Source organism: Iodidimonas sp. MBR-22, assembly GCF_029946565.1.
Classification (GTDB): Bacteria; Pseudomonadota; Alphaproteobacteria; order Sphingomonadales; family Rhodothalassiaceae; genus Iodidimonas; species Iodidimonas nitroreducens.
The window spans coordinates 57,672-139,765 of sequence record NZ_JARKVQ010000009.1 but is presented as its reverse complement, the minus strand read 5'-3'; the positions used below and the strand labels follow the sequence as shown (position 1 = coordinate 139,765).

81 protein-coding genes, 1 pseudogene and 1 riboswitch (1 of these 83 only partly in view) are annotated in these 82,094 nt (G+C 56.7%); of the genes and pseudogenes, 46 read left to right on the top strand and 36 right to left on the bottom strand.

Annotated elements, in window-relative coordinates; all coding sequences use genetic code 11:
* The 4 genes and pseudogenes from QK300_RS13610 to QK300_RS08810 all read left to right on the top strand — a co-directional run.
* A pseudogene (locus tag QK300_RS13610) lies at positions 1 to 147 on the top strand (IS110 family transposase); the annotation flags it as partial.
* A gap of 264 nt (positions 148 to 411) precedes the next feature.
* On the top strand, positions 412 to 2,244 hold the full coding sequence (locus QK300_RS08820; protein ID WP_281302288.1) for a long-chain fatty acid--CoA ligase: 1,833 nt from the start codon (positions 412 to 414) through the stop codon (positions 2,242 to 2,244).
* Between the two features lie 11 nt (positions 2,245 to 2,255).
* On the top strand, positions 2,256 to 3,173 hold the full coding sequence (locus QK300_RS08815; protein ID WP_281301321.1) for an MBL fold metallo-hydrolase: 918 nt from the start codon (positions 2,256 to 2,258) through the stop codon (positions 3,171 to 3,173).
* Between the two features lie 75 nt (positions 3,174 to 3,248).
* Positions 3,249 to 3,809 (top strand): flavin reductase family protein, encoded by a 561-nt coding sequence (locus QK300_RS08810; RefSeq protein ID WP_281301320.1) that lies wholly within the window; start codon positions 3,249 to 3,251, stop codon positions 3,807 to 3,809.
* Positions 3,810 to 3,835: 26 nt separating this feature from the next.
* Here QK300_RS08810 and trxB read toward each other — a convergent pair whose 3' ends face one another.
* Entirely contained in the window at positions 3,836 to 4,837 is a 1,002-nt protein-coding gene (gene trxB / locus QK300_RS08805; protein ID WP_281301319.1) for a thioredoxin-disulfide reductase, read from the bottom strand.
* 170 nt (positions 4,838 to 5,007) lie between these two features.
* On the bottom strand, positions 5,008 to 6,225 hold the full coding sequence (locus tag QK300_RS08800; RefSeq protein WP_281301318.1) for a PAS domain-containing protein: 1,218 nt from the start codon (positions 6,223 to 6,225) through the stop codon (positions 5,008 to 5,010).
* A 12-nt stretch (positions 6,226 to 6,237) separates the two neighbouring features.
* On the opposite strand from QK300_RS08800, the gene QK300_RS08795 reads away from it, so the two are divergent.
* The 4 genes from QK300_RS08795 (at position 6,238) to QK300_RS08780 (ending at position 9,288) form a co-directional block, all read left to right on the top strand.
* Complete coding sequence (locus QK300_RS08795; RefSeq protein WP_281301317.1) at positions 6,238 to 6,612, top strand: hypothetical protein; 375 nt, start codon at positions 6,238 to 6,240, stop codon at positions 6,610 to 6,612.
* Positions 6,600 to 7,082, top strand: coding sequence for an Lrp/AsnC family transcriptional regulator (locus tag QK300_RS08790; protein WP_042086831.1), 483 nt, complete (start codon positions 6,600 to 6,602; stop codon positions 7,080 to 7,082). Before QK300_RS08795 ends, QK300_RS08790 begins: the two co-directional genes overlap by 13 nt.
* Positions 7,083 to 7,091: 9 nt before the next feature.
* On the top strand, positions 7,092 to 8,192 hold the full coding sequence (locus QK300_RS08785; RefSeq protein ID WP_281301316.1) for an alpha/beta fold hydrolase: 1,101 nt from the start codon (positions 7,092 to 7,094) through the stop codon (positions 8,190 to 8,192).
* Positions 8,193 to 8,343: 151 nt separating this feature from the next.
* Positions 8,344 to 9,288: a DUF2336 domain-containing protein gene (locus QK300_RS08780; protein WP_281301315.1), complete on the top strand. Its 945-nt coding sequence runs from the start codon at positions 8,344 to 8,346 to the stop codon at positions 9,286 to 9,288.
* Here the strand turns inward: QK300_RS08780 and QK300_RS08775 are convergent.
* From QK300_RS08775 to QK300_RS08760, 4 genes are all read right to left on the bottom strand, one after another.
* Positions 9,270 to 10,415, bottom strand: a complete 1,146-nt coding sequence (locus QK300_RS08775) for an ATP-grasp domain-containing protein (RefSeq protein ID WP_281301314.1) — start codon at positions 10,413 to 10,415, stop codon at positions 9,270 to 9,272. The two genes, QK300_RS08780 and QK300_RS08775, sit on opposite strands and share 19 nt — an antisense overlap.
* Positions 10,412 to 11,062, bottom strand: coding sequence for a VTT domain-containing protein (locus QK300_RS08770; protein WP_281301313.1), 651 nt, complete (start codon positions 11,060 to 11,062; stop codon positions 10,412 to 10,414). The genes QK300_RS08775 and QK300_RS08770 overlap by 4 nt, the downstream gene beginning before the upstream one ends.
* Positions 11,052 to 12,179, bottom strand: a complete 1,128-nt coding sequence (locus QK300_RS08765; RefSeq protein WP_281301312.1) for a M14-type cytosolic carboxypeptidase — start codon at positions 12,177 to 12,179, stop codon at positions 11,052 to 11,054. The genes QK300_RS08770 and QK300_RS08765 overlap by 11 nt, the downstream gene beginning before the upstream one ends.
* Before the next feature lie 110 nt (positions 12,180 to 12,289).
* Positions 12,290 to 12,895, bottom strand: a complete 606-nt coding sequence (locus tag QK300_RS08760; protein WP_281301311.1) for a DUF4136 domain-containing protein — start codon at positions 12,893 to 12,895, stop codon at positions 12,290 to 12,292.
* Positions 12,896 to 13,327: 432 nt separating this feature from the next.
* Between QK300_RS08760 and ykgO the strand changes: the two genes are divergently transcribed.
* The 3 genes from ykgO to QK300_RS08745 all read left to right on the top strand — a co-directional run bounded on the left by ykgO (position 13,328) and on the right by QK300_RS08745 (position 15,767).
* A complete protein-coding gene (ykgO, locus tag QK300_RS08755; protein WP_081837259.1) occupies positions 13,328 to 13,453 on the top strand; it encodes a type B 50S ribosomal protein L36 in 126 nt (41 codons plus the stop codon).
* A gap of 157 nt (positions 13,454 to 13,610) precedes the next feature.
* Positions 13,611 to 14,225: an HAD family phosphatase gene (locus QK300_RS08750; RefSeq protein ID WP_281301310.1), complete on the top strand. Its 615-nt coding sequence runs from the start codon at positions 13,611 to 13,613 to the stop codon at positions 14,223 to 14,225.
* Between the two features lie 87 nt (positions 14,226 to 14,312).
* Complete coding sequence (locus QK300_RS08745; RefSeq protein ID WP_281301309.1) at positions 14,313 to 15,767, top strand: TrkH family potassium uptake protein; 1,455 nt, start codon at positions 14,313 to 14,315, stop codon at positions 15,765 to 15,767.
* A 108-nt stretch (positions 15,768 to 15,875) separates the two neighbouring features.
* Here QK300_RS08745 and QK300_RS08740 read toward each other — a convergent pair whose 3' ends face one another.
* On the bottom strand, positions 15,876 to 16,235 hold the full coding sequence (locus tag QK300_RS08740; RefSeq protein WP_281301308.1) for a hypothetical protein: 360 nt from the start codon (positions 16,233 to 16,235) through the stop codon (positions 15,876 to 15,878).
* Between the two features lie 133 nt (positions 16,236 to 16,368).
* Complete coding sequence (gene tldD / locus QK300_RS08735; protein WP_281301307.1) at positions 16,369 to 17,802, bottom strand: metalloprotease TldD; 1,434 nt, start codon at positions 17,800 to 17,802, stop codon at positions 16,369 to 16,371.
* A gap of 353 nt (positions 17,803 to 18,155) precedes the next feature.
* Between tldD and coxB the strand changes: the two genes are divergently transcribed.
* From coxB to QK300_RS08675, 12 genes are all read left to right on the top strand, one after another.
* A complete protein-coding gene (gene coxB / locus QK300_RS08730) occupies positions 18,156 to 19,082 on the top strand; it encodes a cytochrome c oxidase subunit II (RefSeq protein ID WP_281301306.1) in 927 nt (308 codons plus the stop codon).
* Positions 19,083 to 19,117: 35 nt separating this feature from the next.
* The gene (gene ctaD / locus QK300_RS08725; protein ID WP_281301305.1) at positions 19,118 to 20,752 is read left to right on the top strand and encodes a cytochrome c oxidase subunit I; all 1,635 of its coding nucleotides are present in this window, start codon (positions 19,118 to 19,120) and stop codon (positions 20,750 to 20,752) included.
* A gap of 78 nt (positions 20,753 to 20,830) precedes the next feature.
* Complete coding sequence (locus QK300_RS08720; RefSeq protein WP_348651862.1) at positions 20,831 to 21,736, top strand: heme o synthase; 906 nt, start codon at positions 20,831 to 20,833, stop codon at positions 21,734 to 21,736.
* The gene (locus QK300_RS08715) at positions 21,736 to 21,858 is read left to right on the top strand and encodes a hypothetical protein (protein WP_281301303.1); all 123 of its coding nucleotides are present in this window, start codon (positions 21,736 to 21,738) and stop codon (positions 21,856 to 21,858) included. The genes QK300_RS08720 and QK300_RS08715 overlap by 1 nt, the downstream gene beginning before the upstream one ends.
* A complete protein-coding gene (locus tag QK300_RS08710; protein WP_281301302.1) occupies positions 21,855 to 22,472 on the top strand; it encodes a cytochrome c oxidase assembly protein in 618 nt (205 codons plus the stop codon). Before QK300_RS08715 ends, QK300_RS08710 begins: the two co-directional genes overlap by 4 nt.
* Before the next feature lie 55 nt (positions 22,473 to 22,527).
* Positions 22,528 to 23,334, top strand: coding sequence for a cytochrome c oxidase subunit 3 (locus QK300_RS08705; protein ID WP_281301301.1), 807 nt, complete (start codon positions 22,528 to 22,530; stop codon positions 23,332 to 23,334).
* Positions 23,335 to 23,399: 65 nt separating this feature from the next.
* Complete coding sequence (locus tag QK300_RS08700) at positions 23,400 to 23,765, top strand: DUF983 domain-containing protein (RefSeq protein WP_348651861.1); 366 nt, start codon at positions 23,400 to 23,402, stop codon at positions 23,763 to 23,765.
* Positions 23,752 to 24,504, top strand: coding sequence for an SURF1 family protein (locus tag QK300_RS08695; protein ID WP_281301299.1), 753 nt, complete (start codon positions 23,752 to 23,754; stop codon positions 24,502 to 24,504). Before QK300_RS08700 ends, QK300_RS08695 begins: the two co-directional genes overlap by 14 nt.
* 53 nt (positions 24,505 to 24,557) lie before the next feature.
* On the top strand, positions 24,558 to 25,868 hold the full coding sequence (locus QK300_RS08690; RefSeq protein ID WP_281301298.1) for a pitrilysin family protein: 1,311 nt from the start codon (positions 24,558 to 24,560) through the stop codon (positions 25,866 to 25,868).
* Positions 25,869 to 26,290: 422 nt separating this feature from the next.
* The gene (gene petA / locus QK300_RS08685) at positions 26,291 to 26,836 is read left to right on the top strand and encodes a ubiquinol-cytochrome c reductase iron-sulfur subunit (protein ID WP_042086782.1); all 546 of its coding nucleotides are present in this window, start codon (positions 26,291 to 26,293) and stop codon (positions 26,834 to 26,836) included.
* A 13-nt stretch (positions 26,837 to 26,849) separates the two neighbouring features.
* Positions 26,850 to 28,106: a cytochrome b/b6 gene (locus QK300_RS08680; RefSeq protein WP_281301297.1), complete on the top strand. Its 1,257-nt coding sequence runs from the start codon at positions 26,850 to 26,852 to the stop codon at positions 28,104 to 28,106.
* Between the two features lie 20 nt (positions 28,107 to 28,126).
* Positions 28,127 to 28,945 carry a cytochrome c1 gene (locus tag QK300_RS08675; RefSeq protein ID WP_281301296.1) on the top strand — a complete coding sequence of 273 codons (819 nt, stop codon included), beginning with the start codon at positions 28,127 to 28,129 and terminating at the stop codon, positions 28,943 to 28,945.
* Positions 28,946 to 29,063: 118 nt separating this feature from the next.
* Here QK300_RS08675 and htpG read toward each other — a convergent pair whose 3' ends face one another.
* The 9 genes from htpG to QK300_RS08630 all read right to left on the bottom strand — a co-directional run bounded on the left by htpG (position 29,064) and on the right by QK300_RS08630 (position 39,388).
* A complete protein-coding gene (gene htpG / locus QK300_RS08670; protein WP_281301295.1) occupies positions 29,064 to 31,037 on the bottom strand; it encodes a molecular chaperone HtpG in 1,974 nt (657 codons plus the stop codon).
* Between the two features lie 110 nt (positions 31,038 to 31,147).
* Positions 31,148 to 32,158, bottom strand: coding sequence for a DUF4340 domain-containing protein (locus QK300_RS08665; protein WP_281301294.1), 1,011 nt, complete (start codon positions 32,156 to 32,158; stop codon positions 31,148 to 31,150).
* Positions 32,155 to 34,077 carry a Gldg family protein gene (locus tag QK300_RS08660; protein WP_281301293.1) on the bottom strand — a complete coding sequence of 641 codons (1,923 nt, stop codon included), beginning with the start codon at positions 34,075 to 34,077 and terminating at the stop codon, positions 32,155 to 32,157. Before QK300_RS08660 ends, QK300_RS08665 begins: the two co-directional genes overlap by 4 nt.
* Entirely contained in the window at positions 34,070 to 34,810 is a 741-nt protein-coding gene (locus QK300_RS08655) for an ABC transporter permease subunit (RefSeq protein ID WP_042086774.1), read from the bottom strand. The genes QK300_RS08660 and QK300_RS08655 overlap by 8 nt, the downstream gene beginning before the upstream one ends.
* The gene (locus QK300_RS08650; protein ID WP_281301292.1) at positions 34,807 to 35,808 is read right to left on the bottom strand and encodes an ABC transporter ATP-binding protein; all 1,002 of its coding nucleotides are present in this window, start codon (positions 35,806 to 35,808) and stop codon (positions 34,807 to 34,809) included. Before QK300_RS08650 ends, QK300_RS08655 begins: the two co-directional genes overlap by 4 nt.
* Before the next feature lie 93 nt (positions 35,809 to 35,901).
* Positions 35,902 to 36,588 carry a glutathione S-transferase N-terminal domain-containing protein gene (locus QK300_RS08645; protein ID WP_281301291.1) on the bottom strand — a complete coding sequence of 229 codons (687 nt, stop codon included), beginning with the start codon at positions 36,586 to 36,588 and terminating at the stop codon, positions 35,902 to 35,904.
* Positions 36,589 to 36,709: 121 nt separating this feature from the next.
* Positions 36,710 to 37,351, bottom strand: a complete 642-nt coding sequence (locus QK300_RS08640; RefSeq protein ID WP_281301290.1) for a head GIN domain-containing protein — start codon at positions 37,349 to 37,351, stop codon at positions 36,710 to 36,712.
* A gap of 308 nt (positions 37,352 to 37,659) precedes the next feature.
* The gene (locus QK300_RS08635; RefSeq protein ID WP_281301289.1) at positions 37,660 to 38,082 is read right to left on the bottom strand and encodes a cytochrome c; all 423 of its coding nucleotides are present in this window, start codon (positions 38,080 to 38,082) and stop codon (positions 37,660 to 37,662) included.
* Positions 38,069 to 39,388: a PQQ-dependent sugar dehydrogenase gene (locus QK300_RS08630; protein WP_281301288.1), complete on the bottom strand. Its 1,320-nt coding sequence runs from the start codon at positions 39,386 to 39,388 to the stop codon at positions 38,069 to 38,071. Before QK300_RS08630 ends, QK300_RS08635 begins: the two co-directional genes overlap by 14 nt.
* Before the next feature lie 76 nt (positions 39,389 to 39,464).
* On the opposite strand from QK300_RS08630, the gene QK300_RS08625 reads away from it, so the two are divergent.
* Positions 39,465 to 40,070, top strand: coding sequence for a nitroreductase (locus QK300_RS08625; RefSeq protein ID WP_281301287.1), 606 nt, complete (start codon positions 39,465 to 39,467; stop codon positions 40,068 to 40,070).
* Between the two features lie 23 nt (positions 40,071 to 40,093).
* Here the strand turns inward: QK300_RS08625 and QK300_RS08620 are convergent, their stop codons facing one another.
* From QK300_RS08620 to QK300_RS08605, 4 genes are read right to left on the bottom strand one after another with little or no spacing between them, the layout of a single operon-like run.
* Complete coding sequence (locus QK300_RS08620; protein ID WP_281301286.1) at positions 40,094 to 41,359, bottom strand: hypothetical protein; 1,266 nt, start codon at positions 41,357 to 41,359, stop codon at positions 40,094 to 40,096.
* Positions 41,360 to 41,416: 57 nt separating this feature from the next.
* On the bottom strand, positions 41,417 to 42,148 hold the full coding sequence (locus tag QK300_RS08615) for an N-acetylmuramoyl-L-alanine amidase (RefSeq protein WP_281301285.1): 732 nt from the start codon (positions 42,146 to 42,148) through the stop codon (positions 41,417 to 41,419).
* Between the two features lie 27 nt (positions 42,149 to 42,175).
* On the bottom strand, positions 42,176 to 43,045 hold the full coding sequence (locus QK300_RS08610; RefSeq protein ID WP_281301284.1) for a DMT family transporter: 870 nt from the start codon (positions 43,043 to 43,045) through the stop codon (positions 42,176 to 42,178).
* Between the two features lie 37 nt (positions 43,046 to 43,082).
* Positions 43,083 to 43,754 carry a molecular chaperone DjiA gene (locus tag QK300_RS08605; RefSeq protein WP_281301283.1) on the bottom strand — a complete coding sequence of 224 codons (672 nt, stop codon included), beginning with the start codon at positions 43,752 to 43,754 and terminating at the stop codon, positions 43,083 to 43,085.
* A 151-nt stretch (positions 43,755 to 43,905) separates the two neighbouring features.
* Between QK300_RS08605 and QK300_RS08600 the strand changes: the two genes are divergently transcribed.
* From QK300_RS08600 to QK300_RS08555, 10 genes are all read left to right on the top strand, one after another.
* On the top strand, positions 43,906 to 44,334 hold the full coding sequence (locus tag QK300_RS08600; RefSeq protein WP_281301282.1) for a hypothetical protein: 429 nt from the start codon (positions 43,906 to 43,908) through the stop codon (positions 44,332 to 44,334).
* Between the two features lie 169 nt (positions 44,335 to 44,503).
* Entirely contained in the window at positions 44,504 to 48,157 is a 3,654-nt protein-coding gene (locus QK300_RS08595; RefSeq protein WP_281301281.1) for a hydantoinase B/oxoprolinase family protein, read from the top strand.
* Positions 48,144 to 48,485, top strand: coding sequence for an antibiotic biosynthesis monooxygenase (locus tag QK300_RS08590; protein WP_281301280.1), 342 nt, complete (start codon positions 48,144 to 48,146; stop codon positions 48,483 to 48,485). The genes QK300_RS08595 and QK300_RS08590 overlap by 14 nt, the downstream gene beginning before the upstream one ends.
* 33 nt (positions 48,486 to 48,518) lie before the next feature.
* Positions 48,519 to 48,878: an energy transducer TonB gene (locus QK300_RS08585; protein ID WP_281301279.1), complete on the top strand. Its 360-nt coding sequence runs from the start codon at positions 48,519 to 48,521 to the stop codon at positions 48,876 to 48,878.
* A gap of 103 nt (positions 48,879 to 48,981) precedes the next feature.
* Positions 48,982 to 50,751 (top strand): long-chain fatty acid--CoA ligase, encoded by a 1,770-nt coding sequence (locus QK300_RS08580; RefSeq protein WP_281301278.1) that lies wholly within the window; start codon positions 48,982 to 48,984, stop codon positions 50,749 to 50,751.
* Between the two features lie 100 nt (positions 50,752 to 50,851).
* Positions 50,852 to 52,126 carry a Vi polysaccharide biosynthesis UDP-N-acetylglucosamine C-6 dehydrogenase TviB gene (gene tviB / locus QK300_RS08575; protein WP_281301277.1) on the top strand — a complete coding sequence of 425 codons (1,275 nt, stop codon included), beginning with the start codon at positions 50,852 to 50,854 and terminating at the stop codon, positions 52,124 to 52,126.
* 79 nt (positions 52,127 to 52,205) lie between these two features.
* The gene (locus tag QK300_RS08570; protein WP_281301276.1) at positions 52,206 to 53,273 is read left to right on the top strand and encodes an NAD-dependent epimerase; all 1,068 of its coding nucleotides are present in this window, start codon (positions 52,206 to 52,208) and stop codon (positions 53,271 to 53,273) included.
* Positions 53,274 to 53,332: 59 nt separating this feature from the next.
* Positions 53,333 to 54,760, top strand: coding sequence for an FAD-binding oxidoreductase (locus QK300_RS08565; RefSeq protein ID WP_281301275.1), 1,428 nt, complete (start codon positions 53,333 to 53,335; stop codon positions 54,758 to 54,760).
* A 121-nt stretch (positions 54,761 to 54,881) separates the two neighbouring features.
* Complete coding sequence (gene crcB / locus QK300_RS08560) at positions 54,882 to 55,277, top strand: fluoride efflux transporter CrcB (protein WP_281301274.1); 396 nt, start codon at positions 54,882 to 54,884, stop codon at positions 55,275 to 55,277.
* Complete coding sequence (locus QK300_RS08555; protein WP_281301273.1) at positions 55,274 to 56,269, top strand: RluA family pseudouridine synthase; 996 nt, start codon at positions 55,274 to 55,276, stop codon at positions 56,267 to 56,269. The genes crcB and QK300_RS08555 overlap by 4 nt, the downstream gene beginning before the upstream one ends.
* Here QK300_RS08555 and gpmA read toward each other — a convergent pair whose 3' ends face one another.
* Positions 56,270 to 56,974 (bottom strand): 2,3-diphosphoglycerate-dependent phosphoglycerate mutase, encoded by a 705-nt coding sequence (gene gpmA / locus QK300_RS08550; RefSeq protein ID WP_281301272.1) that lies wholly within the window; start codon positions 56,972 to 56,974, stop codon positions 56,270 to 56,272.
* Between the two features lie 406 nt (positions 56,975 to 57,380).
* On the opposite strand from gpmA, the gene QK300_RS08545 reads away from it, so the two are divergent.
* Entirely contained in the window at positions 57,381 to 57,743 is a 363-nt protein-coding gene (locus QK300_RS08545) for a hypothetical protein (protein WP_281301271.1), read from the top strand.
* 25 nt (positions 57,744 to 57,768) lie between these two features.
* Positions 57,769 to 59,322, top strand: a complete 1,554-nt coding sequence (locus tag QK300_RS08540; RefSeq protein WP_281301270.1) for a methyl-accepting chemotaxis protein — start codon at positions 57,769 to 57,771, stop codon at positions 59,320 to 59,322.
* Between the two features lie 11 nt (positions 59,323 to 59,333).
* Here the strand turns inward: QK300_RS08540 and QK300_RS08535 are convergent, their stop codons facing one another.
* The gene (locus QK300_RS08535) at positions 59,334 to 60,035 is read right to left on the bottom strand and encodes an SDR family NAD(P)-dependent oxidoreductase (RefSeq protein ID WP_281301269.1); all 702 of its coding nucleotides are present in this window, start codon (positions 60,033 to 60,035) and stop codon (positions 59,334 to 59,336) included.
* 12 nt (positions 60,036 to 60,047) lie between these two features.
* The gene (locus QK300_RS08530; RefSeq protein ID WP_281301268.1) at positions 60,048 to 61,565 is read right to left on the bottom strand and encodes an alanine/glycine:cation symporter family protein; all 1,518 of its coding nucleotides are present in this window, start codon (positions 61,563 to 61,565) and stop codon (positions 60,048 to 60,050) included.
* Between the two features lie 149 nt (positions 61,566 to 61,714).
* Here QK300_RS08530 and QK300_RS08525 point away from each other — a divergent pair, with 149 nt between their 5' ends.
* Positions 61,715 to 63,088, top strand: coding sequence for a sodium-dependent transporter (locus QK300_RS08525; protein ID WP_281301267.1), 1,374 nt, complete (start codon positions 61,715 to 61,717; stop codon positions 63,086 to 63,088).
* A 115-nt stretch (positions 63,089 to 63,203) separates the two neighbouring features.
* On the top strand, positions 63,204 to 64,250 hold the full coding sequence (locus tag QK300_RS08520) for a DUF3179 domain-containing protein (RefSeq protein ID WP_281301266.1): 1,047 nt from the start codon (positions 63,204 to 63,206) through the stop codon (positions 64,248 to 64,250).
* Here QK300_RS08520 and QK300_RS08515 read toward each other — a convergent pair whose 3' ends face one another.
* The gene (locus QK300_RS08515; protein ID WP_281301265.1) at positions 64,251 to 64,652 is read right to left on the bottom strand and encodes an MGMT family protein; all 402 of its coding nucleotides are present in this window, start codon (positions 64,650 to 64,652) and stop codon (positions 64,251 to 64,253) included.
* 136 nt (positions 64,653 to 64,788) lie between these two features.
* Between QK300_RS08515 and QK300_RS08510 the strand changes: the two genes are divergently transcribed.
* Together QK300_RS08510 and QK300_RS08505 are read left to right on the top strand one after the other, a co-directional pair.
* Positions 64,789 to 65,667 (top strand): S-methyl-5'-thioadenosine phosphorylase, encoded by an 879-nt coding sequence (locus QK300_RS08510; RefSeq protein WP_281301264.1) that lies wholly within the window; start codon positions 64,789 to 64,791, stop codon positions 65,665 to 65,667.
* Between the two features lie 105 nt (positions 65,668 to 65,772).
* Complete coding sequence (locus QK300_RS08505) at positions 65,773 to 66,309, top strand: adenine phosphoribosyltransferase (RefSeq protein WP_348651860.1); 537 nt, start codon at positions 65,773 to 65,775, stop codon at positions 66,307 to 66,309.
* A gap of 23 nt (positions 66,310 to 66,332) precedes the next feature.
* Here the strand turns inward: QK300_RS08505 and QK300_RS08500 are convergent, their stop codons facing one another.
* The 6 genes from QK300_RS08500 to QK300_RS08475 all read right to left on the bottom strand — a co-directional run bounded on the left by QK300_RS08500 (position 66,333) and on the right by QK300_RS08475 (position 72,783).
* On the bottom strand, positions 66,333 to 67,085 hold the full coding sequence (locus QK300_RS08500; RefSeq protein WP_281301262.1) for an EAL domain-containing protein: 753 nt from the start codon (positions 67,083 to 67,085) through the stop codon (positions 66,333 to 66,335).
* A gap of 146 nt (positions 67,086 to 67,231) precedes the next feature.
* Positions 67,232 to 68,800 (bottom strand): aminomethyl-transferring glycine dehydrogenase subunit GcvPB, encoded by a 1,569-nt coding sequence (gene gcvPB, locus QK300_RS08495; RefSeq protein ID WP_348651859.1) that lies wholly within the window; start codon positions 68,798 to 68,800, stop codon positions 67,232 to 67,234.
* 8 nt (positions 68,801 to 68,808) lie between these two features.
* The gene (gene gcvPA / locus QK300_RS08490) at positions 68,809 to 70,209 is read right to left on the bottom strand and encodes an aminomethyl-transferring glycine dehydrogenase subunit GcvPA (RefSeq protein WP_281301260.1); all 1,401 of its coding nucleotides are present in this window, start codon (positions 70,207 to 70,209) and stop codon (positions 68,809 to 68,811) included.
* 58 nt (positions 70,210 to 70,267) lie between these two features.
* Entirely contained in the window at positions 70,268 to 70,645 is a 378-nt protein-coding gene (gcvH, locus tag QK300_RS08485; RefSeq protein ID WP_281301259.1) for a glycine cleavage system protein GcvH, read from the bottom strand.
* A 56-nt stretch (positions 70,646 to 70,701) separates the two neighbouring features.
* Complete coding sequence (gene gcvT, locus QK300_RS08480; protein ID WP_281301258.1) at positions 70,702 to 71,874, bottom strand: glycine cleavage system aminomethyltransferase GcvT; 1,173 nt, start codon at positions 71,872 to 71,874, stop codon at positions 70,702 to 70,704.
* Positions 71,875 to 72,055: 181 nt separating this feature from the next.
* A riboswitch (glycine riboswitch) is annotated at positions 72,056 to 72,161 on the bottom strand.
* A gap of 88 nt (positions 72,162 to 72,249) precedes the next feature.
* The gene (locus QK300_RS08475) at positions 72,250 to 72,783 is read right to left on the bottom strand and encodes a hypothetical protein (RefSeq protein WP_281301257.1); all 534 of its coding nucleotides are present in this window, start codon (positions 72,781 to 72,783) and stop codon (positions 72,250 to 72,252) included.
* Between the two features lie 363 nt (positions 72,784 to 73,146).
* Here QK300_RS08475 and ispH point away from each other — a divergent pair, with 363 nt between their 5' ends.
* From ispH to QK300_RS08455, 4 genes are all read left to right on the top strand, one after another.
* Complete coding sequence (gene ispH, locus QK300_RS08470; RefSeq protein WP_281301256.1) at positions 73,147 to 74,097, top strand: 4-hydroxy-3-methylbut-2-enyl diphosphate reductase; 951 nt, start codon at positions 73,147 to 73,149, stop codon at positions 74,095 to 74,097.
* A 78-nt stretch (positions 74,098 to 74,175) separates the two neighbouring features.
* On the top strand, positions 74,176 to 74,643 hold the full coding sequence (gene rnhA / locus QK300_RS08465) for a ribonuclease HI (protein ID WP_281301255.1): 468 nt from the start codon (positions 74,176 to 74,178) through the stop codon (positions 74,641 to 74,643).
* Positions 74,636 to 75,097 (top strand): PaaI family thioesterase, encoded by a 462-nt coding sequence (locus tag QK300_RS08460; protein ID WP_281301254.1) that lies wholly within the window; start codon positions 74,636 to 74,638, stop codon positions 75,095 to 75,097. The genes rnhA and QK300_RS08460 overlap by 8 nt, the downstream gene beginning before the upstream one ends.
* Positions 75,097 to 75,603: a PaaI family thioesterase gene (locus QK300_RS08455; protein ID WP_281301253.1), complete on the top strand. Its 507-nt coding sequence runs from the start codon at positions 75,097 to 75,099 to the stop codon at positions 75,601 to 75,603. Before QK300_RS08460 ends, QK300_RS08455 begins: the two co-directional genes overlap by 1 nt.
* A gap of 12 nt (positions 75,604 to 75,615) precedes the next feature.
* Here the strand turns inward: QK300_RS08455 and QK300_RS08450 are convergent, their stop codons facing one another.
* On the bottom strand, positions 75,616 to 76,995 hold the full coding sequence (locus QK300_RS08450; RefSeq protein ID WP_281301252.1) for a sodium-dependent transporter: 1,380 nt from the start codon (positions 76,993 to 76,995) through the stop codon (positions 75,616 to 75,618).
* A 90-nt stretch (positions 76,996 to 77,085) separates the two neighbouring features.
* On the bottom strand, positions 77,086 to 77,730 hold the full coding sequence (gene upp / locus QK300_RS08445; protein ID WP_281301251.1) for a uracil phosphoribosyltransferase: 645 nt from the start codon (positions 77,728 to 77,730) through the stop codon (positions 77,086 to 77,088).
* 180 nt (positions 77,731 to 77,910) lie between these two features.
* On the opposite strand from upp, the gene QK300_RS08440 reads away from it, so the two are divergent.
* Positions 77,911 to 78,189: a DUF6356 family protein gene (locus QK300_RS08440; protein WP_281301250.1), complete on the top strand. Its 279-nt coding sequence runs from the start codon at positions 77,911 to 77,913 to the stop codon at positions 78,187 to 78,189.
* On the opposite strand, the gene QK300_RS08435 is transcribed toward QK300_RS08440, so the two are convergent.
* From QK300_RS08435 to QK300_RS08425, 3 genes are all read right to left on the bottom strand, one after another.
* Positions 78,186 to 79,352: a putative zinc-binding peptidase gene (locus tag QK300_RS08435; RefSeq protein WP_281301249.1), complete on the bottom strand. Its 1,167-nt coding sequence runs from the start codon at positions 79,350 to 79,352 to the stop codon at positions 78,186 to 78,188. The two genes, QK300_RS08440 and QK300_RS08435, sit on opposite strands and share 4 nt — an antisense overlap.
* A 96-nt stretch (positions 79,353 to 79,448) precedes the next feature.
* Positions 79,449 to 80,396 (bottom strand): alpha-E domain-containing protein, encoded by a 948-nt coding sequence (locus QK300_RS08430; RefSeq protein ID WP_281301248.1) that lies wholly within the window; start codon positions 80,394 to 80,396, stop codon positions 79,449 to 79,451.
* Positions 80,389 to 81,858, bottom strand: a complete 1,470-nt coding sequence (locus QK300_RS08425; RefSeq protein WP_281301247.1) for a circularly permuted type 2 ATP-grasp protein — start codon at positions 81,856 to 81,858, stop codon at positions 80,389 to 80,391. The genes QK300_RS08430 and QK300_RS08425 overlap by 8 nt, the downstream gene beginning before the upstream one ends.
* A 131-nt stretch (positions 81,859 to 81,989) precedes the next feature.
* Here QK300_RS08425 and QK300_RS08420 point away from each other — a divergent pair, with 131 nt between their 5' ends.
* Positions 81,990 to 82,094, top strand: partial view of a sodium:proton antiporter gene (locus tag QK300_RS08420; protein ID WP_281301246.1) — the 5' end (the start) only. It continues 1,149 nt past the right edge of the window; only the first 105 of its 1,254 coding nucleotides appear in the window; the start codon lies at positions 81,990 to 81,992; the stop codon falls past the right edge of the window.

Here is an 82,094-nt window from a genome sequence, read left to right as displayed (position 1 = left end):
CGATCCAAATCCCGGCTCGGAGACTTCTACAGAAACCTCGTCGAAAGAGGAAAACGCAAGATCGTCGCCATAACCGCTCTCATGCGAAAAATCATCGTCATCGCTAACGCAAAAATCAGAGATATGAAACTCCAACAACAGAGTTGATGACGAAAGAGGGGGTGGGGTGATGCGGGGTGACGAGAGGGAGAAAGGGCCGGGTGACGTTGATAGTGGCCGAGAGAAGAAGGAGCCAGCGCGACTGAGCGCCGGCGCTGTTGCGCCGCCCCATCGGAGCCGTGAGCGCAGCGAACTGGCGCGAGATCAAAAAAGAGAGAGAAGAAGGAAAAGAAGGTCATTTTTAGCGATGGTTTGGGCGGCAGGATTGGGCTAAGAAAAAAGCGGGGAGTGATGATAAAAGGATAAAGATCAATGACATTGGACGCACCCGCCAATCTGGTTTCCCTGCTTTTTGATCAAGCAAACAAAAACGGTAAAAAGTCTTTTTTATATACCAAGCGTGATGGCCGCTATCAGCCCCAAAGCTGGACTGACGTGGCCGACAAGGTCGCGAGGCTGGCCGCCGCCCTGATGGCGCAGGGGATCGGGCGTGGGGATCGGGTGATGCTGGTTTCTGAAAATCGCCCGGAATGGCTGATCGCGGATTTTGCGATCATGGCCGCCGGGGCCATCAGCGTGCCCGCCTATACCACATCCACCACCGCCGATTATCAGCATATCCTGAACAACAGCGGGGCGAAGGGCGTGATCATCAGCAGCCCCAAGCTCGCCCGCATGGTGCTGCCCGCCGTGCATCAAAGCGATCATGCCGAATTTGTGATCGCGATCGATGACACAAAATTGGCCCAAAGCATCAATGCCCGGATTTTGCGCCTTGAGGATATTCTGGCCCAGCAAAGCGCGTGTGTGGAGCGGATGCAGGCAGCAGCGCGGCAGATCAAGCCCGATGATATCGCCTGTTTGATCTATACATCGGGCACCGGCGGCGCGCCCAAGGGGGTGATGATCAGCCATAAAGCGATTTTGCATAATTGCATGGGCGCCTGCGATGTTTTGGCGGAGATCGGGCTTTCCGGTAATCGCTTCCTTTCCTTCCTGCCGCTCAGCCATGCTTATGAACACAGCGCGGGCCAGGCCCTGCCGGTGGCCATTGGGGCCGAGATTTTTTATGCTGAAGGGCTGGATAAGCTCGCCGCCAATATGGCCGAGGCGCGCCCCACCATCATGGTGGTGGTGCCCCGGCTTTTTGAAATGCTTCGTCAGCGGGTTTTGCGGCAGGTGGAAAAAGAGGGCGGCCTCAAAGAAAAACTTTTCCATCAGGCCCTGGCCTTGGGGGTGAAACGCCATGAGCAGGGCGGCAGGCTGGATCTCCTTGATGAGATCATGGATCGGCTGCTGGATCGGCTGGTGCGGGTGAAGGTGCGGCGGCGCTTTGGCGGGCGATTGAAAGCGCTGGTTTCGGGCGGCGCGCCGCTGAACCGTCAGGTGGGATCGTTTTTCATCGGGCTGGGCCTGCCTTTATTGCAGGGCTATGGCCAAACCGAAGCCGCGCCGATTATCTCCGTTAACCGGCCCCATCATGCCAAAATCAATAGCGTGGGTCCGCCGATGAAGGGCGTGGAGGTGAAAATTGCCGAGGATGGCGAAATTCTGGTGCGCGGTGATCTTTTGATGGCCGGCTATTGGGGTGATGAACGCGCCACCAAACTGGCCCTGCGCGAGGGCTGGCTGCATACGGGCGATATCGGCCAATTCGATGCGGATGGCCATTTATTCATCACGGATCGGAAAAAGGATATTATCGTATCCGACAAAGGCGAAAATATCTCCCCGCAAAGGGTGGAGGGGATGCTTTCCCTTGAACCCGAAATTGCGCAGGTGATGATCTTTGGCGACGAAAAGCCCTATCTGGTGGGGCTGATCGTGCCCGATGCCGAATGGATGGCGGCATGGGCGAAAGCCGCAGGCCACGCCCCCGATCTCAAGGCTCTGGCGGATAACAAGGATTTGCACGCGGCTTTGGATAAAGCGGTGAGCCGGGTGAACAAGCGGCTGGCCAGCCCCGAGAAACTGCGCCGCTTTGCTTTGGCCGATGAAGCCTTTTCCATCGAAAATGAGCAGATGACCCCAACCTTGAAAATTCGCAGGCATGTGATCTCGAAAGTCTATCGCAACCGTATCGAAGGGCTTTATGCTGGTCATGGCAAACATCATCAGCCCGATGGTGATAAAACTTCTGAATGAGGGGGATTTCAATGGCAAAAGGATTTGATGGAAAGCGGGCTTTGGCCGCGCTTTTGCTGGCCGCAGGATTGAGCCATTCGGCCGCAGCCCAGCGCGATTTTTCCGATGTGGAGATCAAGATCGAGCCGGTGGCGGGCAATGTGCATGTGCTTTATGGGGCGGGCGGCAATATTGGCGTCCTGACCAGCGATGACGGGGTGATTCTGATCGATGATCAGTTTGCGCCCTTGACCGATCGGATTTTAGAGGCCATCGCCAGCCTTGACAGCGGGCCGGTGAAATTCCTGCTCAATACCCATTGGCATGGCGATCATACCGGCGGGAATGAAAATCTGGGCGAAGGGGGCGTGGTGATCGTGGCTCATGATCATGTGTATCGCAGGCTGGCCCAGCCGCAACGTTTCAGCAATGAGCGCCGCAATACCGAAGCCCGGCCCAAAGCCGCTTTGCCGGTTTTGACCTTCAATGATCAGCTCAGCTTTCATCTGGGCGAAGATGCCCGCGCTTATCACATGCCTCACGCCCATACCGATGGCGACAGCATCATCCATTTTCCCGAAAGCAATGTGATCCATATGGGCGATCTTTTGTTCGTCGATCGCTATCCCTTCATCGATATCGAAAGCGGCGGCAATCTTTTGGGCGTCATCGATGGGGTGATCAAGGCGATGGCTTTGGCCGATGAAAAAACCACGTTCATCGGGGGGCACGGCCCGCTGGCGGATCGCGAACGGGTGCGGGCCTATCTGAATGTGCTGGAAACCGCGCGGGATCGGGTGCGGCCGATGATCGCCGATGGTAAAAGCCTGGAAGACGTGATTGCCGCCCGCCCGATGGCCGCCTATGACGAGGCATGGGGCAGCGGTTTCATCAACCCCGAAGCTTTTTTGCGCGCTGTTTATGAAAGCCTTAAAAACCCGGCGCATTAATCTCTATCCATGTTAAAACCCCGGCACCAATCCCCATATCTATGACCCACCCATAAACGGAACAGACCGCCGATCATGACCGAACAGAATAACAAGCCAGATGAAGGGCACAGCCGCTTTGCCTTTGACCAAAGCCATGGATTGCCCATTGATCATGATCGGCGGGCTTTTCGCGCGGCATTGGGCCGCTTTCCCACCGGGGTGGCGGTGGTGACGGCGCAGGGGGCAGAAGGCCAGCCCATCGGCATCACCATCAACAGCTTTTCATCGGTGAGCCTGGAACCGCCGCTGGTTTTGTGGAGCGTTGATCATCAAGCCTCGCGGGCTGCTGATTTTATCAGGGCCGAACATTTTGTGATCAGCGTGATGGCCGAAGATCAGGGCCAACTGGCGCGGCAATTTGCCGGACCGGAAGACAAGCGCTTTCAGGATGGCCGCTTTCACCATGTGGAATGGCACCCTTTGGGCGAGGATATTCCCATCCCCGAAGGCGCGGTGGCGGTGTTTTTATGCCGCAAATATGCCGATTATCCCGGTGGTGATCACCAGATCATCGTGGGGCAGGTGGAGCAGGTGATCAGCCGCACGGCCAATGCCCTGCTCTTTCATGATGGGGTTTTGCGGCCGCTCGCCTGATTATCTGGCCTGATTATCTGGCCTGATCATTCCGCCGCCTGCTTGCCTTTTGCGGCCTTGGTGCTTTGGGCGGCTTCGGCCGCGAGCCAACGCTCCGCCTCGAGCGCGGCCATGCAGCCCATGCCTGCCGCCGTTACGGCCTGACGATAAATATCATCGGTCACATCCCCCGCCGCATAAACCCCGGGAATATCCGTGGCGGTGGAATCCGGCGCGGTTTTGATATAGCCATGGCCATCCATGCTCAGCTTGCCCTTGAACAGGCTGGTGGCGGGCACATGGCCAATGGCGATGAACACCCCATGGGCGGGCACGATCCGGGTTTCGCCGCTGCGGCTATGGGCCAGCCGCGCTCCGGTGACCCCAAGGGGATTTTCATCCCCTAAGATTTCATCGATCTGATGATCCCAGATCACCTCGATCTTTTCATGGGCAAACAGGCGATCTTGCAGGATTTTTTCCGCCCGCAGATGATCGCGGCGATGAACCAGCGTTACTTTCGAGGCAAAATTGGTCAGATAAAGGGCTTCTTCCACGGCGGTATTGCCGCCGCCCACCACGATCACTTCCTTGTTGCGATAGAAAAAACCATCGCAGGTGGCGCAGGCGGAGACCCCGAAGCCCTTGAATTTTTCCTCGGATGGGATGCCCAGCCAGCGGGCCTGCGCGCCGGTGGCAATTACCACAGAATCGGTGGTATAAAGCCTGCCGCTATCGCCGGTGGCGCGGAAAGGGCGGCTGTCGAGATCGATATCGGTGATGATGTCCTCGATCAATTCCGTGCCCACATGCAGGGCCTGGGCCTTCATCTGCTCCATCAGCCACGGGCCCTGGATCACATCGGCAAAGCCGGGGTAATTTTCCACATCGGTGGTGATGGTCAATTGCCCGCCCGGTTGCAGCCCGGCAACGATGGTGGGGCTTAAATTCGCCCGTGCCGCATAAATCGCCGCCGTATAGCCCGCAGGCCCCGATCCGATGATCAGAATTTTGCTGTGATGGGGGGCGGGCACTTGGCTCTGGGGCATCGGGTTTCTCCGGCTGCCCGCCGGGTGGGGCGGGTTTTTATGGATGGGTCATAACAAAAAGCACCGCCAAAGCGATGCGTTGATCTTTCGGTTATTTAATCCTCAAAACCCATGGGCGCAAGATGCGGCTTTAATCAGGGGATTGACGCGCGCAGGTTCAAGCATGGGCCTCAATCGAGATGATGGGCGCGCCGATCAGGGCGGGACTGCGCCGAACCAAGGGGCAGGGCTTTCAGGGCCTTCACACAATCGCGCATGGTTTTGGCATAATCTTCCAGTTCGGGCGAGGTGGTGGATTGCGACAAACGATCCGCCGCCCGGGCCATGCGATCAAGCAGATCATCGGCGCGATCAACAGGGCTGCGATGACGCACGCCCGCATCGGGGCTGGTGAGGCGATCAAGATCGCGCACGGTGCCGATATACCCCTCGAATCGGCCTTCGGGAAAGGAAAAGCGCGGCTGGGCCCGCAAACGCCAGCGTCGGGCCGGCTGATTTTTTGGCATGGTTTGAAAAACCAGATCTTGCAAAGGCACATGGCGGGCCATCGCCCGGGCAATATCATCGGCTGTTGGGGCGGCGGCGTGCAGATCAAGGGCATAGGTCAGAAATTCGCCATAAAGCGCAGGCATCGATGCGCCAAAAGCCTGCACCGCATTGGGGGAAAGCCGGGTGATCCGGCCATCCCGGGCGGTTTCAAATTGCCAGCTATCATCGGATTGATCCACCAAAGGCTCCAGATGTTTGGGGCGGGCAGGGATGGGCGTCGTGTTCAGTTGCGGCTCCAGATTTTTCGCCGATTCCAGATTGTGTTGAGCCTCTGGATTGGGTTGGGGCCCAAGCTTAGGGGCGGGCTTAGGGGCAGGCTTGGCCGCAGCTTGGGGGGCAAGCGGTTCAGGGTTTGGATTTGATTGCGGTGATGGGGGGGCTTTGGCCTCAGCGGATTTCGGGCTGGCGGCGCTTTTATTGGGCTGTTGCAAATGCCGGGCGGTGACCCGGGCCAAAGCCAGCCAGACATCAAGGGTGAGATCGGCACGTCTGGCGATTTCGATATGATGATCGGGGCCGGTTTTGGAAATCAACTGGATCAATTCAGGGGGGCTGAACGGCACCTGACGCAAAAGCGGGGTACTGATGCGGGCCTCATCGGTGGCCAAAAGGCTGGCCAGATCCTTTGGCGGCGCGGGCAGGCTGGTCAGATGCTGCACCATTTTGCGCCGGGCCGTGGGGGCGGCCTGGGGCATCAGGCTTTCCAGCATCCGCAAAAGATGGCCCCGGCGTTCCGGCTCGTCTTCACGATCTTCGTGCAGCAAACGCCGGGCCAGAGCGATGAAAAGCTCGGTATGTTCCTGATCGTTATCCGCCTGCTCCAATTCCGCGTGCTCCAAGGCGACATCCTGATGCTGATGTCCGATATTTGGCGTGAAATCATTGTTCAGCCCAAAAGTCCGCCCCGTCTTGAAATTCTTGGTTTCATTCCGGGTCCCATCGCTGAATTCAGCATATGCGCCGGTTCTGCGCTGATGATCAGCGAGTTCCGTTTCCTCTTGATGCATGGTCGTCTTGCCCTGTTCCGTTCCCGAAAGCGCCCCCGCGCTTGTTCCGCGCGGAGTTTGCACTGTTTGTTCGCAGAACGCAAACCCTCTAAATTTCAGCAGGGAAGGGCTGGAAATATCCTGACCATTGATTATTATATTGTTATAATATTTTTTGGGGAAAAGGCGCGAAATGCGTCTGTCACATGCAGATGGAGCGAAAGACGATGGCCAGAGTGAAGCTTGATGCAGTGGATATGAAAATTCTCACATCCCTGCAGGATGAAGGTCGGATGACCAATGTTGATCTGGCCGAACGGGTGGGGATCACCGCGCCGCCCTGCCTGCGCCGGGTGCGGGCGCTGGAGGAATCGGGCTTCATCCGTGGTTATCATGCCGATCTCGATCAGGAAGCCCTGGGCTTTGGGATCACTGTTTTCGCCCTTGTCTCTCTGCGCAGTCAGGCGGATGCCGATTTGCAGGCTTTCGAGCGGAAAGTCGCCGATTGGCCTTTGGTGCGGGAATGCTTTATGCTCAATGGCGAAATTGATTTCATTCTCAAAATTGTAGCCCGGGATCTGGCTGAATTTCAGCGCTTTCTGACTTCCGAACTCACCTCCTCGACCAATGTTGAAAGTGTCAAAACCTCGCTCACCATCCGCTCGTCAAAGCGGGTGCCCGGGGTGCCTTTGCCGCTCCCGAAAAAATAAGCATCGCGCATGGGGATGAACAGCGGGCGTGGCTTCAGGCTTCTGGCCGGTGGCCCGCACGCGCCCTTTTGGGCGGATGTGCCGGATTTTCAGCCACGCTGGCCTTGGATGGGCGGTGATCTGCAAACCCTGCGCAATCGCTTTGTTGCACCCCCCAAAGCTTTATGGGGGGTGGAAAGGCGGCTTTTGATCCCTTTGCGATCCCCATCTTTGGGGGCTTTATCTGCGCTTTCCAATGCGCCTTCCGATCTGGCAAAGGCGAAACAGCAAATGCCGGGGGCCTCACCCATCGTTCTTATGGTGCACGGCCTTGGCGGCTGCGAGGATAGCGCCTATCTGCGCCTCGGCACGCTTGGGCTTGAAGGCTGCGGGGTTGAGGTGATCCGCCTTAATCTGCGCGGGGCGGGGCCATCGGCGGCCAGCAGCGCGGGCCCTTATCATGGGGGTCTGACCGATGATTTGTGCGATGTGCTGGCGTGGCTTCACGCGGAAAGGCCGGGTCAGCCGGTGCTGGCCATCGGCTTTTCTTTGGGCGGGCATATGCTTTTGCGCCTGGCGGGGCAATTGGGGGCGGGCGAGATTGAGCTTGAAGCCCCGCACCCCTTGGCGATCATGAGCATCAGCGCCCCTTTGGATCTGGCGGCGGCGGGGGCGCGCATTGCCGCGCCGCGCAATCGCATCTATCATCAGGCCCTGTTGCGCTGGATGAAGCGGGATGGCGCGCAATGGGCCCCATCGGATGATGATCTGCAACAACGTCTGCGGGCGGTTGCCAGTATTCGCGATTTTGATGATCGGATCGTGGCCCCTGCCCATGGTTTTCGCAATGCCGACGATTATTATCACCGGGCTTCGGCGATCCACGGGCTTTCACGGATCCGCCTGCCGGTTCTTGCCCTGCATGGGGATGATGATCCCTGGATTCCCCTTGATGCTTATCAGGCAGCCGATTGGCCCGATGGGGGCCATGTTCAGGTGGCGATCAGCCGGGGCGGCGGGCATGTGGGCTTTCATGGTCGCCAAGGGATTTTGCCCTGGTATGTGATGGTCACACGAAAATGTGTTCTGGCGCACATCTCTGGCGCAAGGCCGGGCATGGCCGTTTTTTGAGGGCGCATAAGGCTTTGCAGCGGCCAAGTGGAAAGAGGCCGTAACCTCCGATTAATCATGCTTCTATAGACCCTGTTAAGGCTAACTATCGTAAAATCAACCTTATGAAATTCAAAGCAGGCGTCAATTTATGGAGTTCAAGGGATTGAGATTGCCCCCGTCATCGAGCCGCGCACAGCTTGAAAAAGTTGTTCTGGCGCGCAAGGTCGGGCTGTTTCTCCTTGAAAAGCACGACCCGGGCGAGCGGCAGGTCGTGGAAGACGTGGCCCGCACCCTTGCCCATGATCTGAGCGTGGAAGTGCGCCAAACTCTGGCATTTGAATTGCGCCGGGCCGGTTATCTGCCCCTTGATCTGGCCGAGAAAATTGCCCGCGATGTCGATGATGTATCCTCGCCTTTTTTGCAGCATGTTTCTGTTTTTAAAGATGACGATCTGGCGCGGCTGGCCCGTGAATTGGATGAACATGCGCAGATTGCCATCGCCCGGCGATCCCATGTGCCCGATATCGTGGCGGTGGCCATAGCGGAAACCGGCGGCGAACGGCCGGTGACCTATCTGATCCGCAATCCCGGCGCTGAAATCGAACGCGCCTGTGGCCCCATTCTCAATCGCTTCAGTGGCAATCGGGCGATGATGGATCATCTCAGCCGCCGGGGGGATCTACCCCTCGAAATCGTTCAGCGGCTGGTGGATCATGTGTCGCAGGCCTGCCGCGATGCCTTGGTCGTGCATTATGATCTGTCGGCTGAAAAAGCTGATGCCTTGGCCGCCGCAAGCCGGGCCGATACCGTTTTGAAATGGTTGGAAGGGGCAAGCCGGGGGGCGCTCAATGAACATATCCGGCAGCTTGAACAGCGCGGGGCGCTGACCGATCGCTATCTGGTCGATATTACCAAGCGCGGCGGATTGCGCTTTTTTGAAAGTGTGATGGCCTATAAAACCGGGATCGACATCATCACTATCGAGCGGATTATCAGCGCCCATAGCGCCACCCATGTGCTGAAGCTGATCCGCCGGGCGGGCTATCGCGATGAACAGGCCACCCGGCTTTTGGGGGCGTGGGAAATGGGCGTCAATCAATCCGTGGGCGGATAGCCGCGCACCAGCCGGGCTTCGTGGCGCCATGCCCGATAAAATTCCAATAGATTGATGGGCGGTGCGCCGCGCCTGCGATTGTCCCGGCCAATGGCAAACAGCATCGAGAATTGCTCAAACAGATCGCCATAGGCTTTTTTAAGGGTCATCCGCGAATCCCAGATATGGGTGGCTTCGCCGCCCGCGCCATTGACCTCGATGATGGTGAAATCGCGGCCCTCTTGCAGGGCCTTGAAATCATTGAAGCGCACATCAAAGCGACCGATATAAAAGCCATCGATATCGCGGGCCAGTGCGTCGATGGCTTGGGTCAAAGCTTCGGTGATATAGGGGCGGCCATCACGGAAAATCGCGCCCTTTGAATGGCTTCCGGCAAAAGCGAGGCGCACGGGCTCGCCTTTGGGGATGATTTCATCGAGCCGGGCTGCATTCCGCTTCAGATAAAGATGGGGCAATTGCCCGGCACGGGGATCATCCATGATCAGGCGTTCCAGATGATCCCGCCCATTGCCGATGATCGTGGGAAAATATTTTAAGGTCATGGAAAACAGCCGCCCCTGTTTTTGCGATGGCGACCGCACATAAAAAAGCCCCACCTCGCCCGGTTGATCCACCAGCTTTTGCAAGATGATCAAGGCCCCATCGGGAAAGCTTGCGATATAGCGGTCAAGATCGCGATCATTGCGCACCACCTGCACGCCCGCCCCCCGGCAGCCCATATCGGGCTTGGCGACCAGCGGATAATCAAGGCCCGATGCCCGCGCCTTTGCCATCACGCTCAGGCTTTGATCTTTGGCCTGATGATCGGCACAAAAGCAGATGAACGGGGCGAGGGCGGCTTTTGCCCTGTCGCCAAAGCGCGAGAACACCTGCGCCTTGCTTTCTCCCACAAAGCCGCCATTGGGAAAGCCCGGATTGGCTGCCGTGGGCAAGGCGGGGCCGCCATAGCGCAGGCTGAGCCAAAGCCACCAAAGGATTACCGGAGTATAAAAGAGCCACTGGGGCCAGAATTCAAAAAACGACAGCTTTTGCGCGCTTTCATCAAGGGCGGGCATATTGGCATGGGGGGCCGCTATGGGGCGTTCAGTCTCAGACTTTTCAGGGACAGTCATCAGGGGTGCAGTCATGATCTATGGTGATCCTCAGGCAGGGGGCGAACCCCGAATATCCGCGCACATATGGGGCCAATAAAATGCGGAACAACCAAGCCAAACAATAAAATGATGATCGCCCCCAGCCATTTCCATGGACCAAGGGCATCGAGAAAGGGCTTCCCGGCATAAAAGATCACGATGAACACAAGGCCGGTCCATAAAACCGAGCCCAGGCTGAGGATGGCGATGAAAAAAGGAAAGGAGAAACCGAAAAAGCCGCTGGCCGTATAGGTGGGAAAACGGGTGCCGGGCATGAAGCGGGTGGCCAGCAGAATAGGCCCCAGCCTTTGTTCCACCCAGCGTTTGGTTTGATAGATGCGGCGCGTGGCCACCAACCGGCGCATGAAGCGATAGCGCGCCGCCAGGGCCCCCGCGCCATAAAGGGCCCCATCGCCGACGATGATCGCGATATTCACGGCCAAAAAGCCCAAAGGCCAGCCGATCAGGCCCTGTGAGGCCAGAAGGGCGGTACCCACAGTCACCGCATCTTCAGATATAAAGCTGAGCCCAATGGCAAGGGCGATGAACAGCAATGGCTGGCCCGCCAGATGCTCCATGATCCTGAGCGCCCAATCGAAATCCATGCTCAGCCCTTTTTCATGCCGATCCTCACAGATCATCAATCAGTTCATGAAGGGCATCGAGACAATGGCGGGCGAGATGCTTTGATCGTTCGGGCGACCAGCCGAATGTGGGCTCGGGATCATTGGCATTATCCTTGAAGGGCATTTCCAATGTCATCGCCGGGCAGCCGAATCGTTCCGCCACCCAATCGGTGCATTTCTTGAGATCGGATGTGCCGGGGGCATCCTTGGGATAGCCATGTTCGGTTTGGAAATCCGGGCTCAAGCGGGCCAAAGTTGCCTGATAGCGATGATACAGGCGCAACTGCTTTTCATTGATCGAAGGGATGCCCTCGAAACCGGCGAGAAAATTATAGGGCAGGGCTTCATCGCCATGCACATCCATATGAAAATCAACGCCCAGACGTTCCATATTGCGGCGCGCCCAATAAACCTCGGGGCTGGTTTTCTCATCGGGATCATTCCACACCCGGTTGAGATTGACCCCGGCGGCATTGGTGCGCAGGTGCCCCCGCCGTGATCCATCGGGGTTCATATTGGGAATGATATAAAAACGCGCCTTCGATAACAGGCTGCGGGTGACCGGATCATCGGTATCAAGAAGGCGATCAAGCAGGCCTTCCATCCACCATTCGGCCATGGTTTCCCCCGGATGCTGGCGACCGATGAACCAGATTTTCTTGCCCTGTTGTCCGCCGCCGCTGCCCACTTCGATCATATCGATATCCTGGCCATCGAGGCTTTGGCCAATGGATCTGATGCGGACCAAAGGATTGACCGATGCACTGGCAATCAGATCGGCATGACGCTCCATGGAATAGGGAGCAAAGGTGGCATACCAGACTACATCATAGTCCGGTCGATGATTGATGATCAGCCTTGTGCCATCATATTCGGTGGGCACGCGAAACCATGTTTGGCGATCATAGGATGCCACCACATTATAATTGTGCCAGCCATCGGGATAGGCGCTTTGCGATGCATTTTCGATCAGAATGCGACAATCGGCCCGCAGGGCACCGGTGGCGCGAAAATAAAACCACTGGAAAAAATCCGATTGATGGTCCTTTTTGATGGCCAGACGAATTCTGTGGGGTCCGCCGGGGCCGAGAACTTCAATATTCCCGCCGTCGAAATTGCTGGTGATATCCATATGCTGTGTTTCTCAAAGGGTTGCTGTGATGATGAAGCGCCGGGCCGTGGCCGGGCATGTTGGTGAGGAAGATTGAAAACTTCGGAATAGGGTTTTCAGGAATCGGGGCATCAGGAACCGGGGTCAGGGTTCAGGGTGACCTGTGTCGTGCGGCCTGAAGGGCCGGGAAAATCCTGCAGAAGGGCCCGTGCCAAAAGCGGGATGATGCGTGTTTTATCATCCACCCGCCCGGTGGATAGGGCCCGGCCTTCCCAGATCCTGTTGCCGCTGGCGGCATCGATCAAAACCAGTTCAAGGCGGCGGCGAAACACGGTTTCAGGCTCATCATCGCCAAGGGGGAAGCTGACACCACCGCCAATCCCCCCTCTGCGGCCAAAGCTGCCGCCACCGATGCTGATCGTGCCCTGATCTTTGGGCGCTGCCGCCGCCGGGCTGTTGATATAATCAAGTTCGGCGATAATCTCGGGGGGCTGATCGCCTGCCGGGCTGAAGCCGTGCTTTTCAAGTTCGGCTCCCAGCATTGCGGCAATGGCGCCAAATTCCAATGTTTCAAGCTCTTTACGGGCGGGCTTGATGGTGATGGTTTGGCCACTGTCCACATCAATCTGTGCCGTGTGGAAGCGCACCACCTCAGCCTTGAATTGCGGCCCGGCACAGGCCCCCACCATCCCCATGAGGAAGATGAGCGCCAGAGTTCTCATTATGCGTGTGTTCATGATCATCTCTACAAATTACCAAGGGAGCCGGTTTGATTGCAAGCCTTCGATCCGCGCTCTCCTCTCATCATGGCGATGGATGATAGCGATTTTTCAGGCCAATGGTGCATTTTTGCGCTTAAAATCGGGGTGCGAAAAGCCGTGATTTCATGTATAATCCTATCACCGACGCTGATGGGCGCACCGGTCGCTCGAAAGTGCCGGCATATCACCGCACCTTACAAGGCGCGGAAAAGGGAAGGCGACCCGGCCTTGATCCCACTCATGCAGGCGCGGGGCCGCCTTCTCTGGATTTTGATGCCATTAAAGCGACCAACAGGGTGCTTGACAGTCCATGGCTGTGCCCATATGGTCGCGCGCTCTAATCAGATTAATGATCCCGGTTTCGGCATGTCATCATGCTGGTTCCTGTGGCGATGACGGGTTGACGTTATGAAAGTCAGAAATTCACTCAAATCACTGAAATCGCGCCATCGCGATTGTCGGGTTATTCGTCGCAAAGGTCGCACCTATGTGATCAACAAGACGAATCGTCGTTTCAAGGCACGCCAGGGCTGATCAGCAAGCATTGCGGTGGGGCTTGGGCTTTGTCGCGTGCTTTGCCTTGCGGGCAAGACAGAAAAATCGCCGTGTTGGGATTCCCGATCAGGGGTTCTGGCGCGGCGCCTTCATGTCTGGCTTTTTGCAACATCTTGAGCAAAACGGGGTCCTGCCTATGTCAGCGCCGGTGCACGCAGTCATTTTCGATATCGGGAATGTTCTGGTTCGCTGGAACCCCCGCAGGCTTTATCGCCAATTGATCGAAGATGAAAAGGAACTCGATTGGTTTCTTGAAACGGTGGTTCCGCTTTCATGGCACACTCAGCATGATCTGGGGGTGCCGTTTGCCGAAAACATCAAGACGCGTCAGCAGCAATTCCCCGAATATGCCGATCTCATTGCCCTGTTTTATGAGCGTTGGGACGAGACCATCGAGGGCCCCATCGATGGATCGGTGGCTCTTCTCGAACAGCTTGATGATGCCGGCATCCCGGTTTTTGCGCTGACCAATTATTCCGCCGAAACCTTTCCCGATTTTCGCCGCCGGTTCAGATTTTCCGACCGTTTTCGCGATATCGTCGTCTCAGGCGCTGAAGGGATGGTCAAGCCCGATCCACGGCTGTACGATCTGGCGATCAAACGATTTGGGGTTCGTGCCGAACACAGCGTTTTCATCGATGATCGGCCAGATAATGTGGAGGCGGCGATTGAACGAGGATTGCAAGGCCTTGTGTTCACAGGTCCTGAAACTCTGGAGCAGGATCTGCTGCGCCTTGGTCTGCCTTTATGATCAGCGGGGCCGTTTTCCGGCTGCCCTTCGGCCCAAAGCCCTGAGCCATGGTCTTTTGCCTGATCGCCGGCCAAGGCAGCAAAATCCATGATTGATTTTCGGCCGATTCTGAATATTTGCGGCATGTTGCTGATCGTGATGGCCGTGGCCATGATTTTTCCAGCTCTGGCCGATGTGATCAACAGCAATCCCGATTGGATCGTTTTCTTCTCGTCATCGGCACTCACCGCTTTTGTGGGCGGTGGTCTTTATCTGGCTACCCGCAGCGGCAGCCCGGCGGAGATTTCGCGTCGGCAGGCCTTTGCTCTCACCACATTTGCCTGGCTTTTCGTTTCGGCGGCGGGGGCTTTGCCTTTTCTTTTTTATGGCAATGCCCTGTCTTTACCCGATGCGGTCTTTGAATCCATCTCCGGTCTCACCACCACCGGGTCTACAGTGATTTCGGGGCTGGAACAGCAGCCGCCGGGCATTTTGCTCTGGCGTCAGTTGATGCAATGGATCGGCGGGGTGGGGATCATCCTGATGGCGATCATCATGCTGCCCTTTTTAGGTGTGGGCGGGATGCAGCTTTTTGAAACGGAAAGCTCTGAGCGCTCGGGTCGGATCGTCCCCCGGGCCCGGCAGTTTGTGGCCTATATCAGCCTGATTTATTCCGGCCTCACCCTCGCCTGCGCGATTATCTATTATCTTTTGGGGATGAGTGCTTTTGATGCTTTGGGCCATGCGATGTCGACCGTATCGACCGGTGGCTTTTCAACCCATGATGCCTCCTTCGGCTATTTTCAATCACCTTCTTTGCAATGGACGGGAACCCTTTTCATGATTGCGGGGGGGATTCCTTTCGTGGCCTATATCCGTTTTGTGCGGGGACAGCATACGGCTCTATTTAATGATGTGCAGATCAAGGCCTTTTTGGCTTTTCTGGCCTTTGTGTCGATCAGTCTGGGGATATGGCTCACCAGCACCGGGCAGGCGCAATCCTTGGAGGAAGGGCTGCGGCTGGCGGCCTTCAATGTGGTGTCGATCGTCACCACCACCGGCTTTGCGACGGCGGATTATACCTTATGGGGCAGTTTGGCGGTGGGCCTGTTTTTTGCGCTGACCTTTGTGGGCGGCTGCACCGGATCGACATCGGGGGGGATCAAGATCTATCGCCATCAAATCTTGTGGACAGCAGTGCAGGCTTATGTGCGGCAATTGATCAGCCCGCATCGGGTGGATGTGCTTAATTATGGCGGGCTGCATGTGACCCGGGATGTGCAGGCATCGGTGCTGGCCTTCCTCGCGGTTTTTGTGGGGGCTTTTTCCATCACGACTGTGCTTTTGGCGGCGATGGGGCTTGATTTCGTCACCGCCTTGTCGGCCTCGGCCACGGCTTTTGCCAATGTTGGGCCGGGCTTGGGGGAGATCATCGGGCCTGCGGGGAATTTTTCATCATTGCAGGATGAAGCCAAATGGGTTTTATCCGCCGCCATGCTACTGGGCAGGCTGGAGCTGTTCACTGTTCTGGTGCTGCTTGATCCGGATTATTGGCGGGGTTGAGCTTGAGGATCAGGGCCTTGGTATGAAAAACCCCGGCCTTGAAGGACCGGGGCGAGAAAGGCTGATCGATCAGGGCCGAGCGAAGCGGTACGCCCGAAACTGTCGAGCCTAGACCTGAAGATCCACACTTTCGCGGCGTTCTGCGCTGGCATCGCGGCGGGCATCCGCCTCTTGGGCGCGCACGTCAGCGGTTTCATCGCGCGCTTCGGCTCGATCAGCCTGCACATCGCGATCACCGGGGCCAGCATCAGCGGGGGCGCTGTTCACCCCATCACGCGGCGCTTCCACAACCGAACGGGCAGCTGAAGACAGATCAATGATCACACCCTCACCACGGTCGGATGAACCGCCCCGGGCATTGGCACCACCAGTGCCGGTATTGTCCCGCGCTTGCGGCGCATTGGTCTGGTTTGCCTGCGCATTCCCGGAAACCAGCCCCGCAAGACCGCTGTCACCAATGATGGCCATTTTGCTCTCCAAAACCTTTAAAACGACTCAGTCTACCTGAATCTGACCCTTATTCTTAACAGAGATGCTTTAACACTCTGTTAACATCCATTTCAATTTAGCTCAAATCAGTGGCAAAGCCCACCGAAAATGATCAGGCGGTGCCCCCCACGGTCAGTTCATCGATCAGCATGGTTGGCTGGCCCACGCCCGCAGGCACCGATTGCCCGGCCTTGCCGCAGGTGCCCACCCCATTATCAAGGGCCAGATCATTGCCGATCATCTTTACCCGCGTCAAAACATCGGGTCCATTGCCGATCAGCGTCGCCCCTTTCACCGGCTCGGCAATCTTGCCGCCCCGGATGCGATAGGCTTCGGTGCAGGAGAAAACGAATTTGCCCGAGGTGATATCCACCTGCCCGCCGCCGAAATTGACCGCATAAAGCCCATCCGCGACACTGGCCAGAATCTCGCCGGGATCGCGATCACCCGCCAGAGCATAGGTATTGGTCATGCGCGGCATGGGTTGGTGCGCATAAGATTCGCGGCGGCCATTGCCGGTGGGGCTCATCCCCATCAGACGAGCATTGGTGCGATCCTGCATATAGCCGGTAAGGATGCCATCTTCGATCAGAACCGTGCGGCTGGTGGGCGTGCCTTCATCATCGATGGTGAGCGATCCGCGCCGGTTGTCGAGCGTTCCATCATCAACCACCGTCACGCCTTTGGAGGCCACCCGCTCGCCCATCAGGCCGGAAAAGGCCGAGGTTTTCTTGCGGTTGAAATCGCCCTCAAGGCCATGGCCGATGGCTTCATGGAGTAAGATGCCCGGCCAGCCCGGCCCCAGAACCACAGGCATGGTGCCCGCTGGCGCATCCACGCTTTCGAGCGCCACTTCGCCCTGACGAAAAGCTTCATCGACATAATATTTCCATGTCGCCTCATTGAAGAAATCATCATAGCCATGGCGTCCGCCGCCGCCATAGCTGGCGCTTTCCAAACGGTCTCCATTGGCCATCACCAGCGAAACATTGAGCCGCACAAGGGGGCGGATATCCCGCGCCCGGATGCCACCGGGGCGGAGGATTTCCACCACCTGCCAGCGCCCGGCGAGGGAGGCCGAGACCTGAACCACCCGGCTGTCAAGGCTTCGGGCATAGGCATCGATGCCAGCCAAAAGCGCCACTTTTTGCGAGAATTCATGGGCATCAAGGGGATTATCGGGGCTATAGAGGTGGCGATTGGTGCCCGGCGGCGGCGGGGCGATGGTTTCGGCATGATGGCCGGAATGGCCGTTTTTCACGGCCCGGATGGTTTCAGCGGCGCGCAGAATCGCGGCTTCCGACAGTTCGGATGCATGGGCATAGCCGGTGGCTTCCCCCATCACACCGCGCAAGCCAAAGCCCTGAGCCGTATCGAATGAGGCGGATTTCAACCGGCCATCATCAAAAGCCAGACCTTCGGATTGGCTGTATTCCAAAAACAGTTCGCCATCATCAAGCCCCATCAGGCTGCGGTCGGTGAGGCGTTCGACAGCGCCTTGATCCATTTGGGCATGTGTGTAGAAAAAATCGGGATGAAGGCTCATAATGATCCTGTTCTTGTGCTCTGGAAAGTACGCTGATATCTGGTTTAAAAATCTGCGAGTCTGGGTGATGAGCTATAATTAAGATGTTTGCGGGCATCTTTAAAGCCCGCAAATGGGTGGAATGGGTGATCTTGATGTTTGCCCTTGGGTAATCTCCTGCTATATGTCCGCGCCATGATCTTCTGGCTGCGGGCGACTGCGTTCAGAGATGGAAGAAGGGGCCGGGCAATTTGTCTCATCTGCAAAGCATGGTTCTTTGCGTATGAAGGGCAGATAAGGCTTGATAAAAACGGTAAAGGGCGGGGCTTTCGGGCCAAGACCTGTAAAATAAACTCCTGATGCGGGATTGAGTGATGAAGAAGCTTTTCGGCATGATCGGTCTGGCCATGATCGGCGCGTTCGCAGCCCTTGCGGGATTTGCCGTCTCGCCAGCCATGGCGCAGGTCGTGCGCAAAGGTGAGGATGGGCTGATGGGCCTGCAACCGGCGGCAACACCGGTGATGGAGCAGCTCACATCTTTTCATGATCTTTTGCTGGTGATCATCACGGTGATCACCCTTTTGGTGGCGGCTTTGCTGGCTTGGGTGATCTTCCGCTATAGTCGGAAAGCAAATCCCACGCCCTCGAAGGTATCGCACAATACAGTCATCGAAGTGGTGTGGACGGCGGTGCCCATCCTTATTCTGGTGCTGATCGCCATTCCCAGCTTCAAGCTCCTTTATGCTCAGGATGTAACGCCGAAAGCCGATCTGGTGATCAAGGCCACAGGGCATCAATGGTATTGGACCTATGAATATCCCGATCATGACAATATGAGCTTTGATGCGCTGATGCTGGCGGAAAGTTTTTACACGGATAAGTCGGCAGAATCGCAGGAAAATCGCCGTATTGCCGAGCAAAGACTGGCGGATTTTCTGGTTCGCGATACACGGCCTGAAACCCATCGCCTGCTTGATACCGATACCCGGATCGTGGTGCCGGTGAACAAAGTGGTTAAAATGCTGGTGACGGCATCGGATGTGCTCCATAGCTGGACCATTCCCTCATTCGGCATCAAAATTGATGCGGTGCCCGGGCGATTGAACGAAACATGGTTTCAGGCAACCGAGATCGGCACCTATTACGGCCAGTGCTCGGAATTGTGCGGCATTCGCCATGCCTATATGCCCATTGTGGTTGAGGTGGTGAGCGAGGAGCAGTTCAAGCTTTGGGTCGAGCGGACCCGCGCCGAATATGCCTCGGCTTCCGATTTCAAGCGTCTGGCCTCGGCCGGTCGCTAAGTTTTATGCAATATTGACGATCGAGGAACGATAACATGGTCAGCACGGCTCACACCCATGATGCATCCGATCACGGCCACCCCACCGGCCTGAAGCGCTATCTGTTTTCCACCAATCACAAAGATATCGGGATCCTTTATCTGTGGTTTGCAGGCTTTGCCGGGTTGGTTGGCTTTTTGATGTCTCTGGCCATTCGGATCGAGCTTCAAGAACCGGGCGTTCAGTTTCTGCCGTTCCTGACGGGCGGTGACATGAATGCCGCTTATCAGCTTTATAATGCCCTGATCACCGGCCATGGTCTGATCATGATTTTCTTCATGGTGATGCCCGCCCTCATCGGCGGCTTTGGGAATTTCTTCATCCCCATCATGATCGGCGCGCCGGATATGGCCTTTCCCCGGATGAACAATATCAGCTTCTGGCTGTTGCCGCCGTCTTTGTTGTTGCTGGTTTTGTCACTTTTCGTCGAAGGCCCTCCCGGTGGATTGGGCGTGGGCGGTGGCTGGACCATTTATCCGCCGCTCAGCGGCACGGCAGGGCATCCCGGACCGGCCGTGGATCTGGCCATCCTGTCGCTCCATGTGGCGGGGATTTCATCCATTCTGGGGGCGATCAATTTCATCACCACGATTTTGAACATGCGCGCACCGGGAATGACCATCCACAAAATGCCGCTTTTTGCCTGGTCGGTTCTTGTCACGGCTTTCCTGCTGTTGCTGGCCTTGCCGGTGCTGGCCGGGGCGCTGACCATGCTGCTCACCGATCGTAATTTCGGCACGGCCTTTTTCGAGCCTGCGGGCGGCGGCGATCCGATCCTGTTCCAGCATCTGTTCTGGTATTTCGGTCATCCCGAAGTGTATATCCTGATCCTGCCGGCCTTCGGCATTATCAGCCATATCGTCTCGACCTTTTCCCAAAAGCCCGTTTTTGGTTATCTGGGCATGGCTTATGCCATGGTCGCCATTGGCTTTATCGGCTTCATCGTCTGGGCGCATCATATGTATACGGTGGGCCTTGATGTGGATACCAAAGCCTATTTTGTGGCGGCGACGATGGTCATCGCGGTGCCCACGGGGGTCAAGATCTTCAGCTGGATCGCCACTATGTGGGGCGGCTCTATCGAGATGAAAACCCCGATGCTGTGGGCTGTTGGCTTCATCTTCCTCTTTACCCTGGGTGGCGTCACCGGGGTGGTGCTGGCCAATGCCGGTGTCGATCAGGTGCTTCATGATACCTATTATGTGGTGGCGCATTTCCACTATGTGCTGTCGCTCGGCGCGGTTTTTGCGATCTTTGCCGCCTTCTATTATTGGATCGGTAAGATGAGCGGGCGCGATTATCCCGAATGGGCAGGCAAGGTGCATTTCTGGCTCACCTTCGTTGGGGTCAATCTGATCTTCTTCCCCCAGCATTTCCTTGGCCTTCAGGGGATGCCCCGGCGTTATGTTGATTATGCCGATGGCTACGCCCTGTGGCATGCGATTTCGAGCTATGGCACCTATCTCACTGGGGCTGGCTTGCTGTGGTTCTTCGGGCTGGTGGCCTATACCCTCATGGCGGGCAGAAAAGCCCAGCAAAATCCCTGGGGCGAAGGGGCAACCACTTTGGAATGGACCCTTGCTTCGCCGCCGCCTTTCCATCAATTCAATGAACTGCCCCGGATCAAATGAGGCGTTCATCCCTAACCGATCAATGAGGCTGATGACATCATGAGCGACTCTGCCAAAACACTGGCCGCGCACATTCCCATGCAAATCCCCTTGGGCGAGGAACCACTTGCCCCCTCATGGGGCGGGGATGTGCGTGATTATGCGCGGCTGATGAAGCCTCGGGTCATGTCGCTTGTGGTGTTTACCGGCCTTGTCGGGCTTTTAATGGCACCGGGATCGCTGCATCCCGTGCTCGGCTTCGTGGCGGTGTTGTGCATTGCCATCGGCGCCGGGGCGGCCGGGGCCCTCAATATGTGGTTTGATGCCGATATTGATCGGGTGATGGCGCGCACGGCCAAGCGGCCTTTGCCATCGGGGCGGCTCACGCCTTCCGATGCCCTGGGCTTTGGCATGGTTCTGGCGGTGGGGTCGGTCACCTTCATGGGGCTGGCGATCAATTGGGTGGCGGCAGGTCTTTTGGCGCTTACCATCGTTTTTTATGTTTTGGTCTATACCATGTGGCTCAAGCGTCGCACGCCGCAGAATATCGTGATTGGCGGGGCGGCGGGGGCCTTTCCGCCGATGATCGGCTATGCCGCTGTCACCGGATCGGTGACCATTGATTCGCTGGTTTTATTTGCCATCATCTTCTTGTGGACTCCGCCGCATTTCTGGGCTTTGGCCTTGTTTGTGAAGATGGATTATTCCCGGGCAGGGGTGCCGATCCTCCCCACCACATCAGGCGAGCCGGAAACCCGGCGGCAAATCCTGCTCTATAGCCTGTTGCTGGCTTTGAGCGGAGTGGCCCCCTTCATTCTGGGCTTTGCAGGCACTGCCTATGGCGTGGTCTCAACCCTTTTAGGCGCGATCTTCATCTATCGGGCATGGCGGCTTTATCGCGGGGATGTCGGGGGTGATAAGCGCCTGTTCACCTTTTCGATTCTTTATCTGTTCCTGATCTTTGCCACTTTGGGCATCGAAAGCATATTGGGCTGGGCAGGCTGATGGACCCTGAATTTGAAAAGCGGCGCAAGCAGCGCAATATCGGTCTGGCGCTTGTTCTGGTGGGAATGGTCATCGTGTTTTTCATTGTGACTTTGGTCAAATTGCAGGAGCTGTCGGCATGACGCAGGCCATGAAAAATCTGCGCGCTGTGGGGCTGGCTCTGCTGGCCTTGGCAGCGTCTGGATCGCTCGCGGTTTTTGCGGTGCCTCTTTACCAGCTTTTTTGTCAGGTCACCGGCTATGGGGGCACCACCCAAAGGGCTGATCAGGCGGGGGTGGAAATCCTCGATCGGGTGATGGAGGTGCGCTTTGATAGTTCTGTGGATAGCGCGCTTCCCTGGGCTTTCAAGCCCGTGCAAACCACCCAAAGCGTGAAGATCGGCGAAACGGCTTTGGCTTTTTATGAAGCCACCAATCTATCGGACAAGGCGATTACCGGTACGGCGGTTTTCAATGTCACGCCCCATAAGGCCGGGCTTTATTTCTCGAAAATCGAGTGTTTTTGCTTTACCGAACAAACCCTGCAGCCCGGTGAAACGGTGAATATGCCGGTGACCTATTTTATCGATCCGGCGATTGCCAAAGAAAACAATCTCGATGGGGTGTCGCAGATTGTCTTATCCTACACCTTCTTTTATCAGGAAACGCCTGAGCCGTCGGCTAATGACATTCATGCCGCTCTTGATAAGGGTGCCGCAGATGCGCCAATAAACGAAACCGTTCGATCTAAAAAGTGACCAACAATAAGGGAGGGGCCTTTGGCCTCCCCGACAGACAAAAGAGAGTATAACCATGGCGGGCGACGTCAAACATGATTATCACCTTGTCGATCCAAGCCCTTGGCCGCTGGTCGGCTCGATTGCGGTTTTGATGCTGGCAATTGGCGGCGTTGGCCTGATGCATGATCGGGCCTATTCTGGCTATCTGTTTGCTTTGGGCCTGATCGGCGTGCTTTACACCATGTATGAATGGTGGAGCGATGTGGTTCGGGAATCCCTGAAAGGCGATCATACGCCGGTGGTGCAGATCGGTTTGCGCTATGGCATGATCCTGTTCATTGCATCGGAAGTGATGTTTTTCGTGGCGTGGTTCTGGGCTTATTTCAATGCCGCCCTTTTTCCAACCGAACAGATGGGCTCGGTATGGCCGCCCGAAGGGATCGTGACCTTTGATCCGTGGCACATTCCTTATGTGAATACACTCATTCTGCTGCTTTCGGGCACCAGTGTCACCTGGGCGCATCATGCTTTGTTGCATGGGGATCGTCAGGGGCTGAAGCAGGGATTATGGGCAACCGTCCTTTTGGGGGCCTTTTTCAGCGTTTTGCAGGTTTATGAATATAGCGTGGCCTCTTTCGGCATGTCATCGGGCATTTATGGCTCTACCTTCTTCATGGCCACCGGCTTTCATGGTTTTCATGTCTTTGTCGGCACGTTGTTCCTGCTTATCTGTCTGATCCGGGCCTATCGGGGGCATTTCACGCCTGAAAAGCATTTTGGCTTTGAGGCTGCGGCCTGGTATTGGCATTTTGTGGATGTGGTTTGGCTGTTTTTGTTCGCCAGCATCTATATCTGGGGCGCAGGATCAATAACCCATTGAAACATGAGCCTTTAAATTCCGATCAGCGATTCGGAGAGGAAACAAACGAGACCGGCAGTTCCTTTCTGCCGGTTTCTCTGTTCAAGGCCGGACTTTTCTCGCGCTGCCCACGCTGCGGAAATGGGGCCCTTTATTCCGGTTTTTTGAACATCAAACCCGCCTGTTCATCCTGCGGGCTGGATTTCAGCGGCATCGATAGCGGCGATGGTCCGGCGGTGTTCATCATCCTGATCGTTGGGTTCATCGTGACCTTTGCCGCCCTTTTTGTGGAAACGCAATTTCAGCCGCCTTATTGGGTGCATGTGGTTTTATGGGGGCCGCTTATTCTGGCTCTGTCGCTGGGGCTTTTGCGGCCCTTTAAGGCCGTGATGGTGGCTTTGCAATATCGCCACAAGGCCGGGGAAGGCACGTCTATGGATGATGATGCCTAGGTCGTTGTCTCATCGCTTTGCCCCCGGTTTATGGCCCAGCCTGCTCACGCTGATCGGCGTTTTGCTCCTCATCGCCCTCGGCCAATGGCAGGTGCAAAGGCTGGCGTGGAAAACCGCGCTGCTGGCCGAGATCGAGGCCCGCACCAGCGCGCCGCCCGTGGCCCTGCCCAAAGATCTGAGTGCGGATGAAGCTTTGCGGGATTGGCGCTATCGCCCGGTGATTGTGCGCGGCACATTCGATCATGCCAACGAGATTTATCTGCATCAGGGGCGCGGCTTTCATATCATCACCCCCCTGATCCGCAGGGATGGCGGGGCGCCGGTTCTGGTGGTGCGCGGCTATGTGCCGGGCGAAAAGCTCTTGCCCGCGCGGCGCCCCGAAGGGTTGGTTTCTGGCCTCATCACCATGGAGGGTCTTGTCAGAATGGCGGGTGAACCCAATCTGTTTACCCCGGAGAATGATCCTGCAGGCAATCGCTGGTATTGGCGTGATCTGGAGGCGATGGCGCGGGCTGCGGGTTTGGCGGAAGTGGCGCCGGTCTATCTCGATAGCCTGCACGATGCCCCCGGGGGGTGGCCGCGTGGGGATACCACCATTTTGGCCCTGCCCAATAATCATCTGGGCTATGCGCTCACATGGTTTAGCTTCGCTTTGGCGCTTTTAGTGATTTATACCCTCTATGGACTGCGCCGCGCCAAAGAGACATCCAAAGAGAAGGCGAAAACCCAAAGCGGATGAGGGTTCGCTCCATTTCGAACCAAATAGCCGATTGCAAGATCAAGGATTTAGACGTGCTTCACAATCAATTTCACCCTGATGGCAGCCAACAGGATCACGGAGCGCCCCGTCTCACCCGCTTGTCCAATGGTTTGCGGGTTGTCACGGATCATATGCCATCGGTGGAATCCGCCTCGATCGGGCTGATGGTGGATAGCGGGGCACGCTGCGAGGCGGCATCTGAAAACGGGATGTCGCATCTTTTGGAACATATGCTGTTCAAGGGGACAGCCCGGCGCAGTGCCCGCGATATTGCCGAGGAAATCGAGACGGTGGGCGGCCATCTCAATGCCTATACCTCGCGCGATCACACGATGTTTTATGCCAAGATTTTGAAAAATGATGTGCCTTTGGCGATGGATATTCTCGCCGATCTTTTTCTCAATGCCCAGATTGATCCCCTTGAGCTTGATCGCGAACGCGATGTGGTGTTGCAGGAAATCGGGCAGGCGGAAGATACGCCCGATGATATCATCCATGATTATCTGCAGGATGTGGCCTATCCCGATCAGCCCCTTGGCCGACCGATTCTGGGCAGCCGCGAACGGGTGCGGGGATTTCAGGCCGATGCGGTCAAGCGTTTTTTGAAAAGCCGTTATCGCAGCGATAATACCATCCTCAGCGTGGCCGGGCATATCGATCATCAGGCGGTGGTGGATTTGGCGGAAAATCTGTTCGCAGCCATCCCCACGGGCAGCCCCACGCCCTTCGAGCCTGCCCGCTATCAGGGCGGGGCCTATCATAAAGACCGTGAAACGGAACAATTGCACATCACTCTGGGCTTTCCTTCGGTTTCATTTGATGATCCCGATTATTATGCAAGCCAGGTTTTCTCGACCCTTTTGGGCGGCGGCATGTCATCGCGCCTGTTTCAAGAGGTGCGAGAGCAGCGCGGCCTAGCTTATACGGTTTACAGCTTCCTCAATTCCCATGTGGATGGCGGATTGTTCGGGATTTATGCCGGCACATCCCCCGAGCAGGCGGGCGAGCTTTTGCAGGTTATGGCCGGAGAAATGCTGGCCATGGCCGATCATGCCCCTGAAGTTGAAATCGCCCGTGCCCGGGCACAGTTGAAGGCCGGGATTTTGATGTCCCTTGAAAGCACATCGGCGCGGATCGAGCATATGGCCCGGCAATATCATCTGTTTGATCGCTTCATCAGCCCCGCAGAAATGGTGGCCAAGATAGAGGCGGTGGATGCCCGCGCTTTGGTTTCGGTATGCGAGCGGCTTTTGTCTGAAGGGGCGCTGAGCATCGCCAGCGTTGGGCGGCGGGGCACTTTGCCCGATCCGGATCGGGTAGAGGCTTTGTTCAAGGCGGGCTAAGAAGCAGCCAGATCACACGCTAAGATCACGAGCTAAGATCACAGCGCCATAAATTCTTGCCGAATAGAGCGCCAAGATAAAGCGGATCGCTCCTGCGGGCCGGGTCAGCTACAGGCGGGGGGCATTAAGACGATATGGACACGCAAAAACTTCTGATCCAAAGGGATCGCGGGTTTAAATATTGCAATATGTCTAGGGTCCGGCTAAACCTCGCTTGTCTTTGATCCGGCTGTCTCTTGGCGGTGTCGGCCCCTGCGTGACCCCTTGTCGCATAGGAGCGGGTGCCGGATAACGATAGATAGACGTGATATTTTTACCAGAAACGGGCCTTCAAATCGGCCCGGAACGGGAAGCGAAGCCTTTCAGTCTCTGGTTTGAAAAGCTTTGTACGGCATGATTGGGGCGAGGAGTGGGACGAAAAGATGAGCAGCAACCCGAGCACGGTTGAACAGAGCGATGAAAACGGCACCACACGCCGTGATTTTCTCTATATCGCGACAACGGCGATGGGGGCGGTGGGCGCGGCTTATGCCGTGTGGCCATTCATCCATCAGATGAACCCGTCAAAGGATACTTTGGCTCTCGCCTCTGCCGAGGTGGATATCAGTGCCATCGCGCCCGGCCAGTCGATCAAGGTGATGTGGCGGGGCAAGCCGGTTTTTGTGCGCAATCGCACCGAAAAAGAAGTGGCGGAAGCGAAAGCCGTTGATATTTCCAATCTCCGCGATCCGCAAACCGACGCAGAGCGAACCAAACCCGGCCATGAACAATGGCTGGTGATGGTGGGCGTGTGCACCCATCTGGGGTGCATTCCGCTGGGCGAGGCCGGTGAATTTGGCGGCTGGTTCTGCCCCTGCCATGGATCACATTATGATACCGCAGGGCGGATTCGCAAAGGCCCGGCACCGCTCAATCTGGAAGTTCCGGATTATCAATTCATCAGCGACGACCGTATCTTGATCGGCTAAGGAGCGTTAAAGAATGTCAACGGGAAGCTTCAAGCCAAAAAATGGTGCGCTGCGCTGGTTCGATGACCGCCTGCCCATTTTGTCTTTGGTTCATGGATCCTTGGGGGCCGGTTATCCGGCACCGCGTAATCTCAATTATTTCTGGAATTTCGGCAGCCTTGCCGGTTTGTGTCTGGTCATTCAGATTGCCACCGGCATCGTTCTGGCCATGCACTATACCCCCACCGTTGCCGGGGCTTTCAATTCCGTCGAGCATATCATGCGCGATGTGAATTATGGCTGGCTTTTGCGCTATATTCACGCCAATGGCGCTTCGATGTTCTTTATCGTGGTGTTCATCCATATTTTTCGCGGCCTTTATTATGGCTCTTATAAAGCCCCGCGCGAGGTTTTATGGATGCTGGGCGTGGTGATCCTGCTGTTGATGATGGCCACCGCTTTCATGGGCTATGTGCTTCCCTGGGGGCAGATGAGCTTTTGGGGCGCCACGGTGATCACCAATCTGTTTTCCGCCATTCCTATGGTGGGCGATCAGATCGTCACCTTCTTATGGGGCGGTTTTTCGGTTGATCAGCCAACCTTGCAGCGCTTTTTCTCGCTCCATTATCTGTTGCCTTTCGTGATTGTGGGGGTGGTGATCTTACATATCTGGGCTTTGCATCTGCCGGGATCGAACAATCCTTTGGGCATTGATGTGAAGGGGCCGCAGGATCAGGTGCCCTTCCATCCCTATTACACCGCAAAAGATGCACTGGGCGTTGGGGTTTTCCTGATCTTTTTCGGCCTGTTCGTTTTTTACATGCCCAATTCCCTTGGCCATCCCGATAATTATATTCCGGCTGATCCCATGGTGACGCCCGCGCATATCGTGCCGGAATGGTATTTCCTGCCCTTTTACGCGATCCTGCGGGCCGTGCCCGATAAGCTGGGCGGCGTGTTACTGATGTTTGCCGCTGTGGGGCTTTTGTTCTTCCTGCCCTGGCTCGATACCTCGAAAATCCGTTCGGCGATTTTCCGCCCGGCCTATAAGATGTTTTTCTGGCTTCTGGTGGTGGATTGTGTGGTGCTGGGCGTGGTCGGTGCCTATCCGCCGGAAGGGGCATGGGTTTTGATCGGGCAGTTGGCAACGGCCTATTATTTCGCGCATTTCCTGCTGATTCTGCCGATCCTTGGGAAAGTTGAAAAAACAAAGCCATTGCCACAGTCGATCGCGCAAGCGGTTCTGGGTGATAAGGCAGGGGCAAAACCAGCCGCCCAGCCGGCTGAATGACAGGGCCAGGAGAAAACGCAATGCGCATCAAGAAAACGTTCATCCTTGGCCTTGTGGCCAGCCTTGGTTTTGCCAATGTCGGATTGGCTCCCTCTGCTCTGGCGGCGGGCGCAGCGGTCAAGCTGAAAGATATTTCCTTCAGCTTTGAAGGGCCTTTCGGCACCTTTGATCGGGCTGCAGCCCAGCGCGGTTTTCAGGTGTATCGGGAAATCTGTGCATCCTGTCATAGCGCCCAATATTTTGCCTTTCGCAATCTTGAGGGCATTGGCTATTCCGAGGAGATGGCCAAAGCCATTGCCGCAGAATATCAGATCACCGATGGCCCCGATGATTTTGGCGATATGTTCGAGCGTCCGGGCAAGCTTTCGGATCGGATGCCCGCGCCTTTCCCCAATCAGAATGCCGCCCGTGCGGCCAATGGTGGGGCCTATCCCCCGGATTTATCGGTGATCGTGAAGGCCCGGCCTGATGGCGCGGCTTATCTCTATTCCCTGCTCACCGGCTATGAAGAGCCACCGGTGGATATCGAATTGGGCCCGGGGCAATATTACAATGCCTATATGCCCGGCTATAAGATTGCCATGCCCCAGCCCCTTTATGACGACATGGTCGGCTATGCAGATGGTACTGAAGCCACCATCGAACAGATGTCGAAGGATGTGACGGTTTTTCTGGCCTGGCTTGCCGAGCCTTCGATGGAAGAACGCAAATCCATCGGCTTTTCTTTCATGATCTTCATGTCGATTTTCGTGGTGCTGCTTTATCTCACCAATCGCCGGATCTGGCGGCCTGTCAAAAAAGGCGCCATGCCTTGGGTTGGCAAGGATGGGAAAGCCTGATCCGCGCTTGATTTTGGCCTTTCCGCCCCACTGCCCGAAAAACCAAACGCCCGCACCTGTCATCAGGCTGCGGGCGTTTTCTTTGGCCTTCGATGTCTCGCGTAGAGCGCCGCGCCGTTTATTGGCTCGGCAGGCCCTGTTCCATCAGGCGGGCAAGGCGCTGGGCAAAGGCTGTGGGGTCGGTGGGGCCTTCGCCTTCTAAAATGCGGGCCTGATCCAGCAGAAGTTCGGCGCTGTCTGCCAAGCGGTCATATCCTTCTTTGCTGGCGCATTGGGCGGCCATGGCTTTGATCAGGCTGTGATCGGGGTTGATCTCAAGGATTTTGCCCATGGCCATCTGATCAAGCTGTTGATGCTGGCGCAAAATGCGTTCCAGATGCAGATCAAGGCCATTGTCTTCGGCCACGAGGCAGGCAGCGGTTTGTGTCAACCGATCCGAACTCCGCACATCCGATATCTGATCCCCCAAAAGGGATTTGAGCGCGGTGATGAGACTGTCTATCGCGGCATCATGGCGATCGCTGGCATCCTTATCTTTTGCCTCCGCATTCGCCGAGGGGTCTTTTGGCCCCAGATCCTTCAGATCAGAACCCCCACGGGTGATCGATTTGAGGGGCTTGTCTTCATAAGCATTGACCGCCGAGAGCCAGAATTCATCCACCGGATCACAGAGCAACAAAACCTCGACATCCCGGGCACGAAAGCCTTCAAGCTGTGGGGAGCGCCGGACGGCGGCCAGATCATTGCCGGTCACATAATAGATGGCTTTTTGATTCTCCTTCATTCGCCCCAGATAATCGGCCAGCGAGATCAAACCGTCCGCATGGGTGGAGCGGAAACGCGCCAGCTTCAAAAGGGCCGGACGGCGGTCGGCATCTTCATAAAGCCCTTCTTTCAAAACCGCGCCAAAGGCATCCCAGATTTTGCCATAGCGATCGCTGTCTTTATCTGCAGTTTTTTGAAGCTCGGCCAAAGCCTTGTTGGTCAGGGCCTTGCGGATGCGGCGCACCACCGGATTTTGCTGAAGCATTTCCCGGCTGATATTAAGGCTGAGATCCTCGCTATCCACCACCCCTTTGAAAAAGCGCAGATAGCCGGGCAGCAGGTCTTCATTGTCATCGCTGATGAACACCCGCTTCACATAAAGCTTCACCCGGGGTTTGCGCGCCGGATCAAACAGATCCATCGGCCGATTCTGGGGGATGAACAGCAAGGCGGTATAGGAAATCACCCCTTCTGCCCTGGTATGAAGAACCAGCGCCGGTTCATCATAGGCATGGGCCACATGCTGGTAAAAGGCGGTGTAAAGCTCCGGGGTAATTTCTGATTTCGGGCGCACCCAAAGGGCTGAGCCATCATTCACCGGCTTTGGCGCTTCATCCGCAGTCTGCTCGGATTTGGGATCGCCATCGTCCAGATAGATCGGCACCGAGATATGATCGGAATAGCGCTGCAGGATGGCGCGCAGGCGGGATGGCTCCAGATACTCTTTGGCATCGGCTTTCAGATGCACATCAATGCTGGTGCCATGCTGATCGCGGTTGGCTGGCCGCATCACATAGCTGCCCTCGCCATCGCTTTCCCATTCCCAGGCATCCGCACTGCCGGCTTTGCGGCTGATCACCCGCACGCTATCAGCCACCATGAAGCTGGAATAAAAGCCCACGCCAAATTGCCCGATCAGGGACAGATCAGGCTTTTGATCGCCGCTTGCCTGCTCCAGAAAAGCGGCAGTGCCCGAGCGGGCAATGGTGCCCAGATGATTGATCAGATCATCATGATCCATTCCGATCCCATTATCGGAAATCCGCAGGATCGCTGCTTTTTTATCGATGCTGATTTGGATGGAAAAATCGCCTTCGCCCGCCTGCAACTCGGGCTTGGTCAGCGCTTCATAGCGCAGCTTGTCGCAGGCATCGCAGGCATTTGAGACAAGTTCGCGTAAAAAGATATCGCGATCAGAATAAACGGAATGCACCATCAGCTTCAGCAGGCGGGAGACTTCCGCTTCAAAACCGCGCCGTTCCTCATGGTTTTCAGGGTTTTTGGCGGCGGGCTGATGGTCTGGGTCTATCTGGGCTTGCCGTGTCATCCTCTATCCTCTTTTATCACCGGATGCTGAGGGGCACCCGGTTTGATTATGCTGATCTGATCAGGCTTCATTATGATGATGATGTGGATTTGGGGCGGCGGCGCGCGGGGTCAAGCCCCATCATCCTTTTTCCCGCCATCTTTTGTGACCAGATCATCGCGCGATTTGATCAGGGAAAAGGATGTAGCGGCGGGCAGGCGATAGGCCCAGCGGGCCCGATCAAGGCTGATAGCCTGCTGATCAAGGGCCGCATCCATGGTGAGAATGGCCCACATATCCCCCGTTTCATCCGCCGCCTCATAAAGCGTCATATCCATGCTGTCGCCCTCGAATGTCACCAGCCCGATTGAAGCTTTTGGGGATTGTTCTGTGAAATCAGATGCCGGGCGCACATCTTCGGCGCGCAATTCTCTAAAGGCTGCGGCCACCAGATTGCCGGGCATGGTGGGCTTTGGCTGTTCATCCGGGGCAAGATCGGTCAGCCCGAGCGGATCGCCGGGATCATCGCGTTTGATCAGGATGCGTTCGCCATCCCGATGGACAATCTCGATGCGGGTAATGCGGGTTTGATCAAGCTGGAAAATAACCGGATCCAGCCAAGTTGATGCTTCCGGGCGGATTTCCGGCAGGCCCTTTACCAGATAGCTGCGGGGGCCATCAAGGGGGCGCACAAAGCTGTCGAACTGGCGATTATTTGCCTCTCGGTTGCCGATATCAAGGCTTGCCATTGTCTCTCCATCCTGATCCATCAGGCTCAGGCGCGTGGCCTGCTCAGGATCAAGCCCGATGCGATCATAAAGGGCCGGATCGCTGGTTTTGGCAAGCTTGATGCGGGCATCCGCCAGGCTGCGCAAAAGCCTGCCGATCAGGGCCTGATCTGCCGGATGGCCCTGTTTTTCCTCGATCAGCCACAGGCCATCGCGGCGGATAAGCTGCACGCTATTACCGGGATTGCGGATGGTGATGCTCTCTACATCGAGCAGCTTTGGGGAAAGATCGGGAAACAGGCGTTCATCGTGCATGGACGAGATGGGCTTGTTTTCGCCCAGGATCAGCCAGATTGCGGCCAAAACGGCAAAAAGGGTGAGAAAGCCCAGAATGGATGTTTGTTTTTCAGTCATGAGATGCTCTTTCGCGCACGCAGCCGACGCCGCCAGAAACCCAGCCCCAGCGCCAGAAGTATCAGCAGAGCCGGCACGAGAATGATGTTGATCAGGGCCAGGGTCCGCCCCAGCATGGTGATGTCTTCGATCAGATTGCGCTGCACTTCGCGCAGGTCTTGGCGAATATCGAGGGTCCGCTGGCGGAAGCGCTGGATTTCGGCATCCTGCTCGGCGGAGAAACGCACTTCTCCATCCATGGTGGCGGATTGCAGATCGGCCAGCCGTGCTTCGGTTTGGGCGAGTTCGGCTTGCAGATTTTCTTCTTTTTCACGATAGCGGGCTTCCGCCTGACGGCGAATGGCTTCAACCCGGCTGAAGGGGCGCTGGGTCACGCCCCGGCTGCGCAGGCCGATCAGCGCTTCAGAACCGCTGAGCTGTTCCATCGCATTGATTAAAAAATTGGCATTATCGGCAATGGGCACGGGGATGCGCTCGCCAAAAAATTCCTGTATCTGCACCCAGAAGCGATCATCGAAAAAATCGCTGTCTGCGCCCACGATCAGGCTGATTTCCCCTTGTGATCGGGCGAGATGGGTTTGTGCGCCGGGTTCCTGTGTCCCCTCATCATCGTAGTCTTCTTCGTCATTTGCCGGCGGGCCATCGGGAAAGGCACTATCGAGCACCCCGCTGATCCGGGCAATCAGCACATGGCTTTGATTATCTGGAGTGATCATTCGCATCACCTGATCGGGATCGGGCATCCCCCGGGCCACAGAACCGGGCAACAGGGCCGAGACCGGGCTGGAGGAAACGAGGGGCTCAAGAGTCAAACCCGATCCCTCGATAAGGCTGATGGCGCCGCTGCTGGCGAGATTGATCTGCTCGAGATTAGCGCTCACCGGATCATCGCCCGCTATCATTTCGGCGCGCACCGCCAGCCAAAGCGGATAATCCCGCACCGCCCGGGGGCCGCCACTGCCCATATTCACCCGCTGGGCCAGATCCACATCGCCAACCACCTGATCATCGGTGATCCTAAAGCCCCAGGCTTTCGTAAGCTTTGCCAATGACGAGCTTTCCGGCGCGCCGCCCCCGCTCATGCCCATCATCAGATCAAAGCCCGAAGCACTTTCGGCATAAGGATCGGTGAACAGGGCCACATGGCCGCCCGCCATCACATATTGATCAATGGCATAAAGCTGGCGATCATCAAGCGCGGGCGGATGAACGATCAAAAGGGCATCGGTTTCATCGGGAATGGCGGTAAAATCAGGCCCAAGATTTTTGAGATCGAAAAGCTGATCGAGCTGTTCATAGATCATCCAGCCGGGTTGTGCGGGCCTGCCCGGCCCTGCATAATCGGTGGGGATCATCGGCAGGCTGGTGATCAGGCCGATCATCGGTTTTTCCGGATTGGCGATGGTGGCGATCAGCCGGGTGAGATCATATTCCAGAAAATCAGCCCGATCCTGGCTGAAATAGGAAATGAGGGCGGATTGATCGGTCAGATCCCGGGCCACCAGCCCCATGAAGATCTGCTCCCCCGATGCGGTGGGGATGCCCTGCAGGCCTGCGGCCACGGCGCGATCCTCGGCCTCGGAAAAGGGTTCAGGCTCGATGATCTCCAAAGTGAGCATCCCATCCGACAGCGCCACATATTCGCGCAAAAGATCGCGGATGCGCTGGCCATAGGAAAAGATCTGCGGATAATCCCGGGCCACCCTTTGGGAGAAGAAAAAGCTGATCTCAAGGGGGCGATCCAGATCATCGAGCACGGTTCTGGTGCCATCGGCAATGGAATAAAGCCGATCTTCGGTGAGATCGATCCGGGCCGAGCCCAGACCCTGATTGATAATGATATTCACCGCAATGAATAAAATCAGCCCCAAAGCCCCGGCCAGCAGGGATGAAACCATGGTTTTCGACATATCAGCCATCTTCCCTTTTGGCATCGATGATCACATGGGCCAAAAACAGCCATAAAGCCATCAGGCTGAAGAAATAGAGCAGATCGCCCACATCCAGAACCCCCTTCGACAAGGTGGAAAAATGGGTGAGAAAGGAAAAGCTGGCGATCAGGGTGATGAACCAGTCAGGCGCCCAGCCATCCAGAAAATTGAGGATGATGGGCAATCCGCTCATGGTGAAAATGAAGCAAAATGCGATGGCCAGCACAAAGGCGATCACCTGATTGCGGGTGAGTGCCGACATGGCCACCCCAATGGATAAATAGCCCCCGGCCATCAGCATGGCCCCGATATAGCTGGCAGCAATCACCCCATTATCAGGATCGCCCAGATAATTCACCGTGATCCAGATGGGAAAAGTGAGCAAAAGGGCAATGCTGGTAAAGGCCCAGGCGGCCAGAAATTTTCCTAAAAGTGCATCCATCACCCCCAAAGGCAAGGTGAGCAGCAATTCGATGGTCCCTGATTTGCGTTCCTCGGCCCATAGGCGCATGGAAATGGCCGGGATCAAAAACAAAAACAGCCAGGGTTGATAGGTAAAGAAGGGGGATAGATCAGCCTGCCCGCGTTCATAAAATCCCCCCACATAAAAGGTGAAGATCCCCGAAAGCATCAGATAGATCACGATAAACACATAAGCGACGGGGGTGGCGAAATAGCTGGAAAATTCCCGGCGGAAAATGCTTCTCATGGCGGATGTCATGCGGCGTCCTCCGTGTCCTTGCGGCGCTTTTCTTCCAGATCATTGGGGGCGAGATCATTATGCGTGAGCGCCCGAAATACATCATCGAGCCGTCCGGCTTCCAGCGAAATCTGGCGGATCATGATACCGCGATCCCCAAGACGCTGGCGGGCGGCATCCAGAATATCGCCTCCCTTTTCGGGAAAAAGGGTGAGACGGCTCAGGCCATGTCCATCGAGCTGTTCGATGTCCGAAAGCCCGGGCAGGTCGGCCAAAGCCGCGCGGCTTTGTGCGGCATCCTTCTCGTCGATCTCGATCATCAGGGCATGATGATAGCGGGAGCGGGATTTGAGCTCTGATGGGGTGCCATCGGCCACGATCCGCCCGCGATCAATGATCACCGCCCGGGTGCACAGGGCTTCCACTTCTTCCAGAACATGGGTGGAGATCAAAATCGCCTTATGCGGGGCCATCTGTTCGATCAACCGCCGGACCTCATATTTCTGATTGGGATCAAGGCCATCGGTGGGCTCGTCAAGGATCAGCACATCGGGATCATGTACGATGGCCTGAGCGAGGCCCACCCGGCGGCGATAGCCTTTCGACAGGGTATCGATGGGCTGGCCCAGAACCGAGAAAAGATTAACGGCCCGCGCGGCCTTTTGGCAGGCCCGATCCGCCGCATCCCCCGCCATCCCCCGCGCCCGGGCGATGAAATGGAGAAAAGCATCCACCGTCATATCGTCATAAAGGGGGGCCCCTTCGGGCAGATAACCAAGATGGCGGCGGGCGGCAACGGGATTTTTTTTGATATCGATGCCGCAGATTTCGACATCGCCCGCTGTTGCCGGTAAAAAGCCGGTGAGCATTTTCATGCTCGTGGTTTTGCCCGCACCATTGGGGCCCAGAAAGCCCAGAACCTCGCCTTTTCCAACATCAAGGGAGAGACCATCCACAGCCAGAAAAGGGCCAAATGCGCGGCTTAAACCGCGGGCTTTGATCAAACTGTTCTCGTGCATATGAAATCCTGGTGAAAAATTGGGTAAACGGAACAGGGCTGAACGCCCCGCCGCCTCTCTTATTTAGGACATCAAGACGATCAATAAAGGCCGCTAAACGGCTCTTTTTGCCGAGCGGGCAAGGCCACCATAAAGATCGAACATGGCTGATCGCCATTGGCAGATCAGATCATCATCATCCAGAACCTGAAAATCAGAGCAGCAATGGGCCCAGACGAAAGCCCCAAAGGCCAGATAATCGGCAAAAGCCGGATGATCGCCGCAGATAAAGGGCTGATCCTTCAAGGTGGCGCGCAGGGGATCAAGGCTTTGGCGAAAGCGCGGCAAGGCCTGTTCGCGATTGGCTTTTACGTCTTCCAAACGGGAGCCAAGGCGTTTTTCCCGGCTGGTGCGGAAATAGGTCTGATCCTCGGGGTCGAGGCAGGCGCAGATATCGGCCGCCAACATCGGGAACAAGCCTGCCAGAATCGTCCGGTCCACCCAGTTTTTCATGAAAAAAGCCTGTCCCCGGCCAATGGCCCCGCCAAAAAGCGATGGCCGTTCGGGATAGCTGTCTTCCAGATAGCAGGCGATGGCCCAGCTATCACTGACCCATTGGCCCTGATCCTCGATCACCGGCACGGTGGATGAGCCGGAGGGCGCAAAGGCTGATTTATCCCCAAAGCGGGTAAAAACCCGCTCGGGCTCGATCCCCTTATGGGCCAGCGCCATGCGAATGCGCCACACATATGGCGAAAAGCTCAGTTCTTCATCGCTGCCGGTCAATTCGAATAAGCGCATTATGTCCTCTCCCCATGGTGTCTCGTTTGGCCGCGGGGGAGTGTGCCTTTCCGGGCTAAGGAGCGCAAGCCATCAAGTTGAATTCAGCCGGGACCAGATGGCCGACAAGGGGCATGAAGCTTTAATCGCCATCATGCATTTCAAAATTGCCCGATCCTGAAATCGAGACAGATTTGACCAGTGGCTTGCCTGAAACCTCGACATCACCCGAGCCATTGATCTCGACCGAGATGCTCTTGCCCGCATAGACATCGGCATCGCCCGAGCCATTGATTTCGATGGCCACCTGATCGCAGCGCAAAGCACGCATATCGAGATCCCCCGAACCATTGATAGAATAATCGGCCGCACCGCAGGTGCCATCGGCCATAATATCGCCTGAGCCGCTGATTTTGGCAGAGAAACGATCGGTTTTAATGCCCTTGATGCTGGCATCCGATGAGCCATCGATCATGATGGCATCAAGATTGGGGACGCTGATGGTGGCCAGCAATTTATCGGATGAACGGAACCGGCCTTTCATATCGATGATCAGCGTTTTGTCTTTGACGCTGGTTTTGATGCGGTCCTGATCATCCTGTTCGGCCCTGATGGCAACCGATTGGCTTCCGCCAACCATGATATTGGCATCCATCGACCCCTTGATGCGGATTTTTTCAAAGGCGGGCAGGTCGCGTTGTTGGGTGATGGGCTCAGCCAAGGATGGGGCGGCGCCCATCATCAGTAGGGCAAGGATGGTGAGGGGAATGCGCTTTTTCAACATGGGATGTCCTGACTGTCGGAGTTATTCATATAACAGATTTATACATATCGAATATGAGTATATTGTGCAAGTCAGGACTGTGCATCTGCCATTAAAAAAGCCCGCTGTGATGAACACAGCGGGCGAAGTTTGGGGAATGCTCAAGCGCACGATCAGGAAAAAACCACGAACGCAGCGCTCTATTGCATCGGGACCGCAATTGCAAAATAGAATGCAACGAAATCAGGGTACGGGATTTTATGTCTATGTCAATAAAAAAACTTATCTAAAGTTTCTCAAAGATCCGTGATTTTGTACTTTATAGTTTCTTAACTGTCATCTGCCGACATCTGTTCAGCGGCGCGGACCCTGGCGATCTGCGCCGCTGTGATGGCGGGGGCCTCATTATCGAATGTCTGGCGCAGATAGCTCAACAGGGCGGCCAGATCCTCATCAAAAAGCGTGGCAAAGCCGGGCATGATATTATCATGGCTGCGCTGTTCGGGCGGCAGATCGGCGCTGCCATGCAAAATGAAGCGGATCAGGGCCGGGGCCGGGCCATTAAGCCGGGGCGATGACCATAATTCAGGCTGCATATTGGGAACGCCGCCCCCATCGGCCTGATGGCACACCAGACAATGCTGGTCATAAACCGCCTTGCCATGGGTGCTCAGGCTATCGTCGGCCGCCGCTGCAAGCGACCCCGGGACGGCGAGCAACAGCCCGCCAAAAATGACCCTAGCGGCCTTCATAGGTGACTTTCCAGATCCGCCCTGCGGCATCATCGGCAATATAAAGCGCGCCATCGGGGCCAACAGCAAGGCCGGTGGGGCGATGCTTGGCGGCGCGGGGCGAGGCGAGTTCATCCGTTCCCTTGAAACCATCGGCAAAAATGATGGGTTCGCCGGTGACCAAACCCTCGGCATCCATGGGGATGAAGGCGACATTATAGCCCGCCTGGGGCAGGGGGGCGCGATTCCAGCTTCCGTGAAAGGCGATAAACGCCCCATGCCGGAAAGCATCGGGAAAGGCACTGCCATCATAGAAAACCAGATCATTGGGCGCCCAATGGCCGGGGAAAACACTGAGCGGTTCGGCATAATCGGCATCTGTGACCGGTGTTTTGCCATCGCCGCCATATTCCGGTGCCACCATCCGTTCGCCCCGGATATGATCCCAATAGCTATAGGGCCAGCCATGATCGCTGCCTTCATAAGCCTTGTGAAATTCTTCCGCAGGCAATTCGGCATTTTGCTGATCATTATAATATTGCGGGAAAAGCTGGCTCAATTGATCCCGACCATGGCTGAGAAAATAAAGGGCATCGGCGCTTTTGTTCCAATCCATGGCCAGCCCATTGCGAATGCCGGTGGCATAAAGGCTGCCATCCTTGCCATGCACCTGCCCCGTTTCATTGGCATTAAAATGCCAGATTCCGGCCTGAAGTTCTAGCTGCGGGCAAGGCTTCAGCCCCATACTGCCCGGGGTGCGGGCGCGTTCCTGACAGGCATTGGAGGGCGCGCCAACCGTGACAAACATCGCCCCCTTGCCATCAAAGGTCATGGGCTTGGTGGCATGCTGGCTTTGCTCGGGAAAGCCGCTGACGATCACTTCAGGCGCGCTGGTGGGTACCGGATCATCCCCGAGCTTGTAGCGACCGATTTTCGTGTTCGAGCTGAAATAAAGCCAGCCATCATGGATGGCGAGACCGGTGCCGCCATAATCGCCAAACAGTTTTTGGCGATCCGCTTTGCCATCCCCATCATCATCGCTCAGCGCCCACAGCCAGCCGCCATCCTTTTCGCCATAGAGCGAGGCATAAACCGTGCCATCGGCGCGTACCGCCAGATGCCGGGCCCGGCCCAGATCATCGGCAAACAGGGTGGCCTTGAAGCCCTTGGGCAGGCGGATCGAAAGATCGCTATCCACTGTGCCGCTTTCTGCCGACCATTGCGTCCTATCTTGCTTTTGCTCGGATGGATCTTGTATCTGTGCGCTGAGTTGAGCCGGGGCCATCAAGCCAAGGATCAGCAGTGAATATGTGGGCCAGCGTTTCATGACGGTCCTCCTTTGAGAGAAATGCGCTTAATCTATTTTAGGGTTCATCCCGCTAAAGACAACCAGAGAACGCCCCATGTCATTAAATAAGGCCCGCCCCGAAGCCATTGATGTTTTATTGACCCGCCGATCCGTGAAAACCCGGGACATGATCACCCCCGGGCCGGATGCGCAGGCGTTGGCCCGGATTTTAGAAGCCGCCATGCGCGTGCCCGATCATGGCAAGCTCACCCCTTGGCGGTTTTTCGTGTTTGAAGGCGAAGGGCAAGAAGCCCTGTCGGCGATCATCACACAGGCTTTTCAACAGGAAAACCCCGATTGCACCTCAGCCCAATTAGCCAAGATGGAAGGCTTTGCCCGGCAGGCCCCGCTTTTGGTGGTGCTGGCCTCCTGCCCATCGGATGCCAAACCCATCGCGCTATGGGAACAGCAGCTTTCCGCCGGGGCCAGCGCCATGGCGATGCTGATGGCGGCGCATATGCTGGGCTATGTGGGGCAGTGGCTGACCGATTGGCCCGCATACAGCCAGGCCGTGCACAACCATTTGGGCCTGGGTTCAGGCGACCGGATCGCCGGATTTTTGTTTTTTGGCAGCGCCGCAGCACAGCCCGCAGAACGCCCGCGCCCGGATATGGCTGATCTGGTGCGCTTTTTTGGCACAGAGGCGGATGAGGGGGAATAAGCGGCTCCCGCCTTTATAAGGGCCTATAAGGACCGCGCTAAAACCGCCAAAGCCTGGCCCTGAGCATCATCGCTTTCAATCATGGCAATGATCCGGGTGGCCTGCTCGATCGCCGCCACATCGGCCAAAGCCTCGGCCATGGCGACTCGCGCCCGATCCCGCTCGAAACGCGAATCTTCATTGGTCAGGAGGGCGATCAGATGGTCGCTCAAGGCCTGTACGATGGGCCGGGAACCCGGCAAAGCCGCCAGGCGCCGGATCAGGGCGCTTTGTTCACGCAGGCCCGTGACGGATTGGGCAAGCTTTGCGGCGCGATCAATATGGCCACCAAGGGTGAGAGCATGAACGGCATCGGCAATGGCGATGGGGCGATCATAATCGGATCGCACCCCTGCTGCCAGATTCGCCGCCCGATCCGCATAATCTTCGAAATTCGCCTGATCCCCCAACGCTTGGCTGGCCAGGGCAAGCCCGGCATAAAGCCGCGCCCGTTCATGATTAAGGGAAAGGGCGCCCAAGGCTTCGCTGGCTTTGGCGATCAGATCCCGGGCCGTTTCGGGCTGGCCACGCTCTGCCTCGATCCGGGCGAGGCGGGTTTCCCCCAAAGCCTTGAGCAGATCATGATCAAGATTATCAAGGCGATCCATCAGGGCGGATACCGGAAGATCGGCATCATTTTGATCTTCATTGGCCAGCCATTCGATCATCGATACGGTTGAACGCAAAGCCAGCAGCGGTTCCTTGATGCGATCAAGATGATCCAGTGCGGCGGCGATATTGCCGCGCCGCGCCTCGGCCAAGGCAATCTCGCCAAAGGCATCCGCTTTCAGGAAACGATCATTAAGGTCGGAGGCGATGACGATGGCCTCTTCGCTGCGCCCGATTTCGGTGAGCGGCCCGACAATCAGGGCCAGCTTTTGTTCGGTGCCGATGGAAATGCCGATATCGCGGGCCGCCTCAAGCGCCAGATCAAGGGTTTGGCCGGCGCGATCCTGATCATCGATACGCGCAAAGCTTTTACCCAAAGCGATCAGCGTATCCACCCGGGCGATGGGTAATTCTTCTTCGGCGGTGACCAAAAGGGCCGAGGCCAAAGCGCAGGTGCGATTGGGATTTTCCAAGCAGCTTTCAATCATCTGCGATGAGGCACTGGGGGTTTCCAATTCAGCCTGTGCCAAAAGCGTGGGGCGATCTTTAGCCGCCGCCCGAAAGCCGCTATCAGCGGGAGCAGAGGCCGCCATGCATAAAAAAGCGGCAAAGCCTGTGCAGGCGGTTTTAAGCAGTGTCATGGAAACTCCTGTTCGTCTGTGCCTGTTTGGCTTTGCCTGTTCGTCTGTGGCCTTGCCCTATTGGCCTTTGGCATAGCATAGGGCCTTTAAAAATGCGACCAACTCCGGTTGCGCCACCCCGGTGATATGATCGGGCGTAAAATGGCGCTGTGCGGCCCGCACGATCTGCATGGTTTTATGATCATAAAGGCCATTAGGGTCGAGATCATAGCCGAAGGCCATCAAGTCATATTGCAAGTCTGTGACAGAAATATTGCACGCCGGGTCAAGGGTCTCGATTTCGGGAAAAAGGCCAAGGCCGTGTCGGGCCAGCAAAGCCCAGGGGAAGCGCTCTCCGGGATCGATTTTGCGGGCCGGGGCCACATCGCTATGGCCCAGAAGATGCCAATCGGCGATGGGATGGCGCTGCCGGATATCGTGCAAAAGGGCGATCAGCCGATCAATCTGCGGTGCGGGAAAAGGCCGATAACCTAAGCCATGGCCGGGATTGACCAATTCGATCCCGATGGACCGGCTATTCACATCGCTGATCCCCTCCCAGCAACTTTTGCCCGCGTGCCAGGCGCGATGATCTTCGGCCACTAGCCCATAAAGGGTGCCATCCTCATCAATCAGATAATGCGCCGAGACCAAGGATCGTGGATCACATAAGCGGGCCAGCGCGGCTTTGGCGCTGATCATGCCGGTATAATGCAGCACCACAAGATCGGGCAGATCCCGCCCCAAAAGCGGATGTCGGGGGCCGAAATTGGGCGATGGCCGATGGATTTGGGTCAGGTGGCTATCCATCTCTTTATCCAGATCAGGGGTGGCAGATCAGGGGCGGTTGGTGGCTTTTTTTCGGGCCCGCAGGCTGATGATCAAAACACCGAGCAGGGTCATCGCGCCGCCCAGAAGATCGCTGATGCTTAGATGTTCATCAAGGAATAAAACGGCGGTGAGCACAGCAAAAACCGGCGCCATCAGCAAAAAGGGGCTGACCAGAGTGACCGGGTATTTTTGGTAAAGATAATTCATCCCGCCATGGCCCAGAATCGAGGCCCCAAGGGCGGAATAAGCGATGGCCGCATAGGCCTGCCATGGGGCCGTCCCCAAGGCTTCAGCTTGGCCAAATTCGAAAAGTGACGATAAAAAAAGCGAGCCGGGAATGGCGGCCAAAGCAGTCCATGCCTGCACGGTCATGGGATGGGCCCCTTTGATCCGGCGCATCAGGATCGCCACCACGGCATAGGAAAAGGCGGAAAATAAAACAAGGCCGATGGATGTGAGGGTGGTGGTGCCCCCCGGCTCGAATCCCAAAACCACGACACCGGCAAAGGATAGGGCAATGCCGGAAATCCGCCAGATGCCGATTCGCTCATTCAGAAAGATAACCGCCAGAATCACCGCAAAAGGCACATTGGTTTGGGCAATGATCGCGACGGGTGCCAGATCGACGGACACCGCCATCGCCAGAAAAACACTACCGAAATGGAAAATCCCGAGGATGCAGGCAAGAGACAGCAGAATTTTCATCTGCCCCCTGACCGGCTTCAAAAAGGGAAACAGAACCGTCAATACCATGGCAAAGCGGATGGCATTGGCCAAAAGGGGTGGAAAATGATCCACCGCCACTGCGATGGCTGCAAAATTCACCCCCCAAAGCAGGGTGATAAGCAAAACAAACAGGATATGGCCAAGGCTCATGCGGCAGTCCGGGATAGGATGCGTTTTGGCGGCATGATCACTGGTTTCTTTGCGCTTTTACCCGATCATAGGCGGCATTGATGGAAGCCAAACGATCATTGGCAACGCTGATGAATTCACGCGGCAGACCCATGGCCATCAGGCGATCAGGATGGTTCTCCTTGATCAGCCGATGATAGGCGGCTTTGAGATCGTCATCGGCAATATCGGGTGAAACGCCAAGGATCGTATAAGGGCTGTTGCGATCCGCGCCGATATGACGCGCCGACAGGGCTTCGAATTCGGCATCGCTAAAGCCGAAAATACCCGCCACCTTGTGCAGGAAATCAATCTCGGCCCGGTGCACCGAGCCATCGGCCCGGGCGATATGAAACAAGGCGTCGAGCAAATCTTCCAAAACGATGGCGCGATCCTTGAACAGGGCCGCAACCTGCCTGGCATAGACCTCGAAACCTGCGGTATCCTGCCGCGCCATATCATAGACCCGGGCCACATTTTTCAATTCATGGGGGGGCACATCGAAAATGGCGCGAAAGGCATCCACTTCATCTTCCGTTACCTGCCCATCGGCCTTGGCCATTTTGGCGGATAAGGCGATCACCCCGATGGTAAAGGTGATTTTTCGGGTTGCATCATCCTCATTCTCACTTCCCGTGATAAGGCGAAGCAAGCCGGATGCGGCGGAAAATAATGAGTCCCAAATCGACATGATGTCTATCTAGCCTTCGCTGCTTATGGGTTCCAGCAAAATCGTTTCACATATATCCATGAATATACACGTGGTTGTGATCAGAGGATCATTGTCGTCCCCCCCCGACACAGAATAGGATTTTGTTGCACGGGAGAAACAGGGACCTGATATGATTTCGACAAGCACCAATAAAGCCGCTTTTCCATTATTGCTTCAACGGATTGCCGTTTTCCTGTTCATGGGAATCTGGACTCTGGATAAATTCGTTAACCCCACCCACACGGCGGGGGTTTTCTCGAATTTCTATGGCATTGATCTGGCGGCGGAATTGACCTGGGTTCTGGGGCTGGTGCAGGGGATTATTCTCATCGCTTTTCTTTTGGGTTTTATGAAAACCTTCAGCTATCTGCTGGTCTTCCTGATGCATGCGGTGAGCACAGTGGCCTCATGGAAGGTGTATCTGGCGGGTTTTGATGGCAATCTTTTGTTCTGGGCGGCGATTCCCGTTCTGGCCGGTTTGTGGATTCAATTTGCCCTGCGCGATTTTGATCGCATCACATTGGATGATCGCCTGAAAAAAGGCTTCACCGGCGATTGATCCGGGGCGATTGATCTGGGGCGATTGATCTGGCAATCATTTTTTTCGATAAGGCTTGAAGTTTGTTCTGCATGGCGCTTAGGGTCCCGACCTTAGCTCTATTTTGTTGCGCTTATGATTCATAAGCCATGGTAACAAAATATTTTCTCAGCCGAGCGGGGAATATGCGGTGTCGGGTGGCCAATGGCAATTCTGGATCGATCGGGGGGGCACCTTTACCGATATCATCGGGCGCAGGCCCGATGGCACCCTGATCAGCACCAAGCTTTTATCGGATAATCCCGATCATTATGATGATGCGGCGGTGGCCGGGATGCGGCGCTTGATGGCGGTGCCTGATGATGCACCTTTTCCGAAAGCCGAAATTTCCGGCATCCGCATGGGCACCACGGTGGCCACCAATGCCCTGCTTGAGCGTAAGGGCGAGCCGGTTGTGCTGCTCATCACCCGCGGTTTTGGCGATGCTTTAGAGATCGGCCAGCAAAATCGTCCGCATCTGTTTGATCTGGATATCCGCCGCCCCGCGCCGCTTTATGCCCATGTGATCGAGGTGGATGAGCGCTGTTCAGCGGATGGCGAGATCCTGATCCCACTGGATGAAGAGCGCTTGTTGGCCGATTTGCAGGCGGCCCGGCGATCCGGGCTGCGGGCGGTGGCGATTGTTTTTGTGCATGGCTATCGGTTTACCGCCCATGAAAAGCGGGCGGCCGAACTGGCGCGGGAAGCAGGGTTCGCGCAGATCAGCATGAGCCATGATGTGGCCCCCCTGATCAAGCTGGTGCCCCGGGGGCATACCACCGTTGCGGATGCTGGCCTCAATCCCGTTTTGCGCCGCTATGTCAGCCGGCTCGATGCTGCTCTGGGGGGCGTGCCGCTTTTTTTCATGCGTTCATCGGGGGGCCTGGCCAAGGCGGATCATTTTCGCGGTCGGGATGCGATTTTATCGGGGCCTGCGGGGGGTGTTGTGGGGGCTGTGGAAACGGCTTTGGCTGCCGGTCATGATCGGGTGATTGCCTTTGATATGGGGGGCACATCAACGGATGTTTCTCATTATGCCGGGGCTTATGAGCGCAGTTTCGATGCGGAAATCGCGGGGGCCCGGCTGATGGTGCCGCAGATGCTGATCCACACGGTGGCGGCGGGGGGCGGCTCGGTCTGTTCCTTTGATGGTCAGCGCCTGCGGGTGGGGCCCCAATCGGCGGGGGCCGATCCCGGTCCTTTATGCTATCGCAAGGGTGGGCCTTTAACGATCACCGATTGCAATGTGATGCGTGGCGTCCTGGCCCCGGATCATTTCCCCGCCATTTTCGGCCCCGATCAGGCGCAAAAGCTGGATCGCGATGGCGTGGTGGCCGCTTTTGAGGCGCTGGCCCAACAGATCACAGCGCAGCAGGGTGCCGAAATGTCGGGGCAGGCGGTGGCGCAGGGCTTTATTACCATCGCGGTGGAGCATATGGCCCGGGCGATCAAAAAAATCACTGTTGAGCGCGGCCATGATATCAGCCGCTACAGCCTTGTGGCTTTTGGCGGGGCGGGGGGGCAACATGCGTGTTTAGTGGCCGATGCTTTGGGGATGAAGCGGGTTCTGCTGCATCCTTTGTCGGGGGTTTTGTCGGCCTTGGGGATGGGCCTTGCCGATCTGCGGGAATTGCGTGAGCAGGCGGCTGATCTGGCTTTGGATGATGATCATGAAGCGGCCATCGCCCGATCCCTTGATCAGATCGAGGGCGAAGCCCGCGCTGCTTTGGCCGATCAGCTGGTGCCACCGGATCATCCGGGCGCTGATTTAGGTGCCGAGGCGATCCTGTGCACGCGTCAGGTCCATGTGAAATATCGCGGCAGCGACAGCACCCTTCTGGTGCCCTTTGAAACCGTGGCCAGTGCACGGGCGGCTTTCGAGGCGGCACATCGGCAGAATTTCGGCTTCATTGATGAGGGCCGCCCGATGATCGTGGATGCGGTGAGTGTGGAGGCTGTGGCGAAGGGCGAGAAAAGCGCTCTGGCCCTTGAGGCCTGTTCGGGATCGCATCAGCCGCTGGAGCATCGGCCGATCACCTGCCGGGATGAGAATGGCAGGCTGGCGCTTTTGGAAGCCCCTTTTTATCGGCGGCCAGATCTGGCGGTGGATCGCCCGATCGCAGGGCCTGCGGTCATTCTCGATGACACCGGAACCTATGTGGTGGAACCCGGCTGGCAGGCGGTACGCACCGGGCGCGACGATCTTTTGATGGAACGGGTGGCGGCACGCCGGGTGCGCACGGGGGATGAGGACAGGCCCGATCCGGTGCTGCTCGAGGTGTTCAACAATCTGTTCATGAGCGTGGCGGAAAATATGGGGGTGGTGCTGGCCCGCACCGCCCATTCGGTGAATATGAAGGAACGGCTCGATTTTTCCTGCGCGGTGTTTGATCGCAATGGCAATCTGATCGCCAATGCCCCCCATATGCCGGTGCATCTGGGCTCGATGGGGGAAAGCGTAAAGGCAGTGATGGCCGCCTTTGCGGGGCAATTTCATCCCGGTGATGCGGTGATGATGAACGATCCCTTCAATGGCGGCACGCATCTGCCCGATATTACTGTCGTCACCCCCGCTTTTATGGAGGGCGATGAGGGGGGCGGCACACAAAGGGAGCCGCAGTTTTATGTCGCCTCGCGCGGCCATCATGCCGATATCGGGGGCATCGCGCCGGGATCGATGCCGGCGCAATCGGTGGATATCCGCGAAGAAGGCGTGTTGATCCCCCCTTGCCTGATCCGCCACCAAGGCCGGTTTCTGGAGGATGATCTCCGCAAGCGTTTGGGCGAAGGCCCATGGCCCGCGCGCAATCCCGATCAGAATATCGCCGATCTGAAGGCGAAGCTGGCCGCCAATGAGCGGGGCGTGGCCGAGGTGAGGCGGCTCGTCGATCTTTATGGGCTTGCTGTGGTGGATCGCTATATGGGCCATGTGCAGGATAATGCCGAAGCCTCGGTCAAGGCGGTGATCGATCGGCTTGAGGATGGCACGGCGCGCTATGCCATGGATTGCGGGGCGGTGATCGAAGTCGCGTTGCGGGTGGATCGGCAGGCCCGCACCGCCGTGATTGATTTTACCGGCACATCGGGCCGCCACGGGGGCAATTTCAACGCCCCAAAGGCGATCACCCGGGCCGCCGTGCTTTATGTGTTTCGCTGTCTGGTGGGGGCGGATATTCCGCTCAATGATGGCTGTTTGAAACCTTTGCGGCTGATCATCCCTGAAGGCTGCCTGCTCGATCCGGCTTTCCCTGCGGCGGTGGTGGCGGGCAATGTGGAAACCAGCCAGGCCATCACCAATGCTTTGTTTCTGGCCACCGGCGTTTTGGCCGCATCGCAAGGCACGATGAACAATCTGACCTTTGGCAATGCCCGCCATCAATATTATGAAACTATTTGTGGTGGCGCCGGGGCCGGGGATGGCTTTGCCGGTGCCTCGGCGGTGCAAACCCATATGACCAATTCCCGCATGACCGATGTCGAGATTCTGGAACAGCGCCTGCCCGTGCGGATCGACAGTTTCAGTATCCGCGAACAAAAGGATAGCCAAAGCCTGTGGCCCGGCGGCGCGGGGGCCTTGCGCTCGATCCTCTTTCTTGAAGATATGGAGATGAACCTGCTCTCCGGGCATCGCACCATTGCGCCTCCGGGTCTGGCCGGCGGGCAGGATGGGGCCGTGGGTCGGGGCAGGATCATCCGCGCCGATGGCCGGGTGGAAAGGCTGGGTGCCGTGGAAAAGGCAAGCCTTTACGCCGGGGATAGGCTGGTGATAGAAACTCCGGGAGGCGGGGGCTATGGGCGAGCCTGACACGCGCTTTGCACAAACGCCAAAGCCGCCTTATGTCGCGGTGATTTTTACCAGCCTGCGTACAAAATCCGATGGCGATGGTTATCAGGCCATGGCTGATGAGATGGACCGATTGGCGGCCCGGCAACCGGGCTATCTGGGCCTTGAATCCGCCCGCGATGGCGAAGGGTTCGGCCTGACGATCAGCTATTGGCGCGACGCGCAATCGGCCAAGGCATGGAAGACAAATGCGCGTCATCTGGCAGCGCAAAAGCGGGGGCGGGCGCTTTGGTACAAGGCCTATCATGTGCGGATTGCCACAGTCGGGCGGGACTATGCTAAAGTCTGATCCAGATCACGCAGTCTATAAGGATTTTTTGAGATGAGAAACCTGTTCTACCGGGTCATTCCGGTTTTCATCATGCTGTTCGGCCTTGCGGCTTGCGCCCATTTTCAAAATCGCGATGCCATCCAAATTCATAAAGTGGCCCCGGTTTATCCCGAACAGGCGCGGGCTTCGGGGATCGAAGGCCGGGTGGTTTTGGAATATATTATCAATGAAGAAGGTATCCCCGTGGATATTCAGATCGTTGAGGCAACGCCGCAGGGGGTTTTCGAGCCCGCAGCGATTGCCGCCGTATCGCAATGGCGCTATCAGCCCGCCCTGAAGCTGGGCCGCCCCACCCGCAGCCCGGAAGCCGAGGCGGTGTTGAATTTTGAGCTGGATCGGCCCGGTTTCTGATTTTTTCTCATCAGGGGTAAAGGCTCACACTTTGGGCGGTATGCCAAAAGCCTGACAGCGGTTATCGTGATGGGGCTGATGACAGTCACTGGAGGGCCGCCTTATGTCGACGCCGCGTCAACCTTGGCATCAATTTTATGAGCCGGATGCTTTTCATCCCGATGATCTTCTGGCGGATAATCTGGCGTCAATGCTCGCCGATATCTTTGCAACCCACGCCGCCAATCCGGCCTATAGCTGCATTCTGCCCAATGGCGCCCGGGCAACCCTGAGCTATGCCGATATCGACCGGCATTCGGCGGCCATTGCCTTTTATCTGCGCGATCATCTGGGCCTTGCGCCGGGTGATGTGGTGGCGATCCAATCCCCCAATATCCTCAGCTATCCCGTGGTCGCTTATGGCATTTTGCGCGCCGGATTGATTCTGACCGGGATCAATCCCCTTTATACCGCAGCGGAGGCTGGCTTTCAGTTGCGCGATTCGGGGGCAAAGGCTTTGTTTGTCATCGATCTTTTTGGGGATCGGCTGCAAAAATCCTTGGAAGGCAGCGCCGTGCGTCATGTCATCCGGCTTTCGGTGGTGGATTTTTTCCCCGCGCCCAAGCGGCTTTTGATCGATTTCGTTTTGCGCCGCATCCAAAAGCGCATCCCTCCGATGGATCACCCCTCCATCCCCCTGGCCCGGGCCCTGAAACTGGGCCGGGCGGCGCAGAGCAAGGCCGCAAAAGCGGGACGTGGTCTGGCTGATTTGCGGGCAGAGCGGGCCATCGATGACAGCGCCATCTATCAATATACCGGGGGCACCACGGGCCGCTCGAAAGGGGCGGAGATCACCGAACGCAATATTTTATCCAATATCACCCAGCAGGATCGCTTTACCGGCGATCATCTGCGGGCGGCGCGCAGGGGCGATGAAACCAGCCTTCTGGTTTTGCCGCTTTATCATGTTTATGCGCTGGCCATCGGCTCGATGCACGCCATGCGGATGGGCACCCATGTGGTGCTGGCCCCCAATCCCCGACCCCTGAGCAATCTGCGCACGGCGTTCGAGCAGTTCGATATCACCATGCTGCCGGGGGTGAATACCTTGTTCAACGAGCTTTTGAAGCAGCCATGGTTCACCGAAAATCCGCCCAGAAATCTGCGCTGGTGCTTTTCTGGCGCCGCTCCCCTGACCCAAAGCACCCGAAAGCGCTGGGAAGATCTGACCGGCAGCCGCATCTATGAAGGCTATGGCCTCACCGAAGGCACCTGCATCGTCACCTCATCGCCCCTTGATGATCGGGCGCGTCCGGGCACGGTGGGCATTCCCATTCCGGGCACCGAGATCAAAATCATTGATGATGATGGCAAAGAGCAGCCCACAGGCCAGCCGGGCGAGGTGCTGGTGCGTGGGCCACAGGTGATGCGCGGTTATCTGGGGCGTGCGGATGCCACGGCCGATACCGTGCGCGATGGTTGGCTTCATACCGGCGATATCGGGGTGATGGATGCGGATGGGTTCCTGTCGATCATCGATCGCAAGAAGGATATGCTGATCATTTCGGGCTTCAATGTCTATCCTTTCGAGCTCGAAGAGGTGCTGATCCGCCATCCCGATGTGCTGGAAGCCGCCGTGGTGGGGATCGAGGATGCCCATGCCGGCGAAGCGGCGGTGGCCTATATCGTGTTGCGCGAAAGCCCCGATCAGGCGGGGGATGGGGTGAGCGAGGACAGCCTGCGCCGTCATTGCGCCGAGGCTTTGACCAATTATAAACGCCCCAAATATTTCATCACCGTGCCCGAGCTTCCCAAATCGCCGGTGGGTAAGGTTTTGCGGCGGGAACTGCGCGATCAGGCCCGGGCCGAATTTGCCAGAACTCCCAATGAGTAAAGATAAAGGGCGCTGGATCGAGATTGCGCTTGATCCCGCGCTATGGCCTTTCTAAGGTTCGCGGCACGGGCTTTTCTTCATGAATATGGTGTAAAAAACGATGCAATCGCCGGATCAGGTGAAACTGGCCGTTATTGGTCTGGGCTATGTAGGCTTGCCGCTGGCTGTGGCTTTTGGCCATCATGTGAAAACAATGGGCTTTGATATTAACGCCCGGCGGGTGGCCGATTTGCGTCAGGGCCGTGATGCCACCCTTGAAGCTAGCGCCGATGAACTGGCCGCCGCCGCGCATCTGAGCTTTAGCACCGAATTGGATGATATCCGCGATTGCACGGTGTTCATCGTGACCGTGCCAACTCCCATCGATAAGCATAACCGCCCTGATCTCACCCCCTTGATCAGGGCCAGTGAAAGCATTGGCCGGGTTTTGAAATCTGGCGATCTGGTGATTTATGAAAGCACCGTTTATCCCGGGGCCACCGAAGATGTGTGTGTGCCGATTCTCGAAAAGATTTCGGGTCTGCGTTTTAATGTCGATTTCTTTTGCGGCTACAGCCCCGAGCGAATCAATCCCGGCGACAAGGATCACCGCCTTCATTCCATCGTGAAAGTCACCTCGGGATCAACGCCCGAGATCGCCGATTTCGTTGATCGGCTTTATCGGTTGGTGATCAGCGCGGGCACCCATAAAGCCAGCAGCATCAAAGTGGCGGAAGCCGCCAAGGTGATCGAAAATACCCAGCGCGATCTGAATATCGCTTTGGTGAATGAATTGGCGATCATCTTCAATAAGCTGGGCATCGATACCTTGGAAGTGCTGGAAGCCGCTGGTACGAAGTGGAATTTCCTGCCCTTTCGCCCCGGATTGGTGGGCGGGCACTGTATCGGCGTTGATCCCTATTATCTCACCCATAAAGCCGAGGAAATCCGCCATCATCCCGAAGTCATTCTGGCCGGGCGGCGGATCAATGATGGCATGGGCCGCTATATCGCGGGCGAGATCGTGAAAAAGATGATCCATCGCAAAGTGCCGGTATCGGATGCGAAGGTGCTGGTTTTAGGGCTGACCTTTAAGGAAAACTGCCCCGATCTGCGCAATAGCCGGGTGGTGGATATTGTTGAAGAACTGACCAGCTATGGCGCCGCTGTGGCGGTTTATGATCCTTGGGCCAATCATGATGAGGCCGCCCAGGAATGTGGTGTCACACTGCTTGATGATCTGGGCGGGGATTATGATGCCATCGTGCTGGCCGTGGCGCATCGTGAATTCATCGCCATGGGGGCGGAAAAAATCAGGACGCTTGGACGCCCCGGTGCTGTACTTTATGATATCAAATCTGTTTTGGGAAAAAATGCAGTGGATGCCCGCTTATAAGGGGCCTTTGGCAAAGGTTGATGGCTTTGCAGGCGGATGGAAAGCGATTTTTGGGTTTTAGGGCGCGGGGGAGTGCGGATTGAAAATTCTTGTAACAGGTGCTGCCGGGTTCATCGGCAGTCATGTCGCCCTTTATCTGCTGGCTCGTGGCGATGATGTGGTGGGCTTGGATAATCTCAATGATTATTATGATCCCAATCTGAAAAAAGCCCGCCTTGAGCGGATCAAGGCTTTTTCTGAGGGCACGCTTGATGATGGGATTTATCCTGAAATCTGCGCCCGATCGGCCCATCGCGGGCATTTTTCCTTTCACAGGATCGATCTGGCGGATCGCCCGGCGATGGCCGATCTTTTCGCGGCGGAAGGCTTTGATCGGGTGGTGCATCTGGCGGCACAGGCGGGGGTTCGCTATTCCATCGATAATCCCTTTGCCTATGTGGATAGCAATATTACCGGCTTTCTCACTGTTCTGGAAGGATGCCGCCATCATGGGGTCGGGCATCTGGTTTATGCCTCCACCAGCTCGGCTTATGGGGCGAACACCCATATTCCCTTCAGTGTTTCCGAACCCGCCGATCATCCCGTGGCTTTTTATGGGGCCACCAAGCGCGCCAATGAATTAATGGCGCACAGCTATTCGCATTTATTTGGGCTGCCCACCACGGGCCTGCGGTTTTTCACGGTCTATGGCCCCTGGGGCCGCCCCGATATGGCTTTGTTCAAATTCACCAAGGCCATTTTGGATGATCAGCCGATCGAGGTGTTCAATTACGGCCATCATAAGCGCGATTTCACCTATATCGATGATATCGTGCAAGGGGTGGTGGCGGCTCTTGATCATGTGGCCGAAGGTGATCCCGATTGGGATAGTGAAAAGCCCGCGCCGGATCGCTCGAAAGCGCCATGGCGGATTTTCAATATCGGCAATGAACAGCCGGTCGAACTGATGCGCTATATCGGTCTTTTGGAAGAGCAACTGGGCAAAAAGGCGATCAAAACCCTTCTGCCCCTGCAGCCCGGCGATGTGCCCGATACCTATGCCGATGTAAGCAGTCTGGTCGAGGCGACAGGCTATCGCCCCGATACCCCGGTGGATGAAGGCATCCGTCGCTTTGTTGCCTGGTATCGCGCCTATTATAATGCCTGATTTCTGGCCTGAATGATCGCTGGCTTGACCCCGAAGGCGATGCCGGGCAAAGCTGGGCCATGACCCTTCAGCATGATCATCTTGCCGCATTGAAAGCAGCGCTCGATCCCGGTGATTGGAGCGAGGATGCCGATCTTATCGCCCCCCATCTGGTGGATTGGCGGGATCGCTATCATGGCCGCACGGCCCTGTTCCTGCAGCCCGATAGCACCGAAAAAGTGGCGCACATCCTGCGCTGGGCCAATCGCCATGAGGTGGCGCTGATCGTGCAGGGCGGCAATAGCGGTTTGGTGGGGGGCGGCATTCCCGATCAAAGCGGATCGCAGGTGCTGTTGTCCTTGAAGCGGCTGAACAGCATACGCGATGCGGGCTCGGATGGCCATGCGATCATCGCTGAAGCCGGGGTGACCCTTGCCGCCGTGCAGCAGGCGGCGGCCGAGCAGGATCGGCTGTTTCCCCTGAGCCTCGCCTCCGAAGGCAGTGCCACCATCGGCGGATTGGTATCCACCAATGCGGGCGGGGTGCATGTGCTGCGCTATGGCACGATGCGATCATTGATATTAGGGGTGGAAGCGGTGCTGCCTACAGGCGAGATCGTGCAGGGGCTGGGCCGTTTGCACAAAGATAATACCGGCTATGATCTGAAATCCCTGCTCTGTGGTGCCGAGGGCACATTGGGGGTGATCACCGCTGCATCCTTGCGGCTTTATCCGGCGATCAAAAGCCGCATGGTGGCGATGTGCGCCCTGCCCACGATGGCGGCGGCCATGGCGCTTTTGGCGAGGCTCGATGCCGAAAGTGGCGAGCGGCTGATGGCGTTCGAGTTGATCCCGCGTTTCGGGCTTGATCTCGTTTGCCGGCATCTGCCCGATTGCCGCGATCCTTTCACCAAGCCCCATGATTGGTATGTGTTGGCGGAATGGGCCAGCAGCGCCCGGGATGAACCGCTTGGCCCCCTGGCGGAAAGGCTTTTGGCCGGGGCTTTGGAGGGCGGCCTGATCCATGATGCCGTGCTGGCGGCTTCCGAGGGGCAAGCCACGGATTTATGGCGTTTGCGCCATCATTTATCCGAGGCGCAAAAAGCCGAAGGGGCCTCGATCAAGCATGATATTTCCCTGCCCCAAGCCCGCATCCCGGAGTTTATTGACGCGTGCAGCCATCGTCTCGCGGCTCTGGTTCCGGGGATCCGGCCTTGTATTTTCGGCCATCTGGGGGATGGCAATCTGCATTTCAATCTCAGCCAGCCAAAGGGGGCCGATCCCCAAAGCTTTCTTGATCGGTGGGATGAAATCAGCACGCTGGTGCATCAGATGACCATCAAAGCCGGAGGCTCGATTTCTGCCGAGCATGGCATCGGCCAGATGAAGGCGGGGCTTTTGGCCGCGGTCAAGGACCGGGCATCGCTTCAGGCCATGGCAGCGATCAAGGCGGCTTTGGACCCCAAGGGCATTTTAAACCCGGGCCGTATTCTGACGCCCGCATCCTGAAGTCATGAACCGCCCCTTATCAACGGCCAGCTTGTGCAAAGCTTCGGCGCGGTTTAGGAGGGGGGCAGAAGCGGCCTCATCAGCCAGACGATGGGGGCCTTGATAGAATCGGAAGATGGATATGAGCGGCAGTTTCTTCACATCGATGCCCATGGCGATTGCTGCGGGCGGGGCCATCGGGGCGGTTTCGCGCCATTATCTTGGCAGCTTCATCATGCGGTTTTCCCAAGGCGGTTTTCCCCTTGGCACGCTTTTGGTGAATGGGCTGGGGGCGTTTTTGATGGGCCTGCTGGTGGAATTGCTGGCCTTGAAATTTTCCCTCTCCCCTTCTTTGCGCGGATTTTTGCTGGTGGGGCTTTTGGGTGGCTTTACGACCTTTTCAACCTATTCCCTTGAAATGGCCTTGCTGATCGAACGGCATCAGATGCTGCAAGCCGGGCTTTATGCCGTTTTATCCTTTGGCCTTACCCTTGCCGGGGTGTTTGCGGGCCTTTATGCGGGGCGATTTTTGGCATGAGCGACGTATTGCATTTCGTGATCACCGATGATGAAGATGGGATTCGCCTTGATCGCTGGTTCAAGCGGCATTTTCCGGGGCTATCGCATGGGGATTTATCGCGCCTGATGCGCACCGGGCAAATCCGCCTTGATGGGGGGCGAACCAAACCCAGTGATCGCGTGCAAAAAGGGCAGGATATCCGGGTGCCGCCTTTGGATGAAGCGGCCACCCAGCCGCGTCAGGCGGGCCGGAAATTGCCCCATAGCATCAGCGATGAAGAAAAGGCCGAGGTGCGATCCTGGGTGCTTTATAAAGATGCGCAGGTGATTGCCATCAACAAGCCCGCGGGCCTTGCCACTCAGGGTGGACCGGGGATCACCCGCCATGTGGATGGGCTGCTTGATGCCCTGCGCTTTGATCGCAAGGATGAACGCCCGCGCCTTGTGCATCGGCTGGATAAGGATACCTCGGGGGTTTTGCTGATTGCCCGCACCGTGCGCGCGGCGTCCGCTTTGGCCGATAGCTTCAAGGGGCGGGATGCCCATAAGGTTTATTGGGCGCTGCTGAATGGCGTGCCCAGCCCGCAGGATGGAAAAATTCTGGCCCCCATGGAAAAGCAGCCCGGCCATGGAGGGGAGCGCATGGTGGTGACCCAACAGGGAAAACCGGCGCGCACCCTTTATGCCACCATCGAACAAGCCGGGCAAAAGGCCGCCTGGGTTGCCCTGAAGCCCCTAAGCGGGCGCACCCATCAATTACGGGTGCATTGCGCCCATATCGGCCATGTGATCGTGGGCGATGGCAAATATGGCGGGGCCGAAGCCTTTTTGGGGGGGCTTGTTTCCCGCAAGCTGCATCTTCATGCCCGGCGGATGCTGTGCCCGCATCCCGATGGCGGGCTGATCGATGTCACCGCCCCTTTGCCCAGCCATATGAAAGCCACATGGGATACTTTCGGCTGGATCGCCGATTATCGCGAAGACCCTTTTGAAGAAGCGGGCTTTGTGTGATCAGGCCACGGGCCGTTCTTCAAGATAATAATGCTCGATAGGCTTCAGATCGCTATCAAGGCGGTATAAAAGCGGGGTGCCCGTGGGGATTTCAAGGCCGGTGATTTCGTCATCGGAGATATGATCGAGATATTTGACCAGCGCCCGCAGGGAATTGCCATGGGCTGCCACCAGCACGGTTTTACCACTGCGAAGGGCCGGGGCAAGGCTGTCCTCCCAATAGGGCAAAAAGCGCTCCACCGTATCCTTCAGGCTTTCGGTGCGGGGCAATAAGGCTGGATCGATCCCGGCATAGCGGGGATCATGATGGGGCAGGCCGGGATCATTTTCATCGAGCATGGGGGGCGGACTATCATAGCTGCGACGCCAGATATGCACCTGCTCATCCCCCACCTTGGCGGCCATTTCCTTTTTGTTCAGCCCTTGCAATCCACCATAATGGCGTTCATTGAGCCGCCATGATTTTTCCACCGGCAGCCATAAGCGATCCAGTTCTTCCAAGGCGATATGCAGGGTTTTGATGGCCCGCTTTAACAGCGATGTGCAGCACAGATCGGGGGTGAGATCATGGGCGCGGATCAATTGCCCGGCCCGGGCGGCTTCCTCCTCGCCTTTTTCGGATAGATCCACATCAACCCAGCCGGTAAAGCGGTTTTCCAGATTCCACTGGCTTTGACCATGGCGCAACAAAATGAGATCGGGCATGGGTTTATCCCTATAAAAGCGGATGAATGATGCCCTGCTTGTGCCCAATGCCCGGCAGCCTCGTCAAGCCCTATGGCCGGGTGCCGCAAAATTCCGCCACCCCGGTCCCCGGGCCGGGGTCCACCCTTTCCCATCCTCCAGCCTCCAAAGATGGATTCCGGGTCAAGCCCGGAATGAGGTAAGAAAAGGGGGTCGGGATGCCGATATTAAGGATGACGCCTGCGGAATAACACTTAATGCGTGTATAAATATGTTATTTTCTCACAAAGCTGTGTTCGTTAAGGAATTGGTAAGACTATACTTAAAAGATCAACAAAATATAAATCTAAATGGATAGTTGTGTTCTAACGTGTAAATAATGGGCGATACATCCTGAGATGGGTCTTGACATGCAGTCTTTTCGGTCATGAAAGCCTTTTGGCCAGCCATCGGGCTTGCGGTGCTGGGCTTTGTGCTTTTGTTCATTGCGGCTGTGATGCCTCCTGCCAGCGGGCGGTTTCTGGTGTTGTTTCCATCTGATCAGGCGCCAGCGGATCGGATGCAGGCCGTGGCTTTGGCGGGGGGTTATGTGATTGATCGGGCTGCTATTCCGGGGGGATGGGTCATCTGGTCGCCTGACACGTCTTTCCAAAAAAAGATCAGGCAGCATGGCGCCACTCTGGTGCTTGATGGTGCGGGTTGGTTTGGCTGCGGCGGGCGCCTTGGGCGCGGTCCGTTCATGCTTTCAGATGCTGAGAATGGTGCGGGTGTGGCCATTGTGGCCGGATAAGCTTTTTGATCGGGGATAAGGCGCTATGGCGGCACTTGAACACTTGCGGATGCAGGTTGCAAAATTCTTCCTGTGGTTTTTATGGGCGCATCTTCCCGCTTTTTTTGTGTTTGGCCTGTTGATGGGCCAGCCGGTGATGGCCGCGATGATCACCATGATCTTGGTGTGCACGGCGGCGACTGTGGCTTATCTGCGCTATGGGCCAGCACTTCCCTATCGGCTTGTGGCGGCAGTGGCTTTGGTGCTGGTTGTGGCCAGTGCGGCTTTCATGATGCAGGGCCATGCCTGGCAGGTCGATATGCACATGTATTTTTTCGCGGCCCTTTCAGCGCTGGTTTTTTTCGTTGATCGCAAGGTGATCTTAACGGCGGCGGTGGTGGTGGCGATCCATCATTTACTGTTCAACCAATTCATGCCGGAATGGGTTTTTGGCGGACAATCGGATTTATTGCGGGTTTTGTTTCATGCCAATGTGGTGGTGGTGCAGGCCTATGCCTTGTGGGTTTTGATTGGCCGGATCAGCGATCTGTTCATGCAATCTGAACAGGCCCTTTTAGAAGCGCAAAGCCATGCGAAAGAGGCCGAAGCCCAGCGCTGCGAGGCGCAAACCAAAGAAATGCAGGCACAAGAGGCGCGGGCTGCCGCAGAATTGGCTATGCGTGAAGCAGAAAAAAGAACCGAGGAAGTGCGAGCGGCCGAGGGGCGGCAGCTTGATATCGCCCGGTCTTTGGAAACGCTGGCGCATGAGGTGGAAACCGATCTGGGGGATATGATGGCCCGAATCGGTCAGCAAACAGCGGCCTCGGTGGATGCGGCGCAGGTCTTGCAGCAATCGGCGGGGCGGTTGCATGAAAGCGCGCAGGATGCCACCGGTCAAACGGTGGTGGCCAAAGATAGCATTGCCAGCGTGCGCAGCGGGGCGGATGAATTGAATACGGCCATCGATCGGATCAGCCGTCAGATCAGCGAAACCACGGATCGTTTGCGCGAAGCCCAACTGACCAGCCAGCAAACCCGCGAAACCGTAACCGGGATGAATGAAGCGGCCACGCGCATTCAGCAGGTGGTGCGGCTGATCAATGATATTGCCGAACAAACCAATCTTTTGGCGCTGAATGCCACCATCGAAGCCGCCCGGGCCGGTGATGCGGGGCGGGGCTTTGCGGTGGTGGCCAATGAAGTGAAATCCCTGGCTGCGCAAACCGCGCGGTCTACCGAAGATATATCGGGCTTTGTGAACAGCCTTTTGGAAGTCGTGGCCCGGGTGACGACCGATATCAGCCAGATTGCCGAGCGGGTCGAGGCGGTGGCAGGTTCGGCGGATCGGATGTCGCAAGCCACCGAAGAGCAGCTTGCCGCCACCCATGAAATCACCCGCGCCATCAGCGCCGCTGAAAACAGCGTGGGCAAGGTGGGCCAGCAGATTCTTTCGGTGGATGAAGAAAGCCGCGCCAATCAAGGCAATGCCACACTGGTTCTGGATAAAGCCCGCAGCATCGATGAGGAAATCGGGGATCTGCGCACCCGGCTGATGGAACGCCTTCATGCCGCCACCGGTAGCGCGCGCAGTTTGGGCTGAGGGGAGCTTTTTTACCAGCGCTCCACAAAGGGGCGCATATCCAGTTCAAAGGTCCAGGCGGATTTCGGCTGGCGGGCGGTGTGAAAGATGGTATCGGCGATATCATCGGCCTTGAGGAAAAAAGTATCGGGCTTATCGGGCAGCATTTTGCGGGTCCGCGCCAGATCGATCACCCCATCGATAATGAACAGGCTGACATGAATGCCCTTTGGCCCCAAATGCCGGGCCAGCGATTGCGCCACCGAACGCTGGGCGGCTTTGGCCGCTGCAAAAGCGGTGGTTTTCGGGCCACCGCGCAGAGATGCCGTGGCCCCGGTGATCATGATCGCGCCACTGCCTTTTTCGATCATCCCGGGGATCACCTGCTGGGCCGCGCATAAAAGCCCGGTGGCATTGGTGCGGAAGGCGATATCCATTTCGCTGACGGTGGTATCATCGGGGGTCGACCAACTTCCGCCCCCGGCATTATAGCACAAAACATCCACCGAACCCATGTCATGGCGCAGCCTGCGAAAGGCATCGCTCAGGCTTTCGGGATCGCTGGCATCGCAGGGATAAAGGCGGGTGCGGTCGATTTGCTTTGCAAACATTTCCAGCTTTTCCGCACTGCGCGACATCATGGCGATATCATAGCCCCCGGCCTGAAAGCGCCTGGCCAGGGCAAGCCCATTGCCCGGACCAATCCCGATGATCGCGCAGACCGGATTTGCCATGATGAATTCCTTTTATTTCTCGACCGCGACCACTGTGCTTTCGCCGCGCGGGACCATGGCGATTTCGCCGCTTTTGATTCTTTGTTTGTAGCTGCGGATATCGCGTTTCAATTCTGAAGCCATGATATAGATCCCAATCACATTGGGAACCGCCATCAGGAAGAAAAAGCTGTCCATGATGTCAAACACCTGTGAAACAGTGAAAACACCGCCGGGGATCAGAGCGATGATATAAACGGCCTTGAACAGATGGCTGCTGATTTTCGAGGGGCCAAAGACAAAGGCCCAGATCTTGCTCGAATAATATCCCCAACTGATGATCGTGGAATAGGCAAACAGCACCACCGCCACGGCCAGCACGATATCAAAGCCATCGAGCACACTGTTGAACGCCCAACTCGTCATCTGGATATCGCTTAAACCCTCCACCTGCCAGGCCCCGGTAACGATGATCACAAGGGCGGTCATCGATGAAATCAGCACGGTATCGATGAAGGGTTCCAAAAGGGCTACCATGCCTTCTGAAACCGGCTCCCGCGTGCGGGCGGCGGCATGGGCGATGGTGGCCGAGCCAAGGCCGGCTTCGGTGGAATAAACCGCCCGCCGCATGCCCCAGACAAAGGCCCCGATGATGGCCCCGATCCCGGCTTCCGGCCTTAAGGCTTCATTGAAGATGAGGGCGATGGCCGCAGGAATTTCAGCCGCATGAGACAAGATGATGAAAAGCGCAGCACCGACATAAAGAACCGCCATCAAAGGCACCAGCCGCACGGTGACGCGGGCGATCTTGTTGATCCCGCCGATGATCACGATCCCCACCAGAAGAGCGAGGATGATGCCGAAGGTCCAGGGGGCATCCACCCCGGTGACAGCGGAAAACTGGCTGTAGGATTGATTGACCTGAGCGATCTGCAAAAGCGAGGGAATGGCAAAGAGCGCATAGCTCCAGGCCAGCACGAAGCCCAGCTTTTTCCATCCCCGGGCCGCCAACCCCCGCCCCAGATAGTGCATTGGGCCGCCTGATACCGTGCCATCTTTGTGGATCGTGCGGTATTTCACCCCCAGCGTGCATTCGGCAAATTTCAAGGTCATGGCGAAAAAGCCGATCACCGTCATCCACAAGGCGGCACCCGGTCCCCCCATGGCAATGGCAATGGCCACCCCGGCGATATTGCCCAGCCCCACCGTGCCCGATAGCGCGGTGGAAAGGGCCTGGAACTGCGTGACTTCGCCGGGCGATGTATCATCCCGATAGCGGCCCCGCAAAATGCGCGCAGCCAAGGGAAAGGAGCGCAGATTGATGAAGCCGAAATAAACCGTGAGAAACAGCATCGGCAGCGCCATCCAGATGACGATCAATTCGATATCGCTGCCAAACAGGCTGATTTTATAAAAAACGGTGCTGGATAATCCATTGATCATCTGATCGATGATGCTGGCCTCGGCCCTGCCGGAAAAAAAGGGCATGAAAAGGGATGCCATGAAAACAGCCATCAGGGGGGCAGGTCGGGCAAATTTTTTAAGGCGCATTCTGGATCGATCTTTCTGATATGCAAATATTCATGACACTTTAAGCGCATGTTTGTGCATCCGCCAAGCCCCCTGCCGCATCAAGGGCTTGCCGCCATCATGCATCTTCTGCCAAAGTCCCCCGGCATGAGCAGAAAAGGATTGAGACCGTGGCGCAAGCGGCTTCTTCGGGGACACCAAAATTTTCATCGCGATTGGCCTTTGTCATGGCCGCTGTGGGATCGGCAGTCGGGCTTGGGAATGTGTGGAAATTTCCCTATACCGCCGGGGAAAATGGCGGGGCGGCTTTTGTTGCCGTTTATTTATTGGGGCTGCTGTTTGTGGCGGCCCCCATTTTCATTGCCGAAGTGCTGATCGGCCGCCGGGGGGCTGCCAGTCCGCCACAGGCGCTGGGCAGCCAGGCGGTGGAGCATGGCCGCACCAATGCCTGGCGCATTCCCGGCTTGTTTGGGCTTGTGGGCGGCCTTTTGGTGATGAGCTTTTATTCGGTGATCGCCGGCTGGACCCTCGATTATATGTTCACGGCAGCGCGCGGGATGTTCTCCACCTTTGATGCGGCGGGGGCCGTAGCCCATTTCGATGGCCTGAAGGCCTCGTTGCCGCGTTTGCTCTTGTGGCAGGGCCTGTTCATTCTGGCGACCTTGGGCATCGTGGCTATGGGGGTGCGCGCCGGGATCGAACGGGCGGTGAGCATCATGACCCCGGCTTTGGGCATTCTGCTTTTGCTTTTAGTGGTTTATGCCCTCATTATCGGGGATGCGGCCCAGGCGATCCGCTATCTGTTTGCCCCTGATTTTTCAAAGCTCAATGCCGATATGGCGCTGGCGGCAGTGGGGCAGGCGTTCTTCACTTTGTCGGTGGGGATTGGCGGGGTGATGATGTATGGGGCTTATCTGCCCAAAGATGCCTCGATCTTTCGCGCATCGGGGATGGTTGTGGCGGCAGATACGGCGGTGGCGCTGCTGGCGGGCCTTGCAGTTTTTCCCATCGTTTTTGCCCATGGCCTTAATCCCGAAGGCGGCCCCGGCCTTGTGTTCGTCAGCCTGCCTTTGGCTTTTTCCGCGATGCCGGGGGGCGATATTCTGGGGGCCCTGTTTTTCTTTTTCCTGCTGATTGCCGCCCTTACATCGGCCATCGCCCTTTATGAACCCACCACCGCCTGGCTATCGGAACGCGGGGTAAGCCGGATGAAAGGCACGCTGATCGCAGCGGGGGGAAGCTGGCTTTTGGGCCTGCTCAGCGTGTTCAGTTTCAATATCTGGCAAGATGTTGATCCTTTGGGCTTTATTCCCAGCCTTCAGGGGGTGAATTTCTTTGGCCTGATCACCAATGGCATTGATAAACTGGTTCTGCCCCTTGGGGCTTTGGTGATTTCCGGCTTTGTGGGCCGGGTGCTGACCCGAAAGGCGGTGCTCGAAGAATTGAACATGCGCGATGGCCCGCTTTTTCGGATATGGCTGTTTTCCCTGCGCTGGATCACCCCCGGGGTGGTGGCGATTTTGTTTCTCGTCAATATTTTTTAAGGGGCAGGGCGCGAGCCATCATGATGTGACGCGGGCATGGAGCGATCACAAATGCGTGTTTTCTGGTGATGCGATGTGATTTTTGCAGGCTGCAAGAGCGCGCTAGACTGAAGCCATGAAAACATCATTCAAAATGCCGGCCATTGCCGCCCTTCTCTTGTCTGTGATGGCCTTTCATCCGCCCGCCATGGCGCAAACGGTGGGGCCGCAGCAAACTTCGGCTCATGCCGGGCAAACGGTGCCCCGGGGCTGGGCCTATGAATGGGGCAAGACCGATTTTTCCAAGGCTTCGGTTGATTTTTCCGAGATTTTTTCGGGCGGCCCGCCAAAGGATGGCATCCCATCCGTGGATCGGCCAAAATTTGAAGCCATCAATAAGGCCGATTGGCTGAGTGATCGCTCACCGGTGATCAGCCTTGAAATCGATGGCGAGGCGCGGGCCTATCCGCTGGCGATTCTCACCCGCCATGAAATTGTCAATGATCGGATGGGCGATGTGCCCATCGCGGTGACCTTTTGCCCCTTGTGCAATGCCGCCATTGTATTTGATCGGCGCCATGAAGGACGGGAGCTGGAATTTGGCACCACCGGCAAACTGCGGAATTCCGATCTGGTGATGTATGATCGTCAAACCGAAAGCTGGTGGCAGCAATTCACGGGCAAAGCGATTGTTGGCACATTGTTGGGGGCGGAATTAAAGCGCCTGCCGTCTCGTCTTGAAAGCTTTGCCCTCTTTCGCGAGCGTCATCCCAATGGCCGGGTTTTAGAGCGCCCCTTCAGCCGGGCGGGGCTTTATGGCACCAATCCTTATGAAGGCTATGACAGCCTGCGACGGCCCTTTCTCTATGATGGGGCGCTGCCGAAAAATATCCCGGCGATGATGCGGGTGGTCTCGGTGGGGGAGCGGGCCTGGACTCTTGATCTTTTGCGCCGTGAAAAGCGCATTGAAACCGAGGATGGCCTGATCATCAGTTGGGTGCCGGGCCAGGCCAGCGCCCTTGATGCCTCAGAGATTGATCGCTCCAAGGATGTGGGAACGGTGACGGTAGAGCGTCAAACCGAAAACGGGCTGGAAGATGTGGTCTATGGCGTTGATTTCGCCTTTGCCTTCCATGCCTTTTACCCCAATGCCCCGATCATCACGAAGATCGATGAAGGCTGATCATGGGTTGAAGGCGGTTTCGGGGTCGAGTCCCAGGTCCATCAGGGTCAGGGGGTCGGGGCCGGACCAGCCGTGTTTTTTCATATCCAGCCGATGATGCGCATCGAAATGGATGCCTTCGGCTTCCAGCCTGCGTCTTTGTTCGGCGGCTCCGGCGTGGCCGCTGATGGTGCCCTTGGCATTCACCACCCGGTGCCACGGAAGGCCTGCCTCATCGCCCGTATGTTCATCCCCACTCACACCACCACGCGGCGCTTTATCCCCAAGCCCTGCCATGGCAAAGCCCACAAGGCGGGCCGTGACGCCGGGAATATGGGCGGCGATCTGCCCATAGCTTGCCACCTCGCCCAAAGGGATGAGCGCGACCAGAGCATGGATTTTGGCGAATTTCTGATCGGTCATGGCTGATCGTCCGTTGGTAAAAAACTGAAGAAAATATTCCGAGCTTTGAGAGTGGCGCCACAAGCACTTGACTTGCAAGGCCTGCTCGCGCACCCAAGGGCGAATGGATCATGCCCTTATCACAGGATGACAAGCGATGGGAATATTAGGGATTATCGGCGGCAGCGGTCTTTATGATATGCCCGGCCTTGAAGATGTTCGCCATGTGGGGGTGGAATCCCCCTTTGGTGCGCCATCCGATCTGATCATCCGGGGCAGGCTGGGATCGGTTGAACTGGCCTTTTTGCCGCGCCATGGGGTGGGCCACAGGCTAAGCCCGGATGGCATCAATTATCGCGCCAATATCGATTGCCTGAAACGTTTGGGGGTCACCGATATTCTATCGCTTTCCGCCTGCGGGTCCTTGCGCGAAGATTTGCAGCCCGGCGATTTCGTGCTGGTGGATCAATTCATCGATCGCACCCGGGCGCGGCCCTTGTCCTATTTTGGCAATGGGCTGGTGGCCCATGTTTCGATGGCCGAGCCAACCTGCGCGCGCCTGCGCAGCGATCTGGCGAAAGCGGCCGAGGGCATGGAGTTCACCCTCCATCCGCGCGGCACCTATCTGGTGATGGAAGGGCCGCAATTCTCGACCCGGGCGGAATCCCATCTTTATCGCCAATGGGGTGCGGATCTGATCGGCATGACCAATCTGCCGGAAGCCAAACTCGCCCGCGAGGCCGAGATGTGCTATCTGACCATCGGCATGGTGACCGATTATGATTGCTGGCGCGAAGGGGAAGCCCATGTGGATGTGGAAAGCGTGCTGAAAATTCTGATGGATAATGCCAGCAAAGCCCAAAATCTGGTGGCCGCAGCCGCCCCTTTGATCATGGAAAACCGCCAAACCCCTTGCCCATCGGGCTGTGATCGTGCCTTGGAAATGGCCATCGTCACCCATCCTGATCAGCGCGATGCGGCCTTGATGGATCGGCTTGATGCAGTGGCCGGGCGGGTGCTGAAGCCCGCAGGCTGATGGCCCCCAATGCGGACCCGATTTTCTGTTGCCCAATCCCTTTTGAACAGGAGAAACCAGACGGTGTCGAATGGTAAAATGAACCCCCCTCAGCCCCAGAAGCCAATGGCCACGGAATGGGCGACATCGCGGATCAGAACGGTTCCTGATTTTCCAAAAGCCGGTATCCAGTTTCGCGATATCACCACCTTGCTTGCCGATGCCCGGGGTTTTCGGAAGGCCGTGGATGAACTGGTGCAGCCCTATGTGGGGGTGGCCATCGATAAAGTGGCGGGGATCGAGGCCCGTGGCTTTATTCTGGGGGGTGCTATCGCCCATCAATTGGCCTGCGGCTTCATTCCCATTCGCAAACCCGGCAAGCTGCCTTATCGCACCATCAGCCAAAGCTATCAGCTTGAATATGGCGAAGATTGCCTGCAGATCCATGAAGATGCCATCCGCTCGGGCGATCTGGTGCTTTTGACCGATGATCTGATCGCCACCGGCGGCACGGCTGAAGCCGCGGTGAAGCTTATTCGGCAGGTGGGGGGAACCGTGGTGGCGGCGTGCTTTGCCATCGATCTGCCCGATCTGGGCGGGGCGCAGAAAATCCGTGATATGGGGATCGAGGTGATCAGCCTGTGCCATTTCGAGGGGGATTGAACATCCCGCCCGATCGGTTCTGATCAGCCCAGATTGACGGGTGACAGAGCGCCCGTGCGGGGCCTGGCAAAATAATAGCCCTGAAACAGGGTCACGCCCAGTTCCTTCAAGGCCTGGAATTCTTGCTTCGTTTCAATGCCTTCGGCAATCACCATGATATCAAGGCTGAGAGCGGTGCGCACAATGCCGGTGACAATCGCCTGTCGGGCGATATTCTTGTGAATATCCCGCACCAGATGCATATCGATCTTGATCAGATCGGGTTGAAAATCGGCCAGCAGGCTGAGCCCGGCAAAGCCCGCGCCAAAATCGTCGATGGCTGTGATCAGGCCCCATTTTTTATATTCGGCAATGATTTTTTTAACATGCTCGATATCATCGATCTTTTCCCCCTCGGTGAGCTCGAACATGATGTTTTTCAAGGGAAATCCGCTTTTTCGGGCGGCCTGCAGGGTGGCGCGCAAACAGGCTTCGGGCTCATAAACCGCATTGGGCATGAAATTGATCGATAAAATAGGGCGTTGATCAACAGGGAAAAGCTTTGCTGCCATTTGAATGGCGCGAATCCGGCACTCCTGATCGAAGCGATAGCGATTTTCATGCGTGACCTGGGCCAGAATTGCCCCGGCGCCTTCGCCATTGGTTCCGCGGACCAAAGCTTCATGGCCCCAGATCCTGCCCTCTTGGCTATCGATGATGGGCTGGAAAGCCATGGTGAAGGAAAATGGCAGGGTCTGCCCATCTCGGCAGGCCCCGCATTGCGTTTGCCGTGTCATCGAATTGCCCCATCCAGAATTTTTTCTACCCTAGAGGGCGAAGCTTTAAGGACCCCTTAATGATGCTGGGCCGGAGCTATAAAAAACACAAATATTTTGTTTTTATGCGCTTTTTGCGGCAGTTCGTCCCCGTTTCCTCGCCTTGATCATTCAGCCGCTTGTGACGACGCGGGCGCTGTCCATTTCAACAGGGGCTGCCGAGCCGCAAGGGTTTCATCCAGCCGCCTTAGGGGGGCAAAATGGGGGGCTGCGGTAAAACGTTCTGTATTTCCCGTTTGGGCCGCCTCTCTGGCCGCTGCCGCCAGCCCGCGCATGGAGGCGATGAATTCATCAAGGGTGGCTTTCGATTCGCTTTCGGTGGGCTCGATCAGCATGGCCCCATGCACCACAAGGGGGAAATACATGGTCATCGGATGATAGCCTTCATCGATCATCGCCTTGGCGAAATCCAGGGTGCTGATGCCGGTATCCTTCAGGAAGCGATCATCAAACAGCGCTTCATGCATACAGGGCCCGGCAAAGGATGCGGTCATATGGGTGCTTAATTCCGCCAGCAGATAATTGGCATTGAGCACGGCATCTTCGGCCAATTGGCGCAGGCCATCATGGCCATGGCTGAGCATATAGGCCAAAGCCCGCACATACATGCCCATCTGCCCGTGAAAGGCCACAAGGCGGCCAAAGCTTTGATCATCCGCGCCCTGATGATGTTCATGCAAGGCAAGGCCATCGTCGGTTTCAACCACATAGGGCAAGGGTGCATAGGGGGCCAAAGCCTCAGAAAAAACCACCGGCCCTGAACCCGGCCCGCCGCCGCCATGGGGCGTGGAAAAGGTTTTGTGCAGATTGATGTGCATGGCATCGATGCCCAGATCACCGGGCCGCACCCGGCCCACGATGGCATTGAAATTCGCCCCATCGCAGTAGAAAAAGCCGCCGGCTTCATGCACGGCCTCGGCGATTTTGATGATATCGCGTTCAAACAGGCCACAGGTATTGGGATTGGTCAGCATGATCCCGGCCACATCCGGCCCCAGCGCTTTTTTGAGCGCCTCCAGATCCACCCGGCCATCCGGCCCTGCGGGAATGGCTTTCACCTGATAGCCGCAGAAAACCGCGGTGGCGGGATTGGTGCCATGGGCGCTTTCGGGCACCAGAATGATCTTGCGGGCATCGCCCCGGGCTTCAAGGGCGGCCCGGATGGCCATGATGCCGCATAATTCCCCATGGGCACCGGCCTTGGGATTAAGGGCAACCGCCGGCATTCCGGTCAGGGTCATCAGCCAATGGCTCAGATCGCGCATCACCGCCAAAGCGCCCTGCACCGTGCTTTGGGGTTGCAGGGGGTGAATATCCGCCAATCCGGGCAGCCGCGCCACTTTTTCATTCAGCCTTGGATTATGCTTCATGGTGCACGAGCCAAGGGGGAAAAAGCCGCTGTCGATGCCATAATTCTTCTGGCTCAGCCGGGTGAAATGCCGCACGGTTTGCGGCTCTGATAAGCCGGGCAGGCCAATCGCCCCATTGCGTTCAAGGCCACCAAGGGCGGTTTGGAAATCGCCCGCATCCTCGATATCCACCCCACTATGGCGGGCATCGCCGATTTCAAAAATCAGCGGTTCTTCATGCAGCAGGCCGCGATGGCCGCTGAAGCTTTCAAAAGGGGCCGGGAGGGTGCCCTCGCCGCTATGGCTGGGGCGTCCTGTGCGGTTCATGGGCATGATCAACGCTCCTTGATGCCGGGGGTGGCGGGGGTGCCGGGGGTGGCCAGATAATCACGAAGCGCCCCGGCCAGCAGGGCGATATCGGCTTCGCTTACGGTTTCAGTGATGGCCAGAATGAGGATATTGGCAAGCTCCGGCCTTTGCGGATAAAGGCGCGAGGCGGGCACACCGGCCAGGATTTTTTGCGCCGCCAAAGTTTCGACCAGCGCATCGGCGCGGCCGGGCAGGCGCACGCATAGCTCATTGAAATAGCTTTGGTTCAGCACCTCGACCCCATCAATTCCGGCGAGCGCTGCCCTTAATTGGGTGGCCTTTTTGTGATTGATCATGGCCAATTGCCGCAATCCCTTTTCACCCAGCAAGGTCATATGAACGGTAAAGGCCAGGGCGCAGAGGCCGGAATTGGTGCAGATGTTGGATGTCGCCTTTTCCCGGCGGATATGCTGCTCGCGGGTGGAGAGTGTGAGCACGAAGCCGCGCTTGCCATCGGCATCCCGGGTTTGCCCGGCCAGCCGCCCGGGCATCTGGCGCACATATTTTTCCCGGGTGGCAAAAAGCCCCAGATACGGGCCGCCGAAATTCAGCCCGTTGCCGATCGATTGGCCTTCCGCCACCACGATATCGGCCCCCATTTCACCGGGGGATTTCACCGCCCCCAACGACACAACTTCGGTGACCACAGCGACCAGAAGCGCGCCTTTTTGATGGGCGGCTTCGGCCAAAGGGCCCAGATCATGCAGATGGCCAAACAGATCGGGGGTTTGCACCACCACGCAGGCGGTCTCCTCGTCGATGCTATCGATCAGATTTTGCAGATCGCGGGCCGGATCATCGGCCAAAGGCTGCAAGCGGATCACCTGTTCATCGCCATATTGGGTGATGGTTTCCACTACATCGCCATAATGGGCATGAAGCCCGCCCGCCAGAATGGCCTTTTTGCGGCCCCGGGTGATGCGCCGGGCCATCAGGATGGCTTCGCCACAGGCGGTGGAGCCATCATAAAGCGAGGCATTGGCCACATCGCAGCCCAAAAGATTGGCAATCTGGGTTTGAAATTCAAACAGATATTGCAAAGTGCCCTGAGCGATTTCAGGCTGATAGGGGGTATAGGCGGTGAGAAATTCACCCCGCTGAATGATATAATCAACGCTTGCCGGAATATGATGGCGATAGGCCCCGCAGCCAACGAAAAAAGCATGTTCGGCAGCCGGAATATTGCGCCGGGCATAATCGCGAAACAGGCGGTCCACCTCCAGTTCGCTTTTATGGCCCGGCAGATCAAGGGGGCTGCTGAGCCGGGCGGCCTTGGGAACATCGGCAAACAGATCATCGATCGAAGCCACGCCGATGGCCTTGAGCATCGCCTGGCGGTCTCGATCATTATGCGGAAGATAACGCATGGGGCGGGGGTCCTTTGATGCAGCGCGGATTAGGCTTGGGCCTTGGGATCGGTTGAGATCAGCCAAGCTCGGCGAGATAGGCCTCATAGGCTTCATCATCGAGCAGCTCATCAAGCTCGCTCAGGTCATTGAGGGTGATCTCGAAAAACCAGCCATCATCCATCGGCTGGCTGTTTGCCAGAGCGGGATCCTCCACCAAAGCCTGATTGAGCGCGCTTACCTCCCCTGAAACCGGGGCATAAAGCTCGCTGGCGGCTTTTACCGATTCGACCACAGCCGCCTCGTCGCCTTTCATCAAGGTGGCCCCCATTTCGGGCAATTCCACAAACACCACATCCCCTAATTGCGCCTGGGCATAATCGGTGATGCCAATCACCCCCTTGCCATCTTCGATGCGGATCCATTCATGGTCTTTGGAAAAACGGATCATGCTCATGATCAAAAATCCTTTGCAAAATGCGGGCTTTGGCCCGGCTGATGGAAAAAGAGCGTTCAGCCCTGTTTTGGTTTTGATGATTTTCGCACATAATTCTGGGTCACGAAGGGCAGGGCCTTTACATGGGCCTTGCGCAGCTTGCCCCGCACCATCAGGGCGATGTCTGTGCCCGGGGTGGCGGCCTTCGCATCGATCAGGCCCATGGCCACCGGCGCATTCACCGTGGGGCCAAAGCCGCCCGATGTGATGATGCCAAGTTTTTGAGTGCCATCCGGGCTGTAAATCGCGGTTCCATCGCGGGCAATGGTGCGATCATCGGGGCTGATGCCCACTCGCTTTCGGGCCGGGCCATCGGCAATCTGGCCCAGAATACGCCCGGCACCGGGGAAATCGGCGCGATCCCGGCGGGCTTTGGGGATGGCCCATAAAAGATCGGCCTCGACCGGGGTGATCTCGGGGCTGAGATCCTGACCATAAAGGCATAAACCGGCTTCAAGGCGCAGGCTGTCGCGGGCCCCAAGGCCGATGGGGGCAACCCGCTCATCGGCCAGAAGACGACGGGCGAAGCTTTCGGCATGATCTGCGGGGAGCGAGATTTCAAAGCCATCCTCGCCGGTATAGCCCGAACGGCTGATGATCAGATCATGGCCATCAAGGCGGGTCCACAAGGCTTCCATGAACAAAAGATCACGACAGGCGGGGATGATCGCTGCCAGCACATCCGCAGCGTCTGGCCCCTGCAAAGCCAGCAGGGCGCGATCATCGCACAGCGAAAGCCGGGCCCGGCCTGCCAATCTGGAGCGGATATGGGCGAAATCCCCTAAACGCGGCCCGGCATTGACAACGATGAACAGGCCGTTTTCGCGATCAGCCCGGCGGGTGATCATCAGATCATCAAGGATGCCGCCTGTATCATCGAGCAGCAGGCTGTAGCGCATCTGGCCGGGTTTCAAACTGGCAATGGCCCCGGGCACCAGCTCTTCAAAAAGACGGGCGATATCGTCATCCGGGTTGATGGGGTCGAGCATGGCCTGACCCATATGCGAGACATCGAACAATCCGGCTTTCTGGCGGCAGTGCAGATGTTCGCCCTTGATCCCCATGGGAAATTGCACCGGCATTTCATAGCCGGCAAAAGCAACCATCTGCCCGCCCATTTCGCGATGCAGGGCATTGAGGGGTGTTTCGAGGAGCAGGGGGGCTGTCGTTGTCCCGCAATCGGTCATCATCAGGCTCCGCTTTGGCACCTTAAAGGCGCATGAAGGCTTCAGCCGCTCGGTGCGGCATCACAAAGCCCCCTCTGTCACGGAACCTGAGAGATTTCGCCAGACGCTTTTGGCCCGATGGCCGCAGCGTCTGCCTTATCCCCGTCGGTGAGGTGGACCCTGCCCACCTGCTTTCCAGAGTCGTCTGCCGCTAACGGTCCTTTGGCCTGAGAGTTTCCGGGGCGGTTGCTCCTTCGGCGGCTTTTCATGCGCTTTCAACCGCATCAAAAGCTCTCTCCCGCAAGCGGTCAGCGGCCTTCTACAGCCGCCCGACATAATCAGTGCAGTCGCTTCTCCTCTACAGGCGGATCTCCACCCCTGTCAACGCGGCAAAAGCGATCAGCGCAGCAAATTATAGCGCACATCTTCGGGATCGAGCTGAAAGCCGATCAGGATTTCATAATTATAGCGCCGCGCCCGCTCAATATCGGGCAGTTCCTGGCGCAATCGCTCGGTCACCACGACGCGCTGCTGATCGGCGCTTTCAAAGCTGAGGCGCGTTTCATAAATATCCTTGGCAACAATCATCGAATTATCGCGCACAACAGCCACAAACCATTGCAAGGAAATCTCACCGGTTTCCGGCAAAGCCGAGCCGCGCACGGCGGCCAGATCAAAATGCACATCGCTGATGACATTCCGGTTCTGATCGCATTTCAGTGTGAGGTTGGTGATGCTGGCTTCATAGGCAATATCGGCGACATTTTTCTCATCCCCCATGAAGCGCACGAACGACCCCGTGCCCCCCACGACAGCCAAAGCCGGGCAACGCTGGATCGTGACTTCCAACGGATTTTGATTGGCACCGCAGGCCGCCAAAGCCATCAGTGCGCCGGTGGTGATGAAGCGCAAGAACAAGGACATATGAGACATGCGATCTCTTCAGGTTTGGATGTGGATCGACAAGGGGTTAAAAGTTTTCCATCAATAGGGGCTTCCCAGGCTTGAGGCAATGCCCGCTCTTATGGACCGATCAAATCTTATGATTCCATCAAAACCTGCACCGATAAAAGCCTGTGTGGGGGCAGATCACATCACATTTCCCTGATAAAGGGTGATGACAGAGATTTTTTTGAACTGTAGGCGCGCATCGTCTCTTGCGTTATAGTGTTCTGGCGTTCAAATGAAAGCCTAGGTGTTATTCCAAATGGATTTTGATGCTGATCGAGTTTAGCTGGCCTTTATGTCACATCTTTGTCAGAATCAGGATCGCCGAACGATGAGGACAATGATCTGATGAGCAAACCGACCTTGCAGATACTTCTGGCGGCTCCCCGAGGATTTTGTGCCGGGGTGGATCGGGCCATCAAGATCGTTGAACTGGCTTTGGAACGCTTTGGCGCGCCGGTCTATGTCCGCCATGAAATCGTTCATAATCGCCATGTGGTTGAGGATCTGGAAAGCAAAGGCGCTGTTTTCGTTGAGGAATTGAGCGAAGTGCCCGATGATGTGCCGGTGGTGTTTTCCGCCCATGGGGTGCCCAAAAGCATTCCGGCGGAAGCCGACCGCCGCAAGCTGCTTTATGTGGATGCCACATGCCCCCTGGTTTCCAAGGTTCATCGCGAGGTGGAGCATCATGATCGCACCGGCCATCATATTCTGATGATCGGCCATGCCGGGCATCCCGAAGTGATCGGCACCATGGGGCAGGTGGCTCCGGGATCGATTACCCTGATCGAATCGGAAGATGATGCCAAAAATGTCGCGGTGCAAGATCCCGATAATCTGGCCTTTGTGACCCAAACCACTTTATCGGTGGATGATACGGCGGGGATTGTTGAGGCGCTGATCCGGCGCTTTCCCAATATCGTTGGGCCGCGCAAGGAAGATATCTGCTATGCCACCACAAATCGTCAGGAATCGGTGAAGGCCATGGCCGCGCGCTGTGATCGCCTGCTGGTGATCGGGGCCCCCAATTCATCCAATTCGCGCCGTTTGGTCGAGGTGGCGGAGAAAGAGGGCGTGTCCTCGCGGCTGTTGCAAAAGGCTGCCGATCTGGATTGGGATTGGCTTTCGGGGGCTGCGGTCATCGGCGTCACCGCCGGGGCTTCGGCTCCTGAAATTCTGGTTCAGGAATTGATCTCCGCCTTATCGGATCATTATGATGTGACCTTGGAGGAAGTGGAAACCGCGCGCGAAGATGTCACCTTCAAAATCCCTGCCATTTTGCGGGAAAGTGCCGCTTGATCAGATTAGGGCGGATCATCGCTGTTTATTGCTCAGTTTATCAAGCGATAGCCTGACGGGCGTGATGGGAAAAGGCGCGTGACCGCAAAACGCCGGGTTGAGATTTATACGGATGGGGCCTGTTCGGGCAATCCCGGCCCCGGCGGCTGGGGGGTTTTGATGTGCTGGAACGGCCATCAGAAAACCCTGATCGGCGGGGCCCCTGATACCACCAATAACCGCATGGAACTCACCGCCGCGATCGAGGCTTTGAACGCCCTCAAACGCCCCTGCCATGTGGATCTTTATACCGATAGCACCTATGTGCGATCCGGCATCACCCAATGGATTGCTGGTTGGAAAGCCCGAGGCTGGCGCACGGCGGCGAAAAAGCCTGTGGCCAATGTGGATCTTTGGCAGGCGCTCGATGCGGCCATTGCCGACCACGAGATCACATGGCATTGGGTGAAGGGCCATTCCGGCCATGATGGCAATGAAGCGGCTGACCGCTTGGCCAATGAAGGCATGGCGCCCTATAAATCGGTAAAAGGAGCGGCGAATGGCTGAAGCCGGAGCATCGCCTGAGATCGACAAGACGGCCCTGATCGATCAGATGATCAAGATGGTGCCGCAGATGGCGGCCTTGGGGATCCATTTGATCGCCGCCGATGGGGGGCGGGCCCGGATGCAGCTTCCCTGGTCGGATGATCTGGTGGCTTATGCCGATACCGGGGTGATGGCGGGAGGTGCGATTTTCACCCTGCTCGATTCGGTTTTGGGGATGGCGGTTTTTTCGGCGCTGGATCGCTTATTGCCGGTGGCCACCTTGGATCTACGGATCGATTATCTGAAACCGGCCACCCCGGGTCTGGCGGTTTTGGCTTCATCCCATTGCACCCGGCTGACCCGGCAGGTGGCTTTTGTGCGCGGCGTGGCTTTTCATGAAGATGAAGGCGATGCCATCGCCCACGCCACCGCCAGTTTCATCATCGATCGTGGCCATGAAAAAGGGGGGCGGTGATGGGATTTGATATTATCAGGGCCCTGATGCGCGACACCCATGCAGTGGTGGCGCTGGATGCCATCCCTTATGCCCGGTTTTTGGGGCTGAGCCTTGAGCGATCAGATGATGATGTGCGCCTGCATCTGGCCTTTGATCCTAAGCATATCGGGGCGCCGGGGCGCTATCATGGCGGGGTTTTGGGCGCGGCTTTGGAATTTGCGGCGATGGCGGAATTGATGTGGCAATCCCGGGGCAGCGGCGCTGAACTGACAAGCCTGCCCAAGCCGGTGACGCTGACCGTTGATTTTCTGCGCCCTGCGGGGCCGCAGGATCTTTATGCGGCGGCCAGCATCATCAAGCAGGGATCGCGGATCGCTTCCGTGCGATCACTGGCCTGGCAAGAGGACCGGGAAAAGCCGGTGGCCGAAGCGCAGATGCATTTTCTGCTGCCCCAGCCACCGGCCGCCCCGCAAAATCCACAAGGAAACCCAGAAGAAAATCCACAAGAAAGCCAGCAGGGCTGAAGGCTTTTCCCCTTATCCCTCGCCGAAAAGCAGGCCGCGAAAGGCAAATCCCAAAAAGATCAGCGCCAAAGCCAGCGGGCACACAAAGCGCAGCATGAACAGCCAGATTTTGAATCCCCCATCACTCATGCTGTCAAGCTCATCGCGGATGCTGATCTTTCGCATCCGCCAGCCCACAAACAGGGCGATCAAAAGCCCGCCCATGGGCATGATGATATTATTGGTGAGGAAATCCAGATTATCGAGGATGGTGCCGCGCCAGAAGGTCAGATCAGACCATAAATTAAGGGATAAAACCGAACCGATCCCCAATATAAAAATGGCAATCCCGGTGCCGACAGCGGAAATCTTACGATGGATGCCGCGATGTTCTTCAAGCCATGCCACAAAGGGTTCGAGAAGGGAAATGGCCGAGGTCAGGGCGGCGATGCCCAAAAGCAGGAAAAAGGCCCCGCCCACAAAGATACCGCCGGGCATCTGGGCAAAAGCCACGGGCAAAGTGATGAACACAAGCCCCGCCCCCGCTCCGGGTTCCAAGCCATATTGAAAAACGATGGGGAAAATGGCCAGACCTGCGAGAATCGCAACTGTTGTATCGGCTCCGGCGATGATGAAGGCGGATTTGGGCAAAGATACATCTTTGGGCACATAAGCGCCATAGGCCATGATCGCCCCCAAAGCGAGGGAAAGGGAGAAGAAGGCCTGACCCAAGGCCTGGATCACCGTTTCAAAGGTGACTTTGGAAAAATCGGGCTGAAACAAAAAGCGGATGGCAGAGGCAGCATCCCCCACGCTGAGGGCATAGATCACCAAAAGCAGCAACAGACCAAACAAGGCAGGCATCAGCCATGTGACGGCTTTTTCAAGCCCCCCGTGAATGCCCCGGGCCACAACCGTGATGGTGATGGCCATGAAGATGCCGTGCCACAGCAGAACAATCCAGAAATTTCCCGTTACGGCACCGAAATAATCCCCGGATGTATATTGATTGAGAATGGTCAATGAGCCGGTGAAGCTGGCCACCATATAAGACAGCGTGAGCCCGGCAATGACCGAATAAAAGCTTAAAACCAGAAGGGCACCAACCACCCCGCTCCATCCGGCGACCGCCCAAAGCGTTGAGCGGCCTTCTTCCCGGGCGACCTTTTTCACCGCATTGGGGGGCGAAAGATGGCCGCGTCGGCCCAATGTCAATTCAGCGATCATCACCGGCACCCCGATGCCAAACACAAAGGCCAGATAGATCAGAACAAACGCCCCGCCGCCGCCCTGGCCCGCTTCATAAGGAAATTTCCAGATATTCCCAAGGCCCACGGCGCTGCCGACCGCAGCAAAGATAAAGGCGAGGCGCGACGACCAGTTTTCATGCGCAAGTGGTTCGGATCGTGCCATAATTTTGTCCTTCCCCTGATATGCGGCCCAATGAGGCCCTTATATTTTATGCCGAATGGATATTTCATCCTGATCGCTTTGGCAAAAGCCTTATTTCGTACCGAACAATCGATCCCCAACATCACCCAGACCGGGGGTGATATAGCCATGTTCATTCAGGCCATCATCAAGGGCAGCGGAAAAGATCGGCACATCGGGATGAGCGGCCCGCAGGGTTTCAACACCCTTCGGGGCGGCGACCAAACACAAAAACCGAATTTTATTGGCCCCCGCTTCCTTGACAAGGGAGACCGCCGCCGCCGCCGAATTGCCTGTGGCCAGCATTGGATCCACGATCAGAACATGGCGTTCCTCAAGGCTATGGGGCATTTTAAAATAATATTGCACGGGCTTCAGGGTGTCATGATCCCGATAAAGCCCCACATGCCCCACCCGGGCTGAGGGCACCAGATCGAGCAGGCCCTGCAACAGGCCATCGCCTGCCCGCATGATCGAAACAAAGCAGGGCTTTTTACCGGAAAGCTGTTTTTGCACCGATTTTTCCAGCGGTGTTTCGATCTCGATATCCTGAAGGGGCAGATCGCGGGTGACTTCATAGGCCAAAAGCAGGCTGATTTCGCGCAAAAGCTGGCGAAACTGCGCAGATGGCGTGTCTTTTTGGCGCATCAGGGTGAGTTTGTGCCGGATCAGCGGATGATCAACGATAGTGAGATCATGTCCTGTAGCCTTGGTCATTTTTATTCTCCTTTGTCCCATCGTTTCTTAGCACCCTGCCTGCGGGTTTTGGAAGCAACATGATGGGGGAGACGATGGCCGATCACTGGCGATTGACTTGTCAGGCGTGAAAAAATTTCATAGATTAGTTTTTCTAATGAACTGTAACAGATTTTCTATCTATAAAAATGGTGTGTCGCTATGATCCAAAAATGGTTTCTGGACCATCCGCAATCGGTGGGTGAGGGGTATTTCGCGCATATGGGAACGGCCATGCGCTTTTCCGGACTCTTGTTTCTGGGGGCGGTGGTCTGTTTTTTTCATGCGCTTTTGCCCGCCCTGTTTACCAAAACCGGCAGCACGATCATCAGCCGCCTTCATGACAAAATGGTGCGCAATCGCCGCCGGATACCGGGGGCTGCATCTTCGGCAGGAACGCGATCCTATAAAGGCGAAGATAGCTTTGATTATGTGATTTAAAGCCCTGTGCCGGGGGCGGCCATTTGCGTGCCCATCCGGCCAAAAGCTGTGGAATCGAACCGATCCGCATCATCAAGGCTATTGAGCAGATCATGGATGAAGCCCAGCTTTTCGATCACCTTTTGCGACAGGACGAAGGGATAGAGATCGGGCTGCCCCATAGAGCGATTGAGGCTGTTGACCGCATGGGTGAGGGGTAGCCATGTTCCGATGATGGCTTGGAAATCGGGCTCGCCATAGGGGTCGAAATCCGCTGTTGTCATGGTTTTGGCAATGGTCGTTGTGCGCGGTGAGACCCGCATCCCGAAATGATGCGCGGTTTCCAAAGTATCGACCATATGCATATAATGCGCCCAGCATTCCGCCCAATCTTCCCAAGGATGGGCCGCCGCATAGGCGCTGACATAGCTTTCTTCCCAATCGGGTTTGGTATATTGATTATAATGGGCTTCAAGCGCCTTTTGATAATTAGCGCGCTCATCCCCGAAAAGCCTGCGAAACGGATCGATTCGCTGGCCATCCCGGATCAGCCGTTCCCAGTAATAATGGCCGATTTCATGGCGAAAATGCCCTAAAAGCGTGCGATAGGGCTCGGAAAACTGCCGCCTGCGTTCTTCGCGCACCACATCATCGGCTTCGGCTATATTGATGGTGATCACCCCCCTTGCATGGCCGGTCAGGATCACCGAAGAATGTTCGGTGACATAATCCGCGATATTGGGATCGGCCAGAAAATCGAAGGCCAGCCCGATTGCGGGATTATCGAATTTGCTGATGATGGGGAGGCGCAGGCGCAAAAGCCCATAAATCAGCCGGTGCTTGGCGGCTTCCACTTTTTCCCAGAGCAAAACCGATGCCGGATCGCCCAGATCGGGCACCGTGCGATTGAACCGGCAGGCGGTGCAATAATCATCGGATTTTTCCGCCGGGATCAGCCAGTTGCAGGCATCATAGATGGTATTGGCACAAAGCTTGAAATGATCCTCAGGGTCTCTCACAGATCGCCAAAGCTGCGCCCATCCCTGTTTTTCGCCGCTGATGGGTTCGATTGCGGTTAGCCGCATCTGATCATCACGAAAACCGATGCGAGAGCCACAGCGTTCGCAATGCACATTTTCAAAATAGATCAGATTCTGGCATTTATCGCATTCAAATAGCCGCATGGCCTGATTTCCAAAACTCAACGCGCTGGCGGATGGCTGTAAAGCGCATGTCTCCGCCAACAGGGAACACAGACTAACCGGAATGGCCCCGATGCTCTAGGGGGCAAAAAATTCTTCTTCCAAAAGCGACGTGATATCGATCAGATGCTTTTGCAGATCATCAAGATAATCATGCATCCCCGATGCGATCACATCCTTGATCGCGCTTTGGCGCACATGGGATTGAAAGGCTTTCATGGCATCGAGGGCGATGCGTTTCTGATCGCTGCCAAAGCTTTCATGCAGATCGTTCAAAGCAAGGCAGGCCTCAGAGATCGAGGCTGAAACCGAGCGCGGAAAGCGTTCATCAAACAGCAGAAATCCGGCGGCACTTTCGGCGCTGAAGCCCTTGCTGTGCACCCGGCGATAGGCATGAAAGCCCGCAGCCGAGCGCAAAAGCGCATTCCATTGCGACATATCGGACGCCGAACCCATATCGGCATCCCCCATCTGCAAAGCTTCATATTTGGCATCGAGAAGGCGGGAGGTTTGATCGGCCCGCTCTAGGTTCATACCGATTTTGGAAAAATACCAGCTATCGTCTTTATACAGGGTTTCGGCGGTGATACCGCTGAAGGTCTGGCAGGCTTCCTTGATGCGGGCACACACCAGATTGAGCCGTTCCTCGCTGATATCCCGCCGTTTCATCCCCCGCATGGAATTATAGAATGTATTGAGATGGAACCACATTTCGGTGGAAATCTGAGGGCGCAGGGCCCGCGCATTTTGCCGGGCCATTTTCAGATTGGCATAGATCGATGTGGGATTGTCGCCATCGAGAATATAAAAATAGAGAACATTTTCCGCCGTGGGCTTTAAATCCTGCGCCAGAAAACGCTCGTCATCAGCGTAGATTTTCAAAACGGACAGCCAATTATGGGTGCCATCTTTTTGATGCCCAAAGCTTTCCTGAACATCCAAAATCCGCGCAATATTGTTCATGCGCTCGACCTGACGAGACATCCAGAAAATTTCTTCAGCGTGTCTGGCGAGAAGTTTATGCAAGAACCCATGTATCCTTTGAACCGCCGCCCTGGCTTGAATTGACGATGAGCGAGCCTTTTTTCAGCGCCACCCGTGTCAGCCCGCCCGGCAAAACCCAGGTGGATCGCCCGCTGACCACAAAGGGCCGCAAATCGACATGGCGCGGCTCCACACCCCGGCTGCACAAGGTAGGGGCCACCGAAAGGGAGATCATGGGCTGGCTGATGAAATTATCCGGTGCCGCCTTTAATTTCCGCCTGAGATCGGCCAGCACTTTTTTGCTTGAACGCGGGCCGATGACCACCCCATAGCCGCCCGATTCGCCCACCGGCTTCACCACCAGATTTTCCAGATTCTGAAGGGTATAGGCAAGGCCCTCGGGCTCGCGGCAGATATGGGTTTCCACATTGGGCAGGATGGCATCCTCCCCCAGATAATAGCGGATGATGCGCGGCATATAGGCATAGATGGCCTTGTCATCGGCAATGCCGGTGCCAATCGCATTGGTGAGGGTGACATTGCCGGCCCGATAGGCACGCATCAGGCCGGGCACCCCCAAAAGGCTTTTGGGGTTGAAGGTTTCTGGGTCGATGAACTGATCATCGATCCGCCGATAGATAATATCCACCGGTTCAAGGCCGAGGATGGTTTTCATATAAACGCGATCATTATCCACCAGCAGATCGCGGCCTTCCACAAGGGGAACACCCATTTCCCGGGCCAGAAACACATGCTCGAAATAGGCCGAATTAAAGGTGCCGGGAGAAAGCAGCACCACCTGCGGATTTTCAAGGCTTGGGTTCATCGCCAATTGCCGCAGGCTTTCCACCAGCCTTTGGCCATAATCGGATACCGTTCTGATGCTGGTGGCGCGCGCCAGATCGGGAAAGGTGCGTAAGGTCAGATGGCGGTTTTCCACCACATAGGAAACCCCCGAAGGCGTGCGGGCATTATCTTCTAAAACCAGAAATTCGCCATCCGCGCCACGCACCAGATCCACCCCACAAATGCTGGCATAGCTTTTATGGGGCAGGGTAAGCCCCTCCATCTGCGGGCTGTAATTCTTGTTGGTCAAAACCAAATCTTTGGGCACCACCTTGTCTTTGAGGATTTTGGCATCATGATAAATATCATCCAAAAACAGATTGATCGCGGTTACCCTTTGGATCGATCCCCGTTCGATATGGGCCCATTGCTTTTGGGTGATCACCCGGGGCAGGGCATCGAAGGGCAGCACCCGATCGATCTGATCGCGCTGGGAATATACGGTGAAGGTGATGCCCAGATTATAAAGCTCGCGGGTCACGGCGGCGGTGCGCTTGCGCAGATCGCCCACGGTCAGGGCATTGATTTTTTCCATGACCGGGGCCAAAGCGCGCAATTGCTCCTGATTTTTGCTGGCATCAAGGCCGCCGAGCAATTCGCAATAATATCCGCCCGGATCATAGTCTTTCAAAAGTCCACTCAGTAAAGTGGAATTCATAAATAGCATCCAAATGAAAAGGTTATTTTTTGCATAGTGTCATATAATTGCCTTTTTAAACCGGAAATGCACCCATTTTATTGCTATTTTGAGTGAAGCTGTTTGTTTTGTGATTAAGGGTCAGGATTTTTATGTCTGCCAATGAATTGGCCATTGTTGCGGCCGCTGTTTTGCTGTTCGGTCTCTTTGGCAAGCGCCTTGGGGGCGGCTTGCTCACCATTCCCCTTGTTTTCAGT

Excerpts from the sequence above, each read along its gene's own strand:
- QK300_RS08660 (WP_281301293.1), bottom strand. The coding sequence starts at position 34,077 with ATGGCTGATATGTCGAAAACCATGGTTTCATCCCTGCTGGCCGGGGCT.
- QK300_RS08630 (WP_281301288.1), bottom strand. The coding sequence starts at position 39,388 with ATGAAACGCTGGCCCACATATTCACTGCTGATCCTTGGCTTGATGGCC.
- QK300_RS08515 (WP_281301265.1), bottom strand. The coding sequence starts at position 64,652 with ATGACCGATCAGAAATTCGCCAAAATCCATGCTCTGGTCGCGCTCATC.
- gcvT (WP_281301258.1), bottom strand. The coding sequence starts at position 71,874 with ATGATGACCGATTGCGGGACAACGACAGCCCCCCTGCTCCTCGAAACA.
- QK300_RS08775 (WP_281301314.1), bottom strand. The coding sequence starts at position 10,415 with ATGACTGCACCCCTGATGACTGTCCCTGAAAAGTCTGAGACTGAACGC.
- QK300_RS08425 (WP_281301247.1), bottom strand. The coding sequence starts at position 81,858 with ATGAATTCCACTTTACTGAGTGGACTTTTGAAAGACTATGATCCGGGC.
- QK300_RS08710 (WP_281301302.1), top strand. The coding sequence starts at position 21,855 with ATGACGCAGGCCATGAAAAATCTGCGCGCTGTGGGGCTGGCTCTGCTG.
- QK300_RS08460 (WP_281301254.1), top strand. The coding sequence starts at position 74,636 with ATGGCTGAAGCCGGAGCATCGCCTGAGATCGACAAGACGGCCCTGATC.
- QK300_RS08715 (WP_281301303.1), top strand. The coding sequence starts at position 21,736 with ATGGACCCTGAATTTGAAAAGCGGCGCAAGCAGCGCAATATCGGTCTG.
- QK300_RS08750 (WP_281301310.1), top strand. The coding sequence starts at position 13,611 with ATGTCAGCGCCGGTGCACGCAGTCATTTTCGATATCGGGAATGTTCTG.
- QK300_RS08435 (WP_281301249.1), bottom strand. The coding sequence starts at position 79,352 with ATGCGGCTATTTGAATGCGATAAATGCCAGAATCTGATCTATTTTGAA.
- QK300_RS08675 (WP_281301296.1), top strand. The coding sequence starts at position 28,127 with ATGCGCATCAAGAAAACGTTCATCCTTGGCCTTGTGGCCAGCCTTGGT.
- QK300_RS08580 (WP_281301278.1), top strand. The coding sequence starts at position 48,982 with ATGTCGACGCCGCGTCAACCTTGGCATCAATTTTATGAGCCGGATGCT.
- QK300_RS08475 (WP_281301257.1), bottom strand. The coding sequence starts at position 72,783 with ATGTCTCATATGTCCTTGTTCTTGCGCTTCATCACCACCGGCGCACTG.
- QK300_RS08745 (WP_281301309.1), top strand. The coding sequence starts at position 14,313 with ATGATTGATTTTCGGCCGATTCTGAATATTTGCGGCATGTTGCTGATC.
- QK300_RS08760 (WP_281301311.1), bottom strand. The coding sequence starts at position 12,895 with ATGAACACACGCATAATGAGAACTCTGGCGCTCATCTTCCTCATGGGG.
- tldD (WP_281301307.1), bottom strand. The coding sequence starts at position 17,802 with ATGAGCCTTCATCCCGATTTTTTCTACACACATGCCCAAATGGATCAA.
- QK300_RS08650 (WP_281301292.1), bottom strand. The coding sequence starts at position 35,808 with ATGCACGAGAACAGTTTGATCAAAGCCCGCGGTTTAAGCCGCGCATTT.
- ctaD (WP_281301305.1), top strand. The coding sequence starts at position 19,118 with ATGGTCAGCACGGCTCACACCCATGATGCATCCGATCACGGCCACCCC.
- QK300_RS08790 (WP_042086831.1), top strand. The coding sequence starts at position 6,600 with ATGGCCAGAGTGAAGCTTGATGCAGTGGATATGAAAATTCTCACATCC.
- QK300_RS08535 (WP_281301269.1), bottom strand. The coding sequence starts at position 60,035 with ATGGCAAATCCGGTCTGCGCGATCATCGGGATTGGTCCGGGCAATGGG.
- upp (WP_281301251.1), bottom strand. The coding sequence starts at position 77,730 with ATGACCAAGGCTACAGGACATGATCTCACTATCGTTGATCATCCGCTG.
- tviB (WP_281301277.1), top strand. The coding sequence starts at position 50,852 with ATGCAATCGCCGGATCAGGTGAAACTGGCCGTTATTGGTCTGGGCTAT.
- trxB (WP_281301319.1), bottom strand. The coding sequence starts at position 4,837 with ATGCCCCAGAGCCAAGTGCCCGCCCCCCATCACAGCAAAATTCTGATC.
- QK300_RS08520 (WP_281301266.1), top strand. The coding sequence starts at position 63,204 with ATGAAAACATCATTCAAAATGCCGGCCATTGCCGCCCTTCTCTTGTCT.
- QK300_RS08720 (WP_348651862.1), top strand. The coding sequence starts at position 20,831 with ATGCAAATCCCCTTGGGCGAGGAACCACTTGCCCCCTCATGGGGCGGG.
- QK300_RS08705 (WP_281301301.1), top strand. The coding sequence starts at position 22,528 with ATGGCGGGCGACGTCAAACATGATTATCACCTTGTCGATCCAAGCCCT.
- gcvH (WP_281301259.1), bottom strand. The coding sequence starts at position 70,645 with ATGAGCATGATCCGTTTTTCCAAAGACCATGAATGGATCCGCATCGAA.
- QK300_RS08585 (WP_281301279.1), top strand. The coding sequence starts at position 48,519 with ATGAGAAACCTGTTCTACCGGGTCATTCCGGTTTTCATCATGCTGTTC.
- QK300_RS08440 (WP_281301250.1), top strand. The coding sequence starts at position 77,911 with ATGATCCAAAAATGGTTTCTGGACCATCCGCAATCGGTGGGTGAGGGG.
- QK300_RS08695 (WP_281301299.1), top strand. The coding sequence starts at position 23,752 with ATGATGATGCCTAGGTCGTTGTCTCATCGCTTTGCCCCCGGTTTATGG.
- QK300_RS08545 (WP_281301271.1), top strand. The coding sequence starts at position 57,381 with ATGAAAGCCTTTTGGCCAGCCATCGGGCTTGCGGTGCTGGGCTTTGTG.
- QK300_RS08770 (WP_281301313.1), bottom strand. The coding sequence starts at position 11,062 with ATGATCTGTGAGGATCGGCATGAAAAAGGGCTGAGCATGGATTTCGAT.
- QK300_RS08785 (WP_281301316.1), top strand. The coding sequence starts at position 7,092 with ATGGGGATGAACAGCGGGCGTGGCTTCAGGCTTCTGGCCGGTGGCCCG.
- gcvPB (WP_348651859.1), bottom strand. The coding sequence starts at position 68,800 with ATGAACCGCACAGGACGCCCCAGCCATAGCGGCGAGGGCACCCTCCCG.
- QK300_RS08530 (WP_281301268.1), bottom strand. The coding sequence starts at position 61,565 with ATGCGCCTTAAAAAATTTGCCCGACCTGCCCCCCTGATGGCTGTTTTC.
- QK300_RS08455 (WP_281301253.1), top strand. The coding sequence starts at position 75,097 with ATGGGATTTGATATTATCAGGGCCCTGATGCGCGACACCCATGCAGTG.
- QK300_RS08510 (WP_281301264.1), top strand. The coding sequence starts at position 64,789 with ATGGGAATATTAGGGATTATCGGCGGCAGCGGTCTTTATGATATGCCC.
- coxB (WP_281301306.1), top strand. The coding sequence starts at position 18,156 with ATGAAGAAGCTTTTCGGCATGATCGGTCTGGCCATGATCGGCGCGTTC.
- QK300_RS08680 (WP_281301297.1), top strand. The coding sequence starts at position 26,850 with ATGTCAACGGGAAGCTTCAAGCCAAAAAATGGTGCGCTGCGCTGGTTC.
- QK300_RS08795 (WP_281301317.1), top strand. The coding sequence starts at position 6,238 with ATGCTGATGTCCGATATTTGGCGTGAAATCATTGTTCAGCCCAAAAGT.
- QK300_RS08620 (WP_281301286.1), bottom strand. The coding sequence starts at position 41,359 with ATGACACTGCTTAAAACCGCCTGCACAGGCTTTGCCGCTTTTTTATGC.
- QK300_RS08600 (WP_281301282.1), top strand. The coding sequence starts at position 43,906 with ATGATTTCGACAAGCACCAATAAAGCCGCTTTTCCATTATTGCTTCAA.
- QK300_RS08740 (WP_281301308.1), bottom strand. The coding sequence starts at position 16,235 with ATGGCCATCATTGGTGACAGCGGTCTTGCGGGGCTGGTTTCCGGGAAT.
- QK300_RS08640 (WP_281301290.1), bottom strand. The coding sequence starts at position 37,351 with ATGTTGAAAAAGCGCATTCCCCTCACCATCCTTGCCCTACTGATGATG.
- QK300_RS08820 (WP_281302288.1), top strand. The coding sequence starts at position 412 with ATGACATTGGACGCACCCGCCAATCTGGTTTCCCTGCTTTTTGATCAA.
- QK300_RS08555 (WP_281301273.1), top strand. The coding sequence starts at position 55,274 with ATGAGCGACGTATTGCATTTCGTGATCACCGATGATGAAGATGGGATT.
- QK300_RS08765 (WP_281301312.1), bottom strand. The coding sequence starts at position 12,179 with ATGGATATCACCAGCAATTTCGACGGCGGGAATATTGAAGTTCTCGGC.
- ispH (WP_281301256.1), top strand. The coding sequence starts at position 73,147 with ATGAGCAAACCGACCTTGCAGATACTTCTGGCGGCTCCCCGAGGATTT.
- QK300_RS08505 (WP_348651860.1), top strand. The coding sequence starts at position 65,773 with ATGGCCACGGAATGGGCGACATCGCGGATCAGAACGGTTCCTGATTTT.
- QK300_RS08655 (WP_042086774.1), bottom strand. The coding sequence starts at position 34,810 with ATGACATCCGCCATGAGAAGCATTTTCCGCCGGGAATTTTCCAGCTAT.
- QK300_RS08625 (WP_281301287.1), top strand. The coding sequence starts at position 39,465 with ATGTCATTAAATAAGGCCCGCCCCGAAGCCATTGATGTTTTATTGACC.
- QK300_RS08605 (WP_281301283.1), bottom strand. The coding sequence starts at position 43,754 with ATGTCGATTTGGGACTCATTATTTTCCGCCGCATCCGGCTTGCTTCGC.
- ykgO (WP_081837259.1), top strand. The coding sequence starts at position 13,328 with ATGAAAGTCAGAAATTCACTCAAATCACTGAAATCGCGCCATCGCGAT.
- QK300_RS08810 (WP_281301320.1), top strand. The coding sequence starts at position 3,249 with ATGACCGAACAGAATAACAAGCCAGATGAAGGGCACAGCCGCTTTGCC.
- QK300_RS08610 (WP_281301284.1), bottom strand. The coding sequence starts at position 43,045 with ATGAGCCTTGGCCATATCCTGTTTGTTTTGCTTATCACCCTGCTTTGG.
- petA (WP_042086782.1), top strand. The coding sequence starts at position 26,291 with ATGAGCAGCAACCCGAGCACGGTTGAACAGAGCGATGAAAACGGCACC.
- htpG (WP_281301295.1), bottom strand. The coding sequence starts at position 31,037 with ATGACACGGCAAGCCCAGATAGACCCAGACCATCAGCCCGCCGCCAAA.
- QK300_RS08540 (WP_281301270.1), top strand. The coding sequence starts at position 57,769 with ATGGCGGCACTTGAACACTTGCGGATGCAGGTTGCAAAATTCTTCCTG.
- QK300_RS08665 (WP_281301294.1), bottom strand. The coding sequence starts at position 32,158 with ATGACTGAAAAACAAACATCCATTCTGGGCTTTCTCACCCTTTTTGCC.
- QK300_RS08500 (WP_281301262.1), bottom strand. The coding sequence starts at position 67,085 with ATGACACGGCAAACGCAATGCGGGGCCTGCCGAGATGGGCAGACCCTG.
- QK300_RS08645 (WP_281301291.1), bottom strand. The coding sequence starts at position 36,588 with ATGCGCTTATTCGAATTGACCGGCAGCGATGAAGAACTGAGCTTTTCG.
- gcvPA (WP_281301260.1), bottom strand. The coding sequence starts at position 70,209 with ATGCGTTATCTTCCGCATAATGATCGAGACCGCCAGGCGATGCTCAAG.
- QK300_RS08450 (WP_281301252.1), bottom strand. The coding sequence starts at position 76,995 with ATGGCACGATCCGAACCACTTGCGCATGAAAACTGGTCGTCGCGCCTC.
- QK300_RS08615 (WP_281301285.1), bottom strand. The coding sequence starts at position 42,148 with ATGGATAGCCACCTGACCCAAATCCATCGGCCATCGCCCAATTTCGGC.
- gpmA (WP_281301272.1), bottom strand. The coding sequence starts at position 56,974 with ATGCCCGATCTCATTTTGTTGCGCCATGGTCAAAGCCAGTGGAATCTG.
- QK300_RS08565 (WP_281301275.1), top strand. The coding sequence starts at position 53,333 with ATGACCCTTCAGCATGATCATCTTGCCGCATTGAAAGCAGCGCTCGAT.
- QK300_RS08815 (WP_281301321.1), top strand. The coding sequence starts at position 2,256 with ATGGCAAAAGGATTTGATGGAAAGCGGGCTTTGGCCGCGCTTTTGCTG.
- crcB (WP_281301274.1), top strand. The coding sequence starts at position 54,882 with ATGAGCGGCAGTTTCTTCACATCGATGCCCATGGCGATTGCTGCGGGC.
- QK300_RS08590 (WP_281301280.1), top strand. The coding sequence starts at position 48,144 with ATGGGCGAGCCTGACACGCGCTTTGCACAAACGCCAAAGCCGCCTTAT.
- QK300_RS08635 (WP_281301289.1), bottom strand. The coding sequence starts at position 38,082 with ATGAAGGCCGCTAGGGTCATTTTTGGCGGGCTGTTGCTCGCCGTCCCG.